Source organism: Veillonella criceti (assembly GCF_900460315.1).
Taxonomy (GTDB): Bacteria; Bacillota; Negativicutes; order Veillonellales; family Veillonellaceae; genus Veillonella_A; species Veillonella_A criceti.
Map to the genome: position 1 here is coordinate 1 of NZ_UHIO01000001.1, position 115,343 is coordinate 115,343.

108 protein-coding genes, 1 tRNA gene, 1 other RNA gene, 5 pseudogenes and 2 riboswitches (1 of these 117 running past the window's edge) are annotated in these 115,343 nt (G+C 38.2%); of the genes and pseudogenes, 100 read left to right on the top strand and 15 right to left on the bottom strand.

The genetic code is table 11. The features are described 5' to 3' along the window. From DYE54_RS00005 to DYE54_RS00075, 19 genes and pseudogenes are all read left to right on the top strand, one after another. Positions 1–557, top strand: a 557-nt coding sequence (locus tag DYE54_RS00005) for a sigma-70 family RNA polymerase sigma factor (RefSeq protein ID WP_147285254.1), incomplete at its 5' end; no start/stop codon positions are given. Between the two features lie 66 nt (positions 558–623). Next, positions 624–698 (top strand) — tRNA-Ile (locus DYE54_RS00010). A gap of 219 nt (positions 699–917) precedes the next feature. Next, a pseudogene (locus tag DYE54_RS00015) lies at positions 918–1,640 on the top strand (tRNA (adenine(22)-N(1))-methyltransferase). Beyond that, the gene (locus tag DYE54_RS00020; protein WP_115309311.1) at positions 1,640–1,834 is read left to right on the top strand and encodes a hypothetical protein; all 195 of its coding nucleotides are present in this window, start codon (positions 1,640–1,642) and stop codon (positions 1,832–1,834) included. The pseudogene DYE54_RS00015 and the gene DYE54_RS00020 overlap by 1 nt, the downstream one beginning before the upstream one ends. Before the next feature lie 10 nt (positions 1,835–1,844). Then, a pseudogene (locus tag DYE54_RS10425) lies at positions 1,845–2,153 on the top strand (Nif3-like dinuclear metal center hexameric protein). An 88-nt stretch (positions 2,154–2,241) separates the two neighbouring features. After that, the gene (locus DYE54_RS10295; RefSeq protein WP_245935665.1) at positions 2,242–2,511 is read left to right on the top strand and encodes a hypothetical protein; all 270 of its coding nucleotides are present in this window, start codon (positions 2,242–2,244) and stop codon (positions 2,509–2,511) included. Beyond that, a complete protein-coding gene (locus tag DYE54_RS10300; RefSeq protein ID WP_245935666.1) occupies positions 2,486–2,713 on the top strand; it encodes a Nif3-like dinuclear metal center hexameric protein in 228 nt (75 codons plus the stop codon). The genes DYE54_RS10295 and DYE54_RS10300 overlap by 26 nt, the downstream gene beginning before the upstream one ends. 17 nt (positions 2,714–2,730) lie before the next feature. Beyond that, on the top strand, positions 2,731–2,877 hold the full coding sequence (locus tag DYE54_RS10305; RefSeq protein ID WP_245935667.1) for a hypothetical protein: 147 nt from the start codon (positions 2,731–2,733) through the stop codon (positions 2,875–2,877). An 87-nt stretch (positions 2,878–2,964) separates the two neighbouring features. Continuing rightward, positions 2,965–3,314: RNase P RNA component class A (gene rnpB, locus DYE54_RS00030), an RNA gene on the top strand. Between the two features lie 137 nt (positions 3,315–3,451). After that, complete coding sequence (locus tag DYE54_RS00035) at positions 3,452–3,655, top strand: thioredoxin domain-containing protein (RefSeq protein ID WP_115309312.1); 204 nt, start codon at positions 3,452–3,454, stop codon at positions 3,653–3,655. Further along, positions 3,652–3,777 (top strand): thioredoxin family protein, encoded by a 126-nt coding sequence (locus DYE54_RS10225; RefSeq protein ID WP_218564741.1) that lies wholly within the window; start codon positions 3,652–3,654, stop codon positions 3,775–3,777. The genes DYE54_RS00035 and DYE54_RS10225 overlap by 4 nt, the downstream gene beginning before the upstream one ends. 167 nt (positions 3,778–3,944) lie before the next feature. After that, a complete protein-coding gene (locus DYE54_RS00040) occupies positions 3,945–5,096 on the top strand; it encodes a hydrogenase small subunit (RefSeq protein WP_115309313.1) in 1,152 nt (383 codons plus the stop codon). Then, entirely contained in the window at positions 5,096–6,997 is a 1,902-nt protein-coding gene (locus DYE54_RS00045; RefSeq protein WP_115309314.1) for a nickel-dependent hydrogenase large subunit, read from the top strand. Before DYE54_RS00040 ends, DYE54_RS00045 begins: the two co-directional genes overlap by 1 nt. Positions 6,998–7,011: 14 nt before the next feature. Next, positions 7,012–7,725 (top strand): Ni/Fe-hydrogenase, b-type cytochrome subunit, encoded by a 714-nt coding sequence (gene cybH, locus DYE54_RS00050; protein WP_115309315.1) that lies wholly within the window; start codon positions 7,012–7,014, stop codon positions 7,723–7,725. Next, the gene (locus tag DYE54_RS00055) at positions 7,709–8,215 is read left to right on the top strand and encodes a HyaD/HybD family hydrogenase maturation endopeptidase (RefSeq protein WP_115309316.1); all 507 of its coding nucleotides are present in this window, start codon (positions 7,709–7,711) and stop codon (positions 8,213–8,215) included. The genes cybH and DYE54_RS00055 overlap by 17 nt, the downstream gene beginning before the upstream one ends. Then, positions 8,212–8,589, top strand: coding sequence for a hydrogenase expression/formation C-terminal domain-containing protein (locus tag DYE54_RS00060; protein ID WP_115309317.1), 378 nt, complete (start codon positions 8,212–8,214; stop codon positions 8,587–8,589). Before DYE54_RS00055 ends, DYE54_RS00060 begins: the two co-directional genes overlap by 4 nt. 617 nt (positions 8,590–9,206) lie before the next feature. Beyond that, entirely contained in the window at positions 9,207–10,499 is a 1,293-nt protein-coding gene (locus tag DYE54_RS00065) for an S-layer homology domain-containing protein (RefSeq protein WP_115309318.1), read from the top strand. 376 nt (positions 10,500–10,875) lie between these two features. Continuing rightward, the gene (locus DYE54_RS00070) at positions 10,876–12,186 is read left to right on the top strand and encodes an S-layer homology domain-containing protein (protein WP_115309319.1); all 1,311 of its coding nucleotides are present in this window, start codon (positions 10,876–10,878) and stop codon (positions 12,184–12,186) included. Between the two features lie 387 nt (positions 12,187–12,573). Then, positions 12,574–13,686, top strand: coding sequence for an IS1249 family transposase (locus DYE54_RS00075; protein WP_115309320.1), 1,113 nt, complete (start codon positions 12,574–12,576; stop codon positions 13,684–13,686). Here DYE54_RS00075 and DYE54_RS00080 read toward each other — a convergent pair. Together DYE54_RS00080 and DYE54_RS00085 are read right to left on the bottom strand one after the other, a co-directional pair. Next, positions 13,683–14,921 (bottom strand): ISL3 family transposase, encoded by a 1,239-nt coding sequence (locus tag DYE54_RS00080; RefSeq protein ID WP_115309321.1) that lies wholly within the window; start codon positions 14,919–14,921, stop codon positions 13,683–13,685. The genes DYE54_RS00075 and DYE54_RS00080 overlap by 4 nt on opposite strands. 227 nt (positions 14,922–15,148) lie before the next feature. Further along, positions 15,149–16,270: an IS1249 family transposase gene (locus DYE54_RS00085; protein ID WP_115309322.1), complete on the bottom strand. Its 1,122-nt coding sequence runs from the start codon at positions 16,268–16,270 to the stop codon at positions 15,149–15,151. 491 nt (positions 16,271–16,761) lie between these two features. On the opposite strand from DYE54_RS00085, the pseudogene DYE54_RS10310 reads away from it, so the two are divergent. Then, positions 16,762–17,927 (top strand): annotated as a pseudogene (locus DYE54_RS10310) (ISL3 family transposase). A gap of 74 nt (positions 17,928–18,001) precedes the next feature. On the opposite strand, the gene DYE54_RS00095 reads toward DYE54_RS10310, so the two are convergent. Then, the gene (locus tag DYE54_RS00095; protein WP_115309323.1) at positions 18,002–19,372 is read right to left on the bottom strand and encodes an S-layer homology domain-containing protein; all 1,371 of its coding nucleotides are present in this window, start codon (positions 19,370–19,372) and stop codon (positions 18,002–18,004) included. Positions 19,373–19,406: 34 nt separating this feature from the next. Next, complete coding sequence (locus tag DYE54_RS00100) at positions 19,407–20,744, bottom strand: recombinase family protein (protein WP_115309324.1); 1,338 nt, start codon at positions 20,742–20,744, stop codon at positions 19,407–19,409. A 298-nt stretch (positions 20,745–21,042) separates the two neighbouring features. On the opposite strand from DYE54_RS00100, the gene DYE54_RS00105 reads away from it, so the two are divergent. From DYE54_RS00105 to DYE54_RS00290, 39 genes and pseudogenes are all read left to right on the top strand, one after another. Continuing rightward, positions 21,043–21,846: a Cof-type HAD-IIB family hydrolase gene (locus tag DYE54_RS00105; protein WP_115309325.1), complete on the top strand. Its 804-nt coding sequence runs from the start codon at positions 21,043–21,045 to the stop codon at positions 21,844–21,846. A gap of 16 nt (positions 21,847–21,862) precedes the next feature. After that, entirely contained in the window at positions 21,863–22,786 is a 924-nt protein-coding gene (gene rapZ / locus DYE54_RS00110; protein ID WP_115309326.1) for an RNase adapter RapZ, read from the top strand. Positions 22,787–22,865: 79 nt separating this feature from the next. Continuing rightward, entirely contained in the window at positions 22,866–24,215 is a 1,350-nt protein-coding gene (locus DYE54_RS00115; RefSeq protein ID WP_422822078.1) for a gluconeogenesis factor YvcK family protein, read from the top strand. Between the two features lie 52 nt (positions 24,216–24,267). Further along, complete coding sequence (gene whiA / locus DYE54_RS00120) at positions 24,268–25,212, top strand: DNA-binding protein WhiA (RefSeq protein ID WP_115309327.1); 945 nt, start codon at positions 24,268–24,270, stop codon at positions 25,210–25,212. 79 nt (positions 25,213–25,291) lie between these two features. Beyond that, the gene (locus tag DYE54_RS00125; protein ID WP_115309328.1) at positions 25,292–25,591 is read left to right on the top strand and encodes a nucleotidyltransferase family protein; all 300 of its coding nucleotides are present in this window, start codon (positions 25,292–25,294) and stop codon (positions 25,589–25,591) included. 91 nt (positions 25,592–25,682) lie between these two features. Further along, positions 25,683–25,973: pseudogene (locus tag DYE54_RS10430) on the top strand (HepT-like ribonuclease domain-containing protein); the annotation flags it as partial. 108 nt (positions 25,974–26,081) lie between these two features. Next, positions 26,082–27,518, top strand: coding sequence for a hypothetical protein (locus tag DYE54_RS00130; RefSeq protein WP_115309329.1), 1,437 nt, complete (start codon positions 26,082–26,084; stop codon positions 27,516–27,518). Between the two features lie 180 nt (positions 27,519–27,698). Then, positions 27,699–28,460, top strand: coding sequence for an energy transducer TonB (locus tag DYE54_RS00135; protein ID WP_115309330.1), 762 nt, complete (start codon positions 27,699–27,701; stop codon positions 28,458–28,460). Positions 28,461–28,826: 366 nt separating this feature from the next. After that, positions 28,827–29,798, top strand: a complete 972-nt coding sequence (locus DYE54_RS00140; RefSeq protein WP_115309331.1) for a helix-turn-helix transcriptional regulator — start codon at positions 28,827–28,829, stop codon at positions 29,796–29,798. Positions 29,799–29,926: 128 nt separating this feature from the next. Beyond that, on the top strand, positions 29,927–30,544 hold the full coding sequence (locus tag DYE54_RS00145) for a MotA/TolQ/ExbB proton channel family protein (RefSeq protein WP_115309332.1): 618 nt from the start codon (positions 29,927–29,929) through the stop codon (positions 30,542–30,544). 3 nt (positions 30,545–30,547) lie between these two features. Beyond that, positions 30,548–30,949 (top strand): ExbD/TolR family protein, encoded by a 402-nt coding sequence (locus DYE54_RS00150; protein WP_115311045.1) that lies wholly within the window; start codon positions 30,548–30,550, stop codon positions 30,947–30,949. 15 nt (positions 30,950–30,964) lie between these two features. Further along, positions 30,965–32,461, top strand: coding sequence for a heme anaerobic degradation radical SAM methyltransferase ChuW/HutW (gene hutW, locus DYE54_RS00155; RefSeq protein WP_115309333.1), 1,497 nt, complete (start codon positions 30,965–30,967; stop codon positions 32,459–32,461). Between the two features lie 14 nt (positions 32,462–32,475). Beyond that, the gene (locus DYE54_RS00160) at positions 32,476–33,444 is read left to right on the top strand and encodes an ABC transporter substrate-binding protein (protein ID WP_115309334.1); all 969 of its coding nucleotides are present in this window, start codon (positions 32,476–32,478) and stop codon (positions 33,442–33,444) included. Continuing rightward, positions 33,431–34,441, top strand: a complete 1,011-nt coding sequence (locus DYE54_RS00165) for a FecCD family ABC transporter permease (protein WP_115309335.1) — start codon at positions 33,431–33,433, stop codon at positions 34,439–34,441. The genes DYE54_RS00160 and DYE54_RS00165 overlap by 14 nt, the downstream gene beginning before the upstream one ends. Continuing rightward, positions 34,438–35,229 carry an ABC transporter ATP-binding protein gene (locus DYE54_RS00170; protein ID WP_115309336.1) on the top strand — a complete coding sequence of 264 codons (792 nt, stop codon included), beginning with the start codon at positions 34,438–34,440 and terminating at the stop codon, positions 35,227–35,229. The genes DYE54_RS00165 and DYE54_RS00170 overlap by 4 nt, the downstream gene beginning before the upstream one ends. A 65-nt stretch (positions 35,230–35,294) precedes the next feature. Beyond that, positions 35,295–35,810 (top strand): flavodoxin family protein, encoded by a 516-nt coding sequence (locus DYE54_RS00175; protein ID WP_115309337.1) that lies wholly within the window; start codon positions 35,295–35,297, stop codon positions 35,808–35,810. A gap of 263 nt (positions 35,811–36,073) precedes the next feature. After that, positions 36,074–38,164, top strand: a complete 2,091-nt coding sequence (locus DYE54_RS00180; RefSeq protein WP_115309338.1) for a TonB-dependent receptor plug domain-containing protein — start codon at positions 36,074–36,076, stop codon at positions 38,162–38,164. 274 nt (positions 38,165–38,438) lie between these two features. Beyond that, a complete protein-coding gene (locus tag DYE54_RS00185; RefSeq protein ID WP_115309339.1) occupies positions 38,439–39,389 on the top strand; it encodes an aspartate carbamoyltransferase catalytic subunit in 951 nt (316 codons plus the stop codon). Further along, on the top strand, positions 39,373–40,662 hold the full coding sequence (locus DYE54_RS00190) for a dihydroorotase (protein WP_115309340.1): 1,290 nt from the start codon (positions 39,373–39,375) through the stop codon (positions 40,660–40,662). The genes DYE54_RS00185 and DYE54_RS00190 overlap by 17 nt, the downstream gene beginning before the upstream one ends. Then, entirely contained in the window at positions 40,659–41,729 is a 1,071-nt protein-coding gene (carA, locus tag DYE54_RS00195) for a glutamine-hydrolyzing carbamoyl-phosphate synthase small subunit (protein ID WP_115309341.1), read from the top strand. The genes DYE54_RS00190 and carA overlap by 4 nt, the downstream gene beginning before the upstream one ends. Before the next feature lie 13 nt (positions 41,730–41,742). Then, the gene (carB, locus tag DYE54_RS00200; RefSeq protein ID WP_115309342.1) at positions 41,743–44,946 is read left to right on the top strand and encodes a carbamoyl-phosphate synthase large subunit; all 3,204 of its coding nucleotides are present in this window, start codon (positions 41,743–41,745) and stop codon (positions 44,944–44,946) included. A gap of 7 nt (positions 44,947–44,953) precedes the next feature. Further along, positions 44,954–45,853: a dihydroorotate dehydrogenase electron transfer subunit gene (locus DYE54_RS00205; protein ID WP_115309343.1), complete on the top strand. Its 900-nt coding sequence runs from the start codon at positions 44,954–44,956 to the stop codon at positions 45,851–45,853. Positions 45,854–45,906: 53 nt separating this feature from the next. Further along, positions 45,907–46,863 carry a dihydroorotate dehydrogenase gene (locus DYE54_RS00210; protein WP_115311046.1) on the top strand — a complete coding sequence of 319 codons (957 nt, stop codon included), beginning with the start codon at positions 45,907–45,909 and terminating at the stop codon, positions 46,861–46,863. A 364-nt stretch (positions 46,864–47,227) separates the two neighbouring features. Continuing rightward, positions 47,228–47,674: a HutP family protein gene (locus DYE54_RS00215; protein ID WP_115309344.1), complete on the top strand. Its 447-nt coding sequence runs from the start codon at positions 47,228–47,230 to the stop codon at positions 47,672–47,674. Further along, the gene (locus DYE54_RS00220) at positions 47,664–48,383 is read left to right on the top strand and encodes a glycosyltransferase family 32 protein (protein ID WP_115309345.1); all 720 of its coding nucleotides are present in this window, start codon (positions 47,664–47,666) and stop codon (positions 48,381–48,383) included. The genes DYE54_RS00215 and DYE54_RS00220 overlap by 11 nt, the downstream gene beginning before the upstream one ends. A 61-nt stretch (positions 48,384–48,444) precedes the next feature. Next, on the top strand, positions 48,445–49,368 hold the full coding sequence (locus DYE54_RS00225) for a glycosyltransferase (RefSeq protein ID WP_115309346.1): 924 nt from the start codon (positions 48,445–48,447) through the stop codon (positions 49,366–49,368). A 92-nt stretch (positions 49,369–49,460) separates the two neighbouring features. Next, complete coding sequence (locus DYE54_RS00230) at positions 49,461–50,627, top strand: nucleotide sugar dehydrogenase (RefSeq protein ID WP_115309347.1); 1,167 nt, start codon at positions 49,461–49,463, stop codon at positions 50,625–50,627. A 212-nt stretch (positions 50,628–50,839) separates the two neighbouring features. Then, entirely contained in the window at positions 50,840–51,361 is a 522-nt protein-coding gene (gene infC, locus DYE54_RS00235) for a translation initiation factor IF-3 (protein WP_202922154.1), read from the top strand. An 18-nt stretch (positions 51,362–51,379) separates the two neighbouring features. Beyond that, entirely contained in the window at positions 51,380–51,577 is a 198-nt protein-coding gene (rpmI, locus tag DYE54_RS00240; protein WP_006555054.1) for a 50S ribosomal protein L35, read from the top strand. Between the two features lie 35 nt (positions 51,578–51,612). Further along, on the top strand, positions 51,613–51,963 hold the full coding sequence (gene rplT / locus DYE54_RS00245) for a 50S ribosomal protein L20 (RefSeq protein WP_115309349.1): 351 nt from the start codon (positions 51,613–51,615) through the stop codon (positions 51,961–51,963). Between the two features lie 125 nt (positions 51,964–52,088). Next, on the top strand, positions 52,089–53,066 hold the full coding sequence (gene rfbB, locus DYE54_RS00250; RefSeq protein ID WP_115309350.1) for a dTDP-glucose 4,6-dehydratase: 978 nt from the start codon (positions 52,089–52,091) through the stop codon (positions 53,064–53,066). 53 nt (positions 53,067–53,119) lie between these two features. Continuing rightward, positions 53,120–54,187 carry a glycosyltransferase gene (locus tag DYE54_RS00255; protein ID WP_115309351.1) on the top strand — a complete coding sequence of 356 codons (1,068 nt, stop codon included), beginning with the start codon at positions 53,120–53,122 and terminating at the stop codon, positions 54,185–54,187. A 55-nt stretch (positions 54,188–54,242) separates the two neighbouring features. Further along, the gene (locus DYE54_RS00260) at positions 54,243–54,968 is read left to right on the top strand and encodes a glycosyltransferase family 2 protein (RefSeq protein WP_115309352.1); all 726 of its coding nucleotides are present in this window, start codon (positions 54,243–54,245) and stop codon (positions 54,966–54,968) included. 11 nt (positions 54,969–54,979) lie between these two features. Then, entirely contained in the window at positions 54,980–55,948 is a 969-nt protein-coding gene (locus tag DYE54_RS00265; RefSeq protein ID WP_115309353.1) for a glycosyltransferase family 2 protein, read from the top strand. A 189-nt stretch (positions 55,949–56,137) separates the two neighbouring features. Continuing rightward, positions 56,138–58,015, top strand: coding sequence for an LTA synthase family protein (locus DYE54_RS00270; protein WP_245935668.1), 1,878 nt, complete (start codon positions 56,138–56,140; stop codon positions 58,013–58,015). A 199-nt stretch (positions 58,016–58,214) separates the two neighbouring features. Next, positions 58,215–58,580, top strand: coding sequence for a RidA family protein (locus tag DYE54_RS00275; RefSeq protein ID WP_115309354.1), 366 nt, complete (start codon positions 58,215–58,217; stop codon positions 58,578–58,580). Between the two features lie 18 nt (positions 58,581–58,598). Beyond that, positions 58,599–59,804, top strand: a pseudogene (locus DYE54_RS00280) (dicarboxylate/amino acid:cation symporter). Between the two features lie 11 nt (positions 59,805–59,815). Next, the gene (locus DYE54_RS00285) at positions 59,816–60,925 is read left to right on the top strand and encodes an alanine racemase (RefSeq protein WP_115309355.1); all 1,110 of its coding nucleotides are present in this window, start codon (positions 59,816–59,818) and stop codon (positions 60,923–60,925) included. Between the two features lie 105 nt (positions 60,926–61,030). Continuing rightward, positions 61,031–61,663 carry a helix-turn-helix transcriptional regulator gene (locus DYE54_RS00290; protein WP_115309356.1) on the top strand — a complete coding sequence of 211 codons (633 nt, stop codon included), beginning with the start codon at positions 61,031–61,033 and terminating at the stop codon, positions 61,661–61,663. A gap of 117 nt (positions 61,664–61,780) precedes the next feature. Here the strand turns inward: DYE54_RS00290 and DYE54_RS00295 are convergent, their stop codons facing one another. Next, entirely contained in the window at positions 61,781–62,452 is a 672-nt protein-coding gene (locus tag DYE54_RS00295; RefSeq protein ID WP_115309357.1) for an HAD family hydrolase, read from the bottom strand. A gap of 162 nt (positions 62,453–62,614) precedes the next feature. Here DYE54_RS00295 and DYE54_RS00300 point away from each other — a divergent pair, with 162 nt between their 5' ends. The 3 genes from DYE54_RS00300 to DYE54_RS00310 all read left to right on the top strand — a co-directional run bounded on the left by DYE54_RS00300 (position 62,615) and on the right by DYE54_RS00310 (position 66,196). After that, positions 62,615–64,309 carry a sugar-binding domain-containing protein gene (locus DYE54_RS00300; protein WP_115309358.1) on the top strand — a complete coding sequence of 565 codons (1,695 nt, stop codon included), beginning with the start codon at positions 62,615–62,617 and terminating at the stop codon, positions 64,307–64,309. A 104-nt stretch (positions 64,310–64,413) separates the two neighbouring features. Beyond that, positions 64,414–64,746: a hypothetical protein gene (locus DYE54_RS00305; protein ID WP_115309359.1), complete on the top strand. Its 333-nt coding sequence runs from the start codon at positions 64,414–64,416 to the stop codon at positions 64,744–64,746. Between the two features lie 100 nt (positions 64,747–64,846). Continuing rightward, positions 64,847–66,196, top strand: coding sequence for a phosphoethanolamine transferase (locus DYE54_RS00310; protein ID WP_115309360.1), 1,350 nt, complete (start codon positions 64,847–64,849; stop codon positions 66,194–66,196). Between the two features lie 63 nt (positions 66,197–66,259). Here DYE54_RS00310 and DYE54_RS00315 read toward each other — a convergent pair whose 3' ends face one another. The 4 genes from DYE54_RS00315 to DYE54_RS00330 form a co-directional block, all read right to left on the bottom strand. Continuing rightward, positions 66,260–67,831: a putative polysaccharide biosynthesis protein gene (locus DYE54_RS00315; protein ID WP_115309361.1), complete on the bottom strand. Its 1,572-nt coding sequence runs from the start codon at positions 67,829–67,831 to the stop codon at positions 66,260–66,262. A 319-nt stretch (positions 67,832–68,150) separates the two neighbouring features. Continuing rightward, complete coding sequence (locus DYE54_RS00320) at positions 68,151–69,533, bottom strand: OFA family MFS transporter (RefSeq protein ID WP_115309362.1); 1,383 nt, start codon at positions 69,531–69,533, stop codon at positions 68,151–68,153. Positions 69,534–69,619: 86 nt separating this feature from the next. Next, a riboswitch (ZMP/ZTP riboswitch) is annotated at positions 69,620–69,701 on the bottom strand. 105 nt (positions 69,702–69,806) lie between these two features. Further along, a complete protein-coding gene (fba, locus tag DYE54_RS00325; RefSeq protein ID WP_115309363.1) occupies positions 69,807–70,736 on the bottom strand; it encodes a class II fructose-1,6-bisphosphate aldolase in 930 nt (309 codons plus the stop codon). A gap of 169 nt (positions 70,737–70,905) precedes the next feature. Beyond that, positions 70,906–71,874: an RluA family pseudouridine synthase gene (locus tag DYE54_RS00330; protein WP_245935669.1), complete on the bottom strand. Its 969-nt coding sequence runs from the start codon at positions 71,872–71,874 to the stop codon at positions 70,906–70,908. Between the two features lie 269 nt (positions 71,875–72,143). Here DYE54_RS00330 and DYE54_RS00335 point away from each other — a divergent pair, with 269 nt between their 5' ends. The 11 genes from DYE54_RS00335 to DYE54_RS00385 all read left to right on the top strand — a co-directional run bounded on the left by DYE54_RS00335 (position 72,144) and on the right by DYE54_RS00385 (position 81,085). Then, positions 72,144–72,638 carry a YajQ family cyclic di-GMP-binding protein gene (locus DYE54_RS00335; RefSeq protein WP_115309364.1) on the top strand — a complete coding sequence of 165 codons (495 nt, stop codon included), beginning with the start codon at positions 72,144–72,146 and terminating at the stop codon, positions 72,636–72,638. Between the two features lie 138 nt (positions 72,639–72,776). After that, positions 72,777–73,895, top strand: coding sequence for a cobalt-precorrin-5B (C(1))-methyltransferase CbiD (cbiD, locus tag DYE54_RS00340; protein ID WP_115309365.1), 1,119 nt, complete (start codon positions 72,777–72,779; stop codon positions 73,893–73,895). Then, positions 73,871–74,497, top strand: coding sequence for a precorrin-6y C5,15-methyltransferase (decarboxylating) subunit CbiE (gene cbiE / locus DYE54_RS00345; protein ID WP_115309366.1), 627 nt, complete (start codon positions 73,871–73,873; stop codon positions 74,495–74,497). The genes cbiD and cbiE overlap by 25 nt, the downstream gene beginning before the upstream one ends. A 90-nt stretch (positions 74,498–74,587) precedes the next feature. Further along, positions 74,588–75,172 (top strand): precorrin-6Y C5,15-methyltransferase (decarboxylating) subunit CbiT, encoded by a 585-nt coding sequence (gene cbiT / locus DYE54_RS00350; RefSeq protein WP_115309367.1) that lies wholly within the window; start codon positions 74,588–74,590, stop codon positions 75,170–75,172. A 58-nt stretch (positions 75,173–75,230) separates the two neighbouring features. Next, the gene (gene cobM, locus DYE54_RS00355) at positions 75,231–76,004 is read left to right on the top strand and encodes a precorrin-4 C(11)-methyltransferase (protein WP_115311049.1); all 774 of its coding nucleotides are present in this window, start codon (positions 75,231–75,233) and stop codon (positions 76,002–76,004) included. A 9-nt stretch (positions 76,005–76,013) separates the two neighbouring features. Next, a complete protein-coding gene (locus tag DYE54_RS00360) occupies positions 76,014–77,132 on the top strand; it encodes a cobalt-precorrin 5A hydrolase (RefSeq protein WP_115309368.1) in 1,119 nt (372 codons plus the stop codon). A 29-nt stretch (positions 77,133–77,161) separates the two neighbouring features. Continuing rightward, entirely contained in the window at positions 77,162–77,851 is a 690-nt protein-coding gene (cobJ, locus tag DYE54_RS00365) for a precorrin-3B C(17)-methyltransferase (RefSeq protein WP_340148307.1), read from the top strand. Further along, on the top strand, positions 77,848–78,639 hold the full coding sequence (cobK, locus tag DYE54_RS00370; RefSeq protein WP_115309369.1) for a precorrin-6A reductase: 792 nt from the start codon (positions 77,848–77,850) through the stop codon (positions 78,637–78,639). Before cobJ ends, cobK begins: the two co-directional genes overlap by 4 nt. Further along, complete coding sequence (locus DYE54_RS00375; protein WP_115309370.1) at positions 78,626–79,300, top strand: precorrin-8X methylmutase; 675 nt, start codon at positions 78,626–78,628, stop codon at positions 79,298–79,300. The genes cobK and DYE54_RS00375 overlap by 14 nt, the downstream gene beginning before the upstream one ends. Before the next feature lie 22 nt (positions 79,301–79,322). Next, positions 79,323–80,306, top strand: a complete 984-nt coding sequence (locus DYE54_RS00380; RefSeq protein ID WP_115311051.1) for a FecCD family ABC transporter permease — start codon at positions 79,323–79,325, stop codon at positions 80,304–80,306. Continuing rightward, positions 80,306–81,085, top strand: coding sequence for an ABC transporter ATP-binding protein (locus tag DYE54_RS00385; protein ID WP_115309371.1), 780 nt, complete (start codon positions 80,306–80,308; stop codon positions 81,083–81,085). Before DYE54_RS00380 ends, DYE54_RS00385 begins: the two co-directional genes overlap by 1 nt. Before the next feature lie 175 nt (positions 81,086–81,260). Here DYE54_RS00385 and DYE54_RS00390 read toward each other — a convergent pair whose 3' ends face one another. After that, positions 81,261–82,211, bottom strand: coding sequence for an ABC transporter substrate-binding protein (locus DYE54_RS00390; protein ID WP_115309372.1), 951 nt, complete (start codon positions 82,209–82,211; stop codon positions 81,261–81,263). Positions 82,212–82,223: 12 nt separating this feature from the next. Further along, a complete protein-coding gene (locus DYE54_RS00395; RefSeq protein WP_115309373.1) occupies positions 82,224–83,246 on the bottom strand; it encodes a sirohydrochlorin cobaltochelatase in 1,023 nt (340 codons plus the stop codon). Between the two features lie 130 nt (positions 83,247–83,376). Next, a riboswitch (cobalamin riboswitch) is annotated at positions 83,377–83,546 on the bottom strand. 312 nt (positions 83,547–83,858) lie between these two features. Between DYE54_RS00395 and DYE54_RS00400 the strand changes: the two genes are divergently transcribed. The 21 genes from DYE54_RS00400 to DYE54_RS00500 all read left to right on the top strand — a co-directional run bounded on the left by DYE54_RS00400 (position 83,859) and on the right by DYE54_RS00500 (position 107,660). Further along, positions 83,859–84,176 (top strand): hypothetical protein, encoded by a 318-nt coding sequence (locus DYE54_RS00400; RefSeq protein WP_115309374.1) that lies wholly within the window; start codon positions 83,859–83,861, stop codon positions 84,174–84,176. Positions 84,177–84,674: 498 nt separating this feature from the next. Next, the gene (locus DYE54_RS00405; protein WP_245935671.1) at positions 84,675–85,571 is read left to right on the top strand and encodes a sirohydrochlorin cobaltochelatase; all 897 of its coding nucleotides are present in this window, start codon (positions 84,675–84,677) and stop codon (positions 85,569–85,571) included. A gap of 89 nt (positions 85,572–85,660) precedes the next feature. Further along, positions 85,661–86,515, top strand: coding sequence for a sirohydrochlorin cobaltochelatase (locus DYE54_RS00410; protein ID WP_115309375.1), 855 nt, complete (start codon positions 85,661–85,663; stop codon positions 86,513–86,515). 168 nt (positions 86,516–86,683) lie between these two features. After that, positions 86,684–87,391, top strand: coding sequence for a precorrin-2 C(20)-methyltransferase (cobI, locus tag DYE54_RS00415; protein ID WP_115309376.1), 708 nt, complete (start codon positions 86,684–86,686; stop codon positions 87,389–87,391). A gap of 4 nt (positions 87,392–87,395) precedes the next feature. Next, positions 87,396–88,787 carry a cobyrinic acid a,c-diamide synthase CobB gene (locus DYE54_RS00420; RefSeq protein WP_115309377.1) on the top strand — a complete coding sequence of 464 codons (1,392 nt, stop codon included), beginning with the start codon at positions 87,396–87,398 and terminating at the stop codon, positions 88,785–88,787. A gap of 3 nt (positions 88,788–88,790) precedes the next feature. Next, positions 88,791–89,402, top strand: coding sequence for a cob(I)yrinic acid a,c-diamide adenosyltransferase (gene cobO, locus DYE54_RS00425; RefSeq protein ID WP_115309378.1), 612 nt, complete (start codon positions 88,791–88,793; stop codon positions 89,400–89,402). 144 nt (positions 89,403–89,546) lie between these two features. Then, positions 89,547–89,939 (top strand): class II SORL domain-containing protein, encoded by a 393-nt coding sequence (locus tag DYE54_RS00430; RefSeq protein ID WP_115309379.1) that lies wholly within the window; start codon positions 89,547–89,549, stop codon positions 89,937–89,939. A gap of 150 nt (positions 89,940–90,089) precedes the next feature. Next, the gene (locus DYE54_RS00435; protein WP_115309380.1) at positions 90,090–91,319 is read left to right on the top strand and encodes an aspartate kinase; all 1,230 of its coding nucleotides are present in this window, start codon (positions 90,090–90,092) and stop codon (positions 91,317–91,319) included. A 158-nt stretch (positions 91,320–91,477) separates the two neighbouring features. After that, positions 91,478–94,390, top strand: a complete 2,913-nt coding sequence (locus DYE54_RS00440; RefSeq protein ID WP_115309381.1) for an insulinase family protein — start codon at positions 91,478–91,480, stop codon at positions 94,388–94,390. Positions 94,391–94,479: 89 nt separating this feature from the next. After that, the gene (locus DYE54_RS00445) at positions 94,480–95,883 is read left to right on the top strand and encodes an MATE family efflux transporter (protein WP_115311052.1); all 1,404 of its coding nucleotides are present in this window, start codon (positions 94,480–94,482) and stop codon (positions 95,881–95,883) included. Positions 95,884–96,013: 130 nt separating this feature from the next. Then, positions 96,014–96,466 (top strand): hypothetical protein, encoded by a 453-nt coding sequence (locus tag DYE54_RS00450; protein WP_115309382.1) that lies wholly within the window; start codon positions 96,014–96,016, stop codon positions 96,464–96,466. Positions 96,467–96,512: 46 nt separating this feature from the next. After that, positions 96,513–97,670: a hypothetical protein gene (locus DYE54_RS00455; protein ID WP_115309383.1), complete on the top strand. Its 1,158-nt coding sequence runs from the start codon at positions 96,513–96,515 to the stop codon at positions 97,668–97,670. A 26-nt stretch (positions 97,671–97,696) separates the two neighbouring features. After that, positions 97,697–99,241: an LptA/OstA family protein gene (locus DYE54_RS00460; RefSeq protein WP_115309384.1), complete on the top strand. Its 1,545-nt coding sequence runs from the start codon at positions 97,697–97,699 to the stop codon at positions 99,239–99,241. Between the two features lie 121 nt (positions 99,242–99,362). Next, positions 99,363–100,232, top strand: coding sequence for a UTP--glucose-1-phosphate uridylyltransferase GalU (gene galU / locus DYE54_RS00465; protein ID WP_115309385.1), 870 nt, complete (start codon positions 99,363–99,365; stop codon positions 100,230–100,232). A 170-nt stretch (positions 100,233–100,402) separates the two neighbouring features. After that, positions 100,403–100,942, top strand: coding sequence for a hypothetical protein (locus DYE54_RS00470; RefSeq protein WP_115309386.1), 540 nt, complete (start codon positions 100,403–100,405; stop codon positions 100,940–100,942). 103 nt (positions 100,943–101,045) lie between these two features. Further along, positions 101,046–101,570: a biotin transporter BioY gene (locus DYE54_RS00475; RefSeq protein ID WP_115309387.1), complete on the top strand. Its 525-nt coding sequence runs from the start codon at positions 101,046–101,048 to the stop codon at positions 101,568–101,570. Positions 101,571–101,597: 27 nt separating this feature from the next. Next, a complete protein-coding gene (locus DYE54_RS00480; RefSeq protein WP_218564746.1) occupies positions 101,598–102,710 on the top strand; it encodes a thiolase family protein in 1,113 nt (370 codons plus the stop codon). Positions 102,711–102,765: 55 nt separating this feature from the next. Next, positions 102,766–104,151, top strand: coding sequence for an AMP-binding protein (locus DYE54_RS00485; RefSeq protein WP_115309388.1), 1,386 nt, complete (start codon positions 102,766–102,768; stop codon positions 104,149–104,151). 198 nt (positions 104,152–104,349) lie between these two features. Then, positions 104,350–106,500: an anaerobic ribonucleoside-triphosphate reductase gene (nrdD, locus tag DYE54_RS00490; protein WP_115309389.1), complete on the top strand. Its 2,151-nt coding sequence runs from the start codon at positions 104,350–104,352 to the stop codon at positions 106,498–106,500. Positions 106,501–106,749: 249 nt separating this feature from the next. Next, complete coding sequence (gene nrdG / locus DYE54_RS00495) at positions 106,750–107,247, top strand: anaerobic ribonucleoside-triphosphate reductase activating protein (RefSeq protein WP_115309390.1); 498 nt, start codon at positions 106,750–106,752, stop codon at positions 107,245–107,247. Positions 107,248–107,330: 83 nt separating this feature from the next. Next, entirely contained in the window at positions 107,331–107,660 is a 330-nt protein-coding gene (locus tag DYE54_RS00500; RefSeq protein WP_115309391.1) for a hypothetical protein, read from the top strand. Between the two features lie 115 nt (positions 107,661–107,775). On the opposite strand, the gene DYE54_RS00505 is transcribed toward DYE54_RS00500, so the two are convergent. Both DYE54_RS00505 and DYE54_RS00510 read right to left on the bottom strand, forming a co-directional pair. Beyond that, positions 107,776–108,324, bottom strand: a complete 549-nt coding sequence (locus tag DYE54_RS00505; protein WP_115309392.1) for a gamma carbonic anhydrase family protein — start codon at positions 108,322–108,324, stop codon at positions 107,776–107,778. A 16-nt stretch (positions 108,325–108,340) separates the two neighbouring features. Then, positions 108,341–109,282: a nitronate monooxygenase gene (locus DYE54_RS00510; protein WP_115309393.1), complete on the bottom strand. Its 942-nt coding sequence runs from the start codon at positions 109,280–109,282 to the stop codon at positions 108,341–108,343. A 341-nt stretch (positions 109,283–109,623) separates the two neighbouring features. Between DYE54_RS00510 and DYE54_RS00515 the strand changes: the two genes are divergently transcribed. From DYE54_RS00515 to DYE54_RS00530, 4 genes are all read left to right on the top strand, one after another. Then, positions 109,624–109,758, top strand: a complete 135-nt coding sequence (locus DYE54_RS00515; protein WP_115309394.1) for a rubredoxin — start codon at positions 109,624–109,626, stop codon at positions 109,756–109,758. Positions 109,759–109,975: 217 nt separating this feature from the next. Next, positions 109,976–110,494: a YceD family protein gene (locus tag DYE54_RS00520; RefSeq protein ID WP_115309395.1), complete on the top strand. Its 519-nt coding sequence runs from the start codon at positions 109,976–109,978 to the stop codon at positions 110,492–110,494. 38 nt (positions 110,495–110,532) lie between these two features. Beyond that, the gene (gene rpmF, locus DYE54_RS00525) at positions 110,533–110,715 is read left to right on the top strand and encodes a 50S ribosomal protein L32 (RefSeq protein ID WP_115309396.1); all 183 of its coding nucleotides are present in this window, start codon (positions 110,533–110,535) and stop codon (positions 110,713–110,715) included. A 193-nt stretch (positions 110,716–110,908) separates the two neighbouring features. After that, on the top strand, positions 110,909–112,045 hold the full coding sequence (locus tag DYE54_RS00530) for an acyl-CoA dehydrogenase family protein (protein WP_115309397.1): 1,137 nt from the start codon (positions 110,909–110,911) through the stop codon (positions 112,043–112,045). A gap of 122 nt (positions 112,046–112,167) precedes the next feature. Here the strand turns inward: DYE54_RS00530 and DYE54_RS00535 are convergent, their stop codons facing one another. Beyond that, on the bottom strand, positions 112,168–112,695 hold the full coding sequence (locus tag DYE54_RS00535) for a DNA glycosylase (RefSeq protein ID WP_115311054.1): 528 nt from the start codon (positions 112,693–112,695) through the stop codon (positions 112,168–112,170). A 182-nt stretch (positions 112,696–112,877) separates the two neighbouring features. Continuing rightward, positions 112,878–114,464, bottom strand: a complete 1,587-nt coding sequence (locus DYE54_RS00540) for a DUF438 domain-containing protein (protein ID WP_115309398.1) — start codon at positions 114,462–114,464, stop codon at positions 112,878–112,880. 272 nt (positions 114,465–114,736) lie between these two features. Between DYE54_RS00540 and fapR the strand changes: the two genes are divergently transcribed. Both fapR and plsX read left to right on the top strand, forming a co-directional pair. Further along, positions 114,737–115,297, top strand: coding sequence for a transcription factor FapR (gene fapR, locus DYE54_RS00545; protein WP_115309399.1), 561 nt, complete (start codon positions 114,737–114,739; stop codon positions 115,295–115,297). 4 nt (positions 115,298–115,301) lie between these two features. Beyond that, positions 115,302–115,343 carry the 5' end (the start) of a phosphate acyltransferase PlsX gene (gene plsX / locus DYE54_RS00550; RefSeq protein ID WP_115309400.1) on the top strand. 987 nt of this gene lie beyond the right edge of the window, so the window shows 42 of its 1,029 coding nt (coding positions 1–42); its start codon is at positions 115,302–115,304; the stop codon falls past the right edge of the window.

Here is a 115,343-nt window from a genome sequence, read left to right on the forward strand (position 1 = left end):
TTTCTACTTATGCAACTTGGTGGATTCGTCAGGCTATTACACGGGCTATTGCCGACCAAGCGCGCACAATTCGTATTCCAGTTCATATGGTAGAAACAATTAATAAATTGATTCGTATTTCACGTCAATTATTACAAGATAAAGGCCGTGAACCATTGCCAGAAGAAATTGCAGAAGGTATGGGCATCAGTGTAGAGCGTGTTCGTGAAATTCAAAAAATTGCACAAGAACCAGTGTCTTTAGAAACACCTATTGGTGAAGAAGAAGACTCTCATTTGGACGATTTTATTGAAGACCAAGATGCTATTGCGCCAGATGATGCTGCTAGTTATATCTTGTTAAAAGAGCAAATTGAAGATGTATTCTCTTGCTTGACGGAACGAGAACAGCAAGTTTTAGTGTTGCGCTTTGGTTTAAAAGATGGCAAACCACGGACATTAGAAGAGGTGGGTCAGCATTTTAATGTTACCCGTGAACGTATTCGTCAGATCGAAGGTAAGGCATTGACTAAACTTCGTAATCGAGGTAAACGAGATAAAATTAAAGACTTCTTATAATTTCATTGACGGCAATAAGTTATTTTGTGTATAATAATTTGGTGGAGTACTACGGTATTTCCCTATGGGCCTATAGCTCAGGGGTAGAGCAACCGGCTCATAACCGGTCGGTCCCTGGTTCGAACCCAGGTGGGCCCACCAACTTTTGTAAAAATAAACCGCTTATACAACGTGATAGTTGTATAAGCGGTTTTTAGTTATGGTAAAATAAATATGTGATAAAAAGGTCCAATATGTTCAGTAAATATTTTAACGTATTTATTGTTCTTAAGGATATACTAATATTTAAGAGTAGTTTTATGTTACATAGTGTCATGCTATGTAGTGTTATGTTACATAGTGTTATATAAAGGAGTCATTGTGACAATAAAAAAGCTAACGAACCGTTTAGAAGCGGTATTTACACTAATACCTAAAGCAATAGCTATTGCCGATATTGGTACAGATCATGTTATTTAGCGGTTGAATTAATACAACGTGGTCGTGCTGATCGAGTGGTAGCGGGTGATGTGCACAAGGGGCCATTGGAGTCCGCTAAAGCATATGTAAAATCTAATGGACTGGAAGATCGAATTGATTGTCGTTTGGGCGACGGTTTGCAGGTTACTGAGTCTGGTGAATTGCAAGGAGCCGTACTTTGTGGCATGGGGTTTTCTCATGCGGGATATTATTGAAGCAGGCCCTGAACTATTAGATTTTTATGTATTACAGCCTCAAAATGGGCAAGCTGAATTGCGACAATTTTTAGTGAAAAAAGAGTATAAAATTGTAAAAGAAATTTTGGTAGAAGATATGGGCAAACTATATCAAGCACTATTAGCTGTTAAAATCGAACGATTACCTGAATATGTAAGTGACATAACCTTAAGTATGCAAGATGTATATGAAAAGTTACCATTAGATTCCTTACTTTGGTCAGTGGGCGCTTTATTAGCACAGGAACGCCCGCCATTATGGAGTAAGTATATAGAGCGACTTATTTATTTACGTCAGATTGCTTTAGATAATATGTCGAAAGAATTAGCAAATACAGAAAAGTATAAACTGTTGGAAAAAGAGATTGCAGAATTGGAGGTATTATGATGAATGAGATATTTGATGAAACGAATGAGCAAATTGTCATAGCAAAAGAACAAACAGATAATAAAAAACAAACAGTTGTAGCAAAAGAATCGTTAACTACAGTAAAAGAAGGGGGCGCCACAGTTAGCGTAAAGCAAATCGGTCACATTGTAGAGGCTTTGGCCACCTACGCATTTAGCAGAATCTTGGGATAATGTAGGTCTTATGGTGGGACAACAACAGACCGAAGTGACAGGAATTTTAACAGCCCTTGATGTAACGGATGAAAGTTGTGGAGGAAGCTATCGCTAAAGGCTGTAATTTAATTGTCCAGTCATCATCCGCTAATTTTAAAGGTCTAAAACAAGTAACGGATGATACCGCATTAGGGCGTTTAGTTATAAATTAATTAGTCATAAGATAGCTGTTTATAGTGCGCATACGAACTTAGATATTGCTTCTGGTGGACTAAATGATTTAGCAGCGGCTCAAATTGGGCTAGGGCAAGTAACAGGCCTTGAAAAAAGTCCATGAAGAAGGGCTGTATAAAATTGTTGTTTTGTACCCACTACGCACACGGACGCTGTATTAAACGCTATGGGCGATGCAGGGGCTGGACATATTGGTAATTATAGTCACTGTACATTTCACAGTGAAGGAACTGGCACATTTTTTACCTTTAGAAGGAACACATCCATATATTGGGGCTGTTGGTGAAATTACAAAAGTAGCCGAAAATCGGTTGGAAACGATTGTTCCTAAAGCTCAATTAGCTACTGTCCTTGACGCAATGAAAGAAGCTCATCCATATGAGGAAGTGGCCTATGAAGTATATCGATTAGCTGAGCCAGCACAGGTGGCAACAATTGGGGCGCCTTGGTGTATTAGCTGATACTTTAAGCTGGGAAGCCTTTGTAGAATTAATAAAAGCTGCTTTTCCGCAAGGTCGTGCACGTTTTGGTGGCGCTAAAGTGGCGGCGATTACTAACGTTGCTCTTTGTACTGGCTCTGGTGCTGAATTTATAAAAGCTGCGGCTAAGGCTGGTGCACAGGCTTATGTGACAGGTGATGTGAAATATCATGATATGCAATAGCTAAGGAATTGGGCATTTTGGTGGCTGATGTAGGGCATTTTGGTACGGAAGTAGGGGCGTCCTCTTTACTGGCTGCCCATATTGAAATGAAATTACGAGAACAGAGTATAACAACGATTCCTGTTCATATCAGTGAAACACAAAAAGACTTTTTCTTTGCATAATCGACATCCTTAGATGTGCTATCTGTTCATATTAATTTTGAGAAAAAGATAATGACCTAATATCTTGTATCTGCTAGACTTTAAGTAGCAAGTATGAAAGGTGATTGCGAGCGTAAGTTCGAGGAAAGTCCGAGCTCCGCAGGGCAGGATGCCGGATAACGTCCGGCGTGGGTAACCATAGGGAATAGTGCCACAGAAAAGTAAACCCGCCGCTTTAGCGGTAAGGGTGGAACGGTGTCGGTAAGAGCGCACCAGCAATGCAGTAATGTATTGGCTCGGTAAACCCCATCCGGAGCAAGGCCGAATAGGAAAGGGATAAGGGTGGCCCGCCTACCTTTCGGGTTGTGCCGCTTGAGCCTATAGGCAACTATAGGCCTAGAAAGATAATCACCACTGCGCAAGCAGAACAGAACTCGGCTTATTGATTGCTTGCTTAAAACCGCTCCTTGGGGCGGTTTTATTTTGTCTAGTCATTATCATTTAAAGAAAATGATTGATTTTTGACTAAACATTGTCGCCGTCATCATACAATTAAAAGTATACAAAGAGGATATGGTATAAGGAGGAATTAGTAATGGCAGTAACAAAAATTGAAAGTTTAGAAGCTTTGGAGACCCTGTTAAAAGACTCTTCAAAAGTTGTGGTAGCTGATTTTTGGGCTACCTGGTGCAAACCTTGCGAATTGATGAATCCTGAAATCGAAAAGTTAGCGGAAGATATGAAAGATGATCTTGATGTGGTAACCATTGATGTAGAAGCACTCAAAGACGTAGCTTGAAATACAATATCCAGGGTATTCCGACATTGATTTGCTTTAAAAATGGTAAAGAAAAAGATCGCATTGCTGGGTATAAACCAGCTCCTATTGTAGAAGGGTTGATTCGCTCCATTATAAAATAAAGCGATAAAGTATATAGTTAACTTTCAAGAGTATAGCAAGTTTTTATGATATATTCTATAGAAATTAAAACCGTAACGTGTTATACTATCAATACTATTTAATAAAAGATTTATTTAATGTTTAACAAACGGACAGTAAAGTTATTGCAAGCAAGGGGGGTCCACCTGTGAAAGAAAAGACAAATAGTCTGTGGAAATTGTTCCAGGAACGTAAACTCAGTCGCCGCACATTTATGAAGACCTGTGTGGCTTTGACCGCCATTTTAGGCCTACCACCAACAGTATTGAATAAAGTTGTTGAGGCAGCCGATACGAAAGAGTTGCCAACAGTTATTTGGTTACATGGTCATGAGTGTACAGGTTGTGACGAATCGTTTATTCGTTCTACATCGCCATTTGCATCAGATGTGGTATTGAATATGATTGCTTTAGAATATGATGACACATTGGCTGCAGCAGCGGGGGCTCCTTTTGAAGCACATTTACATAAACTATTGACTGAAAAGAAAGGTCAATATGTATTAGCTGTTGAAGGTGGCGTACCTCTTGATGACAATGGTACCTATTGTATGGTAGGTGGTCGTCCTTTTGTTGATGTGTTAAAAGAATGCGCTGAAGGGGCTGCATTTATCATTGAATATGGTTCCTGTGCGGCTTGGGGCGGTGTACAGGCTGCGAAACCAAACCCTACGAATACTGTGTCAGTTTCGAGTGTCATTTCAGGTAAGAAAATTATTAAAGTACCTGGGTGTCCACCAATCCCAGAAGTTATGACGGGTGTGATTATGCATTATGCATTATTTGGTGAAATTCCACCACTTGATGTGGAAGGACGTCCAAAACAATTCTATGGTAATCGCATTCACGATACTTGTTATCGCCGACCATTTTTTGATTCGGGGCTCTTTGTTGAAAAGTTTGACGATGAAGGGGCTAAAGCTGGTTGGTGTTTATACAAGATGGGTTGCCGCGGTCCAGTTACTTACAATTCATGTGGTAACTTGCGCTGGTGGAACGGTTTATCCTATCCAATTCAATCTGGTTCTGGTTGTATTGGTTGTAGTGAAAAAGGCTTTTGGGATAATGACAACTTCCATCAACGATTACCTCAAGTTCAAGTGGCTAATACCATTACGACGGCTGATACGATTGGTACCATTGCAGGTTTAACTGCGTTTGGTGCTGTAGTAGCCCATGGTGGTGTTACCTTGGCTAAACATAAATATGATACGATTCAATTAGAAAAGAAATATCAAGAAGAGCTTGATGCGCAGAAGGCCGCTAAAGAACAGGCTAAGAATGAAGGAGGTAACCACTAATGAAACGTGTAGTTGTAGATCCGATCACTCGTATTGAAGGTCATTTACGAGTTGAAGTCAATGTTGATGAAGCAACGGGGAAAGTAGAAGACGCGTTATCCAGTGGTACGGCTTGGCGTGGTATTGAGTTAGTAGCAAAAGATCGTGATCCACGAGATGTGTGGGCGTTCGTACAACGTATTTGTGGTGTATGTACATCGACTCATGCATTAGCTTCTTTACGCTCTGTGGAAGATGCATTAAAAATTGAAATTCCTAAGAATGCGAATTATATTCGAAATATTATGCATAGTTGTTTAGATGCTCATGACCATATTGTACATTTCTATCACTTGCATGCGCTTGACTGGGTGAGTCCTGTAGAAGCATTAAAAGCAGATCCTGCTAAGACCGCTGCTTTACAAGAAACCGTACTTAAAACATATAATTTAAGTGGCCTTGAACCAGCTGAAACACAGTCCACTACATCGGCGTATCCAAAAGAATTTCCTAAAGGCAATGCAACGTACTATGCAGCTGTTCAAGGGAAAATTAAAAAGATTGTTGAAAGTGGTCAATTAGGTATTTTTGCTGCACAATGGTGGGACCATCCAGATTATCAATTATTACCGCCAGAAGTTCATTTGATGGGCGTGGCTCATTACTTGAATATTTTGGATAAACAGCGTGATATTGTTACACCACATGTTGTGTTTGGTGGGAAAAATCCACATCCACATTATATTGTTGGTGGTATGCCTTGTTCCATCTCTATGGATGATATGAATGCGCCTGTCAATTCGGCTCGTTTAGCTGTTGTTGATGAATCGATTGCATTAGCGAAAGATTTGGTTAATTACTTCTATCTTCCAGACGTATTGGCGATTGGTCAGATTTATGCAAAAGCAGGTATGGTTGATGGTGGCGGCCTATCTAAGAAACGTGTGCTTGCTTACGGTGATTATCCAGATGAACCATACAGTGGTATTCAAAATGGTGATTATTTCAAAAAATGCTTAGTTCGTGCTAATGGCGTTGTTGAAGATTTTGGTCTTGGCGTAGATAAAGCAAAATTCATTCCACTTGAAGGGGAAGACCTTATGAATCCAGACTTCTTGTCAGAAGAAGTGGAACATTCTTGGTATGAGTATCCTGATGGTAAGAAGACAATTCATCCATCAGAAGGGGTTACGAAACCAAATTATACAGGCCCTAAAACAGGGACTAAAGAACATTGGGAATTCCTTGATGAAACGAAGAAATATTCTTGGATTAAATCACCAACCTTTAAAGGGAATGCTTGTGAAGTAGGTCCTTTGGCTAAGTATATTATTGTATATACAAAAGTAAAACAAGGTATTATTAGTAATCCATCCTGGGCTGAACAGATGATTGTTAAGCAGATTGATACAGTATCTTCTGTTTTAGGTGTACCTGCTCATGTATGGATGTGTAGTACCGTAGGTCGTACGGCTTGTCGTTGTTTAGATGCACAAGTAGCTGTTAATATGAGTCAATATTTCTTTAATAAATTAGTGACGAATATTAAAGGCGGCGATACAGCTGTAGCGAATACAAAAAACTTTGACCCTAATACATGGCCAAAAGAAGCAAAAGGGGTTGGCTTAGTCGATGCGCCTCGTGGTGGTTTAGGTCACTGGTGTGATATTAAAGATGGTAAAACAAGCAATTACCAGTGTATTGTACCAACAACTTGGAATGCATGTCCTAAGACAATTGCTAATGAACATGGGGCCTACGAATCCAATATGATGGATACGAAAGTTAAAATCGCCGACAAACCACTTGAAATTTTGAAAGGGATTCATTCCTTTGACCCTTGCTTAGCTTGTGCAACGCACTTGTATAACAAGAAGGGTGAAAAAATCATCTCCGTTAATACAGATGCTATGTGCAAATAATAGGGGGGATTTAGATGTTTGAACAACCGGACAAAAAGCCGTATCGCGTATTTAGTCTGTGGTTGCGTATATTCCATTGGACGATGGTACTGTGCGTAACTTTCCTATTCTGGACAGGTCTATATATTGGTGATCCAGGGTTTAGTATGTTTGTAGGTCGTGAACCGGCAGAAGCTATTAACAGCTGGTTTTCTATGGAAATGATTCGCCGTGTTCATTTTGGTTTTGCGTTTATTTTGATTTTTGCGTTTGTGTTCCGTATTTACGGCGCCATTCGCTATCGTGGTGATCGTTTGTTACCAAAATTCCGTAGCCGTTTATATTGGGATGGTCTTAAACAAACGACGTTACATTATTTGATGTTGCCACGTCAGGAAGAACATCGAGTGCTACGTAACTCGTTAGCGCGTACAAGCTACTTGCTAGTGTATATTATGATGTTCCTTGAAATTTGTACTGGTCTTGCGATGTATTCGCAGATTAATCCAAATAGTTGGTTGGCCATTGTGTTTAATCCAATTAATTTGATGTTTAACGAATATGATATTCATATGGTACATCACTATATTGCGTGGTTCTTCTTGCTCTTTACTGTAGCTCATGTATACTTGGCATTCCGTGAAGATGTTATGGAAGAATCTGGCGAAGTGTCTAGTATGGTATCTGGTATGAAATTCTATCCAGAAGACCCAGAAGATATTGAGGATTTATATGGTAAACGACAGTAATATTACGCTCTTAGGCGTAGGTAATATATTACTCACTGATGAAGGTTTAGGTGTTCACGTAGTGCGTCAAATGGAAGAAGAATATTCTTTTTCCCCTGAAATTAATATCGTTGATGGTGGCACTATGGGCATGGAATTATTAAGCTATATGCGAGGTATGACTAAACTGTTGTTGGTAGATGCTGTAAATGGTGGTGAAACACCAGGCACGGTTTATGAATTTCCACACCAACAGACAGAAGATTATTTTACCGGTAATATTTCAGTTCATGAAGTAGGGATGCAGGATATTTTACGCATTCGTGCCTTACAAGAAAAACCTCTTGAAGATGCGACAGTAATCGGTGTAGAACCTGAAAGTCTAGACATTGGGTTAATGCCAACTGAAACAGTACAAGCCGCTTTGCCGGAGGTAAAACAACGTATTATTCGGCAATTAGAAACTTGGGGAATTGAGGTAACTGAGATAACAGAGGTAACAGAGCGATGATAGAGCATTATGGCAATGTACAGGCCATTTTAAAAGAACTTCAATTAGCGTTAAAGCGTCTGCGTGAAACGGGTGAAACTCACACCATTTATATTGAAAAGACGGGTTTAACGATGGAGGAACAAGTGGAGGTCATGGAAACTTTAGGTCGTGGCTCCATTACGATTAATTTTACAGAGACCGATCAACCTGTTGAATGGTATGAAACGCAATTTTCTGGTATATGGTTAGGCACATTCCGCAATGCGCGGGATGAAGCTATTGTATATACCGTAGAAGTTGGTCGTTATCCAAGTCTTTGTGGTGCGTTTGATGAAGATATTGAAACGGCTGAAGACGAATTACAAACTTGGATTGATGCGGCAGGGCTATAGCTTGAGGCTGTAACAGATTGTAGAATGATATTCTATGAGTTTGTTGCAGCCTTTTTTGTATGTATAAGAGCTTATTTACTTAAAGTAATCATAATTTTATAAAAATAAGAGCATTAATATAAGTGTTGTATGAAGAAAAATAGGGAGTTAACCGATATACCATTGCTTTTATTCATGAAGTTATCACCTAAAATGGCTTTTTTACATGAAAAACTCATGTTTGAAATTGAGTTTTCTAATGGTTGAAAAACTGAAAACTATGATTTAGTTTTCGGTTTTGAGTGAAAATAAAAATCAAAAAGAGGTTGTATGCCCTATAAATACAAAGTTTCTAAGATGTTTAGGATTACTAATAAATAATTACAGTTAATTTAGGGAATATATGGGTTAAATGAAGTTTTGGTACTTTCATTTTGAGTTTAGTTTTCATTGGTAAGATGTGTCCATAGGTTAGTTCAGACAACGAAACAACTAAGACAAAAGAAGCAATAACAATACATTGCGAGGAAACTTGGACACTCCAATTTAAATTATTATTCTTTAATTAGTCTGTTTCAGAATCTAAACAAATCTAATATTTTAGAAAATTGTTTTTATTCCGAAAGGGGCAATTAATTATGAAAAAACGTTTTGCAGCCGTATTCGCAGCAACTGCTGTACTTGGTGTAACTACTGCTTTCGCAGCTAATCCATTCTCTGATGTAACTCCTAATGATTGGGCATACCAAAGTGTAGCGCAATTAGCACAAGCTGGTGTAATCAATGGTTACCCAGATGGCACTTTCAAAGGCCAGAACAACATCACTCGTTACGAAATGGCTCAAATGGTAGCTAAAGCTATGGCGAATGAATCTCGTGCTAATGCAGAACAACAAGCTATGATTAACCGTTTGGCTAATGAATTCTCTGAAGAATTAAATAACTTAGGTGTTCGCGTTGCTGACTTAGAAAACAAAGTAGGTAATGTAAAAGTAACTGGTGACGCTCGTCTTCGTTATGAAGGTTCCGATACAAAAGGAATGATTAGCTCTGAAAATAAAGATAAAAAATCTTTATTCGATATGCGTGGCCGTGTACAATTCAATGCTAACGTAAATGACAATACATCCGCTGTTATCCGTGTAACAAGTGGTGATATGGAATTTGGCGATGCTAAAAACTCTGCTGATGTAGAATTTGATCGCGTATATGTAGCTCATAAATTTGGTAAAGATACAACCGCTGTAGCTGGTCGTTTCGGTGCTGTAGTTGGTAATGGTTTAGTATACGATGATACATTCGATGGTGCTGGCCTTACTTATGACAACGGTAACTTCTCCGCAACTGCTGCTTATGGTTCCTTCATGGAAGGCGGCTTATTTGATAATGCAGACAATAGCCGTAAATATGCTACTGGGTATAATTTTACTGATGAAACTGCTGATAGCAACCCAACTGTTACTATCTTACAGGCAAAAGGTAAACTTGGTGAACATGCAACCTTAGGTGGTTTCTATACCTTTGGGAATAAGAACTTTGATAATGACATCTACGGTGGTTCCTTAGACCTTAACTTTGATAAAGTTTGGATCGGTGGTGAATATGCAACATTCGCTGATGAAGATGGTGTTGTAAAATCTGATGATAAAGATGCATGGGTAGCTGGTATTGGTTATGGTGACTATGATATTGCTAAACAAGGTACTTGGGGTGTTAAAGTTCAATACTTTGATGAAGGTAAATACTCTCCAGTAGTAAGCTCCACTTGGAATCAGCCATACAACAGCGATTACAAAGCTTGGATGGCTAGCGTTGATTACGCATTAGCTGATAATGTAGGTCTTTCTGGTTACTATACATTTAATGCAGAAGACCAAAGCGGTAATGAATTAGGTGATTACTACCGTGCAGAATTAAACTACAAATTCTAATAGAAAAAAATAGATAAATTATCGAATAGTTAGATTATGTTGAAAAATATTTTTATAAAAATATTTGAGAAAGTAATGTAACTTAAAATTCAAAAAAGACAGTTAACTTAAGGGTTAACTGTCTTTTTATTTATTGAGAATAAAACTGATATAGGGCAGTTGAGTTTTTCAAAAGCTTTACAAAGTGAATTTTGTGTGATACTATAGCTGTAGATTCAGTGAAGTACCAAAAGTTGTTGACTGAGAAACGTAAGTCACTTGTGAGGAAACATGGACACTCCATTTAAGATTACGGAGTATTGGAAAATAACGAGTAGGGACTAAACAGAATCATTGTATATTATTTTTCTGTTTTTTACCGAAAGGGGTAATTACAATGAAAAAACGTTTTGCAGCCGTATTTGCAGCAACAGCTGTACTTGGCGTAACAACTGCATTCGCAGCTAACCCATTCTCCGATGTAACTCCTAACGATTGGGCATACCAGAGCGTAGCTCAATTAGCAGCAGCTGGTGTAATCAACGGTTACCCAGATGGCACTTTCAAAGGCCAGAACAACATCACTCGTTACGAAATGGCTCAAATGGTAGCTAAAGCTATGGCTAACGAAGCTCGTGCAAACGCTGAACAACAAGCTTTGATTAACCGTTTAGCTGACGAATTCTCCAGCGAATTAAACAACTTGGGCGTTCGTGTTGCTACTTTGGAAAACAAAGTTGGTAATGTAAAAGTTACTGGTGATGCTCGTCTTCGTTATAAAGGCTTTGAAGAGAAAGGTAACTTTGAAGATAATAAAGACAATTCTCGCTACAATAAAAAATCTCAGTTTGATTACCGTGGCCGTGTACAATTCAATGCAACTGTAAATGAAAATACTTCTGCAGTTGTTCGTATTTCTACAGGCGATACTGAATTTGGTGATTCTCAAGATACTGATGTGACATTTGATCGTGTATATGTGGCACATCAATTTGGCGAAGATACTACTGGTGTAGTTGGCCGTTTTGGTGCAGTTGTTGGTAATGGTTTAATCTATGATGACGCTTTTGATGGTGCTGCTTTAGCATACGATAATGGTAACTTCCAAGCATTAGCAGGCTATGGTTCTTTCGTTAAAGGCGCTTTTAAATCTCTAAAAGATATTAATAAAGATGGCTATACTAATGCAGATGACAACTTAAAAGTAACTTTACTTCAAGCTAAAGGGAAACTTGGTGAACATGTTACTTTAGGCGGTTTCTATGCATTCACTAATGATAATGGTGAGCTTTATAGCAATGAATTAAAATTAAAAGATGATGCTGATATCTATGGTGGTTCCTTAGATCTTAACTTTGATAAAGTTTGGATTGGTGGCGAATATGCTACATTCTCTGAAGATGCAGCTAATAAAGATTATGGTAATGATGCTTGGGTAGCTGGTATTGGCTTTGGTAATTATAACATCAAAGAACAAGGTACTTGGGGCGTTAAAGTTCAATACTTTGATCTTGCAGAAGTTTCCCCTGTATTTAGCTCTACTTGGAATCAACCATATGATAACGATTATAAAACATGGATGGCTACAGTAGATTATGCACTAGCTAATAACGTTGGCTTATCTGCATACTGGGCATTCAATGGTGAAGAACAAGATGGTACTGATGTAGGTGACTTCTATCGTGCAGAATTAAACTACAAATTCTAATTTTATAAATTAGTGAACAGTTTAATCTAATTTAATACTAAAAGGCAATTCTGTTTTAACAGGATTGCCTTTTTAAAATTTCTTTATTAAATGTTAGGGTTATAGGACAAAATGGGGCTCTTTGTCAAATTTTGGCTCTTTGTCAAATTTTGGGGCGCTAAAGAGATTATGCACTCTTGGAAAGGACATGCAAGGCTTATAGGACAAAAAGTGTGTGTGAAAACCACTATAACATCAGTAACCATCTGTGTTTATAGCGGTTTAATCTTTTTCTTCCGAACTTTGAGGGTGGACAAAAGTGTGTGTAAAATGTGCTATAAACCCTTGCCAGAACTGGGCTAACTATCATTTAATCTTCTTAAAATACGAGTTTTTGAGGAGAAGATTATGAGAATAGCAAAATGTCCTAATTGTGGAAGAAAATCTATAAAACACGGTATATTGAAATCAGGTTCGCAAAGATGGTTTTGTAAAGGGTGCAAAGTAGCATTTACTTTACAAATAGATACTCAGGCAAAGTCATTTAAAAGTTTTTTAAATTGGTTATTTAGTAAAGAAGTCCAAAAGGATATGCTTGGTCAAGGACATACTTTTAGGCGCTCTACAAAGCGGTTTTGGAGTCTTTGGCCACTTCCTCCAAAGATTGATGAACCTAGAGATGTTGTGTATGTTGATGGGATTTACCTTTCAAGAAAACTCTGTGTTTTAATCTGTTGTGATGATATGCATGTATTAGGGTGGTATGTGTGTAGAACTGAAAATTCTAGAGCTTGGACTTGCTTAATAGAACGGATTGCTGAACCAAAGGTAGTCATATCTGATGGTGGTCCAGGGTTTGCAAAAGCACTTAAGAGCGTGTGGCCTTTGGCAAGTCATCAGAGATGTTTATTTCATGCTTTTTGCCAAGTTAGACGATATACAACAAGTCGCCCTAAGACAATGGCGGGTAGAGATTTATATTTGATTGCACGTGAGTTATTTTGGGTGAAAACATCAGAATCTGCTTGTGCATGGATTGAAAAACTAAGAAATTGGAGAACCGTGTATAATACGTTTCTCCAAGAAATGACTACCGATGAAAATGGTAATAAACGCTCTACTCATGAGCGTTTATTAAAAGCTGAAAGTTCCTTATTAAAGCTTGTTAAACAGCATACTTTATTTACTTTTATTGAGATGGCAGATATTTCAGTGCCTACAACTAATAACTACATAGAGGGTGGCGTAAACGCACAATTAAGAGATATGTTAAGATCACATAGAGGATTATCTCTTGAGAGACGATTAAAAGCGGTCTATTGGTGGTGCTATATGCACTCACCTAGACCGCTTTCTATATCTGAAATATTAAAAGTTATGCCCACAGATGAATCTATTTCGCTTATCTATCAACGATTTAATGAACGAAATAAAGTAGATTATTCTATCCCTCAATGGGGTGATGGACTTGCATGGAATGAGCTTCATAAATCTACAGAATTTCCTACTTATTGGGATTAGCCACACACACTTTTTGTCCTATAACCCACATGCAACGTAGTTGTTGCGTGTCCTTTTTCTGTATTAATGAATAAAATCCGGTTACGAAATCGTTCAAAGTTTTGTAGACCAAACGAACAACGTTTAAGAGCCTTTATTTTGTTGTTATAGCCTTCTGTAAAGCCATTTGAATAGGGTAAAGTTAAGGCATTAATAATTTCATTTCGCCAAAAGTTAAAGGTCTTTAAGAGTGATTGAAATTCAGGTAAATCAGAACTAGCGACTAAGGAGAGCCATTGATCGAGGGCCCATTGTAAATTTGCGTTATCTTTAAATTTTAAAACGCGAGAAAATGCTTGTTTTAGTGAATAGGCACGATGTAATCGTGGCGAATAATGGAACATATCCATAAGCTTGTTAAACTCTTTATCTGTTAATGCTTCAAAGTGTTTAATTAGTATTCGTTTATTGGTTTTAAAGGTACGACTTACATTACATAATGAATTTTGTTCTGACTTACGTACACGTTCTAATGCAAAGGTAACTAGGCGTATTAGGTGGAACCTATCAGCTACAATTTCCGCATGAGGGAACCAAGTTTTCATAACAGCACGAAATTGAAGTGACATATCCATAGTAATGTATTTTACGTTGTTTCGAATGTATCTAGGAAATTGAGCAAAGTATTTAGCTAATTCTGTAGTATCTCGTTTGGGCAAGATATCGAGTATTTTATGAGATTCTGGATCAGTAAGAATGACCTGGTATTTCTGACCCGCTGCATTTCCTTTGAACTCATCAATAGATAATACGGTTGGCAAGTTGCTAGGCCGACTATACTTAATTTCTCTAAAGATTCTGAGTACTTGGTTTATGCTTACATGGCAATGGTTAGCAACAGCTTTGAAGGATGTTATCTCAGAGAGTTGTTGACATATTACTTCACGAAGTCTCGGGGTTGTTCTAAGATAGTGAGTAGAAAACTCTGTTTTTTCATTGAAAGTACGTCCACACGTGCATATATAGCGACGCTGACGATATAAGAGCAGGATTGATTTTTCATTCGCCGTAGTATGCTGAATTTTGCGGTTAGTATAGCCTTTAATTCGTGTAGTTTGTGAATGGCAATTAGGGCATCTATGAGGACGTACGGGACTTTCTACGTAAAGTAAGTATTCTGAGCGGGTTTCACGCATATTTTTAATATATTCTGCTTTAATTCCGAGTAAATTTCCTATATAATTAAGTGTAGACATATTAAGTAAACATCCTTTCATAATGGTTTCGTCGCTTTTATTGTAACGGATTTTATTCAATATGTCTTTTTTTATATAAAAAAGTAGGCCCAAGAGGACACGCAGTTTGCGTTTCTCTTTAGCGCCCCAAAATTTGACAAAGAGCCGATTAAAAGCGGTCTATTGGTGGTGCTATATGCACTCACCTAGACCGCTTTCTAGGGTTATAGGACAAAATGTGTTGCTGATTAGTCCCAATAATTATCAGGAAGAGAATCATAATTATGCAAATCACCCCAAAGAATAGCATCTCCCCAAGTAGGAATTGAAGCTTCTAATTGGGCTTTGGTACTCATATCGGAATAAAGCTTCGCAATACTCTTGTCTGTAGGCATTACTTTTAAAATTTCAGAAGCTGAAAGCGGTTTCGGTGAGTGTAAATAACACCACCAAAAAACCGCTTTTATTCTTCTTTCAATAGATAGCCCTCTATGGAATCTAAGCATGGCTCTGAGTTGAGCATTAACAGCTCCTTCAATCCGATTATTAGTTGCTGGAAGGTTCCGCGCCTCGGCAAAAGGACTCTCAAGATAAGTAAATAACGTATTCGTTTTTACAAGTCTAATTAACGAGTATTCAGCCTTAAGTAAACGCTCATGAGTAGGTCTAAGAGTTCCTGATTCGTCTCTGGTCATTTCACTCAAAAACTCTTTATGCTTTATTTTCCAATTAGTTAATCTAGTAATCCAAATAACAGCTTGATCTTTACTCTCTATATGTAACAAATCTTTAGCAAGGGTATATAATTCAAATCCTGCCAAAGTTTTAGGCCTGCTAGTTGTATACTTCTTTACCTGACAAAATGCATGAAACGTACACCGCTGATGTTTGGCTTTCGGCCAAACTTTTTTTAATGCTTTTTTAAAACCTGTTCCACCATCTGAAACAACTAGAATGGGCTCTCTGATTCGTCTCAATAAAGCTTCCCAAGCTTTAGAATGTTCATAACGACAAAGATACCATCCTAGAACATGTTTTTCGTCACAGCAAATAAGAATGCAGGCTTTCTTAGATAAATAAATTCCATCAACAAATACAATATTTCGTTGTTCTTCTATTTTAGATGGCATAGGCCATATATCCCAAAACACGGATGACTTTCTACGAAACGTATGGCCTTTACCAGGCATTACCTTTTGACTTTGTTTACTAAATAACCAATTTTGAAATATCTTTAACTGCTTAGCTGAATTATCTATTGTATAGATAAAGGAAGACTTACAATGATTACAATACCAACGTTGAGTTCCGGCACTTGTCTTTCCATTCTTTTTACACGAAAATCCACAATTAATACATTTTATACGCATGACTATGCAATCCTCCTAAATTTATTATTTCTAGGAAGATAAAACCTCATTTAAGTCAGTAATTGCAAGTGCTTTCAGCATTTTTAGCAACACATTTTGTCCGACCTCTAACTTCTTCAAAAAAACTTAAAAAGGCGATGAGCCTAGATAACTACTAGGTTCATCGCCTTTTACAGCAACACATTTTGTCCTATAACCCGCTTTCTATATGTACAGCCGAATAGGCATGACTAATCGGCTGTACATACAAAAACAACCACTCCCAAAGGAAGTGGTTGTTTTATGGTTCTATAATTTATTTTGGGGCGCTAAAGAGAAACGCAAACTGCGTGTCCTCTTGGCGCCTACTTTTTTATATAAAAAAAGACATATTGAATAAAATCCGTTACAATAAAAGCGACGAAACCATTATGAAAGGATGTTTACTCAATATGTCTACACTTAATTATATAGGAAATTTACTCGGAATCAAAGCAGAATATATAAAAAATATGCGTGAAACTAGCTCAGAATACTTACTTTACGTAGAAAGTCCTGTACGTCCTCATAGATGCCCTAATTGCCATTCACAAACTACACGAATAAAAGGCTATACTAACCGAAAAATTCAGCATACTACAGCGAATGAAAAAACCATTCTTCTCTTATATCGTCAACGTCGTTATATATGCACGTGCGGACGCACTTTCAATGAAAAAACAGAGTTTTCTTCTCGCTATCTTAGAACAACCCCAAGACTTCGTGAAGTAATATGTCAACAACTCTCTGAAGTAACATCTTACCAAGCTGTGGCTAAGCATTGCCATGTAAGCGTAAACCAAGTACTAAGAGTCTTTAACGAAATTAACTATAGTCGCCCCTCAACACTACCACCTGTACTATCTATTGATGAATTCAAAGGCAATGCAGCTGGTCAAAAATACCAAGTCATTCTTACTGATCCAGAAACGCATAAAATACTAGATATTCTGCCTAAACGAGATACTACGGAACTAGCGAAATACTTTGCTCAATTCCCTAGATATATACGAAATAATGTAAAATACATCACAATGGATATGTCTCTTCAATTTCGTTCGGTTATGAAATCTTGGTTCCCCAAGCTGAAATTGTAGCCGATAGATTTCACTTAATACGGTTAGTTACCTTTGCCTTAGAGCGGGTACGCAAAGTAGAGCAAAATCTATTATGTAATGTAAGTCGTACATTTAAAGCCAATAAACGAGTATTAACTAAACGCTTTGAATCATTAACAGACAAAGAGTTTACTAAACTTATGGATATGTTTCATTATTCGCCCCGATTACATCGTGCCTATACACTAAAACAATCCTTTTCTCATGTTTTAAAATTCAAAGATAAAGAAAATATTCAATGGGCCATTGATCAATGGCTATCCTTAGTTGAGGCTTCTGAATTACCTGAGTTTCAATCACTCTTAAAAACATTTACATTTTGGAGAACCGAAATTATTAATGCCTTAACATTACCCTATTCCAATGGCTTTACAGAAGGTTGTAACAACAAAATAAAAGTACTAAAGCGGTGTTCGTTTGGTTTACAAAACTTTGAACGATTTCGTAACCGGATTTTATTCATTAATGCTAAAAAAGGACACGCAACAACTATGTCGCATGTCCTTTCCAAGAGTGCATAATCTCTTTAGCGCCCCAAAATTTGACAAAGAGCCTGTTTTATTTTGACTACATATTAAAGCCTTATCAAATAAGATTAGAATTTGTAGTTTAATTCTGCACGGTAGAAGTCACCAAGGTCATTGCCATCTTGATCTTCGCCGTTAAATGCCCAGTAGCCAGAAAGACCTACGTTTTCAGCCAATGCATAATCTACTGTAGCCATCCAAGCTTTGTAATCGCTATTATATGGGTTATTCCAAGTGGAGCTAATTACAGGAGAATGTTTAGCTAAATCAAAGTATTGAACTTTAACACCCCAAGTACCTTGTTCTTTGATGTTATAGTTGCCAAAACCAATACCTGCAATCCAAGCATCATTGCCATCATTTTCACCATCAGTGGCAATTTTTTTACCAAATGCTTCAATTGTATCGTCAGAGAATGTAGCATATTCGCCACCAATCCAAACTTTATCGAATTGAAGATCTAAGGAACCACCATAGATATCAGTGTCAATATCTTTATTACCAAAAGCGTAGAAACCACCTAAAGTTGCATGTTCACCTAAATTACCTTTAACTTGTAACAACGTTACAGTTGGGTTAGTTTTAGTAGTGTTATTTTCGAAATCAACACCAGCATCTTGGATGAAGAAGTCGTCTTCTAAATCACTGTTATCATAGTTCTGGAATAGATTACCAGTTTGGAAAGAACCATAAGCAGCTAAAGCTTGAATCTTACCATTATCGTATGCTAAAGCAGCACCATCAAAAGTATCATCGTAAATTAAGCCATTACCAACAACTGCACCAAAACGACCAATTACAGCACTAGTGTCTTCACCAAATTGATGAGCAACATATACACGATCAAAAGTTACATCACCAGAATCGTTAGCGTTATGGAATTCACCTGAGCCAACTAAACGTACTACTGCAGAAGTATTATCATTTACGTTAGCATTGAATTGTACACGACCACGGAAGTCAAATTTGGATTTTTTATCTTTATCGCCTTTTACAACATCTTCGTCTTTATCATTAACATCCCAATGAGCGAAGTTACCTTTATCTTCAAAACCTTGGAAACGAAGACGAGCATCACCAGTAACTTTTACGTTACCAACTTTGTTTTCCAAAGTAGCAACACGAACGCCCAAGTTGTTTAATTCGCTGGAGAATTCGTCAGCTAAACGGTTAATCAAAGCTTGTTGTTCAGCGTTTGCACGAGCTTCGTTAGCCATAGCTTTAGCTACCATTTGAGCCATTTCGTAACGAGTGATGTTGTTCTGGCCTTTGAAAGTGCCATCTGGGTAACCGTTGATTACACCAGCTGCTGCTAATTGAGCTACGCTCTGGTATGCCCAATCGTTAGGAGTTACATCGGAGAATGGGTTAGCTGCGAATGCAGTTGTTACGCCAAGTACAGCTGTTGCTGCAAATACGGCTGCAAAACGTTTTTTCATTGTAATTACCCCTTAGGGTACGATAATAGGAAAATTATATAGTATGGTGTTTTAACTTGATGTTTTCATGAGTAATCAATAATGTAGTAGGGAGTGTAACTTCTTCTACCCACCAATGCCAATATTGATATTGATTGGCACGAACCCAATTAGGATATTGTTGATGACAGTACCAATAGAAATGCATTGGAAAGTTGGATGGTTTCAATTCTTGCGAATTAGTAGCGATTAGTGTAAGTGGTGTAACTGCTTTTGGTAACAAGGTAGGTAAGAGTGTTAGTAAGTTTTTTTCGATAAGCGATTCCTTATATAGGGTCTTATTAGGGCATGTGAGCGCTTTATGATGGCTTTGTGGACATTGATAGTAAATATAATGAGTGCCTTTATAGTGACGTGTTAGACCAACTAATTTATGATTACAATGAGGGCAGCGTAATAATCCTTTAAATAAATATTTACATGGTATTGTATATTTGGCATATGTATTATTGTTTTCATGTCTATTTTCAGTAGTATTGGTTATATTTGATGGAGGATGCAGTGGTGCTGTGGCACTTGCCATAAGAGGTGAGATTATATTATTAGCACAAGATAAGGGAGATGAGATTGTTTTAGACGACGCGTTTTTTAATAGTTGTTGTACGGTTTCAAATGTTTGTTTATCTATAATGCCGGTTGTATAGTTTTTAATACCGTAAAAGGTGCCGATATATCTTTCATTCCTTAATAATTTAGATATCGCTGGATAGGAACGATGAATATTGTGAATATTGGCTAGATAGTGCATAGTTTTATGAATGGAATGGGTGTTTAGATAGTATTGAAAAATATCTCGAATGATAGGGGCTTGGGCATTTTGAATGATATGCTTATTAGCTATGCTGTAGCCGATAGGCAGTTTACCTGAAATTACTTCGCGTCGTTTAATCTTGTCGGCAAAGACGAAATGAATACGCTCAGAAGTTGTATCTGATTCATTCTGAGCGATAGAGAGTTTGATATTTAGATATAAACGGCCTTGAGCTGTATGGGTATTATATTCCTCTTCCGTAGTTTCCCAAATTACATTATGCTGGTCTAATAGAGCTTGGTAGGTGTAGTAATCGGATACGTTGCGAAACCATCGATCAAGTTTGATGAAAAGGATACAATCAATGTGACCGGCTTTTATATCACGAAGCATACGAGCAAATTCCTTACGACGCCCAGGGCAGCTACGGGCTGTAACACCTTCATCTCGATAGTAATCGACAATTTGGTAATGGTGTTCGTTAGCATATTGACGCAAACGGTTTTCTTGTGCTTGTAAAGAATAGCCTTTCATAGCTTGTTCTTCATGAGATACACGAATATAGAGAGCAACACGTTTCATAAGTATAGTGTAGGTCAATACAAATCAAACATTGATACCGCATCAAGGTGATTGTATTGAACGCCTCCTTTCTTGAATACCGTATGCCACTCGTATTATTTGGGGAAGTTAAATTTAACTTACGTTAATAGCGGTAATTAGTAGTATAGTACTATGTTGATTGTATTCAAGATAGTCGAATAACGTAGTGGAATATGGTATACTTAGTTATAAGCTTTATGTTAAGACATAGTAATAAGAGGTTTATGAATAGCCTTAAAGAATATTGAATTATGAGTAAATGTATATGAGGATTATGATGAGAGATTCTATAAAATTATTGGCCATTGATTTAGACGACACGCTAGTGCGTGATGATAATACTATTTCAGAATATACACGTAAAATATTACAGCAAGCGCAAGATAAAGGCATTCAGATTGTGATTGCTACAGGTCGTATGTATCAGACGGCGCGACCTGTGGGGCTAGCCTTAGGCTTGGGTGATTTGCCAATGATATTGTTTTCTGGTGGGTTAGTACAGCGTATTGAATCGGGTGAAAAACTATGGGAGCAAACCATTCCTGTGCCGATTGCTAAAGAAATATTAGCATTAGCACGTGATAATGATTGGTATGTACAGTCATATGAAACGGATGCGCTATTAGTACATCATGAAACAGAGCAATCTCGTTTTTATGAGAAAACGGTAGGTGCTAAAGCAGTTTATATAGGCGATGATTTATATACTAATGTAACGGGCCCTAATAAATTGTTATTTTTAGAAGAGCCGGCAAAGTTAGAAGTAATTTCTAAGTTATTGCAAGAGAAATATGGAGATGTGCTAGAAATTGTACGCAGTAAGGTGAATTTTTTAGAAATTAACTGTGGTCACTGTACTAAGGGCAGTACGCTAGCTAATATGGTGACAGACTTGGGATTACGGGCTAGCGAGGTGGTAGCCTTTGGGAATTCTCAAAATGATATATCCATGCTTGAATATGCGGGGACTGCTGTGGCGGTAGCGAATGCAGAAGATAATGTGAAAGCAATCGCTCAGATAGTTTGCCCCTCTAATGAAGACGATGGCGTAGCCCATTGGATTGAAGAAAATATATTGTAATGAAAGGAGTTATATTGTGGAAGGGAAGTTTCGTTTGCTCATTGTAACAGGAATGTCAGGCGCTGGTAAAACACAAGTTATGCAGGCCTTAGAAGATATGGGTTTCTTTTGTGTCGATAATTTGCCACCCGTATTAATTCCTAAATTTAGTAATTTATGTCGCCAAGCAGGTGATCGTATCAATCGAGTCGCCTTGGTAGTGGATATTCGTGGTGGACAGTTTTTTGAAAGCTTGTCAGATGCTTTGACGGAACTTAAAGAAATGCAAGTACCATATGAAATTGTGTTTATGGATGCGACTGATGAAACTTTAATTCGACGCTATAAAGAAAGTCGTCGAAGCCATCCGTTAGCACCAGAGGGGCGTATTACGGTGGGGCTTAAAGAGGAGCGGAAGATTTTAAACTCGATACGCCCACGTGTAGATTATATTATTGATACGACTAATATGAAGACGAGTCAGTTAAAAGCGTATTTAAAACAAAAGTTTTCACAGCTAGATGATAAGGAACAAGGGATTGCTGTGTCTGTTGTGAGCTTTGGTTTTAAGTATGGGATTCCATTGGATGCTGATATGGTGTGGGATGTACGATTCTTACCAAATCCATATTATAATCCAGAATTTCGTCATAAAACGGGGCGTGTGCCAGTGGTAAATCAATATATTCACTCTTTTGATATAACAGAACAGTTCCTAAGCACAATGTTTTCTACGATGGACTTTTTATTGCCTAATTATGAAAAAGAAGGAAAGAGTCAATTTGTAGTAGCCGTAGGTTGTACCGGGGGCATGCATCGTAGTGTAGCTATGGCAGAAGCCTTATATAATCATGTGCAGGCCTTAGGCTATCGGGCAACTATAGAGCATCGCGATATGTTTAAGAATAATGTAGAAGAAGATTGTAATCCACGGGAAGTAACAGCGGCAGAACTTATATAAATGACCGTAGTAGAATAGAGGAATACGAAGTAATTCCTAATTTATAACAAGCGATTATCCGCCTGGATAGGAGATAGAAATGATACATATGTCTGGCTTCCGATGGTTGACCCCAGGTTTGAAGCTAAAGCGTTGGCTGGTGCTTTTTGGCCTTGGTATGCTCCTCGTTATTGTAGGGGTTGCACTTATGCTCAACTATGAATGGTTGTCCTATTTTGAAGATTTATTTTTACAGTTTATTTATGAAACGACGGGTTCTTATAATTACACAACATTAGCTTCGGTAGGTTTCATTACGATTGTCTTAGGTATTGTCCTTATGACAATTGGTACCAGACGGGTCGGGAGTGCGGTTGTGCGTGCAATTATTCCAGCCGATACGGATAAAGTAGGGGATTATATTTTTCAAAATATCCGCATGGCAAAAGGACCTAAAGTTGTCGTAATTGGTGGTGGTACTGGGTTATCCACATTATTGCGTGGCTTAAAAACACATACCTCTAATTTAACTGCTATTGTAACCGTGGCTGATGATGGTGGCTCCTCTGGCCGATTGCGTGAAGACTTTAAGATGATAGCCCCTGGTGATTTGCGTAACTGTTTAGTGGCTTTAGCAGAAAAAGAAAGCCTTATGGAACAGTTATTTCGGTATCGTTTTGGTGGTGGTGGCGATTTAGCGGGTCACAGTTTTGGCAATTTATTCCTAACTGCGCTTACTCAAATTTTAGATGAAGATGTGGATAAGGCGTTAGAAGCATCGAGTAAAATTTTAAAAGTGCGCGGTCGTGTTATTCCCGCATCGATACAAAATATTGCACTTATGGCTGAAATGGAAGATGGTACGATTGTAGCAGGGGAAAGCCAGATTCCTAAGGCGAAGAAGAAAATTAAACGCTTATTTACAGAACCAGCTTCACCACAGCCTCAAGGAGCGGCTTTGCAAGCCATTGATGAAGCAGATGCTATTGTATTAGGGCCAGGTAGCTTATTCACGAGTATTATGCCAAATTTGCTAATAGAGAAGATTGCGGAACATATTAAGGCAGCTAAAGCGCCTAAATTTTATATTTGTAATGTTATGACACAGCCTGGTGAAACCGATGGATTTACAGCCGGCGATCATGTGGCAGCGGTGCAACGCTTAATCGGCCATGGCCTTATTGACACGGTAATTGTTAATGATGTGCCATTTGATGAAGCGGTCATTGAAAAATATAAAGCAGTTGGAGCAGAACCGGTACAAGTAGATACGGATAAATTATCTGAGTTAGGAGTGCGGACGGTGCGTGCTAGTTTGATACAGCACCCTGAAACAGCCGTTCATGACTCTGAACGGCTTGGCAAAGTTGTTATGGATGTGATTTATGCGATGCAGTCTGGTTTAGAGCCGCACATTTTAGAGTATTATTTAAAACGTGAAGATCGATAATGATTTAGATTATTAATGATTTTGGGGATTTGAAGAGAGAAAGGAGGAGCCTATGTCATTCGCAGAGGATGTAAAAAATGAATTGTGTCAGTACAAGAATGAAGATACGCTATCGGCTAAAGTAGAAGCATCTTGTTTATTGCGTATGGGAGGCTCTTTGCTTCTTGGAAGTCAAGGTCGTGTAGGTATTCGTCTTGCCACGGCTAATAACGCGGTGGCAAGACGAGTTTTATCTATTTTACGAGCTCATTATGCGCTACATACGTCAGTATTGATTCGTCGTGGTTTAAATTTGCGTAAGAAAAATGTGTATACATTGACGGTGGAACCAACAGTAGAAGGGCGAGCCGCATTAGAAGATTTAGCTCTATGGCCGATGGATATAGATTTACCGGAAGCTTGGCTTACGACGATGGAGACGCGTCGTGCTTTTTTGCGGGGTGCTTTTTTAGGTGGCGGTTCAGTAAATAAACCAGAAAGTGATTATCATCTAGAGTTTATGACAGGAAATGAACATTTTGCCCATGAAATTGTAAAGGTCCTTCGTCTTTTCCATATTATAGCTCGCGTAACAGAGCGCAAAGAAGCGTATGTCGTATATATTAAAGAAGGCGATGCGGTGACTGATTGTCTACAAATTATGGGGGCACAGTCAGCCTTGATGTCTTTTGAAACCGTTCGTGTAGTTAAGAATGTACGCAATCAGATTAATCGTCAAGTTAATTGTGAAACGGCGAATCTTCAGAAGACAGTAAATGCAGCTGTCCGTCAACTAGAAAGTATTCGCATTATTGAACGGCATCAACCGTTACGAGATTTACCACCCAAATTATTAGAAGTAGCACAACTACGTTTAGATAATCCTGATTCAAGTTTACAAGAATTAATGGAGCTTATGGAGGGGCGTATTTCTAAATCGGGCATAGGGCATCGTTTTAGAAAATTAGAAAAAATGGCACTATCATATGAGCCTATGGGATTAGAGGAGTTTATGTAAATATATTTTAGAATAGTTAATAGTTATATAGTGACTACTAGTGTATAATTAAATTGAGAAGAGGTAAGGAGGCGTTACTATGGTTCAAAATTTAGATGTAATTAAAATTAAGGCATTACCAATTTTGAAAGAAGCTAATGTTTCCTCGGCTTATATATTTGGTTCTCATGCTAGAGGTGAAGCTACAGAGTTCAGTGATATAGACTTATTAATTGATTATGGTGCTAGTACAAAATCAATGTTTGAGCTTTCAGAATTAAAATATAAATTAGCAAAAGCATTAAACAAATCTGTTGATTTAGTTTCTACAAATTCATTACGCAATGATTATTTTTCTAAACAAATTAATAAAGACAAAATTTGCATTTTAGGTGAATAATATGAATAAAGATAAAAATAATATTATTCAATCGATATATTATATTGAGAGACTAATATTGTTAACGAATTGATTTAAAACTGAAGACGAGTTTTTATATCAAGATGAATTAATAAAAGATGGCGTAGTGTTAGGGATACAAACTATTTGCGAGTATGCCAATAAAATAAGTTTAGATGTAAAACATAAGTATCCCCATATCCCGTGGCGTGCTATTGCGGATTAACGTAATATTATTTCTCATGATTATGGACGAGTTGATTATAAGTCAATCTGGAAGACATTTGAAGTGGATATACCAGTTTTGCAAAAGTCATTAGAAAATTTATTGAAGGAAGAATTTGGTGAAGAGTATTCTAAAATAAAAGAAGAGCTTAATTAAATAGTTGTAGGCCTTATGAAAATTCTCATTAAGATGTGGATTTATTATGAGGTCTTTTTCTATGTTATACTAAAGAGGTAGTTATTGTGTTTTAATAGGAGGTTAGATTTGAAATTATTGCGTAATAAATATCGTTGGTTAGCCGTATTAGTAGCTTTGTGGACTCGTGGTGTTAGTTTTGTTATGGGGGCACCACCAGCTACTATAGATGTAACAACAACTAATTTTACTTCGCTACCAGTGGTATTGACGGAAGAAAAAGATACGCTTATTTTTTCAGATAGTCCAGAATATGTAAATAAAAATGGTGTATTAGCGGCAGGCACTGTAAATGGCACTGGCCGTGTTTATTTTTATCATGTAAATGAAATGCCTGAACCGCAAAAAATAGCGATTATTATGGAAAATACATCCAAGCAAATCGTTGATGTAGTAATTCACCGTGAAGTGGTGACGAAACCAAATCGTGAATATTTTGTGGTTGGTAGTGAATTATCTCGAGAAGAGTTAGATACTCCCTATGTCTCCGCTAATCATACGTGGCAGGCAGCTGCACAAACAGAGCGGTCAGCGGTAGCGGCTGGGCTTATTAATGCTGAAACGAACAGTTCTAAATCTCAGCAAGATACTAATACGAAACAGACTAGCAAGGATGAAGGGCAGGGCTCTGTTGAGGGGGCTATTAAGCGAGATGAGCGTGGTGTAATCATCCCTGCTTGGCTTGATGATACGTATAAGAATAGGCAAAAAGAGACCACTAAGGATAAAGAGGTATCTAAAGAAGAAAAAGTACAGCAAAAAGCTCGTTTAAAAGAGGCTGATAATTGGCGTAAGGAATGGTTACAACGTGAAAAAACACAGTCGAAAGGGAAACCGACCGCAATTGATTCATTTGCGTTAGCACCTAATGGTAAAAAAGCTGTTTTTACTCAATTAGATACATTACCAATTCAGACGGATGATTTATTTTCAGGTATTTTAGATTTTACAGCGAGTGGGCCTGTCTTTGTGAAAGTATTAATGCTACCTATTACGACACCGTCTTTGGGTGGTGCTGTGTTGGCGGATACTTTAGCTATGGATGAAGTGGCCTTGCGAGGTACTTATGTAGGCGCGCAACGACGGTTAACGCTTATGCAACCGTACGATAGTTCTTTAGGGCCAGCAGCGATTATGGTAGCAAATGACCGAGAAGATCCATTTGTAGCAGGGATTGATGAATTGACTGCGTCTACTATGGTTACGAACCGTGGCAACTATGGGGTTACCTATGAATTAACGATTCCTACTACAGGGCAACATGAGTTTGCCCTCTATATAAATCCGCTAGGTGGTGCTTATGCAGGTTCTTTTAAAGTGACTTATGATGGTCATACCGAAATATATAATGTACCTAGTGGGGCTAGATTGTTTTTAGGCAATGGAACAACGGCTGATACACAGTATTTTGGTTCTTATAAAGCAGGTAAATTATTGCATATTCAATTCATACCTGCTGGCGCGTCTAATTTGCCAATTCAATTTTTACTAGTGCCACAAAATTAAGGAATGTGTCTTTAGCGGATAATAGCCTTGTTTTTTATTCAATTTAAAATGTCCTTTTGGAGCAGAATTGCAAACGTGTTCCTTGTTATCATTATTTTATTGAGGTATATTCTCAATAATACTTGTAGAAAAATGGAGTATATTTGATTTTTACAAGAATAGAAATAAAAGGTGGTAATAATGGAACACGTTTTAACATGGAAAAAAGCAGTAATTGGCTCCGTTAGCTGTCATATTGTGGCAGGATTGGCCTTGGGCATCATTGGTTGGCATGTGAGTCAAATGGCTGTAGAAGAGGCTTATGAGATTGATTTATCAATTCCATTGCAAGAAGAGCAGGAGATAAAAAAAACAGTGGAATTTCCTAAGCCCTTGGCAATGGATGAGATGGTAAATCGTGTGACGGTGGCGACACAAAATGCTAACCCTAATGCAGGTGGTGGCGGTGGTGGCACTCCTTTGGCTACTCCAACACCAGTAGCGCCTGCTTCCGTAGTGGCTCCAGGGGCAGGTACAATGCCTATTCCCGGTGCTCGAGAGGGGAATCAAACATCCTTTAATGGATTAGGGACTGGCTATAATACAGAGGGCGGCACGGTAGGTGACGGCTTAGGTTCAGGCGAAGGATCTGGTGTTGGCTCTGGGAATGAAGCGGGTGTAGCACCAGGGGAACCTTTTGATACGGATGGGTTTTGGAGTGCGGTAAATGCAAATAAAGCGTACCCGCCAATGGCTATTCGAAGAAATATTGAAGGGGATGTCACAGTAGAAGTTACATTAGATAGTAGTGGTAACTTAGTAGCGGCTGATGTGGTATCTTCGTCTAATCGTTTATTAGCAGAGGCGGCTCTGAGTGCGGTACGGAGTGCTACGCCTTATAATAATCCGACAGGGGAGAGCATTACAATTAGTGTACCGGTGAGTTTTAGATTGGCTGACTAAGCCTTTGATGAAATATTGGCTAAGTAGCTAGTGTAGTTTATAATATTTTTCTGATTGACATGGTGTAATACTATGAATATAATGAAAATTGCTTTCAAAACAGCAATTATGTAAGTAACCTTTCTGTAAGTACAGATTTATTTATATGACCAAAATGAGGTGGTATAAATATATGTACTAAGCAGGAAGGTTTTTTTATTGCTATTTGTGTTGTTATAAAGATTGAATGATTTTGTGTATGAAAGCATGTACGAAGATATGTATGAGAATATATATGAAATATACGTATTCTTTATCATATGATGTTCGTTATGTGGTGTGAAGTAGTAGGAATTAAAAAGTAAGTAGTAGGACGTAGGAGGGGCTATGCAAGTATCGGAGTCAATTCGTGATCATATGCAGGATTCAGGTACGCAATTATTAGAAGTGTGGCAGAATCAAAAAATATATGAGCGTAAAGAGGCCTCAGGCCATGCGCGAATGATTAGTCGGTCTGTATTTGATGGGATAGATATTGTTTACAATGATGTAGTTATGGAAGAGATACATCATAATGCTAAACCGATAGCAGGGTTATTTGAAATTCATTTTTGTCAGGATGGGCGTATTGAGTGTTCATTTGAAAATGGGAAATGTTTGTATATGAATGGTGGCGATATTTCATTAGGTTGGAAAAGTTGTGATTCGTTTCGCCATTCATCATATTTTCCAACTGGTTTTTACAAAGGGCTATCGCTAGCTGTATATGTACCGAAGGCACAGCTCGCTGTGGATGCTTTTGTAGGAAAAAATAGTATTGATTTAGAAGATATTTGCAATCGCTTTTGTGCAGAGGGTGATTTTGGATTAGTTAAAGATACAGGTCGTTTAAAAGAGTTATTTATGGACTTATATAAAATTCCAGACTGCTTGCCGGATGTATATTTACGTGTAAAATGTGTGGAAATTTTTGTATTATTGGGCACATTAACAAGCGTTACAGATACTGAACGTATTTATTTTGAACGAGGCCAAGTGGATACCATTAAGCAAGTCCATGATGAATTAATTGCTGATTTAGGCAATCATCATACGATTGAAGCCTTAGCTGAACGCCATCGTATTTCTATGACCGCTTTAAAGCGTTGTTTTAAGGGAGTGTATGGCATAACAATTTATCAATATGTGAAACGATGTCGTATGCGTTTGGCAGCTAAGGATTTAGTGGAATCCAATGACACGATTTTGTCGATTGCTAATCGTTGGGGCTATGAAAACGGTAGTAAGTTTTCAGGGGCCTTTAAACAGATTATGGGATGTAATCCACGAGAATATCGGATGAAAAATAAAATGTCCTAATGGATTGGAAAATTCATTTTGGAGTAGTTAATTGAAATTAAGATTTGTTATCATTTATATTAGAGCAAGTGATCTTGCGCTGACAGTATAGCAATATACTCTAGTCAGTATTTGAGGAGGCTATTATAATGGAAGGTGTAACCTATATTATTGATTTGTTTGTTACTGGTGGTTTAGTGATGTACCCATTGTTGATTCTCTCGTTGATTACGGTGGCGATAGGTATTGAGCGGTGGTACTTTTTCCGTTTAAACACTAAAGGCGGTCGAGGTTTTTCGCATGGTGTATACCATAGTGCTAAACAAGCGGATTGGCACAGTGTTGATGAACTTTGCCAACAGTATCCACTAGCTATCAGTCGTGTGATTCATGCTGGATGCAGTAATCGAGAATCAGAACAAACAATGAAAGGTGCCTTTATGGAGCAGATGACCTTTGAAATGTCGTCTTTTAAACAGTATTTAGATTTTTTAAGTGCTATCGTAACAGTGGCTCCTTTATTAGGTTTATTAGGTACTGTAACGGGCATGATTGGTACCTTTGGTGTCTTAGATAATGGTGGTGGGGCCGCTGCCATTACGGGGGGCATTGGCGAAGCGTTGATTGCAACGGCGTCTGGACTATGTGTAGCGATTATCGCCTTTATTATTTATACTTACTTTACACATCGGTTAGATCAATTTGTTGTCCGCTCTGAAGAGCTTTGCTTAACTATGGTAAATGCTATGAAAAAGGAGTGGAATTAAGTGATGTTTAAAGAATTTGGTATGAAGCGTAAGCCTACATTTATGATTGTTCCTATGATAGATATCATCTTTTTCCTACTGGTATTTTTTATGATGAATAGCCTTCAAACCGTAGCGCAAAAATCGCTAGATGTACAATTGCCTAAAGCGCAAGCGGCAGTACAACAAAAACAAGTGCCTGTTATTATTACGCTTGATACAGCGGGGCATATTGTGATTGATGGGAAACCGCTTAGTTTTGACGATGCGAAAGGGATATTGACGAATAAAGCGCAAGATAATCCGTCATTAGCTGTCGTGCTACAAGCTGATACGCGAGCTGCTCATGGACAAGTTGTAGCTATTATGGATATGGTCCGCAGTGCAGGAATTAAGAAGTTTTCCATTGGGGCCACCAACAAATGAAAGGATAACTAATACATGATGAAACCAGAAACATTATTTGCAAAAATGTCTCCTCACAATCGAATTATGAAACTTGGACGTGAGACCAATAATCCTTTGATGGAGGCATTTGATGCTAAACGTGTTGTTCATGCTGGTTTAAACGGACGACCTTTACAGCCACAGGAGGCACAAGCGACTTGGCAAGCGGTGATGGCTGAACTACCATTACAAGGACAATGGCAAACCGCGTATATTCATATACCTTTTTGTCAAACAAAGTGTTTGTATTGTGGGTTCTTTCAGAATGCAGCGAACCAATCAGCAGAAGATCGTTATATTGATTTATTGATTCAAGAATTAGAAAGTGATGTGACACAGCGGCGGCTAAAAGAAGGACTTATTCAAGCTGTTTTTATTGGTGGCGGTACACCGACAGCTTTGTCAGCTCACAATGCTACGCGATTATTACGAACCATTCGGAATTGTTTGCCATTAGCTAATGATTATGAATTGACATTGGAAGGGCGCATTAACGATGTGATACCTGAGAAGATGGAAGCTTGGTTTGCTAATGGTGTAAATCGTATGTCTTTAGGGGTACAATCGTTTCACACGAAGATTCGCCGTCAATTGGGGCGAATTGACGATCGAGCTACTATTTTAGAGCGATTACGTCAAATAAAAGAGCATAATCAATGTTCCGTTGTAGTCGATTTAATTTATGGTTTACCTAATCAGACCCCTGAAAAGTGGCAAGAAGATTTAGAACTGTTAGAAATGGCGCATATTGATGGTATGGATTTGTACCAACTTAATGTGTTTGAAAATAGTGATTTGAATACAGCGATTAAGAATGGCCTCATATCGCCGGCCGCTACGACACAAGAGCAGGCTGCTATGTATGCGCAAGCTAGAGCGTTTGTAGATACTTATAATTATAGTCGACTCAGTGCTTGTCATTGGAGTCGGACGCCACGAGAGCGTAGTTTATATAATAGTATGGCTAAGCGAGGGTATCCGATGTTTCCTTTTGGTTGTGGTGCTGGTGGCAATGTAGGTGGCTATATGACTATGTTACATCGTTCATTGGGCGCGTATGAGCAAATGGTAGAAGCGGGGCAAAAGCCATTTATGGTGCTAATGCAACAGTCGCCATTGCAAGAAATGGTTAATATTATTATAGATCAGTTAGAACATTGCTATTTTGATATACGACCTTTAATCGCTTATGATGAAAGGTTACATCAGTTAGAATGGCTTTATGAGCTTTGGTGTGACCGTGGTCTTTGTGAGCATAATGGCATTATGTATAAATTAACGATTGCTGGTGAATTTTGGCATGTTAATTTAACACAGACGACTATTGAGTTGGCGCAATATTTATTAACGGGCGAAGAGACAATGCTTCAAGAGCAGATTGCCGCTCAAAATAGTGCAGGTAAACCATCGGGGCATCCTCATGGTGTGTCAAAAGCATTTCATGGTCAGTCTCATAAGACTGGCGATACATCGGGGATGATTAAAGGGTAAAGTGAGGTGATAGGTTGAAACGGTATATATTCGTTCCTGTAGTATTAGCTATCGTATGCGTGGTTGGTTTAGCGGTTTGGCTTACAGTAGGAACATCTTCCGCTTCAAGGGAAGCAACACGACAAGTAGTAGATGCAATGGGAACGAATGTAACGATTCCTGTTCACCCCAAACGAGTTGTCATTTTAAATACGGCTAATTTAGATATGTATTATGCCGCTGGTGGTCAAGCTGTGGGAAAGCCTAAATCTTCGTATTATTCAAAGGAATTATTGGCGCTGACGAAAGAGGTTCCCTCGGTAGGGACGATTCATAGCCCTAATGTGGAAGCTATTATTGGTCTTAATCCTGATTTGGTCATTGGTTTAAATGTTCCTTTTAATACCAATTTACGCGGTATGTTAGCACAAGCAGATATTCCATTATATATTAATAATTTAAATACCTATGAAGATGTAGTGGGGGAATTACGCTTTTTTGGAGAGCTAACTGGTCAGTCCGCTGTTGCCGATGCAACGGCTAAGGCGACTAAGGCGAACTATAATACATTAGTAGAGGGCGCTAAGACTAAAGTGGGACCGCGCACATTGATTATCTTTGGCGCACCTGGAAGTTTCAGTATGGCTACGAGCAACTCATTTAGTGGCAATATATTAAAGCTGTTAGGTGGGCATAATATTGCTGATTTAGATACAAGGGTAGAGGGCGACTTCGTACCTTTGAGTATGGAGTATGTGATCAAAACGGATCCAGAAGTTATATTCTTTATTAGTATGACACCGAAATCAGATAGTGTAGATGCTTTTAAACGAGAGATGCTTCTAAGTACAGCCTGGGCTGAGGTGAGTGCTGTTAAATCGCAACGAATATATTATTTGTCTGGTGGTTTATTTGCGGCTAATCCTGGTACACGGATTAGTGAAGCATTGACGATTATGTATGATGATTTATACGGAAAGGAGGCAACGTATGTCGAGCCTTAACTTGACTGTGGATGGACGACAACGACGAAGAAGACTTACTTATTTAGGGGCTGGTCTTGCTCTTTTGTTTGTTGTAATTACTGGCTTTTTATATGGCGCAGTATCCATTACTTGGCAAGAAATGATAAGTGTAGTTCAAGGACAGGGGGCGGCTGATACGGAGCGAATTCTTTATTATTTGCGATTGCCTCGCGTTATTTGTGCGGCCTTAGTGGGAATGAATTTAGCGTTAGCCGGTTGTATCTTACAAGGCGTCTTACATAATCCGTTGGCGGACCCAGGTATTATTGGGGTAACCGCTGGCGCTGGGGTAGCGGCTATGGCTGTTATGATTTTATCACCAGCGTTAACAATTTGGGTGCCCTTAGCAGCATTTGTAGGTGCTTTAGTTGCATTGGCGATTGTATTTCTATTAGCTTGGGACCGTGGCATTAATCCATTGCGTTTAATTTTAGCCGGCGTCGCAGTGGCGGCCTTTTTCGGCGGTGGTACGACAGCTTTATCTGTTATGTTTCCCGACCGGATTCAAGGGGTAGTCAATTGGTTGGCTGGTGGTTTTGCAGGGGCTCGTTGGTCCTATGTATGGATTATCTTACCTTATAGTATCTTAGGACTTTTGGGCGCTTTGTGGAATTATCGTAAATTAAATGCTTTACAAATGGGCGAAGAAGTAGCGTTATCCTTAGGTATTAATTTAAAACAGACACGCATTATTTTAGTTGTATTGGCTGCTGTTCTAGCTGCTTCATCGGTTAGTGTAGCAGGGCTATTGGGCTTTGTAGGTTTAATTGTGCCTCATTTAATGCGATTAGTAGTAGGCTCTGATTTTGAATATTTATTGCCTGCTTCCGCTGTTTTTGGGGCGGCTTTGTTAGTTGGTGCCGATACATTTGCACGTACTATTTTCAGTCCTAATGAAATTCCGGTGGGGATTTTCTTATCCTTTTTAGGCGCTCCGTTCTTTTTATATTTATTGAAACGGAGGAGCCGCGGATGACGAGAACTTTAGTAATGGATAAAGGGCGTATTGGCTATCAGACAAGAGCTGTAGGCGAAGACGTATCATTGCGGTTCGATACACCGGAAATTGTATCAATTATTGGACCAAATGGTTCTGGTAAATCAACGGTATTAAAAACGTTAGGTCGTTTATTAGAACCGTTAGGTGGCACAGTATATTTAGATGGTAAAGATATTCAAAGGATGAATTCTAAGGCGGTAGCTCGGATTATTTCTATGCTGCCTCAATCAGCACAGGCGCCGGCGGATATGACAGTGCGTGATCTCGTTTTATGCGGTCGTTTACCGTATCAAAATCCATTCAGTTCTTTGACAGCTGAAGATGTTAAGGCCGTACAGACTGCTTTAGAAGAAACGGGACTGGTGGAATTTCAACATCGCCCACTTAAAGATTTATCTGGTGGGGAACGACAACGAGCTTGGTTGGCGATGGCGGTGGCGCAAGAGCCAGATATTTTATTACTTGATGAGCCGACAACCTTTTTAGATGTGCGTTATCAGTTAGAGTTAATGAAGCTAGTGGTCAAACTCCATGAAACGCGTGGAATTACAGTTATTATGGTGCTTCATGATTTGAACCATGCCGCTCGTTTTAGTCAACGATTGATTGCGGTAAAACGAGGGCAGGTTGTAGCCGATGGCCCTGTGACTGAAATTTTTACAGAACCTGTGTTAAGTAATTTGTATGAAGTCGATATGGTATTTACTAAATTACTAATTGATGGCGAAGAACATACAATTTGCGTTCCTTATGAAAGTCGTTAATCTATGAGAGTATTTCATTAGTATTACGTTTTTATATGTTACATAAAGGAATAAAGGAGATTTCTATGAAGAGTATTGTTATTTATTCATCCCGTACGGGGAATACTAAACAAGTTGCCGAAGCGATTCTCACGGCTTTGCCAGAAGGGACGGCGTGTGTGCCGGTCAATGAAGCGCCTGCTGACCTTACCGCATATGATATTGTATTTATGGGCTTTTGGGCGGATCAAGGGAATGCGGATAAAGCAGCCCAAGCTGTGTTAAAACGTATTGATACAGATAAAGTGGCGTTATTTGCCACGTTGGGCGTACCGCCTATGTTACCACATGCTAAAGAAACCATGGTAGCTGCTACAGGGTTATTGCCTAAAGGGCAGACTCCTGTTGGTACATTTATGTGTCAAGGGAAAGTAGATCCTAAAGTAATTGAAATGATGTATAAAATGTTCCCTGAAGGACATCCTCATGGTCGTAGTGCGGAGCGAGATGAACGACATCGCTTAGGGGCAACGCATCCTGATGAAAATGATTTAGCTAATGCAGTGGCTTTTGCGAAAGAGGTAATGGCTAATTTAGGGTAATTTTGTGTGTTAGTAGTTTTCTTATGGGATAGTATTTACAAGTTTATATAATAATCGCTTCAAAGTTGAAGTTGTAATAGTAACTCCTCTATGAATGGTAAGTGCCAAATAGGCGACTCAGGGTGGTATAGCTGAGCTTATGATTCGTAGAGGAGTTTTTGTACAACTAACCATTAGGTATTGGGGTATAGGTTTCATAAGTGCGTAGTACTTATGAAACTAAGGGTTTAACAATGTGTGAATTTGTGTGAGGAGCAATTATTATGAATTACAAGAATCGGAAACAGCAGGTATTAAGTGTTTTAGTGTGTACTGCTTTAATGACATCAGGCGTCGTGGGCACTGTGCAAGGGGCAGATGAAACAACCTTGATGACGGAACAAGTGGTGGTAACGGCATCTAAAAAGGCGGAAACAATTAAAGCCGCTCCACAGGCGGTAGAAGTGATTACGGCAGACGATATGAAACAAATGGGGGCCACTGATTTAGTATCGGCGTTGCAGTTAGCAGATAATGTGAGTCTTTCCGAATCCGCTATGACGGGGAATCAAGTGATGATTCGAGGGATGGATACGAAGCATAGCTTAATTTTGGTAGATGGCAAGCGCATTGCCGGGGAAGATACGGATAGTACCGCTAATGTATATACATTAGGGCGAATGAGTTTAGATACAGTGGAACGAATAGAAATTGTTCGTGGGGCTACCAGTTCTTTATATGGTTCTGATGCCATTGGTGGGGTCATTAATATTATTACGAAAGTGCCTGATACAGCAAGTACTACCGTAGGTTTTAACACAGGGACTCGACAAGTAAATAATTATTATCGCTATAATACTGGTAAAGTAGGCCGTTGGAATGTGACAGCAGGCGCACAGTTTACGAAGGTACGGCCGATTAATATTTTTACAGAAACGGTGGCGTCAGCTAATAAAGTAGGGAGTGAAGGGTATAATCGCTACCTATTTGGTAATCGGCAAAATTTTGATGTAAGTGCTACCTATGATTTTGAAAATGCTAACCAAAATAAACTCCGTTTGGATGCTAATTATTTCAAAGAGCATTTACGCACTGAATTAGCTGATGTACAAGGCTTAAATCGAGGTATGAAATATGATCAGCAAAAAGATAAAGTGGAGCATTATGATAATGCCGGATATGGTATGGGTGTAACCTATACGGGTAAAACGGAAAAGAATGATTATATGGTGCGTACCTATTATAATCAATTGAAAAAAGAATATGATATGAAAAATGATGTAGATTTTTCTTTCTTAGGTCGTTTCAGTCCTATGGCGCAACAAATGATGGAAAAAATGTATCCTAAATCTGACTATGATAAGGCGAAATATTATACATGGGTAACGGAAGCACAAAATACGATGGCTGTAAATGAGCAACATACGTTAACCTTTGGTGGTGAATATCGTAAAGTGTATTATGCTGGTACACGCCTTGGTGGTCAGGCCGATGCTAAGGGAATCAAAAATCAAGAAGCACATACAGTTAATTCATACGCGGGCTTCTTGGAGGATACGTGGCAAGTAAATGACAAATTGATTTTGCAGCCATCTGTTCGTTATGAACATCATAATTCTTTTGGGTCTAATGTATCACCCCATATTGGCTTAAATTATAGTATTACGGATACGCTGCGCTTTAAAGCTAATTATGGGCGTGCATTTAAAGCGCCCACAGTTTCAGAGTTATACATGAATATGTGGCATAGTCCAGGCCCTATCATGGTTAATGTGGTAGGGAATCCTAAGTTAGAGCCGGAGAAGTCAAGAAACTTTGATGTTTCCTTAGAAGGGGAGTATGGCAATACCTTTGGTAAAATAACGTATTATAATAACAAGGTAAGTAATTTGATTAACTATAATCAATGGACAGATTCACAAACACGCATTATTCATGCAGAATATGTAAATGTGAATAAAGCGCAAATTAATGGTGTAGAATTGAGTGTAGGCCACAAATTAAGTGATCGATTAACTTTGAAAGGCACCTATAATTACATTAATGCCCAAGATAAAAGTAAAAATACCCGATTGTTAAATCGTCCTAAATCGGTGATGACGATTCAATTAGTATATGATGACAATAAACCAACGGGGTATAGTGCCATGCTTTGGAATACCTTTACGCATGACTATGCTTATTCAGTTAATAAAGGGCGTGGCAGTAGCTCGTATGACCTATATTCGTTTAATACGTTGAATGCTTCTGTAACACGTCGTTTTAACTCTGATTTTTCCGCTTTTGTAGCTGTAAATAATATCTTAGATAAACAAGTAGCGGATCTTAATATGTATGGTCGTTTATGGCGTGTGGGAGCTGAAATGAAGTTTTAATTAGTAGATATTGAGTATGCAAAAGTAAACATGATACGCATCTTGACAGGCTTCCTTTAGACAGGTAAAATATAAAAAGAAGAAACAGAAGGATGGTACGAGAGACCGTTCGTTTCCACAATTTATTACCTTTTAAGTTAGTCCTGTGAGGCTAGTAAAGGATTATGGTAGGCACTCTGCTTGGAGTGTATCATTATGTCTGCTATAGACCTTTTGCCACAGGCAAAAGGTCTTTTTTGTTTATACACAGGAATCTCAGTTAAGGAGGCTGACAATGGGAGAAGTAAGTTTAAAAGGCAAGCATTTGCTAGGATTGCAGCATGCCACAAAGGAAGAAATTGAACTTATATTGCGTGTAGCCAAGAAGATGAAAAAAATCGTATTATCAGACGATAAAAAGCATCCTCTATTGAAAGGCAAATCCATCATTAATTTATTTATGGAGAATAGTACGCGTACTCGTAGTTCCTTTGAATTAGCTGGGAAATATTTAGGGGCTGACGTTATTAATATTACCAAAAGTGGTAGCTCCATGGCCAAAGGGGAAAGCTTCCGCGATACCTTATTAACGGTATCTTACATGGGAACTGACGCGATTGTAATGCGTCATAGTGCGGAAGGGTCGCCTTTATATGCTACTAAAGTTGTGGATCCTATCATTATTAATGCTGGTGATGGTGCTCATGAACACCCAACCCAAGCATTACTTGATATGTATTCTATTATTGAACGCAAAGGTTCGTTAGAAGGATTGAAAATCGTAATTGCTGGCGATATTATGCACAGTCGTGTAGCTCGCAGTGATATTTATGGTTTCACCAAAATGGGAGCTGATGTACATTTAGTAGGGCCTCGTACCTTACTGTATCCTGAATTAGCGAAGATGGGCGTTACGATTCACCACGATGTGCGTGAAGCGGTAAAAGATGCCGATGTAGTTAACGTACTTCGCATCCAATTAGAACGTATTAATTCTGCTTTATATCCAACAAATCGTGAATATGCACGTATCTTTGGAATCAATAAAAATGTATTGTCTTTAGCAAAAGATGACGTAATGGTTATGCATCCAGGTCCTATGAATCGCGGCCTTGAAATTGCTCATGATGTAGCATACAGTGATGAATCAGCTATTCAAGAACAGGTACGCAATGGCGTAGCTATCCGTATGGCTGTATTATACTTGACGATTGTAGGAGGTGACGGCAGTGAACTTGCTGATTAAAGGTGGAACCGTAGTAAATCCAAAAAAACAACAACATGAAGTAGCCGATATTTTGGTGAAAGAAGGTAAGATTGCTGCTATTGGTCAAAATTTGAGTGCTGATGGAGCCGAAGTCTATGATGCGACGGGCCTTATTGTAACGCCAGGTCTTATTGATATGCATACGCATTTACGCGAACCCGGTCAAGAAGCCAAAGAAGACTTTTATAGTGGTACACAAGCAGCCGCTGCTGGTGGTTTTACACGCATTGCTACGATGGCCAATACAAAGCCAGTAGTTGATAATGCGGCTTTAGTTCGTGGTCTTCAAAAACAGGCTGAACTCACTGGGATTGTAAAAGTTGAATTTATTGGCGCTGTCAGCAAAGGCTTAGAAGGCAAAGAACTAGCTGAAATGGGTGACATGGCGGAAGCAGGTGTAGTGGGCTTTTCTGATGATGGTCACTATGTAGAAAGTGCTGCTTTCATGCGCCGTGCGTTAGAATACTCTAGCATGTTTAACAAACCGGTTATTGACCATGCTGAAGAGGTAAGTTTGACACATGAAGGTCATATGCATGAAGGCTTTGTAGCTTATGAAATGGGCGTTAAAGGTCGTCCGGCAGTAGCCGAAGATATGGCCGTAGCTCGTGATTTATTGCTTGCTGATATGACTGGTGGTCACATCCACATTGCTCATGTAAGCAGTAAAGATACGGTTGACCAGATTCGGGCTGCTAAAGCGAAAGGGATTAACGTAACTTGTGAAGTAACGGCACAGCATTTATCCTTTACTGATGAATACTTGCGTGAATATAATCCTGCTTTTAAGATGGCACCTCCTATTCGTTCGGAAGAGCATCGTCAAGCTCTTTTAGCAGGTGTTAAAGATGGTACGATTGATGCGATTATTACTGACCATGCACCACATGCAGAAGAAGAAAAAGATGTAGAATTTTGCTGTGCACCAAATGGTTTTAGTGGTCTTGAAACATCGTTGGCCGCTGTATTGACACATACATATAAAACAGGCATTTTAAGCCTTGATGAAATTGTAACTCTCATGAGCGTTCGTCCAGCTGAAATTATGGGCGTAGAAGCGGGCGTTTTAGAAGTAGGTAAACCAGCTGATATTACTGTATTTAGTACCGATGAAGAGTGGACGGTAGACCGCAATCTATTCTATACTAAAGGTAAGACGAGTCCGTTTGATGGTATGACATTAACGGGCAAAGCTAAATTGACTGTAGTAGATGGCGAAGTTGTAATGAAAGAGGGAGTTGTGACTCAGTGAAAGGCAAATTAGTATTACAAGACGGTTCCGTGTATGAAGGCAAACTCCTTGGGGGCGCGCCTATTCTCGGCGAAGTTGTATTTAATACCGGTATGACCGGCTATCAAGAAATTTTAACTGATCCATCCTATGCTGATCAGATTATTACGCTAACGTATCCATTAATTGGTAACTATGGGGTGTATCGCGATATTGCGCAAGCACCAAAACCATATTGCCGTGGCATGATTGTAGGAGAACTTTGTACGTTCCCAAGCAATTGGCAAAATGAAGGCTTATTTGAGGAATATTTGCGTGCTTATGGTATCCCTTGTTTGTATGATGTGGATACTCGAGCTATTACGCGTAACATTCGTAATCATGGGGTTATGAAAGGGGTTATTTGTTCTGTAGATACACCGCAAGAACGTATTGATGCCTTATTACAACAAGACTTACCAACTGACCAAGTTATGCAAGTAACCACGAAATGGCAAGGCTATCGTGGTAGTGAAAATGCAGAGTTTCACGTAGCTGTATATGACTTTGGGGTAAAAGAAAGCATTTTAAAATCCCTAGAAGCTTGTGGTTGTCGTTTAACGATTTTCCCAGCAGATACGAAAGCAGAAACTGTGTTGGCTGAAAATCCAGATGGCATTTTCTTATCCAATGGACCGGGCGATCCACAAGATTTACAATTTGCTGTAGCAGAAGTTAAAAAATTGCTCGATAAAAAACCAATCTTTGGTATCTGTATGGGCCATCAAGTATTATCACTAGCTTATGGTGGCTCCACCTATAAATTACGTTTTGGTCATCGTGGTTCTAATCATCCAGTAAAAGATTTAGCGACCGGACGTGTGTACATTACATCACAAAACCATGGGTATGCTGTGGATGAAACTAGTTTAGCTAATGCAGATGTGACCATTACGCATCGCAGTGTGAATGATAATACGGTAGAAGGGATGAAGCATAATAGCTTACCTATTATGTCGGTACAGTATCATCCAGAAGCTTCGCCAGGACCAACTGACAATCTCTACTTATTTGACCAATTCAAAGCATTAATGAAAGCACATAAATAGAAAGGGCTGACCAATGACAATGGACAAGAAAAAAATACTCGTTATCGGATCGGGCCCGATTATTATCGGCCAGGCAGCGGAATTTGACTATGCAGGTACTCAGGCTTGCCGTTCCCTTCGTGAAGAGGGGTATGAAGTAGTATTGGTAAACTCCAATCCTGCTACGATTATGACAGACCGTGACATTGCGGACCGTGTTTATATTGAGCCTATTAGTTTAGAATTTGTAACGGAAGTTATCCGTAAAGAACGCCCGTATGGGTTATTGGCTACCTTAGGTGGTCAGGTAGGCCTTAATATGGCGGTAGAACTTTCTGAAGCAGGGGTTCTTGAAAAATATGATGTAAAACTATTAGGTACCACTTTAGCGGCGATTAAACAGGCAGAAGACCGTGAGCTTTTCAAAGAAGCGATGGAACGCATTAATCAGCCAGTGCCTGAAAGTGATATTTTCAGTGATGTAGATGAAGCGGTGGCATTTGCTAATCGCATTGGGTATCCAATCATTATCCGCCCAGCGTATACCTTAGGTGGTACTGGCGGCGGTATTGCTACCAACGAAGAAGAAATGTACATGATTGCTCTTCGCGGTATTAAATTGAGCCCCATTCACCAGATTTTGGTAGAACGCTCTGTAGCTGGTTGGAAAGAAGTAGAATATGAAGTAATGCGTGATAGTGCGGATAACTGCATTATCGTATGTAATATGGAAAACATCGACCCTGTTGGGGTTCATACCGGTGATTCTATCGTTGTGGCACCAAGCCAAACGTTGAACGATATTCAATATCAAATGCTTCGTACGGCTTCGGTAGATATTATTCGTTATCTTGAAATCGAAGGGGGCTGTAACGTACAGTACGCCTTAGATCCATATAGCAATCAATACTATGTAATTGAAGTTAATCCGCGTGTGTCTCGTTCCTCCGCATTGGCTTCTAAAGCAACAGGGTATCCAATTGCTAAAGTGGCAGCCAAAGTTGCTTTAGGAATGACCTTAGATAGCATTACTAATGCCGTTACAGGTGAAACAAAAGCTTGCTTTGAACCATCTCTTGACTATGTGGTAACAAAATTCCCACGTTGGCCATTTGAAAAATTCAATTTAGCTGACCGTACACTTGGCACACAAATGAAAGCAACCGGCGAAGTTATGGCCATTGACCGTACACTCGAAGGGTCTTTGTTAAAAGCGATTCGCTCTTTAGAAATTGGCTTAGATCATATCGAGCTTAAGAAAATTGCCCATGAAACACCAGAACAATTGATTGAACGCCTTCGTTTAGTTGATGATGAACGTATTTATGTAGTAGCGCAAGCCCTTCGTGCGGGCATCAGTGTGGAAAAAATCCACTATATTACAAAGATTGATATGTTCTTTATCAATAAGATTAAAAATATCGTAACGCTTGAAAATAAATTAGCTAGTGAAGGCATTACCGAAGATAATCTTCGCACCGCTAAACGCTATAGCATGCCAGATAAGGTGATTGCTCGCTATGCTAAGGTAAGTGCTGACGATGTATTAGCTAAACGTCAGGAATTAAATATGTTCCCAACATACAAATATGTAGATACTTGTGCGGCAGAATTTGAAGCACATACACCTTACTACTATAGCGCCTATGCTACCGAAGATGAAGTTGTGCCACGTGGCGATAATAGTGTTATCGTTCTTGGTTCTGGCCCAATTCGTATCGGTCAAGGGGTCGAATTCGACTACTGTTCCGTACATTCTTCTTGGGCTCTTCGTAAAGCAGGTAAGCAATCCATTATTATTAATAATAATCCGGAAACAGTAAGTACGGACTTTGATACATCGGATAGCTTATACTTTGAGCCATTAACGGTAGAAGACGTAATGGAAGTTATCCGCAAGGAAAATCCAATCGGTGTTATTGCTCAGTTTGGTGGTCAAACGGCTATCAATTTAGCCGGCCCATTGGCTGAACGAGGTGTTAAAATTCTTGGCACTTCAGTAGATAGCATTGATATGGCGGAAGACCGTGAACGCTTTGATGAACTGTTAGCAGAGCTTGGTATCCCTCGTCCAGTAGGGGCATTAGTAACAAGTCATGAAGAAGCTTTACAAGCAGCGGCTCGTTTATCCTATCCACTTATCGTACGCCCATCCTATGTATTAGGTGGTCGTGCTATGGAAATTGTGTACAATGACCAAGAGCTTGATGTGTATATGAAAGAAGCGGTAGTGGCTTCTAAAGATCATCCTGTATTGATTGACCGTTACATGGTAGGTATGGAAGTTGAAGTTGATGCGATTGCGGATGGGGAAGATGTATGTATCCCTGGTATTATGGAACAAATCGAACGTGCTGGTGTTCACTCTGGTGACTCCATTGCCGTATATCCAGCGCAACACTTATCCCAAGAAATTACGGATCAAATTGTAGATTATACGCAACGTATTGCTCGTGGTCTTAATGTAAAAGGGATTGTCAATATCCAGTACATCGTAGCTAATGGTGAACTTAATGTAATCGAAGTTAACCCTCGTTCTAGCCGTACCGTGCCGTTTATTAGTAAAGTAACGGGTATTAACATGATTGAATACGCAACGCGTATTGCTCTTGGTGAAACGATTAAATCTACGGGTTTACCAACTGGTTTAGTGCCAGCTAAAGATTATGTAGCAGTGAAAGCACCAGTATTCTCCTTCTCCAAAATGGGACTTGTTGAAATTGCCTTGGGCCCTGAAATGAAGTCCACTGGTGAAGTTATGGGGATTGGTCGCACGTATTCCGAAGCCTTATTTAAGGCAATTCATGGGGCTAACATGCGTATTCCTGAAAAAGGTCATATCCTTATGACGGTGGCTGACCGTGATAAAGAAGAAGCGGCTCGTTTGGCCAAAGGTTTTATCGACCTTGGTTATCATATCCAAGCTACTGGCGGTACCGGTAAATACTTTGAAGAACATGGCATTCCTTGCGTGATTGTTAATAAAATTCACGAAGGGGCTGACAACTGTGCGGATTTGATTCGTCAAGGCAAAGTAGACTTGATGTTAAATACATTAACCTATGGTAAACGTCCTGAACGTGAAGGCTTCCAGCTTCGTCGTTTAGCTGTTGAAATGGGTACGCCTTGTTTGACATCCTTAGATACAGCTCGTGAAGTATTGCGTGTAGTAGCTGGTCGCGCTAATGAAGAAATTAAGATTGACGTAGAAGCGTTACAAGATTTTGAGATGGAGTGATAGACGCATGAGCGGTTATGTAGAAATGGCGCGAGTGCTCCGCAATGAGCAAATTGGCGCAGACGTATGGATTATGAATCTATATGCGCCTAAACAGGCCGCTGAGGCTGAAGTAGGGCAATTTTGTAATGTTCGTGTGACTGGTGGCACGGCGCCTTTGTTGCGTCGTCCTATCAGCTACGCAGGTTTTGATAAAGAAGAAGGTACCATTACCTTACTCTATCGTGTAGTAGGGACTGGTACTGAAATGATGACTTGCCTAAAAGAGGGCGATGTGTTAGATTGCTTAGGACCTCTTGGTAGTCGTTTTGAAATGACAGACAATATGCTCCTCATTGGTGGTGGTGTAGGGATTGCACCTATGCTTTGTATTGCGTCTAAATTAAATGATGTAGAAGATACTATGCGCTATACCAATGAAGAAGATGAAACCGTCATTCAGCCAGTGGCTTCCCGTAAAGCTACCGTTGTATTGGGGTTCCGGAATGAAAGTGAAACGTTCTGGGCTGATTTATTTAAGGACTGCCCAGTAGATGTGTATATTACTACCGATGATGGTAGTGTAGGGACTAAAGGCTTTCCAACGGCTATTATGGGGGAACTAATTCAATCGGAGCGTGGTGAAGTGAAACGTCAGTTGCCTCCATATTCAGCACGCAAAGAGGAAGGTACGAGTGCTATTAATGGCTTTACTAGCGTAATGACCTGTGGTCCTACACCGATGATGAAAGGCGTAGCTAAGGTAGCTGAAGAATATAGTGTACCTTGTCAAGTATCGCTAGAAGAACGCATGGGCTGTGGTACTGGCGGTTGTTTAGGCTGTGGTTGCCATGGCCGTGGTGGTAAACGTTACAAAGTATGTAAAGAAGGTCCTGTATTCCCTGCTGAGGAGGTGTTTTTCGAATGAGTCATGAACATTTATCTCAGCTAGGCGCTCATGGTGAACTAGGCTATAAACACATGGATCATACTAAAGATTTAAATGGTAAACAGCCGTCGTATCCTGAGTTAGCGGTTGATTTCTGTGGGATTAAAATGAAAAATCCTATCGTAGCAGCCTCCGGTACCTTTGGGTTTGGCCTTGAATATGCCGATTATCTTGATCTTAGCCATGAAGTAGGGGCTATTTCTGTAAAAGGGTTAACGCCTCAAGCCCGTAATGGGAATGAAGGCACTCGTATTGCTGAAACGCCATCAGGTCTTTTGAACTGTATTGGTCTTGAAAACCCTGGCGCAGAAGCTTTTGTAGAGCATATTTTACCAGAGCTAAGAAAATATGATGTGCCAATTTTAGCTAATATTTCAGCTGCTGATGTGGAAGGGTATGCTTTCATGGCAAAAACTTTGACTGTAGAAGGCATTGCTGGTTTTGAAGTTAATATTAGCTGCCCTAATGTAAAAAATGGTGGCATGGCTTTTGGCGTTTGCGCTGATAGTGCAGCAGCTGTATGTAAGATTGTTCGTGAAAATACCGATTTGCCTGTCATTATGAAGCTATCACCTAATGTAACGGATATTGTGGAAATTGCTAAAGCGGTAAAAGCTGCCGGTGCTGATGGTCTTAGCTTAATTAATACCTTGCTTGGTATGGCAATTGATATTAAAACACGCCGTCCAATACTAGGCAATTTATATGGTGGTTTGTCTGGTCCTGCTGTAAAACCAGTGGCACTTCGTTTAGTGCATCAAGTATCACAAGCCCTTGATTTACCAATTATGGGGATGGGCGGTATTATGACGGGGGCGGATGCTATTGAATTTATGTTGGCTGGTGCCGATATTGTATCCGTTGGTACAGCGTCCATGGTGAATCCACAAGCAATTGGACAAATTGCCCGTGAAATGCATGAATACTGCGAAACAAATGACGTAGGTCATATAAGTGAAGTAGTAGGCGTTTTGTTGCCATATAAGTAAAAAGTTGATTCGTTTTGTGAATGTAAAAAACTGGCTTGAAAGTGTTAAGAGAGTTTGAACTGAAGATAGAGATAACTATATATAAGTTTACAGATTAGTATATAGTTAAAGGTGTAATTAAAGAAAACCCAGTACTACGTTGGGGAACGTGGTGCTGGGTTTTGTGTGTTTTGTCCTATACCCCTGTGTTTTTATAAGTTTAAACTATTAGAATATGATATAATAAAAGAAATGTTTTATGCGAGTAAAGTTAAATAAATCAAGTGAATTTTTTTATGTGAGTAAGATAGGCTGTTTTGTAATATGCGTTAAGATTTTTTCGTTAGATATTAGTGTATTAAGTGTAGGATGGTAGGAGGCATACATGGAATATAATAGTATTGCAATTGGTAGAGCTGCTTTGCAGTTGGCAATTACAGAAACACGGCAAAAAGAACAAGAATTGCGTAAAGTGTTGCAGGATAAAGGGATTCGTTCGGTAGCAGTTGACTTTGGTGGTCAATTTTTGCAGTCTATTCCTAAAATTATTGAACATGCCGTAGTAGCGGCGCAACGGCAAAAAGTAGTAGCAGATAATCATATTGGTGAAGGAGCTGTCATTGGCGCCACACAAGAAGCGTTAGAGCAGTTAAAACGTAAAGCCACAGGACTTAACGTAGGTGGTAAGATTGGCATTGCGCGCTATCGGGAGCATATTAGTGTGGCGATTTATATTGGTGTAGGTATTTTGCATTTGAATGAAATTGCGGTGGCCATTGCACATAGAAGCTTGCCGGCAAGGGAAGAAGTAGGAGAAAAAAGTGATACCTAAAATTATCCACTATTGTTGGTTTGGTGGTAAGCCATTACCAAAAAAATATAAAAAGTATATAGAAACATGGAAAAAATATTGCCCAGATTATGAAATTATAGAATGGAATGAAAATAATTTTGACATAAATCAAAATAGATTTTGTAAAGAGGCTTATGAAGCTAAAAAATGGGCTTTTGTAGCTGACTATGTAAGATTAAAAGTTTTATGTGAATATGGAGGCATCTATCTTGATACAGACATAGAAGTTTGCAAGTCCTTTGATAAGATTTTGGGCTATGATGCCTTTGTAGGTTTTGAGTCAAGTGATTGTATTTCTACAGCAACAATAGGGTCTGAAAAATCCGGAGAATGGATTACTTATTTACTCAGTTATTATGATGATAAATCTTTTTTTGAGGTTGATGGTGGAGTAAAATTAATAACAAACGTGATAATTATAACTAAAATGACAAAAGCGCGTTATAATATTATTTTTAATAATAAATTTCAAATTTTTGGTGAAAATAATGCCTTATTTCCGTTTGAAGTATTTTGTGCTAAAGAATTTGGAACTGGAAGGAATAGAAAAACTGATAATACATATACAGTACACCATTTTTCGGGCAGTTGGCTTACTCCTTACGGAAAATATAAACAAATTAGTCATCAAATAAGACATAGAGTAAAAAATACAATTAAATCATATTTTAAAAATTTAAAATCATAATTAGAGGTAAGCAATAATTTTTGAGGATAATTATTATATATTTTAGTTGAGGAAATTCTAGGTGGAAGATAAATTATTATCAGTTATTATTCCGGTATATAAAGTGGAAAAATATTTACAGCGGTGTGTAGACTCAGTACTATCTCAGACTTATAAAAATTTAGAAGTTATTTTGGTTGATGATGGATCTCCTGATAGATGCGGTCAAATTTGTGATGAATATCTTGAAAAAGATAATAGGATTGTTGTGTTACATCAGGAGAATCAAGGACCAAGTGGAGCACGTAATAATGGATTGTCTATTGCAAAAGGAGAATATATTGCTTTTGTAGATAGTGATGATTGGTTAGATACCAATATGTATAAATCTTTAATTGAATTAATTGAAACATATGATTTAGATATGGCAAGGTGCTCAGTTAATATATCTGATGGAATAAGCAAATCCTCAGTATTACCTAAGGGAAATATTATTAATAAAGTTATTAAAGATGACGATGTTTTTGAATTATATTTTACAGAGTTTTTATGTAAAATTGTATGGAATGTTGTTTATAAACGTAATATTATAGAAGGGATTTTATCTCCAGAAAGATGTCATGCTCAGGATAATTATGTATCTGGCAGATATTTATATAGGACTAAGCGTTTAATGATTTCAGATCAATGTTTGTACTATTATTTTACTAATCCAGCTGGTATAACAAATGGTGGTCAAAAAAGGTTATTAGATATTTGTATCTGTTCAAAATTATTACGCGATGATTTAGTTAAACATGAAGGATTAACTAAAGAATTGTATATACAATGTTTGAATAGAAAACTTGCTAGAGAATTATTTCATTTTATTAGAGCTAAATCTGAAAAATATAGAATTAAATCTGTAGATAAAGAACAATACAAATTTATTAATACATATTTGGATTTTGGACGAAAAATTAGATTTAATTTTTCGTTGAAGAAAAAAGGTATAAAAGTTATGTAATTGAATATAATGAATTTACTAACATTCATTAAGAGTTTTTATTGAGTGATTTGAGGGAAGATAATCATATCAATTCTTGAAAGGAATAAAATATGAAAATAGCTGTAGCAGGTATAGGATATGTAGGACTAGCTAATGGCTTATTGATTGCACAACATCATGAAGTTATAGCATTAGACATTCTTCCTGATAAGGTTGAATTGGTGAATAAAGGAATTTCGCCTATTGTGGATGAAGAAATTTCTAAGTTTTTAAAACGAGATGATATAAACTTTAAAGCAACGCTAGATTCTAAAGTTGCTTTTACTGATGCAAAGTTTGTAATTATTTCAACCCCCACAAATTATGACCCAAAGAAGAATTTCTTTGACACTACTTCTGTAGAAGCAGTTCTTGAAGCGGTTTTAGAGATAAATCCTGAAGCAGTTATGATTATTAAATCTACAGTGCCCGTGGGTTATACTTTGCAAATGAGAGAAAAATATCAAACAGATAATATTATTTTCTCTCCTGAATTTTTGCGAGAGGGAAAAGCCTTATATGATAATTTATATCCTTCACGAATTGTAGTTGGCGAACAATCAGAACGAGCAGTCGAGTTTGCTAATTTATTAGTAGAGGGGGCTATAAAAAAAGATATTCCTATGGTTTTCACTGGTTCTACTGAAGCAGAAGCAATAAAACTTTTTACTAATACTTATTTAGCATTGCGAGTGGCTTATTTTAATGAATTAGATTCATATGCAGAAATTCTAGGTTTGAATACGGCAGAAATTATTAATGGTGTATGTTTAGATCCACGGATTGGTGATTTTTATAATAATCCATCCTTTGGTTATGGTGGATACTGTTTACCAAAAGATACAAAACAATTATTGGCTAATTATCATGATGTACCACAAAATTTGGTATCAGCTATTGTAGAGGCAAACCGTACTCGTAAGGAACATATTTCTGATATGATTTTGGAGCATAATCCAAAAGTAGTAGGTGTATATAGATTAACTATGAAGAGTGGTTCTGATAATTTTCGGGATTCGGCGATTCAAGGTGTTATGAAACGGATTAAGGCAAAAGGGGTTAAAGTTGTTATATATGAACCTACATTGTTAGAAGATGATTTTTTTCACTTGCGTGTGATTCGTGATTTAGATGAATTTAAAAGAGTGAGTGATATGATTGTAACCAATCGTTGGTCAGATGATTTACAAGATGTGAAAGATAAAGTATATACGCGTGATTTATTTGATAGAGATTAGTGTATCTAAATAGTAAAAATACACTTGACATCATAGCCTTTAAACGATATACTATTTAAGTACTCTTTTAAGAGTGGTTTAAGAAGTAGAGGCCATCCGCTTCTCACCTATTGTCTCGAAATAATAGGTTGAATACATTAACTGTTATGTTAGCTAGTTACGGATGGCATTATGCCGTCCGTTTTTTATTTATAGAGAAAAAATTGTTGGAGGTGACTATTATTAGCAAAGATACGCCGCGCATTAATGAAGAAATTCGCGCCCGTGAAGTTCGTGTGGTAAGTGCCGATAATGAGCAATTAGGGATTATGTCGGCTCGTGAAGCTCTTGCGTTAGCTGAAGAACATCAATTGGACTTAGTAGAAGTGGCACCAAATGGTAAGCCACCAGTATGTCGAATTATGAATTACGGTAAATATCGTTATGAGCAACAGAAGCGCGAAAAAGAAGCTAAGAAAAAACAGAAGACTTTTACTTTGAAAGAAGTAAAACTTCGTCCCCATATTGAGGATCATGATTTCTATGTTAAAATGAAAAATGCTACAAAATTTTTAGCAGAAGGTAACAAAGTAAAAGTTACAATCATGTTCCGTGGCCGTGAATTGAGCCATCCTGAATTGGGTCAGAATGTATTAACCCGTTTTGCCAAAGAATTGGAAGAACAGGCAGTTGTTGAAAAAGCAGCTAAGCTTGAAGGGCGAAACATGACGATGATATTAGCAAAAAAAGGATAATTGAGGAGGATATTAGTTATGCCAAAAATTAAAACTCGCCGTGCAGCGGCTAAACGTTTTGTACCGACTGGTAGCGGTGAATTCAAACGTGCGAAAGCATTTAAGAGCCATATCTTGGAAAAGAAATCCCCAGCTCGTAAACGCAATCTTCGCAAAGCAACTTTGGTTAGCAAAGCCGACTACAAACGCGTTGCTAAATGCTTACCATACGCTTAATAGTTAGAATTACTGGATAATGGAGGAAATATACAATGGCTAGAGTGAAAAAGGGCGTTACAGCTCATGCACGTCATAAGAAAATTTTAAAATTAGCTAAAGGCTATCGTGGTACACGTAGTCGTTTGTTCAAAAAAGCAAACGAAACGGTAATGAAAGCATTATATTATGCTCGTCGTGACCGTCGTGCGAAAAAACGTGAATTCCGCAAATTGTTCATTACTCGTATCAACGCAGCAGCTCGTTTGAACGGTATGAGCTATAGCCGTTTTATCGCTGGTTTGACTAAAGCTGGTGTTACAGTAGACCGCAAAATGTTAGCTGATCTTGCTGTTAACGATGCAGCAGCTTTTGCTAAATTTGTTGAAGTAGCTAAAAACGCATAAAAACTATAATTAATAAAGTGGTGTAAATCTTGTATATTAAGATTTGCACCACTTTTTATTTTAAGTTATAGTAGTATTAATATAGTGTAAGTATTAGTTTGTAATAATGATTAAGGTAGTATTCTATGACTATTATAGTAACAGGTGGAGCTGGTTTTATCGGTTCAAATTTTATATTTTATATGTTAAATAAATATCCCACATATCGTATTATCTGTATAGATAAATTGACATATGCTGGAAATCTATCTACATTAGCAAGTGTTATGGACAAACCTAATTTTTGCTTTTTTAAAATAGATATTTGTGATAAAAATGAAATTGAACAGATTTTTATAAAAGAAAAACCAGATGTGTTGGTTAATTTTGCTGCTGAATCTCATGTGGATCGCTCTATTGAGAACCCTAATATTTTTTTAGAAACTAATATTATGGGGACAGCGGTACTTATGGATACATGTCGTAAATACGGCATCAAGCGATATCATCAAGTTTCGACTGACGAAGTATATGGTGATTTACCATTAGATAGAGCGGATTTATTTTTTACAGAATCTACACCACTTCATGCAAGCTCGCCTTATAGTAGCTCTAAAGCTGGAGCTGATTTATTAGTTTTAGCTTATTATAGAACGTATGGATTACCTGTTACTATTTCTCGCTGCTCTAATAATTATGGACCTTATCATTTTCCTGAAAAATTGATTCCTTTAATGATTACGAATGCATTAAAGGATAAGTCTTTACCTGTATATGGTGAAGGTAAAAATGTTCGTGATTGGTTATATGTGGAAGATCATTGTAAAGCTATTGATTTAATTATTCATAAAGGCCGTGAAGGGGAAGTATATAATGTTGGCGGTCATAATGAAATGGCTAATATTGATATAGTTAAATTAATTTGCAAAGAATTGGGCAAATCGGAGAACTTAATCACTTATGTAACAGATCGTAAGGGGCATGATATGCGTTATGCTATTGATCCTACTAAAATCCATACAGAACTTGGTTGGTTACCAGAAACTAAATTTGCTGATGGTATTAAAAAGACTATTCAGTGGTATTTAGATAACCGTGAATGGTGGGAAGACTTGATAAGATAGAAAATAGTAATAGGAAATGCATGATATATTCTTAAGTGTAACAAGGTGGTATGATGAGTAAAAGGAAAGTTTTTGTTTTAAAAGAAGTTTTGGAAGACGGATATAATGCTGGAAGTAAGGCTCGTATTGATATTGATGAAATATTAGCACGATATGGATTTCCTTATATTAGTAATTATTCGGGATATGCTAAGCGGTTACCAGGCGTAAAAAATTATTTAAAATATCGATTGCAATGCAAATGGAATAGATTAAAGACGATATATCATATGTATAAATTAGATAGGAGATGGAATGATAAAGACTTGTTATTTATACAATTTCCAGATTATTCACCAGCAATTGTGCATAAATATCTTTATAAATGGGTTAAAAATAAAAAAACAATAGTTTTGATTCATGATATTGATGAGTGGCGATATACAAATCAAAATAAAATTGTAGATAGTATATTGAATGATGCAGAATACTTAGTCGTACATAATGAAAGAATGAAACAGCGATTACAGGTAGAAGGTATTATTAAACCTAAAATAGTTTCACTTGATGTTTTTGACTATTTAATGAAAAAAGAAGTAAAAGATTCAGTATATTTTAAATCAGTGATATTTGCTGGAAATTTGACTAAATCTCAATTTTTGAAATCTTGGATTGCATTAGAGCGAAACTATAGAATTGATTTATATGGTAATGGTTTAGTTGATGATATTAATAATGAGAATAAAGTTAAATATCATGGTAGTTATACTGCTGACGATTTATTAGAGCATTTAAGCTATGGATTTGGTCTTGTGTGGGATGGAGATTCAGTAGAAACTTGTTCTGGTAAGATAGGAGAGTATACTAGGTGGAATAATCCACATAAATTTTCTCTATATATGGCTGCAGGTATTCCAGTTTTTGTATGGAAAGAGTCTGCTATTTCGGATATAGTAATAAAGAATAAATTAGGCTATGCAGTTGGCTCTTTAAAAGAAATTGATGAAATACTATTAACAATTACAGAGAAAGAGTATTATGAATTATGTGAAAATGTAAAGAGCATTCAAAAAAAGGTAGGTATTGGGGGATATTTTACTGTGGCATTAGATAGAATTTTGGAACAAGAGCAAATTATGTAGATTATTTTGAACCATATTTAGTAATATATAAGTAATATTAAATTTAGAGGATTATATGTTAACAGTAGTAATATTAGCAAAAAACGAAGAATTAAATATAGTTGAAGCCATAGAGAGTGCTAAAAAAGTATCCTCAAAAGTCTTAGTGATTGATTCAGGAAGTGAGGATAGTACAGTTTTATTAGCTGAATCTGTTGGCGCTAAGGTAATTAGTCGTGAGTGGGATAACAATTTTGCAGCACAGCGTAATTTTGCATTAGAACATGTAGATACGAAATGGATATTCTATTTAGATGCAGATGAGAGGATAAATGACGAACTTGCTAAATCAATAAAGAAATTGGTTCGTGAAGATAAAGATGCACTTTATGAAATTGAGCGTAGAAATAGTGCTTTTGGTAGAGAATTTAAGTATGGAGTGTTGTCTTCTGACACAGTAAAACGACTATTTCCCACTCAAAAAGCTATATGGCAAGGAAAAGTTCATGAGTCGGTTGTAACTGATTTACCAACTATAATGATTGATGGATATATTCAGCATTATACGTATAGAGATTTTGATCAGTATATTTCTAAGATGAATACATATTCATCTATTTGGGCAAGAGATAGTCATAAAAAAGTAAGTTTGTTAAAAGATACAATATTTAGACCTGCTTTTGCTTTTTTTAAGATGTATATACTGAAATTAGGTTTTTTAGAAGGTTGGTTAGGATTTATTCTTGCTGTAAATTATAGCGTATATACTCTTAATAAGTATGCAAAGTTGAAGATGAAATAAAGGATATAGCAATGAAAAAAATATCTGTAATAGTTCCTGTTTATAAAGTAGAAAAATACATACATGAATGTGTTGATTCGATTCTTAATCAAACGTATAAGAATTTAGAAGTAATTTTAGTAGATGATGGTTCACCAGATAATTGTGGCAAAATATGTGATGAATATGCTATTAAGGATAAGCGTGTTAAGGTTATTCATAAGAAAAACGGTGGACTAAGTGATGCTCGTAATGCTGGTATTGAAGAGGCAAAGGGCGAAGTTATAAGTTTCATAGATAGTGATGATTATATAGATGCTAGTATGTTTAGCAATATGATAGAATATCTTGAAGATAATGATTTAGATATGGTTTGTGCCGATACTTTTATTGTAAGAGGAAATAGAAAGCGGTATAAATTACATTATAATAAAAATATCATTTATGATGGAATAATAGCATTAAATAAAATATTAAGCGGAAGAATTGATAATTCTGCTTGTAATAAGATTTATAAGAGGGAAATAATAGCGGATATTAGATTTCCTATTGGTAGGAAATATGAAGATGTAGCAACTATTTATAAGTATGTTTTCAATGCAAAGAGAGTAGGATATCTTTCACAAGCGGTTTATTATTATAGAAAAATAAGTACATCTATTACTGGCTCCTCTTTTAATAGTCAAAGTCGTTATGATTGCTTTATTGGTTATAGGGAACGTTTAGAGTTTGCGAAGTTACATCAATTAGACTGTATTCATGATTGTGAATTATTAGCCTTAGAAACGGCGTTATCGACATTAACAGTTTTTTATGCGCTAGGTGAGCATGAAAGCTCCGAACGTTATAGAGAAGTAATATCTTTTATTGAATCACATTTAAATATTAAACTTGTAGACAGGTTACGTAAAAAGCATAAGTTATTGCTATGGAGCTTTAAAAATTTTAAACCGTTACATAAGATATATGCAAAGTTATCTAGTTTATCAAAAAGGATTTAATAGTTGTAAATAATCTGTAAAAACCTTGTAAAAATGGTATAATAGTCAAAGTTAATACATTATGAATGTAGGTTACTTAGTTAGGATAATGTAGGAGTTCTTATGAAGTATTATAACCGTTTTTTATAAGGTTTTTTATTTGATATAAAGTTATTTATTTGGTTCTTAATATTGTTAAGCGTATTTCGTTTGATTTTTGTTTTAATGTTCAAAAATCAATTAGTAGATGGTTTACATTTGGTCGATTTAGCCGCTGTGTTATGGTATGGATTGAGACTGAGCCTAAAAACGAGTGGTATTGTTTTATTAGTTAGTTTTTTATTAGCTACTGTTATAGGTACGATATCTTCGTATTGGTTTAATAATATAAGTTATCGTATTAGACAATGGGTTGCTTATATTTCTACATTTATTTTTACACTTTTATTTTGTATTAGGATTCCGTATTATTCAATTTTTAATTCTTCTTTTAATTTAATGTTAGTCAATGGTGCTAATGATGATTTATCAGCGATTTTAGATACTGCGATAGAATCATATGGATTATTGTGGCGATTCCCTATAGCAATTTTATTAGGAGTTGGGTTAGCTTATATTGCATGGCTTTTTATTAGGAAACAATATAAGTGGCTCAATTCTTTAATTATTTTTAATGAAAGGGAATTAAAACGATTTTTTTATGTTAAAATACTTGCTTGTTTTATTTTAGTAGTTGGTGGTGCTGTATTTTTGCGATATGGTGGCGCATTTTCTTATAGTGGGTCAATTAATTGGGAAAGTGCAAGTAGATTACATTCTAATTTATTAAATGAGGCTATTTTAGACGATGGACAAGCTTTGTATCGTGTATATTCCAGTCAGAATCGGTTGAAAAAAGCTAGAACATTAACCGCAACTCCAGCTGAATTAAAAGAGATGATTCAATTGGTTGATGGAAATATCTCAGAAACAACAATTGATGAGTCATTTAAACGAACGATAAAAAACTCATATTTAAAAGAACAACCCAAGTCAGTTATTTTTATTTTAGGAGAATCTTATGGGTTATGGCCATTTTTAGATACTTTTAAAGGACCAGGGAATTACTTAGTTCAAGAAGCAGAGTCGTTAGCAAGGTCACCTAGAGGCATTCTTTTGGAAGGCCTAGCATTTGGTGCTGGTACAATGGGAGCTGTTAATGGCTATGTAACAGGACTACCCGATACAGGTTTATATCCTAATTATGAAAAAACAAGTTATAACCAAATATATGCTATGGGCATTGGTAATATGATGAAACAGTTAGGTTATAAAACTGTATTTTGGTATGGTGGTTTTGGTGCTTGGCAAGATATTCGCAAGTTTACTTTAGCGCAAGGGTTTGATGAATTTCATGAATCGAGCTCTTTTAAAAATCAACAAGGTAATGCATGGGGCGTACCTGATAAGGTGTTATTTCAAGAAGTTGAATCTTATATGCAACAATATAAAGGGGAAAAGGTGTTTCATTTTATTTTAACTACTAGTAATCACCCACCTTATGATATTGATGTTAAGCATGAAGGCTTTAATTTAAGTAAAGTGACTAATCATCAAATATCAGAATTGCCTCAAGATGATAAAAGAATTAATGAACTCGGTCATATTTGGTATGCTGATCATGTAATGGGAGAATTTGTTAAGCGTACAGAAGAGCATAATCCTGATACTTTGTTCATTATTACTGGTGATCATAGTGAACGTTTTACATTTAATAAAGAAGTGGATTTTAGAACAGCATCAGCAATTCCGATAATACTTTATGGTAAGGGAATAGATCATAATTGGTTGTTACCACAACCATATACAAGTGCTTTGCAATTAATTCCTACTATTGCAACATTAGTAGGAAAATCAGGGGATGTTTATTATAGTTTATTGCCTAGTATGTTTGAACCAACATCTTTTGTATTTAATTATAATTTATGGTTAGACAAAGAAGGGTATCATAAATTATCTGATGGTTTATCTAATCGTCAAAAAAAATATGTAGAGGCAATTAAAACGATAGCTATGTGGAGAATTATAAAAGGAAATAGTATAGAGTAAGTGAGAAAAATGTGGCTCCAAGGAAAATTAACTTGGAGCCACATTTTTTGTATTAGATATTCCGAATATAAATTTATAAAAAAGTATACAAAAATATAAAATGGTATTGAAAATATATTGTTTTAGGTGTAGAATATCAGTAAAGAAGATAAAAAAATATTTAAATGTATAATAAATTATATGACAGGCGGTGATAGTTATGAATTTAAAAAAATCAGTCATTCCTCATTATTCTTCATTTCTAAGAGTAAAGGGCGGTGAAACTATTTACATTTCAGGTCAATTACCTATTGATACAGAGACGAAAAAGCCGGTATCAAAAGAAACGAAAGACCAGGTACGTCTTGCATTAAAAAAAATGGAAGACATAATTAAAACTCAAGGAGGAGATCGATATCATATTGTAAAGACAGTAGCATATACTGACGATATATCAAATTGGGAAGATATAAATGAAGTATATAATGAATTTTTTGGTGAACATAAGCCAACGAGAACAATTGTTGCGGTAAAGGAAATTCATTTCGGTGTTAAGGTAGAAATAGAGGGTATTGCAGTTATTTAACTGAGGAGGATACTTACTATGGGATTATTACAACGGTATCAAAAGACTTCATTATTGGTTAAATTATTAGGTGCTATGGTCATTGGTAGTATTATTGGTGTAATTGCAGGAAAGAGTATTTTATTTTTAGAGCCATTAGGAAAAATATTTTTACAATTATTAAAAATGGCGGCATTACCACTAATATTTTTTAATTTAATTGCAGGAATTTCAACAATGAGTGACCCTAAAATATTAGGGCGAGTAGGTAGTAAGATTATGGTATACTATCTCATGACAACAGCGTGTGCATTATTTATTGCTTTTTATATTGGAAACCTTATTGGGCCTGGCTATGGGTTACAATTGACTGAAGCTTTTGATGGAAAAGTAGCTTAAGTACCTTCTTTAATGGATACTTTAGTTAATATGATTCCAGCAAATATTTTTGAGGCATTGGCTAAAGGTTCATTTGATCAAGTTATAGTATTTAGTACTTTTGTAGGGATAGCTATTATTCTTATGGAAAAAGATGATAGAGAATATTTGTCTAATTTTTTTAATGTTACTTCAAGGATGTTATGTCGATTAGTTGGAGTTGTTATGGGTTATGCACCTATTGGTGTAGGAGTTTTGATTGCATGTACTGTTGGTAGATACGGGGAAAATTTAGTAGGATTTCTTGGAAAGTTTTTAGTGAGTGTGTATATATGTATTATTGCTATGATTATTGTGTATATGATTTTATTGACAATTTTTACTAAACGCAATGCTTTTTCCACGATAAAACTATGCTTGCCAGGAATGATGACGTCTTTCAGTACTGCTAGTAGTATGGCCACAGTACCCGTTAATTTAGAGTGTGCCGATGCGTTAAAGGTGAGTAGATCTATATCAGGTTTTACAGTACCATTAGGGGCTCAAGTTAATAAAGATGGACAAGGAATATTAATTGCTTTAACATTTGTTGTGGCTAGTCAGTGTGTTGGTTTAGATGTATCTATGGATATGTTAATTAAGATGGTTGTATTAGGGTTAATTTTAACAACTGGTACTGGAGGGATGCCGGGAGGAAGTATTGTGAGTTTGACAATTATTGTTGATACTTTTGGTTTACCTTTGGAAGTTGTAGCTATTATTGCAGGGGTATTTACATTAGTTGATACAGGAGCAACAATGATGAATTGTTTAGGTGATTTAATTGGCACTACTATTGTTGGTGATAGTGAAAACGATGTCGCATAGGAGGGTTACGGATGAAAAAGTTTTATGATATGATTGAGACTCCAGCTATGTTAATTGATGAAAAAATCACGCTTAATAATATAAAAATGATGCAAGAGTTATCTAATAGAAAAGGAGTGGCTTTAAGGCCACATATTAAAACACATAGAATGACATATTTTGCTAAATTACAAATGGAGGCGGGTGCTTCTGGGATTGCTTGTGCAAAAATTGGCGAAGCAGAAGTGATGGCAAAAGCTGGTATAGAAGATATATTTATTGCGAATGAAATTGTAGGTATATCTAAGTATGAACGATTAAAAATGTTAAACAGAAAAATAAAAACATTAAGAATTGGTGTTGATAATACATTTCAGATTGATCAAATTGAAAAAGTGTTTAATGGTGAAAAACCTTTGGAAGTTTTAATTGAATATGAAGTTGGAGAGGTAAGAAGTGGTATAATAAGTGATGAAGATTTATTGTTTTTAGCGAAGTATGTTAACTCAAAAAAAAATGTAGTATTAAAAGGGATATTTTCTCATGAAGGTCATACATATAAAGCCTCTAGTATGGAAATTTGTAAAGAAAAAGCAGAAGAAGCATATAGGCGTACAGTTAGAGCAGCTGAATTGATTAGAGATGAGGGAATTCCTCTTGAAATTGTTAGTGTTGGGGCAACTCCGTCTATTATGAATGGTGCATATTTTGAAGGAATTACGGAGTTTCGTTTAGGTACATATATATTTTTTGATTTAGGACAAGCATTGGCAATTAATGATTTTAGTAAATGTTCTGCATCTGTTTTAGCATCTGTTATTTCTAAACCAACTGATAGTCGTGTTGTTATAGATGCTGGTGCTAAGGCACTTGTATCACAAAATCGTACAGAAGGCATTTGTGCAACTAATGGATTTGGTTATGTAAAAGATTCAAATAATGTTAGGTTGAAAGGTCTTTTTGATGAACATGGAATTATTGAAAATAAAAAGTTTAGTCAAGAGATTAGTATAGGAGATAAAATTGAAGTAATACCAAGTCACATTTGTCCGACTGTAAATTTGTATGATAAGGTGTATTTAATCAATGATGGCTATATTGTAAAAGAAATTCCTGTTGATTGTCGTGGGAAATCTCAATAGGATAAAAACTTAATTCTAAGAATATTTAATGCATTCAAACTGGAAATTAGCTATAATGAATATAAAGTACAGATTAAAATATAAAATTGATAGTGAGGATATACTATGAATGAGTATTTAAAAAGTTATTTTCCAGTAGCAGATATTATTTCTAATACCTTTGGCAATTGTTGCGAGGTGGTCGTTCATGATTTAACATCTCCAGAATCATCTGTGGTATATGTGGCAAATGGAAATATAACAAATAGACGTATAGGGCAATCTTTTGACCATTTAGTTCGTCAAGTTTTACTTAATAAAAAATTTAAAAATGATAGTGTATCTAACTATTATTTTGAAGGACCAAATGGAAGTCATATAAAGTCATCATCTGCACTAATTAGAGAGCCGGATGGGAATGTAGTAGGAATGATTTGTATCAATATAGCTACTAATTTATTTGAAGATTTAAAGTCATTTATTGATACTTTTTTATCTACTGAAAAAGATTCTATATTTCTTCAAGAGGAAGAAGTTCAACCTGATATTATGTCTGTAATTGATTCAATTATTGCTAAGACTATTGGGGCCTATGATCCTCAAGGATTGAGTCGAAAAAAGTCAGTTGAGATTGTAAAATTTTTAGATGAGAAAGGAATATTTTTAGTAAAAGGAGCTATTGATAAAGTTGCTTCTTTACTGGGAGTATCTAAAGTCACGATTTATAGCTATTTGGATGAAGCAAAAGGCAAGAGATAAAATTTAAAATAATAATGGTGATTTTATAAGTAAATAAAGAAATAAATTATACCCCCCTTTAAGCAGAGAGATGATATAATAGTTAGCTCTCTGCTTTTGTTTATATTACTAAAAATATTATTTATTAATCTCTTTCAAAACCTCTAGTATATCCTTTGGCTCTTTCACAATATATTCAGCCCCCAGCTCTCTCAGCACATCTTCATCTCTAAATCCCCAAGTGACAGCGATAGGAAGTAGTCCAGAGTTCTTAGCAGTAGCTAGATCTACTTCGGAATCGCCAATATAGATAGCTTCTTCGGGTGTGCTTTGTAATTCTTCAAGGGCTGCTAGGACCATATCTGGTTCTGGCTTACGTTTGCGATTGGTCGTTTCACCAATAGCAACGGTAAAATACTCCTTAAAGTACTGATTATTCAGTGCCGTAACGCCTTCTTGTACTTTATTTGATACGACGGCTAATTTATAGCCGTCGTTTTTTAATGCCTTTAATAATTCATAAATGCCAGGATAGGGAGCTGTTTTATCGTTGCAATGATCGGCATAATAGGCTTTAAATTCTTGTAGCATAGTGTCCTTTTCAGATTTACTAATAGGGGGCGTTAAAGTAGGTATACTACGGTCTACTAACTTAGCGAGTCCATTGCCTACAAAGCTACGGATTTCTTCATAGGAACGAGTTGGATACTTATGTTTGGTTAAGACATAATTCATAGTATCCATTAAATCTTCAAGGGTGTTTAAAATAGTACCATCACAATCAAAAATTATAGTTGTATATTGTTTCATGAAATATATCTCCTTGTTTTTTCAAGATTTATCTAAATTAAGTGTATTTCTTTTAGTATAGGTGAAAAAATGTACACTGTAAACAGAATTTCCCTCATAATTCAATTGAATAAGTATAGGGATTTAGTATATACTTATAAGAGAACATAGGAGGAGTCTTTGATGAGTACGATGGAATTATTGCAGCCTGTAGACAACGCATTTCGTGACTTGTTTGATTTGCGTGGTAATTGGTTTTTTGCCTTCGATAAAGGGAAGGATAAAACCTATGAAACTGGTGTAGCACGGCAAATGTCGGTGCCAGTTCCGGCGGCGTTGCAGGATTTATTTGTAAGTCCTGAAGAACGTACCTACTGTGGCACGATGTGGTATGAACGTAGTGTATTTGTGCCCAAACGATGGCTAGGATCAGATGTATTTTTACGTTTTGATGGTATTGGTAGTCGGGCTGTCGTATATGTGAATGGTATGGAAGTTGGACGGCCTGAAGGGGCGTTTGTTACCTCTACACTCAATGTAACGCGCCAACTTCGATATGGTGAAGACAATCGCATAGTAGTTAAAGTAAATAATGAATTATCGGCCTATTCATTGCCAGCAGGACAAGTAATTACGTCACCTAAGGGGCGACGTATTAATCAGCCTAATTTTTCATATGATGTACCTAGTGGCATTTATGGCAATGTGACGTTGTATACGGTGCCGACTACACGTTTGACTGATGTGGCTATTCAAACTGTGGAATTGTCTACTGAACAGGCTGTAGTGCAATATATGGCCCATGTGCAAGGCAATTGCTTAGTAACGGCCACTTTGCGTGATCGAGAAGGGCGAATTGTAGCTACTGGTGTTGGGGGCAATGCAAAGCTTGTTGTTGAAAATCCTCAAATTTGGACTATTGGTGAAGGGTATTTATATACACTTGAATTAGAAGTGAGTCGACTTGGTAAACAGCATGATATGTATGCTTTGCGTATTGGCATTCGTACCGTGGCTATTGAGTCAGGTAATTTTACCTTAAATGGAACGGTTATTCGTTTGAAAGGACAGCAGTTTACTGGAAATGTTAATCAATTAACTGTGAATCCAATCCAAGCTAAACAGCGACTTCTTCAAGTGTTAGCGACTGGTGGCAATTGTATTTTTAGCAATGGTCAACCATTGTCTCCTGAAATTTTACAATTGGCTGATGAATGTGGTGTGCTTGTAGTGGCTGAAATGCCAGCAGCTGGTTTGCAGGCTAAAGACTTACAGCAAGGGGAAGCTAATTTCAGTAAAAGTGATATAAAATCTCGACTCTTAGATACTCATAAAAACACGATTGACTTCTTAATTACTCGTGATAAAAACCATCCATCTATCGTTAGTTGGTCTTTGTTATATAATCCATTGACGATGATGAAAGATGATGAAGCCTATTATAAAGAAATTGCTGAAACGGCCATTCAAAGTGACTGGGAACATCGTCCATTAGCTTTAACTGTTAAACAACCATTGAGCCAGATTTGGACTGGTAATTTGAATTCGTACTCTTTATTACTATTAAGTGCTTGGTCAAATCAGTGGCAAATGGATGGGGAAGTATTACAAAGTTTAATGTATAAAGAATTAGTAGAATGGCAAGCTAAACAATCTGAAAGGGCATTGGCTGTTTTGCTAGGTCCAGAATTTTCAAGCTTAAATTCTGTTGGTACTGGCAATACTTCTATGTCAACCTCTTATGTAGCGAATAGAGAACAAAGTGAAAAAGTAAAAATTTTGTTAGCTATGCTAAGTTCTATGCCTAATGTGCAAGGGCAATTTCTGCAAAATGGGGTAGTTGGATTAGACGAAACTATTATGCAAAGTTGGAAGTAGTTATAAGTTTTAGTAGTTTTTGTAAAGGAGAGTGTGTAATGTTTAATCAACACACTCTTTTTTTAATATAATTATATTTACAATAATAAATTACGGAGGTCAGTGTGTTATTTAAAAATTTAGAACTGAAAAAAGGAATTATGTTTTTTTTCAGTATTTTTGTCATTACGTTGGCTTGGCGTTTGTTGATGGGATTGCCATTCGCTATTACTAAAGTAGAAATTGGTGGTATTGTTTTACTGACATATAGTTTGTTTTTATTTAAACTTCAGAGAAAAGCTATAATTATTAGTTTTATCATTGCTTTTGGAATTGCTTCGCTAATTTTGTTGCGTTTATTTACAGGCACTTCTTTAGAATCTTCTTTTATAAAAGTGCAATGGTCGGAAGGACTAATACTTAGTGGAACGCTATTACAAATAGTTTTTTTTTGCTAAAAAAGCTACTCAACATTATCGTAAGGTACTAGTAGTAATTATAAGTTGTATTATATTTTTATTATTTCTACCAGTAATAATTTATTGGGGTTATTGGCTGGTGAGTAATCAATGGCTTCAAACTGATATAATCCTGGCTATTTATCAGACTAACTTTTCAGAAGCAAAAGCATATTTAGCAAGCCAAAGTTTAACTGCTTGGATTGGTTGTTTAATCTTATTATTTTTAGGATTACTTGTATCTATTTATTTAGTAAAGCAGTTATTTAGATTAGAGGCATTTAGTTTAAGCGGAAAGTCAAGATTTTGGTGCGTAGGAACTATTGTAATCTTATTTCTTTCTTTGGGTTTAAGCAATAAGTCAATTAAAGTTTCTGCACCTTATATTTTATTGCAATCAGTAAAACAGTCGGTAGGAGATTATGAGAAGTTTGGTATTCTTAGACAGGCTAGGGAGAATAAATTAAAATCATTGACAGGGTTAACTGTTCAAGAGCAGAGTAAGGGAGTTTATATTTTAATTATTGGTGAATCGGAGTCGAGAGACCATATGAGTCTTTATGGTTATAATAGAGAAACAACACCATGGTTGAATGAGTTTTCTAAGAATAAGGATACAATAGTATTTGATAATGCATATTCAAACCATACTCATACTGTTCCAAGTCTTACATATGCACTTAGTGAGAAAAATCAATATAATGATATTTCTTTAGAAGATGCAAACTCAATTATGGAAATTAGTAAGGTTGCAGGAATCAAGACATACTGGTTGAGTAATCAAGCTAAATATGGAGCATGGGATACACCAATTGCAGAGATTGCATCTACAGCAACTACACAGGTGTGGTTGAATGGTAATGGGGGTGAGGAAACAACGACTGTATACTATGATGATAAGTTAATTGAAGAAGTTGGAAAACTAAAAAATATTGAGAGTGGGTTAATTGTTATTCATGTAATGGGGAGTCATGGTTCATATAATGATCGATTTCCTGCTAGTTTTAATAAGTTTTCTGGTAATAGTGAAGATATTGATTCTTATGATAATAGTATATTGTTCAATGACTATGTATTATCTCAAATTTATAAAGAAATCTCTCAAAATCCAAATTATAAGGCTATGATAATGATGTCTGATCATGGAGAAGATGTGGAAGGTAAGAATTCTCATGATAGTAGTAAGTTTACATATCCTATGGCTAGAATACCACTAATAGTTAACTTTTCCGAGTCATATGTAAAGGAACATCAACACTTGATAGATGTATTGAAAAGTCATAAAGAATCATATTGGACAAATGATTTAATGTATGATTTATTATTGTCAATATTGGGAATTCAAGGGGCGCCAGTGGTTAATCCTAAATTTGATTTATCTTCACCGCAATATGATAGAACGCTAGATACGATTCGAACTCTTCATGGTAAAATGAAATTAACTAAATAATGGGATTATAGTTAAAAAACCACTGCATTTGCAGTGGTTTTTATCATTTTATTTTTCTATATTTTATTTTTCCTTCCCTCTAAAAAACTTTCCAATCACAGGCATTCGTTCGCCATCGTGGCGGTTAAGTCCTTTTAATAGCACCATGACTACAACATAGATGATACCACCGATTAAAGCGGTGAAAGCCATAGCAAAGAATTGGTGCATAATTGTTTCAAGTGGGGCATAGAGGAAGAACATAGCCACGCCCATGATAATAGCGCTGACAATGTTTTTCCATAATAGGGAAAAGTCGAGGAAATAACCAGTGTATTTTTTGATCCAAATCAGATTTAAAAGGGCCGCCACGCCGATATCAGCAACTGTAGCATAAGCGGCCCCACTAATGCCAAGCCAGGAGATAGCCGTTAAATTCCAGTTTAAAATTACTTTACATATAGCAGCGACGCCCATATTTACAACTGGAATGGTTGGTTTGCCAAGTCCTTGTAAAACACCAGTTGTTACTTGATGCATACCTAAAAAGAAAATCGCAATAGCCGTAATTTGAGTAGCTTCGGCTGCACGAGGGGCATTGTAGATAATGCTTACTACAGGTTCAGCCAATACATATAACATTAATGTAAATGGTACGGTGGACATGAATGTGATTCGCATAGCTCCGGCCGTACGATAGTAAACGCCTTTTTTATCATCAATGGCATTGGCATTTGAAATTGCTGGTACAATGCTGGTAGCTAAGGCCGCCGTAATGATGGTAGCCAAGTTGATAAGCGGTACGGCCATACCTGTTAAATAACCGAAAAGCTCGGTGGCTTGACTCGTTGAAAAGCCGGCTACTTCTAAGCGTCGAGGCACGATAAATAAGTCTAAATTGGCTACTAATGGCAACATAAGGCTGGCTAGTGAAATTGGAATTGCGAGTTTAATCAGTCGCTTCACAATGGAGCCAGAGGATTCACCAGGCCCATCAGGTTGTTTATGAGCATCGTCTGGTGATTTTGGTAATTTGTAGTAATAATATATGAGCACAACGAGTGCACCAAAGGCCCCAATACCAGCACCTAGGCTAGCACCACCGGCAGCCGCGCCAAGGCCATATGGTAATAGTAAGTACGCAGCCCCTAACATAACAACAACACGGAGCAACTGTTCAATAATTTGGCTGACTGCTGTTGGTGTCATTAATTGCCAGCCTTGTAAATACCCGCGATAACAAGAAATAAGGGTAACAAAGAAAATGGCTGGTGATAAAGCGAGTAAGGCTAAATAGGCGCGATCATCAATGATATAACCAGATGAAATGAGCCAATCGGAACCAAACCACATTAAAATACTAAAGAATAAGCCTGTTGCGAATAAAAGGTAGAAAGAAAGTTTAAATACTTTTTGAGCTCCTTTATAATCGAAGCGGGCTATTTTTTCAGCTGTTAAAATTGAAATTGCAATTGGAATACCAGCACTAGATAATTGTAGCGATAAGAGATAAATTGGAAACGCCATTTGATAAATACCGATCCCTTCACCGCCTAAAACGCGCGATAAGAGGATCCAGTTGATACTGCCAATTGCTTTGACTACAAAGCCTGCAATCGTAAGAATAAGCGTGCCTTGTAAAAATCGGTTAACCATTTACTATACTCCCAACTTGATGTTCAGATAGTTTTAAAGAGGACAAAGTGTTTTGCCCGTATCATGACTAGTAAATTTAATAGATAATAAGTTCTTGTATTAAATCTAATCGTGATGAGATTCATAAAGCCCATCAATAGTTAATTTTAACATAGATTTATATACTCTGCATTAGTATTTTGAGAAAGAGGGAGAGCTTTTTAAGAAATAGGGTATAAATGTATTAAAACAAAAGAGGTTAACACCACTGGTAATACATGTGATGTTAACCTCTTTTATATTTTACTATTGTTTTATTTTGTCCTATAACACTTCATTTTTATTGTGCAGTTACGCCTGCTTGTTCATTAGCAGTATTAGTTGTTGTTTCATTATTTTTAGGTGTTAAGTCGATTACAGGATCTGCTTCAAAATACCGTTCTTTTGTATATATTTTCAACGTAACAGCAATCGCTAAGTTAAGTACAAAAAGGGCACTAAATACAAAGAGTGGGCCGCTATAGCTATTAGTGCTTTCGCGTAAGAAAGAAACTAAGGTAGGTCCAGCGATACCAGCCATGCCCCAAGCGGTGAGGATACGACCATGAATGGCGCTTAATTGTTTTGTCCCAAATAAATCGCTAAGGTAAGCAGGCATACAAGCAAAACCACCACCGTAGCAAGTAATAATCGCAAACACTAAGAATTGAAATATAAAAGACGTAGCTATATTACCAAGTGCTAGGAAGGCTATAATTTCAATGGCAAAGAATAAAATATAGGTGAAGGGCCGACCAAGATAGTCGGATACGGTAGACCAACCAATACGGCCAAGGCCATTAAGAAGGCCGATGATGCCAACCATGGAAGCCGCTTCGTTAGCTGTCATGCCGACAATTTCTTGCGCCATAGGGGAGGCTACAGCGAGTAAACCAATGCCACAGGTGATATTGATGAAAAAAATCCACCATAAGGCAGAAAACTGCCAAGTACGCATAGCATCATGGGCATTCATACCACGATTTAATAGCTGCTCTGCATGAGTTGATGATTTAGAAATAACTTTCGTTGATAAATTAGTCTTAGTTATAGTTACAGTTTTATCTTCAGCTTCAGTTTTAGTTTCAGTTGTAGCTTCTGTTGACATTTCAGAACGCGCATTTACAGGTGGTTTTAGATATAAAGAGGAAGCAATCATAACAAGGATGTATGTAACGCCGAGAATTTGAAACGTTTCTACCAAACCATATTGACTGGTTAAAAATTGCATTACAGGGCCTGCAATGAGGGAGGCGAAGCCAAAGCCCATAATAGCGAGGCCTGTAGCAAAGCCACGATTGCGAGGGAAATATTTTACTAAGGTTGAGACAGGCGTAATGTAACCGACCCCAAGGCCAATACCGCCGATAACACCATAGAAGAGATAGAGTAGGGTAAGGCTAGCTTCACTGAGAGCAAACGATGTGCCAATCATACCTACACCAAAGAAGAGGGTACTAAGAAGACCACTTTTCTTTGGCCCCATTTTTTCAGCGACACTGCCTAACAGACCAGCGGATAGACCGAGAAATAAAATAGCGAGGGAGAATGTCCAGGTAGTTTCTTTTAAGGACCAACCCATGGCCGTCATAATAGGGCGCGTTAATACGCTCCACGCATAGACACTGCCAATACAAATGTGAATTCCGATTGCCGCGAGAGCAATAAGCCAACGATTACGCATAGAAAATCATCCTTTCCATAATGCAAAGGAGAGCTTGCGATCAATTGACAATGAAACCATTGACAATGCAAAAGACCGCCTGAGCAATCTCCTGCCCAGACGGTCGGCGTTTCAGCGCATACAATACATGTGGTCAATTCCACTAATCCGTCAGCATTGTATGTGTTTCTTTTGTTGAGGTCATTATAGCAGTTACGCTATATAAGGTCAATCTATAAAATTAGATATTGTGTATGCGTAAAAAATATATTTGTTGCCTAGTTTTTCTAATTTTTATAGTTTACCAGAAGAACCAAGTACATTTTTGATTTTATGTTGTACCATGCCTTTGATGGCATCACGAGCTGGCCCTAAGTATTTACGTGGGTCAAATTCGGATGGGTTTTGGGTTAAACATTCGCGAATTGAAGCGGTCATAGCTAAGCGAAGGTCTGTGTCGATGTTGATTTTACATACGGACATGCCAGCTGCTTTGCGAAGCATATCTTCAGGAACCCCTTGCGCACCTGGAATATTACCGCCATATTGGTTGCATTTTTCTACGAATTCAGGTAATACAGTAGAAGCACCATGTAAAACGATAGGGAAGTTTGGTAATAATTTACCTACCTTTTCTAAGCGTTCGAAGTCAAGATAAGGAGTGCCTTTAAATTTGTAGGCGCCATGACTAGTACCAATGGCAATGGCTAAGGAGTCAACGCCTGTGCGTTCTACGAATTCAGCGGCTTGATCAGGGTCTGTGAATAAAGCATCTTTTTCACTTACGTTTACATCGTCTTCAACGCCAGCGAGGCGACCTAATTCACCTTCTACGACAACGCCATGAGCGTGTGCATATTCAACAACTTGTTTGGTTAAGGCTACGTTTGTTTCAAAATCATGTTTCGAGCCATCAATCATAACGGACGTAAAACCACCATCAATACAGGATTTACAGATTTCAAAATCTTCGCCATGGTCTAAGTGAAGAGCAATAGGAAGGCCTGTGTCTTCTAAGGCGGCTTCTACTAATTTAACAAGGTAAATGTGTTTAGCATATTTACGAGCCCCAGCAGATACTTGAAGAATTAATGGAGATTGTTCTTCTTTGGCTGCATCCACAATACCTTGAACGATTTCCATATTATTTACGTTAAAAGCACCAATAGCATAACCGCCTTCATAGGCTTTTTTAAACATTTCAGTTGTTGAAACTAATGGCATGATAGTTCCTCCTTGTAAAACGGATTCATAATAACTGATAACAAATGTCATACATCAAGTTAAGTATAGCAAGAAGATGGCGAAAGGGCTACTACTATTTATGCATAAGTCAGCTCTTGTTAGTTACTATTTGTAATGGCTTTGGGGCAAAATGTGACCCTGACTTAATTTAATCTTTTCTTAAATACTGTAAAATCAAGGTTTCCCACGATGGCGGGATGTCCGTGCAGAGATGTAATCCTTCTTTTGTCATAGGATGGACAAATTGTAGCCCAATAGCATGAAGTGCTTGTTGTTGGAGTAAATCGAGGGAGCCACCATATAAATCATCACCTACAAGTGGATAGCCTAGATGGGACATATGGACGCGAATTTGATGTGTTCGGCCCGTATGCAATTGAAAACGTACTCGTGAGAGGCGCTGGCTATGAGCGATGCATTGTACGTCAGTATGAGCTGATTTGCCTTGTATATGACAAGCGCGTTCAATGATACTCCCTTCCTTGCGGGCAATAGGCCAGTGAATTGTGGCTAAGGGTGCTGGAAAGAAGCCGTCACAGAGGGCTTCATAGGTTTTTCTAATGGGGAGTTGTTGTTTCATGAAACTATGTTGGACTAAGGCATTTTTAGCTATGATAACGAGACCTGATGTATCTTTGTCTAAGCGATGAACAGGGTGAAACGCAGCATTCCTTTGATTAGTCTGTTCATAGTAATGGACTAATGCGTTGGCTACCGTATGATAACGTTCTGTCGAGGTAGGGTGCATAAGTAATCCAGTAGGTTTATTGATGACCAATAAATGTTCATCTTCGTAGCGTATGGGGAGCTCATAGTCCCAAGGTTCAAAGGTCGTTTCACGGGTCGGTAAATAGAGTGTTACAGTATCCGTAGGTTGCAATAATGTGTGCCAGGTTTGCAAAACACCATTTAGATAGACTAGGCCTTCCGTACGCAGGCGACGGCGCATAGCTTGTGAAACGCCTGCTTGGCGGACTAGGTGATTGATGGAAATTCGCGCGGTTGGTGGTGAATCAGTGGGCACGGTTAGCGTTAATAAAGGAGCGCCAAGTGGCATAGGTTGTTCCTTGGTTTTATCTGTTTTTATGGTAAAGTCTAACTTTGAGATTATAAACACCCTCCTTATTTGACTGTAGTAAGGTTATTGTCTGTGCGCCTAACTCCGATAACTATCTCGTAAGTTATTTAAGTTATTATAGCATATCATTTGAAGTCTGTTTAATAATGGCTAAGTGAGTGCGTACAGTAGATTATGGTTGACTATGAGCGAAATTGGTAGTTCTATATGGCCTAACTATAACCAGTAGTTATCATATAAAAGTAGACCAATTGCCTCTTGGTATCGTATAATAATAGTATTATCTAGTGAATAGAGGAGGCATACATATGGCAAAAGATTGTTCATTCGACGTGGTGTCGGAAGTGAATATGCAAGAAGTAGATAATGCGGTTAACCAAGCAAAGAAAGAGATTGGTACGCGTTATGATTTCAGAGGGAGCAAATCTGAAATTAGCTTAGAAGGAGATACCATTAAGGTGCTTTCTGATGATGAATATAAATTAAATGCTGTAATCGATGTAATCAAGGGGAAAATGGTGAAGCGTAATGTAGCGCTTAAAAACCTTGATTATGGCAAAGTTGAACCAGCCTCTGGTGCTACGGTGCGTCAAGTTATTACTATTAAAAAAGGGATTTCTAAGGAAACTGCAAAAGACGTAGTTAAATTGATTAAAAATATGAAGCTTAAAGTGACCGCTCAAATTATGGAAGATCAAGTGCGTGTAACAGGCAAAGATAAGGATTCTTTGCAAGAAGTGATTCAAATGCTAAAACAACAGGATTTACCTGTAGAATTGCAATTTGTAAATTTCCGCTCCTAAGTAAGAGCCTCAAAGAGCAGCGATTTAGACCGCTGCTCTTTGCTATGACATAGAGCAGACCTTTATTTCAGTCTATGTTGGTAAGGTAGTAGAAATCCATGAGAAGGAACGTAATGAGTTCCATCAAAGGAGGTAAGGATGGATGTAGAGTCAATGCGGGGCGGTTATACGACTGGCTCGTGTGCTACAGCAGGTATGAAAGCGGCCTTACTCGCTTTATTGCAAGAAGAATTTCCCAGTCAAGTTACCGTTATTAATCCACAGGAACAGCCTATTGAAGTGCCGATTAAGGCCGTAGAGGTGTTATCTTCAACGGAAGCTAAGGCTACAGTGGTGAAAGATGGTGGCGATGATCCTGATGTTACTCATGGCACTGATATAGTAACAACCGTACAGTTAAATACAGATGGGCAGTTACAGTTTAAGGCTGGGTTTGGGGTAGGCACAGTTACAAAATCTGGTTTGGCTATGCCCCCAGGTGAGCCGGCAATTAATCCAGGACCTCGTACAATGATGACTACCGTATTTCATGAGTTTTGTACTGAAGGGCAAGGCGTAGTTGTGACGGTTTCCGTACCAGAGGGTGAAGTTTTAGCTCGGAAAACCCTCAATAGTACGTTAGGTATTGAAGGCGGGATTTCCATTATTGGTACGACGGGTATTGTGAAACCGATGAGTGAAGAAGGGTTTAAAAACTCTTTAATACCTCAATTAAAAGTTATGAAGGCGGCTGGCTATGAAACGGCAGTGCTTGTACCTGGACGAATTGGTCAAGACTTAGCACAACAGGTGTTAGGTGTGTCTATTAACCAACTGGCAGAAACTTCTAATTTTATTGGCTTTATGTTAGAACAGGCCGTAAAGATTGGGTTTAAGAAAATAGTCATTATTGGTCATATTGGTAAAATTATAAAACTGGCCTCTGGTAGTTTTCATACACATAATCGTATGAGTGATGGCCGTATGGAAACTCTAGTCGCTTATGCGGCGTTAGAGGGCGCTAGTACGGCCGTAGCCCATGAACTTATGGACTGTCGTACGACGGAAGCGGCTATGCCAATTTTAGCACGGGAACAATTGGACGGTGTGTATCAACGCGTGGCGGATAGAGCGTCTATGCGATCAGAACGGTATATTGCGCAGGAGGCAGAGGTGGGCATTATCATTGCAACCTTAGATGGGCAGATTTTAGCCGTTGATGATACAGCACGACGTATAGGAGGTGAAGAACATTGGCACATACCCTTTACGTTGTAGGCATTGGTCCAGGTAATCCTGACTATGTTGTGCCTCGTGGCTTAGCTTTAATTCAGTCGGCTAAGGTTTTGGTGGGCAGTGAACGGGCTTTGCTTGATTTTGCACAAGACGGTCAAATAACGTATCCGATTACTGGCAAATTAGCGGCATTAGCTGAATGGATAGAGACTCAGCTTGCAACGAGTGACGTCGTAGTTTTGGTGAGTGGTGATACAGGCTATTATAGTTTATTGCCTTATTTAAAGAAAAAATTTCCTAAGAGTCCTATCGATGTGGTGCCAGGGATTAGCTCAATGACGTTTGCCTTTGCTCGTATTGGTGAAGTATGGCAAGACGCTGATTTATTAAGTTTTCATGGTAGGGTACCGCCGGAGTCGTCTTTAGCTTATGAAGCGGGGCGCAAGTTAGGTTTTTTGACGGATAAGGAACATAATCCAGCCGCGATTGCTCAGATTTTATTAGACCATGGTTGGCCCGCTGAAACCACGGCTTATGCTTGTGAACGTCTCAGTTATGCTGATGAATGTATTGAGCAGCGCACATTACAGGCCATGACAGAGTTAGCTGGTTTTTATCACTCTGTTGTGATTGTCATAGGTTAGTTAAGATTTTACGGTAATGATAGCTTATTAATTGTAAGAGATTGTCAATTAATAGTAATGGCAAAGGATGTTAATATAAAGGAGTATGACATGCGTCATTTTTTTGGTATTGACGATGAAGAATATATTCGTGGCGATGTGCCTATGACGAAACGCGAGATTCGTATGGCTGTGCTTAATGAAGCTCGTGTTCAGGAAGATAGCTATGTCTTAGATGTAGGGGCTGGCACTGGTTCTATTTCTATTGAAGCCGCTTTAGGGGCCCCTAAGGGACATGTGTATGCCATCGAACGTTTCACTAAGGGCGTGGAGCTTATAAAAGCGAATATGGCGAAGTTCAATGTGTCGAATATGACGGTCATTGAAGCTAAAGCGCCGGAAGGGATGGCTGATTTACCCGCTCTTGATGCAATTATTATTGGAGGTAGTGCCGGTGGGATGGATGCTATTTTAGATGAAGCAGAACGACTTTTAAAAGTGGGTGGTCGTTTGGTAGTAACAGCCGTTACTATGGAAACGGGCTATACGATTTTAAAAGCTTTAAAGAATCGTCCTTTCACGTATGATGGCTATCAAATGCAAATTAATCGGTTCCGCAAAGCAGGACCGTATCATATGCTCAATCCATTGAGTCCTATTTTTATTGTAACAGCCGTTAAACAGGCTGAAGCATAGGAGGTATGTTAGTAAGATGAGTACAACAGACGTTGCAACAACAGCAACACAAGGTCAAATGTCACAAGTGGCTCCTGTAGTACATTTTGTAGGGGCTGGTCCAGGGGATCCTGAATTAATTACCCGTAAAGGCTACCGATTAGTGAGTGAAGCGGATATTGTTATTTATGCTGGTTCTTTGGTAAATCCAGATATTTTAGCAGCTTGTAAAAAAGGCTGTGAAATTCATAACAGTGCGACTATGAATTTGGATGAAGTGATTGAAGTGATGAAACGCGGTGCTAGTGAAGGCAAAGCCATTGTGCGTTTGCACACCGGTGACCCTGCTATTTATGGAGCTATTCAAGAACAAATGGATCGCCTTAAAGAGCTCGATATTACCTATGCTGTAGTGCCTGGTGTTAGTTCTTTCTTGGCAACCGCGGCGGCATTAAAACAGGAGTATACGTTACCGAATGTGTCGCAGACTGTTATTATTACGCGCATGGAAGGGCGTACCCCCATGCCACCGAAAGAAAAGCTAGGTATGCTAGCGGCCCATGAAGCAACGATGTGCATTTTCCTTAGTGTACAGATGATTGACCGTGTAGTGGAAGAGTTAATAAAAGGTGGCTATAGTCCTAAGACACCAGTAGCGATTGTAGTAAAAGCTTCTTGGCCAGATCAACGCATTATTCGTGGTACGCTAGAAACGATTGCGCAGATTGTGAGTCAAGAAGGGGTATTGCGTCAGGCGATGATTGTGGTCAGCAAGGTATTAGATAGTGATTATGAATTATCTAAGCTTTATGATAAAGGGTTTAGCCACATGTACCGCAGTGCTAAAGACTGAGGTGATAGTATGAATAGCTTACGGACAGCTATTATTTCAGTAACGACTCATGGGGCCAAGTTAGGTCAGCAATTGCGTGCGTATTTTACAAGAGCCGAGGCGTTAGGACAAGTCGATATTGCTTGTTTTGAAAAAGAAGGACGCACCAGTGGTGAAGCAGCGACTATATTTACAGCTATGAAACCGCATATGGAAATGTGGTTTACAACGTATGATCGCTTGCTGTTTATTATGGCTACAGGCATTGTAGTACGTATGATTGCACCTTACATTAAGCATAAGTCAGAAGATCCGGCCATTGTGGTGATGGATGAACAAGGTAAATTTGCTATTAGTCTGTTGTCAGGTCATTTAGGGGGCGCCAATGAATGGACAGCAGAGATTGCTGATGTAGTGGGCGCTACACCAGTGATTACGACGGCTACTGATGTTAATGGGATTCCGGCCCCTGATGTGTTAGCTCGAAAATTACACTGTCAGGTAGAAGATTTTACTACCTTAAAAGAAGTGAATGCCGCTCTTGTGGCTGGCGAAACGGTACCGTATTATATTGATGATACACTTTATTTTTTGCATCATTATGAAGCGGTAGCAAAGGCTCAGGGCATTGAACTAATTCGCTTTAATCCTCATACTGTGACTGGTAAATCCTTGCTACAACAGGGCGGTGATGAAACACCGCGCGTAGTGATTACGGATTTAATATTGCCAACAGGGCTACGTACATTAGTGTTACGGCCTCCTACTATGGTAGTTGGTATTGGCTGTCGTCGTGACACACCTAAAGAGTTAGTTTTACAGGCCGTTTCAGAGTCTTTGGCTAATGTGGAACGGTCGCCTAAAAGTGTAGCCAGCGCCGCTTCAGTTATTGTGAAAGCCGATGAAGTGGGGCTACTTGCTGCGGTAAAAGAATTACAATGGCCCATTCACTTTTTTACCCAAGAAGAAATGGCGCCTTTTATAGAACATAGTCAGTTAGAAGAATCTAATTTTGTTAAAGAAACGATAGGAGTAGGCAACGTATGCGAAACAACAGCACTAATGCAGGCCAAGAGCCAAACATTATTACAAAAGAAAACGGTGTATCCACGAACAACGGTAGCCATTGCACAGGTACAATCAAAGTAATTGGTATTGGCCCTGGCAACGAAGAATTCATGACCCCACAGGCAAGAGAGGCGATTTTAGCTGCTGACCGTGTAGTAGGGTATTTAACGTATCTTGACTTGATTGCTGATTTGATTAAAGATAAAGAAAAAGTTGGCACAGCCATGATGCAGGAAGTAGATCGCTGCCAACAAGCTGTAGATTTGGCTATTGATGGTCATCAAGTGGTCGTGATTTCTAGTGGTGATTCTGGTATTTATGGTATGGCGGGTCTTGTTATGGAACTCGCTAATAAAGTACCTGCTGAAAATCGTCCTCAAGTGGATATTATTCCTGGTTTAAGTGCTGTCAATGTAGCAGCTGCCGTACTAGGCGCTCCATTGATGCATGATTTTGCAGTTATTTCTTTAAGTGATTTGATGACACCTTGGGATTTAATTAAAAAACGGGCTGATTTAAGTGCTGAAGGGGATATGGTAATTGCTTTATACAATCCACGCAGTAAAAAACGTGTCACTCATTTAGATGAAGTACGTGAATTAGTATTAAAACACCGCGACCCTAAAACGCCAGTTGGGATTGTGCAAAAGGCGGGCCGCCCTGGTCAGCATATGGTGATTTCTGATTTGGAAAATTTCACAAAAGAAGAAATTGATATGCAGACCTTAGTTATTATTGGCAATAGCCAGACCTATGTAGAAAATGGTCGTATGATTACACCTCGAGGCTACAAATTATGATTTGGGTCATTGCGGGCACATTGGATGGTCGCAATTTAGCCGTAACCGTTCGTGAAACAACGGGTGAACCTGTATTTGTATCTGTAGTTAGTCAATATGGCGCTCAATTAGCGGCGCACGAAGGCATTGAAGTGCATACAGGTCGGCTCGATAAAGAGGCTATGAAAGACATTATAGCCTCTAAACAAATTCGGTTGCTCATTGATGCCAGTCATCCTTATGCAGCTATTGTAACGGCTACAGCGCGTGAAGCGGCGGCTGACATGAGGATTCCGTTTTTGCGGTTTGAACGAAAGGAAGTACCCCTACCAGCCTATGACAAACTTCATCATGTGAGCAATGAAGTCGAAGCGGCTCAATTGGCCGGTGAACTAGCAAAAACTTTGCATAAGCGAGTGTATTTGACGACTGGCAGTAAGACGATGCATATTTTTGCTAAGGCAGAGGCTTTACTAGATGTTGAGGTATGGACGCGTGTGTTACCAACGGCTGAAGTATTGACGATGATGGAAGACCTTGGGGTTTCACCAAAGCGGATTATTGCTATGCAAGGACCTTTTAGCTACGACATGAATCGTGTAATGTTTGCTGATACTAAGGCTGATGTGGTGGTTATGAAAAATTCAGGCCTTGTTGGAGGTTCTGATACGAAGTTACAAGCGGCTATTGATTTAGGTTTACATATTATTCTTATTGATCGTCCCGAGCCTGCTAAAGGGGCTATGACTATTTCCTCGGCTCAGGAATTCTGTGATTTATGGGAGGACAAGAACAGTGGAATTCATTAAAAATCCAAAAGCCATTGAAGATAAAAGTATGGAAATTATTTATCCGTATGTGAAAGATTTAAATCTTACTGACGATGAAGTGCGTGTATATTCTCGAACCATTCATGCGTCTGGTGACGTAGAATATGCGCAGTTAGTGCGTACAAGTCCTGATGCTGTAAAGAAAGGTATTGAAGCTTTGCAGAATGGGGTTCATGTATATTGTGATGTTGAAATGGTACGCACGGGTATTAATAAACCAGCCCTCGCTCTTCGTGGTAGTGAAGTGCATTGTCTGATTAAAGACGAAAAAGTAGCGGCTCTTGCTAAAGAATTGGGTGTTACTCGTTCTATTGCGGCTATGCGTACCTTTGGTAAACAATTAGATGGGCAAATTGTAGCAATTGGTAACGCACCAACTGCTTTATATGAAGTGCTTCGTTTAGCGCTAGAAGAAGGGGTTAAACCAGCGCTTATTATTGGCATTCCTGTAGGTTTTGTAGGCGCTGCAGAATCTAAAGAGTATTTAATGGACGTGTCGCCAGTGCCATATATTACAGTAAAAGGCAATAAAGGTGGTAGCCCTATTGCGGCCTCTGTAGTTAATGCCTTACTATATACGGGTGTGAACCGTGATGGTATGCTATTTGTACAAGGAAACGAGTCGAAACAACATGACTAAGGAGAGTCAGCCTGCACAAGTCATGCAGCGAAATGTAAAACGTAGTTTGTGGGTGCTAGGCTTTTTAGCTTTAGCACTCGTGGCTATGGTTGTATCTTTAGTATTTGGGTCGGCTGATATTACATTGGCTAAGATTTGGCACACTCTATGGAGTTCAGAACTTACAGATACACAGGATATGGTAATTTGGAATATCCGGTTTCCTCGCAATATTGTAGCGGCCTTGGTGGGGGCCAATTTAGCCGTAGCTGGTGCTATTTTGCAAGCAGTTATGAAAAATCCGTTGGCTGATCCACAGATTGTAGGCGTATCCTCCGGGGCGGGGTTAGCTGGGGTTATTATTTTGATTCTCTTTCCAAGTTGGGAATATTTAGTACCGCTTGTAGCCTTTGCTGGGGCCTTAGCGGCCGCCCTCATGGTCTATGCATTAGCTTGGAAGAATGGCATTCGGCCTACGCGGATTATTTTGGCGGGTGTAGCGGTGGCGGCCTTTCTTGGCTCTGGCATATCGGCCTTACTTGTATTCTATGGTGATCGCGTACAAGGGGCGCTTTTATGGATGGTAGGGGGCTTATCAGCACGTAGTTGGCCACAAGTATATTTATTGGCTCCCTATACATTAATCGGTCTTTTGGTAGCTTTTTTAGGGTCACAGCGGTTAACGATTTTAAGTTTAGGTGATGAAACGGCTAAGGGCTTAGGCTTGCCCGTGGAACAAACACGGTTTACCATGACGGCGGTAGCTGCCTTTTTGGCAGCTAGTGCTGTAAGTGTAGCTGGCCTTATCGGCTTTGTGGGGCTGGTGATTCCTCATATTGCGCGTATGATTATTGGTACGGATTATAAGTTTTTATTGCCTGGCTCGGCTTGTTTAGGAGCGGCTGTACTCGTTATGAGTGATACCTTAGGACGGGTATTATTTAGTCCTGTAGAAGTGCCTGTTGGCATAATTATGGCCTTCTTTGGAGCCCCATTTTTCTTATATTTGTTGCGGAGGGATGCGTAATGGAGGCAATTACTGTGCAGAATTTAGCCGTCTCCTTCGAGCAAAAAGATGTGCTGTTAGATATTTCATGGTCTGTTCCTAGCGGGGCTATTACCACCTTAATTGGGCCTAATGGTTGTGGGAAAAGTACTTTGCTTAAATGTATTACTGGCAGTGTGAAACCAAAACAAGGCACGATTGCTATGGGTGGTCGTTTAACGAGCTCTTATTCGGCTCGTGAACTCGCGAAGCGAATGGCGTTTTTACCACAATCGCCAGAAGTACCTAAAGATATGGTCGTAGAAGAACTCATTTATTGTGGGCGTTTTCCACACCAAAATTGGTGGCGTAATACAGCTGGTGAGGATCGTAAAGCGGTGGAAGAGGCTATGGCGGTTACGAAGACAACGCATTTACGGCAGCAACGTGTATCGTCTTTGTCGGGTGGCGAAAGGCAACGTGTTTGGATTGCTATGGCTTTAGCACAAGATCCTGAAATTTTATTATTAGATGAACCAACGACATATTTAGATATTAATCATCAATTTGAAGTTATGGAATTATTGCGTCGCTTAAATCGGGAGCAGGGATTGACAGTTGTCATGGTATTACATGAGTTAAACCAAGCGGCTCGCTATTCGGATCAAATTGCGGTACTTCATAAAGGCCAATTAGCCGCGGTAGGCACACCAAAGGATGTTATGACAGCTAAGTTATTGCAAACTGTGTTTTCAGTGGATGCTAAAATTGAAGAAGGACCTGAAGCCAGCCCATATATTAAAATTGAAGGTTTATTATAATTGAGTGATAAATTTTTGTGGCTCTACAGTTTATTTGGCTCTTTGTCAAATTTTGGAGCGCTAAAGAGACGTACACATTGTGAGTTCTCTAGGGAACTGGTATTAGAAAAGGGACTGTAATGGAATGTAGCGGATAGCTGACATTTGATTACAGTCCCTTTGTTGTTAATTCTTTTTAAAAATCTACTTTAATGCCATAGGCCATATTCACGAGTTCGGCCATCGCGTCTGGTGTATGAAGACCAGGATTTAGTAAGAACAGATTAGATGGTAAGTAGTAAACTTTACCATTTTTTACAGCTGTTAAATTCTGCCAAGCTGGATTGCTCGTCATTTCTTTTTCCATTGTTTTAGTAATATCTTCTTTTTTACCCATCGTAGAAATGAAGATAATGTCAGGATCATCAGCGGCTAAGGTTTCTAAGGAATAAGGAATGGTTTTGGCTGATTTATCAAAATCACCATGTTGTAGTACTACATTAGTCATGCCTAATTCTTTGACCATAGCAGCCGTGACGGCTAATTCAGTTTCTGCAGTAACGGCTTTACCAGTAGCTCGTAAAACGGCAACACGGGCTGGCGTTACATTTTTGATGGCAGCTTTTACTTTATCAATGTTGGTATTGTACTGGGCGACTACCTCTTTCGCTTTAGTTTCGTGATGTGTTAATTCGCCTAAGAATAGTAATAATGGCACATTATCTTTAATACCATCATAGCTTACAAGGATATGAGGTAACTGATTGCTTTGCAGTTGTCCTTCATATTTGCCATGCTGATTGCTAAGTCCAATCACTAAATCTGGTTTTAAACTAAGAAGCTCTTCCATATTTATATTGGCTGTTTGCCCTAAGGAAGGAAGGGCTTTTAATTTATCAGAGAGGGCATCACTAGAATCAACACGACTGATAGATTGGCCATCGATAGCATCAAGAAAGTTAAGCAAGGAATTAGCTAAGGTTGCAATGCGCTGGGGGTTAGCTGGCACCGTATAGGTTTGATCCTTATAGGTTATGGTGCGTGTTTCACTAGTATGACTAGAGTCTGTTTTGCCACAACCAGCTAAAACGACTAGCGCTAATAATACTATCGTTACTATAGTTAAAATTCGTTTAAATGGTCTCATACAAGTTCAATCCTACTTTACATCGTCTTTTTGAAGGGCTTCCCAAGCTTCTTGGGCATGGGCTGCAAAGAGATCGCGGATTTGTTGGTTTTCGCCAAGACCGTGGATATAAGTATCTACTTTGAAACCATCAGCTTGAAGAATGGATTTATGAGAATCTGGTTCATCACCAGCCATATCATTGTTAGCATGGTCGCCTGCTACCATCATAAATGGCATTAAGGTTACATGATTGATACCTTTTGCTTTTAATTGAGGTACAATATCTTCAAGACTAGGCCATCCTTCTACCGTGTAGATATAGGCGTTTTTAAGCCCTGCAGAATCAAGGCGATCTTGGATAACTGCATAGTACGCATTGGATGGATCTGGAGTACCATGAGCCATGATAAGTACGGCATCTTTAGGGCCTACTTTAGGGAATTGTGTAGCGACAGCCTGTACAGTTTTGGCAATGTCATCAGTTTGATCTTCTTGCCCCATCCAGTACATAAGTGGTGTACCTAATGTCATTTTTTTGAAGTTATGTTTGTACTGATTGTAAACGCCCGTCTTATAATTGTATTCAATACCAGGGATTACATCTAATGTTGTGAGCGCTACACGGGTATACCCTTCGGCTTTTAATTGATCAAGAGCTTCTTCAGGGGTTGGGTAAGTGATACCTTCTTTAGCTTTGATGCGATCAATAATGATGTGAGAAGTGAACGCAGTGACTACTTTTACACCAGGATGTTGTGCTTTAATTTCATTAACAGCGGCGTCAATAGTTTTTGCACGAGTGTCTTTAAAAGTAGTACCGAAGCTCATAACTACGATAGCATCTTTATTAGGGGCTTTGGCAAGTTCGGCATTGTCTGTATTGTAGGTGCGAACACCAATTTCAGTAGCTTCTAATAATGCTGGTGTGGCGGTTTTAACTTCGTCACTTAATTGGTAAGCGGCATTTACTTGTGTGCCAAGGAAACCGAAACCGGTTAGTGCGGCCACTGCTAATGTAGTAGCTAAGGTTTTTTTGAAAAATTGTTTACTCATTTCATTCACTCCTCGTGATAAAAAATAGAAAAAGAATAATAGATAATAAATACAAAAATAACCTCCACTTGTAGGGGAGGTTGTAAAGATACACTAGAACATTCAATTAACCTCGCCATCGCTCGTGGGGTATAGGTTATCCAACAAGGCAGGTCTTCTGGCTCAAGTTCTTCACAGCAATCACCTTCCCAGAATTACTCCAGTGGTATACTGATTGTGCTCCCTCTTACAGCGGCGGGACCGCGGCAGCTTTTACTGCTCTTTCCTATTAAGTCATACACCTTGCAGGTTGTATTTATTTTGATATCATCATAGCAAAATAGATGTCCACTGTCAATGCAATACGGGGTAGGGTATGAGTATAAGTAGGCTGATTTACAGGGCGAATGAGCAGCGTAGGTGAGGCTGGGCTAGAAGGCATATGACAGGAGGGATTGGCCGCTATATAGTCGTTGGGATTGCCAACTATGTGGTAATGAGGAATACTAGGTGAGAGATATGATAATTTGTTATTTGTCTATTTGTGAATGCTTTTGACATAGGCAAAGTGAAGAAAGTTTGGTACTATGAAGAAGTAGGTATTTAAAGTATATAAATAAAGGAGGTCCAAGTATGGATCAATTTATGAATGGTGCAGGGCCTAATGAAGTATCTAGCTCTGTGTACGAAGTAACATTTACCCCAGTATTAGAACGTCCTGAATATCAAGGGGAACCGATTCACTCTAAACTATTAGCTTTAAAAGAGGCTATGGGGGAAGAGGACTTTAATGAATATATTAATAGTTTATTACGCATAACGTATAATGGACGACAGTTATGGTTGATTACGAAAAGTGAACGAAAACGAACTTTGATTGAAGGTAAATATTTGAAACTTATTGCTGAGATTTTTGAAGTAGTTGCACCTAGAGTCTTCTCTCAACCATAATAGGTATCAATTAACTATGTAAAATTTTTATTGTGAATTGTATTTTTGGTATACTTACTGAATAAAAATGTATAAAAATTCTCAATTATTTGACTTGATATTTTTATGTTACTATTTTAACTAGGACCGTAGTTAGTATAGTATGTATGGAAGATATTGATAAAATACTTGTTGAATTATAGAATATATTAAAGTTATGAGATGGTTAAAAACTTCTGTAAATCGATAAAAATAGAACTAGAACGATAGAATTAGATTTATTAAATGAAAATGATATTAAATAGATAAATTCTCATTGATAGTCATTGATAAAAATAGAAATGAGAAAAATTCTCATTGACTAAATTTTAAATCTAACGTATCATTATACCAACAAACAAAGTGTGACATGTATTTCGAATATTTTAGATTTTATAAAATATGACAGAATTCAGTCTGATTTAGAGTAGTCATCATTTCGATGGTGTATAGGTATTCTTGATATCGGAGGATGTATAAATGAGTACAAAGGGTATTGTTTTAGCCACATTTGGATCGATTTATGGTGAGGCTGTAGAAAAGTCTGTAGGCATTATGGAAGCCAAAATTAGAAAATCATATCCTGATGCTGTGATTCGTCGAGTTTTTTTAGCCGATGCATTAATAGAAAAGTGGAATGAAAAGTATGAAGTGCCAGTGCAGTCTTTGGAAGGGGTTTTGGCGGAGTTTAAGGACACAGGAGTACGGGATGTCTTTGTATTACCTTTCGCCTTAGTCGCTGATCAGTGTTATCAGAAGATGCGCAAAGCTATTTCTGCTTTTACATATACCTGTGAGCGCCATGCAATGCGGATTCATGTAGGTAAACCATTACTTAGCTCATTAGGGGTTAAGAATTATGCTGATGATTATGTGGCCACCATTGATGCTATCATGAAACATGTAAATATTCGGGCACTTAATAAATCCATTTTGTTAATGGCGAATGGACAAAATCAATTGGAATTTAGTGCGTTACAATTAAAATGTTTGTACGGTAATGGTCAAAATGTGGCAGTATTTACCTCCAATGGTTTTCCTAATTTTAAACAAGCGTTGACGCTCTTAGAACGATTGGATCATAAAGACGTATTAGTCGTTCCACTGGCATTAATCGGGTCCGAACATTTAATGGATTTTCTCGGTGGTGATCGATCTGACTCAGTGGCTACATTATTAACAGATGAAGGTTATGGCGTTACCATTTGGAATGAAGGTTTAGGGGAGAATCCGTTTATTCAGGATTTATTCTTAAAGCATTTGGCTCAATCCATTCGTATGATTGAACGCAAACAACAGGCTTACCAGCAGAATCAAGGTGCTACGCGCGAGGTTGTGCGGGGGGAGTCTGTAAACCGTGAGTCTATGGCAGTGTAAGCGGTTTAAGTCGTATAAGTATTTTATCTATTATAAAATAATAAAAACGGTCCTCTAGTGAGGGCCGTTTTCGTCACATAGGAGGGTGTATGAAACAAGCTATTTTAGTAGTAGCCTTTGGCACGACGGTAGCGTCTGCACGGCAAAACCAAATTAATCCTGTAGTAGAGTTTATTAAAACGAAATACAAGGATTTAGACGTGCGTTTAGCGTTTACATCACGTATTATAGTGAAACGTTTACGGGAACGTGGTGAAATGATTGATACTGAGCAGAGCGCTATAGAGGCCCTTATTGAAGAAGGGTATGAATCTATTATTGTACAGCCACTGCATCTAATTGGTGGCGAAGAATTTGATAAACTTAAACAAAATATTTTAGCTTATCAAGGGCAAGGCTCTTTGCAACATATTGCCATTGGGCGACCTTTATTGTATTTCTTAGGACAGGAAGAACGGCCTGATGATTATGAAGCGTTAATTGAAACGTTTATTAAGACATTACCAATTCCCAAAGAAGAAGGCTTAGTGTTAGTAGGACATGGTGGTATGAGTGTGGGCAATGCATCTTATAGTGCATTGCAACTCAAACTATTGCGCAAAGGGTATCATCATGTACGGATTACTACTTTAGAATGTTTTCCTGAATTAGATGATGTGATAATTCCTTGGGAATGGTTAGATGGTAAGCGACCAGGGCGCATTCATATCCATCCTTTATTATTGGTGGCCGGTGATCATGCGTTGCATGACATTTTTGGTGATGATGAGGAGAGTGTGCAGTCAACCATAGAATCAGCAGGCTATGAAGTGGTGCGTCACATGAAAGGTCTTGGTGAATATCGCGCTATTCAGCAATTGTATTGTGATCACTTATCAGATGCTATAGCTGGCCGATATGAAGGTCGTGTTTCACATCGACCTTCCATTCCTAATATTAAGTAAGTCTGAGTTACAAAGGTTGCTTAATTGGTTGTGCGTCATGATTTGGCTATGATATAAAATCATGACGCACATTAGAATTAATGCTTGCCCAATGGCAGGCTTACCGCATACAATAGTAAGGTATGTATTTCGTATAAAAAAGTAGATAAACAGATAAGGAGAGTAACCATGAAAGGTAAATTGTATGGCATTGGTGTAGGTCCTGGAGATCCAGAATTAATGACTGTGAAAGCAGCTCGTATTGTAGGGGAAGCAGATATTATTATTACCCCTAAGACTGAAAAGAAGGATGGGTCGGTAGCACTTAATATTGCTAAACCATATATTCAGGATCACACTGAAATTGTGCCAGTAGTATTTCCTATGGTACTTGATGATAATGCGCAAGCCGCAGGTTGGGAAGAAGCTCGTAAAGTCATTTTAGGTTACTTAGAAGCAGGTAAGAATGTAGTGTTCTTGACATTAGGTGACCCTATGTTCTACAGCACATATATGTATGTATATCGCTTGATTGAAAATACGGGCTTTGAAATTGAAACAATTCCTGGTGTGACCGCATTCTGTGCTATTGGATCTCATTTAGGCTATCCGATTGTAGAAAAAGAAGAAGTGCTTGCTATTGTGCCAGCGACAGCGCCTAAAGAAAAGATTGATAAAGTATTAGCTGTAGCTGATGATGCCGTTATTATGAAAGTATATCGTAATTTCCATGAAGTACAGGAAACGCTTAAAAAACATGATATGGCTGATGATGCTGTAATGATTAGTCGTGTAGGCCTTGATGGAGAAGAAGTATATCGTGGCCTTGATAAGTTACCAGCTGATTTAAAATTAAACTATTTATCCACTGTATTGGCTAAGCGTAAGGATCGCTAACACTATGAAATCATATGCTATTCCAAGAATTGTCATTGCTGGCACCAATTCTGGCGTAGGCAAGACTACCATTGTAGCTGGTTTATTGGCTGCTTTTCACGAACAAGGTAAAAAAGTACAAGCATTTAAAGTGGGCCCTGATTATATTGATCCAGGGTTCCACAAATTGGCCAGTGGCCGAGATTGTTATAATTTAGATACTTGGTTAGTGCCACCTCATAAGATGAAGCCATTTTTTACTGAAATGGCAGGCGATGCAGAGTTAGCAATTATTGAAGGGGTTATGGGTCTTTATGATGGCGGTCGTGAGGGCGTTAGTTCCACCGCTGAAATTGCTAAGTCTTTAGATGCGCCGGTTATTTTAGTGATTGATTGTAAAGCGATGGGAGAAAGTGCGGCGGCTATTGCTAAAGGCTTTAAAGAATACGATACAGCGGTTAACTTTGCTGGTGTTTTATTAAATCGTATTGGTTCGGACAATCATGAGCATATGATTCGAGTGGCTATGGAGCGATTGGGCATTCCTGTGCTTGGTGTCATTCATCGTGATGAGCGGATGCATTCGCCGGAACGCCATTTAGGGCTGACTCCGGTGACAGAAGTAAATCCACAAACGGCGTTAGATACGATTCGTGAAGCGATTAAACAAAGTGTTGATTTAGAGGCTTTGGCTAAACTAGCTGAAGCAGCGCCCACTTTGATTGTGCCAGACCGAGTTGTTACGGCTGCTGAAGGGCCAACAGTACGCATTGGTGTAGCCTATGATGAAGCGTTTTCCTTTTACTATCCGGCGAGTTTACAAGCCCTGGCTGAGGCCGGTGCTGATTTAGTCTATTTTAGTCCTTTAAAAGATAAAGAATTACCAAAGGTAGATGCCCTTTTATTTGGTGGCGGCTTTCCTGAAATGTTCCTCAACCAATTAAGTGAAAATAAATCGATGCTAGTTTCGATTAAGGAGGCGGCTCTTACTGGTATGCCTATATATGCCGAGTGTGGAGGCCTTATGTATCTTTGTGAATCTGTTACTGATTTTGAAGGTCAGGCCCGCCCTATGGTAGGGTTGGTGCCAGCACGATGTGTAATGCAAGCTAAATTACAAAAAGTAGGGTATGTAACAGCCACGGCTCTTCAAGATACTTTGTTAGCTTCTGAAGGCGATAGCCTTAGAGGTCATGAATTCCATTTTTCAACCATGGAACCCGTGGCGCCTATGACAACAGAAACGTTCCCTTGGGCCTTTCAATTTGAAGGTGGTCGTAAAGGACAAGTGTATCAAGGTGGTTATAGTAAAGAGAATATTTTGGCCACGTATTTGCATTTGAATTTTGCGGGTAATGAAGCAGCTGCTGAACGCTTTGTAACAGCGGCTCACGCCTATAACGCAAAGGAGGCCTAAGCCATGGCAGAGATATTGACAAGTAAGTCCTCAAAGGGTGATACTATTGTAGAGGTAGCACCGCATAAGACGTCTGAGGGGCTAATTTTAGTGAATACTGGAAATGGCAAAGGAAAGACGACGGCTGCGTTAGGGGTAGCTTTGCGGGCTGTAGGTAATGGCCTGCGCGTACTAATTTTGCAATTTATTAAAGGTGGCTCTACGTATGGCGAATTAAAAGCGATTAAAGCTTTACAAGAGGCCGGGATGCCTATTGAAATTCGCCCCATGGGAAAGGGGTTTATTTTCCACAATAAGGAAACGTCAGAAACTGATTTAATCGCTCATAAAGCAGCGGCTGATAAAGCGTGGCAGATGTTAACGGATGAGGTTATGTCTGATCGGTGGGATTTAGTTATTTTTGATGAAATTAACTATGCCATAAAATTTGGTCTGCTTCCTGTAGAGCAGGTTGTTACTTTATTAGAGCAAAAACCGGCACGACTTCATGTGGTGTTAACTGGGCGTGATGCTAGGCCTGAAATTATTGCTAAGGCTCATACGGTAACGGAAATGCAAGTAGTTAAACATGCGTATGAGCAAGGGATTAAGGCGGCTCGTGGGATTGAATTTTGATATTGTAAATAAATCGAAAAAAATCGTAATAGACTCTTGAAAAAATATGGGCACATGCTATAATTAAAATATAAGCAGTATATTATTTTAAACTATAAGTAAGTTCTTATAGGATATATTCTTATGACCAAGGAGGTTATCACAATGGCATTAAGCAATTATGTAAAATCTGCAGATTTCAAAAATGAAAAACATGTTCCTGTAATTACGGCTCCTGATACTGTTAAAGCAGGTGAAAAAGTTCGCATTGAATTGGAAGTAGGCAAAGATATTGCTCATCCAAATACAACTGAACATCATATTTCTTGGATTAAATTATACTATGTAGAAGAAGGCACTACGCTTCCATTTGAAGTAGCTCGTCTTGAATTTAATGTACATGGTGAAGCTGCTGCTGGTGCTAATGAAGGCCCTGTATTTGCTGAAGCGGCTGGTGTTGTAGTAGCATCCTTCAAAAAATCTGGTAAATTGATTGCTGCTTCTTACTGCAATATCCATGGTTTATGGGAATCTGAAAAAGATATTGTTGTACAATAATGGCTAAGGGTAGATTATACTGATGTAATCTATTTAAAAAGCGTCAAGACTTTGGTCTTGGCGCTTTTTGTACTTTACAGACATAGCCTTTATATGATAGAGTATTTCTATATATTTTAATAGTTATTTTAGAGATAAAGAGGGATTACAGTGGCCTTAATTGTTAAAAAATTCGGTGGCAGTTCTGTGGCTACGCCGGAAAAAATTTACAATGTAGTAGATCGCGTGTTGCGTGATAAAAAAGAAGATGACCGCGTGGTTGTGGTTGTATCGGCCATGGGTGACACAACGGATGATTTAGTGGCCTTGGCGAAAGCTGTTACATCGCGACCATTTGGCCGTGAAATGGATCGGTTACTATCTACTGGTGAGCAAGTATCTATTGCTTTGATGGCGATGGCTTTTATGGAAAAAGGACAACCAGCTGTATCGATGACAGGGGCCCAGGCTGGTATTTTAAGTAGTGATACTCATGGTAAAGGTCGAATTTTGACAATCGATCCAAGTCGTGTGTTTGCAGCCCTTGAGGCAGGTAATGTAGTCGTGGTGGCAGGTTTCCAAGGTATTACTGATTGTGGTGATATTACGACTTTAGGGCGTGGTGGTTCTGATACAACAGCTGTTGCATTAGCGGGGGCTATGCAAGCTGATGTATGTGAAATCTTCACGGATGTAGAAGGCGTGTATTCTACGGATCCGCGTATTGCACCGAATGCGGTGAAACTTGATGAGATTACATATGGTGAGATGTTGGAAATGGCTCGCTTGGGGGCGGGTGTTATGCAACCTCGTGCTGTTGAAATGGGTAGTCGTTATGGCGTGCCAATTCATGTACGTTCCACATTTTGTGATAAAGAAGGTACCATTATTCGGGAGGATTATACCATGGAAGCAAATAAACATGTAATTCAAGGCGTAGCGGATGACACAAATGTAGCAAAAGTATCCCTCATAGGGGTTAAGAATAAACCAGGCATTGCCCATCTTATTTTCCAAAGTTTAGCGGATAAAAACGTTGATGTGGATATGATTGTACAAAGCGTTCGCACTGTGGAAGATACAATTACGGATATTGTCTTTACGATTACGTTAGATGATGTAGTGATGGCTCGTGAAGTATTAGCATCTTTAAAAACGGCCGGTGACATTGAAGATTTTGTTATTAATGAACAAATGGCTAAGGTATCTATCGTGGGCGCTGGTATGCTTGGTCAGCCTGGGGTAGCGGCGCAGATGTTTGGTATTTTGAGTGAAGAAAATATTAATATTGAAATTATTAGCACTTCTGAAATTAGTATTACTTGTTTAATTGCTGAAGAACGTGTAAAAGACGCAATTCGCGCTATTCATGATAATTTAGTTATTGATAAACGAGGCTAATTGTAGCGTATTAGATGGATGATTAACAGGCTTTCTTTCTTAGTTTTGAAGGAAAGTCTGTTTTATTTTGAAAATATTCCTCAACTTTAGTATAATATACATTGTATACAGTTTTATTTTAAAGAGCATAGTTAAGTATCCATTAAAGGAGTTTTTATATGAAATTAAATGCAATATATAGTGGCTTTACCGTTGAACGGGTTGAGTCAGTAAAAGAATTAAATGGCATTGCCTATATGTTACATCATACGAAATCAGGCGCACGTTTACTTTATATTGATGCTGATGACACCAATAAAGTATTTTCCATTTCCTTCCGTACGCCACCTAAAGATAGTACGGGTGTAGCCCATATTATGGAGCATTCTGTATTATGTGGTTCGCGTAAATTCCCGCTAAAAGAGCCTTTTGTAGAGCTAGTGAAAGGGTCGTTAAATACGTTTTTAAATGCTATGACATATCCTGATAAGACCATGTATCCCGTAGCTAGTAAAAACGACAAAGATTTCCATAATTTGATGGATGTATACTTAGATGCTGTTTTTTACCCTCGTGTAGCGACAGATAAAGAAATCGTAATGCAGGAAGGTTGGCATTATGAATTGGATTCAGCTGAGGATGATTTGACGTATAAAGGCGTTGTATATAATGAAATGAAAGGTGTTTATTCATCCCCTGATTCTATTTTAGAGACTCATATGATGGCGGAACTATTCCCTGATACAACGTATGGTGTAGATTCTGGTGGTAATCCCGATAATATTCCTGAACTTACTTACGAAGGGTTCCAGGCGTTTTATAAGCAATACTATCACCCATCCAATAGCTATATTTTCTTATATGGTACAATGGACATCGAAGAACAATTGCGTTTCATTAATGAGGAATATTTGCAGAATTTTGACGCTATTTCCGTTGATTCTACTATTGCTGTACAAGCTCCCTTTACGGCAGGTAAAGTAGCATCTTATCCATATAGTATTGGTTCTGATGAAAATGAAACTGGTAAAACCATGCATGCTTTGACGTATGTAATGCCAGAAATGACAGTGGCGGATAACTTAGGCTTTGAAATTTTAACGCATGCTTTATTAACATCGCCAGCAGCGCCACTTAAAGAATTGCTTGTAAAAGCTGGTGTAGGTAGTGATGTGAGTGGCTATTATTTAGATAGCCTTCGTCAGCCAATCTGGAATATTTCGGTTACTGGTTCTGAAATGAAGGAACAAAAACGATTACAAGAACTGGTAGAAACAGAATTAGCACGATTAGTAAAAGAGGGGATTGATAAATCGTTATTAGAAGCCTCTTTAAATATTACTGAATTTGCTTTACGCGAAGCTGACTTTGGTGGTCGTCCTATTGGACTCGCTTATGGTATTCGAGTGATGGATCAATGGAATTATGATAAAGATCCTATTGAGGCACTTCGTTATGAAGCGGCGTTAACTACGTTGCGTGAAGGATTAACAGGTCGTTATTTCGAAGAATTAATAGAACGTGCGCTGTTACAGAATCAGCATAAAGCATTAGTTTCTATTTATCCAGAGAAAGGGTTACAGGAACAAAAAGAAAAGGCTGAACAAGAACAATTAGCTACGATTAAAGCTAAGATGAGCCCTGAAGAAATTGAAGCTATTGTAGCCCAGACAAAGGCGCTAAAGGCACGTCAAGCCGCACCAGATACGGAAGAAGCCTTAGCAACGATTCCTTTATTAGAACTTACTGATTTATCGCCAAAGGTTGAACGTGTAGAACGACACGACAGCAAACTAGGTAAGGCTAGCCTTCATTTTGTACCTACTCAAGCAAAGGGGATTAATTATACAGCTTTTTATTTCCATTTAGATTGCTTAACGGAAGAGGAGCTATTCTACGCAGGCCTTTTAAGTGATATGTTAGCTCGTGTTAATACAAAAGAGCGCACCTATGATGCTATTGCGCAGGATATTAATATGAATTTAGGCGGCTTTAGTGCTGATATAGCGGCGTTGACGAAGTATAATGATCGCAATGGGTATACGCCATTGTTTATCGTTCGTGCTAAAGCATTGCATGCTAAGTTGCCTGAATTAGTACGTATTGTAACTGAACTTGTAAGTTATAGTGAATATACTGATGTGAGCCGATTAACAGAATTGGTGAAAGAAACAAAAGCAATTTGGGATACAGAAGCTTTCCGCCGTGGTCATACGATTGTTTCTAATCGAGTTATGGCGCAGGTATCTGAAGTTGGTAAATTCCGTGATTTAGATGGTCTTGGTTATTTTGAACAATTGGCTACATTGGCTAATGATGAAACGGCATTGCAAGCATTGCCAACAAAATTAAGTGAAGTGGCTACTAAATTATTCCGTCCTTCTAATGTTGATATTTCCTTTGTAGGGGAAACGGAAGAATTTGATCGTTTCAAAGAATTGTTAGAGCCAGCACTTCAAAAATGGCAAGATGGTACATATGATAAGGGGCAGTTAAAGATTACAAAGTCCTATGTGAATGAAGGTATCGTTACATCTGGTAAGGTACAGTATGTAGCACAAGGGGGGAACTTCCGTGATCATGGTTTCACTCCTAAGGGTGCTATGAAAGTATTAGAAACAATTCTTCGTTATGAATACTTATGGACACGTATACGTGTGCAAGGTGGTGCGTATGGCGCTTTTGCCAATTTCTATAATAATGGTAACTTTGTTCTTTGTAGTTATCGTGATCCAAACTTGACAGAAACATTATCTGTTTATGAAGAGTTAAGCCAATATTTACAGAATTTTGAAATTTCAGATCGTGAAATGCGTAAATATATTATTGGTACTATGAGTACTTTGGACACACCAATTACGCCAGCTTTACGAGGGCCACGTGCTATGAGTGAATATTTTGGTGAAGGGTCACCAGAAGCAGCTGAGCGACTTCGGGAAGAGGTAATTGATTGTCGTCAAGCTGATATTCGTGATTTAGCTGAGGTAGTAGGGGCTGTTATGAAGGATTCTCATATTAGTGTAATGGGGAACGAACAAAAAATTAAAAATGCTGGTGATACATTCAGCCAAGTAATTTCTTTGCCACAATAAGGCAAGACATAGACACTCCTAAGCAGGGGATATGACCTTTGTTTAGGAGTGTTTTTAGAATGATGATTGGTTTAGAGAAGGAGTGGGGCATGATATTGGGATTTAGACGGTATTTGGGGATAGATTATATTTTGCCTGTAAACGCACGCTTGGGGCCGGTACCAACGACTAAGGCTATTTATAAGGACTATATTGATGTGGCTTGGCCAGCTACAATGCAAGGCCTTTTATTACAGCTTATGACGGCTATTAATTTAGCTATGGTAGGCGCGTTGGGGGCTGATGCTTTAGCGGCTGTGGGGATTATGAGCCAACCCTTAATGGTTATGCTTGTCTTTGTGCGATCAGCAGCCATTGCGATTACAGCCATTGTAGCTAGGCGTAAAGGGGAAGATAATTATGAGGCGATGAACTCTGTTTTGAAGCAGGGGATTGTATTAACAGTATTATTTTATGTACCTTTATTAATGCTTAGTTTTTATTTTTTAGCAGATATATTAATATTTGCAGGTGCACAATCTTCTTATCTTGAAGAGGCGGTAAGCTATGGTAAATTTATTGTTATGGGCCTCTTTTTTTCTGCTTTATCAGTTATTGTGGGGGCTGCTTTAATCGGTGTTGGTAATACGCGTGTTATATTTACGTCTAACGCTATTGGTAATGTTATAAATGTAGTGTTAAATTTTGTATTGATTTATGGCTGGGGGCCTATGCCTGCTCTAGGGGTTGTGGGCTCAGGAATTGCCACTATGATTAGTTATGGACTTATTTGTCTGTTATTGTTGCACGCTATCCATCGACAGGATCAGCATTTATCGTGGTCTAAAGGTAGCTGGCGATTTAATAAGGATATTTTACGCTCTATTTATTATATTGGGGGAAGTTCGTTAGGTGAGCAGGCTTTTGAACGCTTTGGTATGTTTGCATATACCAAAATGGTGGCTTCGTTAGGTGTTGTAGCTCTTGCAACGCATCATATTTGCATGAATTTAATTGACATTTTTTATTATTTTGCTATGGGACTTAGTTACTCTGGTGCTTCGTACACAGGTCAATCGTTGGGGAAAAAACGGCCTGATTTAGCCGTTGCTTATGGTAAAATAGGTATTCGTATAGCTTTATGTATCTCTATGGTTGGTTTAGTAACTTATTTTGGGTTACGACATATTGTATTTGATTTCTTTACTCAGGATCCAGCGGTATGGCAATTAGGCTCAGAGATTATGATTCTTATGGCGGTTGCTAGTTTTCCACAAGCATTTCAATTAGTGTATTCTGGTGTTCTTAAAGGGGCTGGCGACAATTTCTATGTGATGAAATATTCGCTATTTGTCATTGCTATTTTTCGCCCTATTATTACGTATTTACTCTGTTTTACTGTTGGACTTGGCCTATATGGGGCGTGGGTGGCGTTATTAATTGATCAAAGTTTGCGTATGATTTTTGCTGGTTGGCGTTTTTACAGTGGTGTATGGCAGCATATAAAAATTTAGTGAAATTTATGATGAATGCGATGAAATAGAGGAACTTTTGAGGCGTAAAAAGGACAAATTCTTTGATATATGATATAATCAGACTAGCATACGTAGTATTGTAAAGACTCATTAACAAGGAGGATGACATATGAAAAAGAAATTATTAGCAACTGTAATGGCAGTATCTATTGCGACTTTATCAACTGGTATATTTGCAGGCCCTGCACAAGCTTTTAGCTTAGGTAATTTTAATTTAGGTAGTGTTCTTAAAGTAGGGGGCGTAGGGATTCTTGTTGACCGTTTTGGTGGCCAAATTAATGATTTTTTAAATAAAATTTTAAGTCAAAATAACTTAAGCACAACATATTCAACAAAAGTCGTACCAATCGTTAGTGTTGGTAATAACGGTTATATTGGGGCCGCTCAAGTAACGGGACCAGCTTCTGAAGTAGAACGAGTAGAAGCGGTGGCTCAAATTGAAGCTAGCTTCAATAGCGTAGCTCGTATTAAAGGGTTAGTACCAATTGATAGTAAGAACCCAGTTAATGCCTCTCGTATTCAAGGCGTAGGTGTATCCGCTATTATTGATATTAAGATTTAATAGCCTAAGTTTGGTGTAACCTAGGTCTCACATGGTTGGAGGATGTATGAAAAAACAAGTAGTCATGTTAGCGGCAGCAGCTCTTTTTTCAGGGAATGTATGGGCTGCGCCTGAAACAGTATTAGAAAAAACAGATGCATTGGAAAATACAATATATGGTTCAACTCAAGTTGGGGCCTTAGTTGATCGGGTGCAACAAATTGGGCAAACTGTATATGGGCGGTCTGGGTCAGGTACACTGAATGCACAGGTAGATTCCTTATATGACTCTATTGAAGGCAATGTGCGTGGCAAGGTATCGGTGAATCAGCAACTTTCCATGCTTGAATGGACATATCAGAATAAAGTAGGCAGTGGCTCTTTAGTATCTCGGGTAGAACAATTAGAGCGTAGTGTTTCTGGTCGTATTGGTACAGGTTCTTTAGAAAGTCGTATTCAGTCTTTGGGGAAAACTATTAATGGAGCCCCTTTGAAAGTAACGACTCAAATTGGTTCTGTAGCGAATACAGAAGTGTTTTCTGTAACTTTGAACACGCCTATTAATACAGCGACGAGTAAAGAAGGTGATACCTTCACGTTTACAGTAGCTGATGATATTATGGATGGTAATGTATTGTTAGTACCTGCTGGTACAGTAGGGGAAGGGCATATTTCAGAATTGAAAAAAGCTGCTTCTTTTGGACGTAATGGTAAATTAGATTTAATTTTTGATACAGTACCTACCTTAGATGGGACAGAATTTACGGCTATTCAAGGGGAAGAAGCAAAGGCTAAGACTAAACAAGAATTAAAAGCGGCTGGCGCTTCCGTAGCAGGGGCTGTGCTATTAGGCCCTGTTGGTTTAGTCGGTGGTTTCTTTGTTAAAGGTAAAAATATAGATTTACCAGAAGGTGCGACTATTTATGTACAACCACAAGAGATGGTAACCGTACAAGGTGTAGTTGTTGGCGGTGATGGTCAGGCTCATACCGCTAATGAAACGGTCACTCAAGATTCTTATGATGAGTATACCTTAGGTGATGATTCAGAACCGGTTACTTTGGTACCGGCTGATGATACAAACGCTGAGGTCAATGAGGAGCCAGAGGAAGACGTCGTTGAAGAGTCCGAAGGTACGGTTGAGGAAGACGATGAAGTGGCTGAAGAATCGAGTGAAGCTAGTAACGCTCCTTCGCAGCCAATTGTGGTTGTGAAACGCAACTAATCCAATGAAAATGAGGTAAGTAGAAGATGGTAATGAAGAAGGCTAGGTATGCGTTAAGTGCCGCTTTAGTCGTTATGCCTTTGTTATCAGTGGAAGCGGCTGATGATAAAGGGTTAGTTTATGAAAATACACAAGATATTGCCTATGATTCAGATCCTGTAAGTATGGCTACTATGAATGAATCTGATGGGGCGCTTATTCGCGTTGTTCGTCGCGGTACGCCTACACCTGTCGTTGATAATAGTCAGCAACCTGTAAAAGTCGATGCTGATAGTATGTATTATAGTAGTGCTACTGGTAATGTTGTGGCAGTAGGTAAAGTCGATGCGGTTCAAGGGACTCAAGAGATTCATAGTGAAAAGTTACTAGGAAATACAAAGTCTCAAGAATATACAACGGAAGGGGCATTCCATTTTCTAGAAAATAAGGGCGCTACTAAAGATTTACGTGGTACTAATTTAGTCTATAATAGTGGTACTAATGCTATGTCGGCCCCTGATGTTATTGGTTATGTAGAACCTTATTATGTGAAAGCAGATAAAGTTGAATATGATGGTCAACAAGGTTTAATTACCAAAGGCTGGTTAACGACTAAACATGCCATGGCGTATAAAGGTGTGCCAGACTATCGCATCGAAGGAAGTACTATTGAAGTATATCCTGGCGATAAGGCTATCATTCGGGATGCTAAGTTATTCATTAAAAACGGTAAGATTTTGAGCATGCCAAAATATGTTGTGTCCTTACGTAGTGACCGAGATGGTGAATTCAATGTATTTTCTTTGATTCCACGACCAACGTATAATAGCGATGATGGTTTTGGTTTAAAAGGGAATATTGAATATCCAGTAGGCGACAGTGGTGAATTGTTTTTACGCTATCAGTGGATGACTAAAGAAGGGTTTAAACCTAGTTTTGGATATCGTGAATATTTACCTTGGGGCGTTGCTACCTTTGGGGTAAGTCGTGAATCTTCTTCCTTAAATGCCCGCACAGTATGGGTAGAAAAACGACCTGAATTTTCCGTGTATACTAATCAATATTATATTGGTAAAACACCATTTACTATTCGTGGTGGTGGTAATATTGGCTATTGGAAAGAGGACTATATTAAAGGCAGCCATGCCATGTTTTTTGGCGAGGTAAGCCATGATGCTATTAAATTGTCCAAAAATGCTAATTTACGTTTTTATGGTGGTTATCAACGAGACTATTATGGATATAATGATAGCATTCGTAGTATGCCATATTGGGGCGTTACATCTGATTGGAGAATGAATTCTCGTGTGACTGCATTCTCTAGTTATCGTCAAAACAATATGGATATGCGACGGAATTCACCATATCCTTTTGATGCTACTGATATTGCTCGTAATTGGGTATTAGGTGCGACAATTCAATTAACACGGTTAGATTCATTTACTATTAGTACTCAGCGAGATGTACAATCAGGAGAACTTCGTTACGTCGACTATACTTGGCATCGTGATATGCACTCCTTTGAAGGATGGCTTACTTACCAATCGAAGCAAAAGAAATGGTCGTATACAGTAGTGGCTAAAGATTTCTAGAGGTGTTATACATATTTAGTATTAAAATAGTGAGTATAATAAAAGCTAGCTTAGAGAAGGGCCGTTTGTTTTTCTCTAAGCCTTTGCTTTTTGTAATACGTGTTTAGAAAAGAGGTTAATTATGGGCAAAGTTCGTAAGGCTGTTATTCCAGCGGCAGGATTTGGCACTCGCTTTTTGCCAGCTACAAAAGCACAACCTAAGGAAATGTTACCAATTGTAGATACGCCAGCCATTCAATACATTATTGAAGAAGCTTTAGCGTCAGGGATTGAAGAAATATTGATTATTACTGGACGTAATAAGCGGGCGATTGAAGATCATTTTGATACTAGTGTTGAATTGGAGCAATTGTTACAACAACAAGGGAAACAAAAACAGTTAGACATGGTGCGATCTTTAGCAGACATTCGTGTTCATTTCATTCGTCAAAAAGCGCCACGTGGTTTGGGTGACGCTATTTTATGTGCCAAAGCTTTTGTGGGTAATGAACCTTTTGCCGTTTTATTGGGGGATGATGTAGTTTATAATCCAGAATATCCTTGTTTAAAACAATTAATGGATTGTTATGAAGAAGTGGGTGGCTCTGTATTAGGGACGCAGCGTGTTCCTGAGGATAAAGTCAGTTCCTATGGGATTGTGGCTGGTCATGAAATTAAACCTAATATTTATAAAGTTGACGGTTTAGTAGAAAAGCCAAGTCGGGATTTAGCTCCATCTAATTTAGCCGTTTTAGGACGGTATATTTTATCGCCAGAAATTTTTGCAGTATTAGAACAAACTCCGTTAGGGGCTGGTCATGAATTACAATTGACTGATGGGTTGGCACGTCTTAACAGTGACGTATTTGCCTTAGCCTATGAAGGCCGTCGGTATGATATTGGTGATCGGTTAGGTTATCTACAAGCCACAGTAGAATACGGTTTGCGATCTGATATTTTTAAAGAGCAGTTTAAGACGTATTTGAAAAATTTGATTAAGACATTAGATTAATATAATGTAAGGTATATATAAGATACAAGGAAAACTGATTTATGGTAATTGTTGTAGTGGATTACCATAAATCAGTTTTTTATTGTTAACAATAAAAATAGATGTAGTTGACGGATAGTTATGAATTATATATAATTTGAAAGAGATTATCTGTAGAAGGAGGCGAAGCGATGCGGGAGTTGTTTCGAGGATTAATTGAAGCGGATAAAGAATTGCCACGAACGATGGTGATAGCCCAGTTACATTGGCGACGCCTAGCTGCGCCGGCTCATTATGAGCAGGTGAAACAAAAAAGGGAATGGTATGAAACAACATTGGCGCGTGGTGAGACAGAATTGAGAGCAGTTTTGAAAGCGTTAGCCCCTACTAAGTTGCCCATAGCTCCTAAATTATCAGTGCATCCAGTTGTTATACCAAAACAAGTTACTCCATGGCATATATTTTCGCGAGTAGAAATTCTTGATTTTGTTACGGAAGTGAAGGATGAAAACTCTATTCATCAACAGGAAAAGGCCGTTGTACCTGGTTGCTTAGTGTTAGAGCGATTATACCAATATATAACAGTGGAATTAGGTGAAACAGTAGACACTATGTCAGTTCGTTTTCGTAGACCTACTTTCGTGGATGAAATGGTATCTATCATAGAGGAACGGTCATGCATTCAAGGTTATACGGCTGAACGCACTGTTTTTACGTGCACTTGGTCATAATATCTGACCTAACGTGACTATTATATGGTTTATAGTACTTATTATATGGTTTATAGTATATTTGTAATTATTTTAATTATTTTAATTATTTGAGGTGTGTTTTATGTCTGATACTCGTAAGTTAACAAAAATGGCGTTATTGATTGCTTTATGTTGTGTGTCCGCTTATATATCTTTTCCATTACCTTTTACCCCGGCTATGGTAACAGCGTCTACTTTAGTATTTTGTTTAATTGCGTTTATGTTACCGCCTAAAGAAACATTTATAGCTTTATGTGTATATGTACTAATTGGTGCTGTTGGGTTGCCTGTATTTGCCGGTGGCATTGGTGGTCTTGGTAAAATTTTAGGCCCAACAGGTGGTTTCATTTGGAGCTATCCTATTGCATATACTTTACTTAGTGTATGTAAAGGGAAGAAGCATTCCTTTTTTACATATTTCTGGCGTTCTGTGGTGATTACGATTCCTATTACTTACATTTTTGGTATGATTGGTGGGATGATTGTAACTGGCATTAATTTTGAAGCGGCTTTAGTAGGCTATGCCTTACCATTTATTCCTGGTGACATTATGAAATGTGCTATGGCTGCTTGGTTAGGGACTAAAGCAGCAAAACTAAATATTTAGAAGACGTTTGACTTAGCGGAGGATGCTATGAAGAATGAAATAATGTCTTCAGTGTACATAATGGGCGGCCTTAGGACGCCCATTGGTTCATATAAAGGACAATTTAAATACATAAGACCAGAACAGTTAGGTGCGCGAGTATTAAATACATTGCATGAAACGTATGGTGAGGTAGAAGAGATTATTTGTGGTAATGCAGTGGGAACTGGGGGGAATATAGGTCGTTTGACAGCCTTGTATTCTACTTATGGTAGTACAGTGCCTGCTTATACTGTAGATATGCAGTGTGCTAGTGCTGGTTCAGCCATTATACAAGGTTATAGGGGTATTCGTAGTGGTATGGTCAAGACGGTTATTGCTGGTGGTGTAGAAAGTAGTTCGTTACAGCCTTTGCGAATGTATGCGAATGAGGACGAACGGAAAGGCTCTTATATGGTGGCGCAATTTTCACCAACAGAGAATGATGCATTAGCTATGTTAAAAGGGGCCGAGCGAACAGCGCAGAAATATAAGGTGACAAAAGAGGAGTTAGATTATTGGAGTTTGCGTAGTCATCGTTTGGCTGTGAAGGCCCAACAAGAAGGTATTTTAAAGCCTTACATATTAGATATGGGCTCTCAATATAAAGATGAAAGTATAAAACCTCGTTTGCAACAAAAAGTATTAGACCGGATGAAACCAATTTTAGGTGAAGGCACTTTAACAACGGCGGGCAATGCTTGTTATACGCATGATGGGGCTGCTTTTGTAGTGCTCAGTGATAGACCAGGTCCATTTCGTATAGTCAGTGCTTTGCAGTATGGCGGAGACCCTTTATATAGTCCTGAAGGGGCGTTACAAGCGACTGAGCACTTATTAAAACAGACTGGTTTAACTATGGCAGCGTTAGATGCGATTGAATGGAATGAAGCGTTTGCGGTAATTGATGTTTTATTTGCTCGTTCGTACGGTCAATGGGAAGAACAATATAATCAACTTGGCGGGGCTCTTGCGTATGGGCATCCTTTTGGGTGTTCAGGGGCTATTATTTTACTTCATACGATGGCTGCTTTGGCATATCGTCAAGGTCGTTATGGTGTATGTGCGATTGCTGGGGCTGGCGGTATGGGAACAGCTATATTGATTGAACGGATGATGTAAAATTTAGTGCATTAAGATAGTCTGTAGGCTAATTAACAGACTAGGGTGATTAAATATGGATGAATTATTACAACGATTAGCTATATATAGTAAACAGCAGGGGGATAAGGCGGCTGTTATTATTGATGATGTAGTCTATACATATAGGGATTTGTGGCAATCGATACATAAGGTAGAGATGGTCAATATACGTCAGTCAAACACAGATAATGTTCAGTCGGTTATTACAGACAATATTACAGATACTATTACAGGTCATATAGAAGTAGTGTGTGCAGAAACCTTAATGCCTTCGACTATGGTTATTCAGACAAAGCAAATTTGGTTACAGCTAACACAGTGGCTTCAGTGCCTGGTAGAAGGGCGGCGACCTATTCTTTGTCATCCTGATTTAGAGCCTTCGAGGGTGGCCTTATTAGAGCAGACCTATTTGAAAGGGCAAACGATACCGCAGGGGGCAGATTTTGGTGTATTGTCTTCAGGAACAACGGGTTTACCAAAAGTATTGTGGCGTTCTTTACGAAGTTGGACTGATTTTTTCTCGGCGCAAAATCAAATTTTTAAAGTTGATGAGGCTACGGTGTTATTTTGGCAAGGCAGTTTAAGCTTTACAGGTAATCTTAATAGCCTTTTGAGTGTACTTTATGAAGGAGGAACGGCGGTTACTTCACAACATATGTCACCACGTACTTGGATGCGTTTGAGTGAAGCTTGGCAGGTAACGCACTGGTATTTATTACCAACTAAACTTCGTTTATTAGTAGGGGTGTTACAGCATCCTTTACAAGCGTTGCGATTAATTTTTACTGGTTCACAGACACTGGATCATAAATTATTGAAACAATTACAATGTACGCAACCACAGATAGAATTTATTTTGTACTATGGTGCAAGTGAGCTTAATTATATCACCTATTGTACGGCTGCAGAGTGGTTAGCTGAGCCTAATACAGTGGGGTATCCGTTCCCTGGGGTTACCGTTACGCTTGATGACACGGGCCTTATTTATGTTGACACTCCTTTTGGCATTGAGGAGATTGAGTTACCCTATACAGTGGGCGATGAAGGGGCTTGGAGTGAAACAGGGCGACTATGTTTCAAAGGGCGTCGGAGTGCTATGATTAATCGAGGGGGATATAAAGTGTCCATTCCCTACTTAGAAAGTACTTTATTGAGTATTGAAGGGGTTGTTGATGGAGCTGTGATAGGCGTTCCTGATGAATTGCGTGGCGAACAACCGATAGCGTTTTTAGTGCCTGATGGTGAACGACCACTACCAGATATAGTAGCTGATATGGCTATGCGTTTCACGTCTAAGGACCGACCAAAGTCTATAGTGTGGCTTAAACACTTGCCACTTACGGCTTGTTCAAAGGTAGATACCAAACAATTACGCAGTATATATGAGACCTCTTTAAGCAAGCATGACAATAATATATAGTAGCGCTTATTGAAATCTACTACAAGATATTGTATAATAAGCAAGAAGTGAACAACTGGTAGCCGTTTACGGTACCAGTTGTTTATATATATAGGCTAAGGCTTACTAAATACATCAGATAGTTAGTAAGGTTGGCATTGAGTTATTTAGTTTGATACATTTATAGACTATATTTAGAAACATATGGGAGGCCTTGTCGTGTTAGAGGTAATTAAGCGGGATGGACAAAAAGTTTCATTCGATAAGTCAAAAATTGTAATCGCTATTGAAAAAGCCATGAATAGTAGTACTGGTTTGTATGAAGCTGGCTTAGCTGATCGCATTGCTAATGAAATTGAAGAATATGCCCATAAGATTGGGAAAACCTTAACGATTTATGCTATTGAAGATCAAGTGTATTACAAATTATTGGAATACAATAATCCAGCTACTGCGCGTGCCTATGAAAACTACAAGGCTGTTCAAAGTTTTAAACGTAAGGAAAATACGACTGATAAAGACGTATTTGGCTTGTTAGATCGTAGTAATGTGGCTTTATTAGACGAGAACTCTAATAAGGATGCAGCCATCGTTTCTACACAACGAGATTTAATTGCTGGGGAAGTAAGTAAAGATATTGCGCGCCGTAAATTGATTCCTGCTGATATTGTGCAGGCCCATGACAGTGGGGCCATTCATTTTCATGATATGGATTATATTATTCAGCCCATGTTTAACTGTTGCTTAATTAATTTAAATGACATGTTAACTAATGGTACTGTTATTAATGGTAAAAAAATTGATACGCCTAAGTCGTTTCAAGTGGCTTGTACAGTAACGACGCAGATTATTGCTCAAGTAGCTTCTGGACAATATGGTGGTCAAAGTATTAATGGTATTGATCGTATTTTGGCGCCTTTTGTGCGTAAATCCTATGATAAGATTTTAGCGAATGTACTAGAAGAGCAAGTGGAAATCTATGGCATGAAGCCGAATATGGAAAAAGCGGAAGAAATTGCTTGGAAACGAACTCGTAAGGAAGTTAAAGATGGGATTCAGACGATTCAGTATCAGATTAATACATTGATGACGACTAATGGTCAGGCTCCTTTTGTTACGTTATTTATGCATTTTGACCCTAATAGTGAGTATGCAAAGGAAGCAGCACTCATTGATGAAGAAATTTTAAAACAACGGATTATGGGTGTTAAAAATGAAGCGAATGTATATATTACGCCAGCCTTTCCTAAGTTAATTTATGTATTGGATGAACATAATATTCGTCCTGATGCGCCGTATTATTATTTGACAGAGTTAGCCGCTCAATGTACCGCTAAACGAATGTATCCTGATTATATTTCTGCTAAGAAGATGAAAGAAATTTATGAAGGTAATGTGTTTAGTCCTATGGGTTGTCGCGCTTTCTTATCTCCTTGGAAAAATGAAAAGGGGGAATATGTATTTGACGGTCGTTTTAATATGGGCGTAGTGAGCTTGAATTTACCTCAAATTGGGATTTTAGCGCGTCATAGTGAAGAACGTTTCTTTGAAATTCTAGACAAACGCCTTGATTTGGTAGAAAAGGCCTTATTGCTCCGTTATAATCTTTTGAAAAATGTAACTAGTGATGTATCGCCAATCCATTGGCAGCATGGAGCTATTGCACGCCTTAAAAAGGGTGAACCAATTAGTAAATTCTTAAAAGGTGGTTATGCAACCATTTCTATGGGCTATATTGGTATGTATGAAGCGACTAAGTTGATTACTGGTGAATCTAATACAGGGGAAAAAGGCCGTGTCTTTGCTATGAAGGTAATGGACCGTTTAAATGCTGCGATTGAAACCTGGAAAGAGCGTCATAATATGGGTTTTGCTCTATATGGTACCCCAGCTGAAAGCTTGACGCATCGTTTTAGTTCCTTAGATCGAGCACGTTTTGGTGAAATTGAAGATATTACGGATAAGGGCTATTATACGAATAGTTATCATGTAAATGTGCGTGAAGAAATTAACGTATTCGATAAATTTTCTTTTGAGTCAGAATTTCAAAAAAAATCCACAGGTGGTTGTATTTCATATGCGGAAATTCCTAATATGACTAATAATATTCCGGCTGTCTTAACTATGATTCAGTATATTTATGATAATATTTCGTATGCTGAATTTAATACAAAATCCGATTATTGTCATGTATGTGGTTTTGATGGGGAAATTAAAGTCAATGAACATAATGATTGGGAATGTCCTCGTTGCCACAATACGGATCGTGATAAATTGACGGTTATTCGCCGTACTTGTGGTTATTTAGGTGAGAACTTCTGGAATGAAGGTCGGACTAAAGAAATTAAAGATCGTGTTATGCATATTTAAAGATGTTCATGTTTTATGAGCTATATTTTATACATAGTAAGCGATTACATATAGTGAACGAATAATTGATGGATTGTACATAAGTGGCAGTGATTTAAGATTGGCAGTAAAACAGGTCATGTCGTTAGACATGACCTGTTTGTATCAGTGAAGATTTACTAAGTTGTAGCAAGTATCGTAGATATCGTAGAATGAGTTTTATAGATAAAGGAAGCTAATATAAGTAACGGTAGAGGAGGCGAACCAGTAATGAATTATGGACAAATTCGAAAATATGACATTGCTAATGGCAATGGGATTCGCACGTCTATTTTTGTTACGGGCTGCACACATAAGTGCTTTAATTGTTTTAATGAAGAATATCAAAATCCTAAGGCAGGCTCTATATGGACGGAGACAGAAACTCAACAAGTTATTGATTATGTGAGTGATCCTAATGTGACTGGACTTACTTTATTAGGCGGCGAGCCTTTTCAAAATGTGGAGGGACTACTACCAGTAGTTATAAAAGTACGTGAAAAAGTACCTAATAAGGATATTTGGGCCTATTCTGGTTACACATGGGATGAGATTGTCGCGTGTCCTAGTAAACGCAGTTTATTGGAACAATGTGATATTTTGGTAGATGGGAAATTTGTGGATGCTTTACGCGATCCTAGTTTACGTTTCAGAGGGTCTAAAAATCAACGCATTATTGATGTTAAACAAAGCTTAGCTACTGGTCATGTTGTGATTGCTATGGAATAGTGTAACAAACTTATTATACGTATATGCAGTGGTTAGTATTATACGTATATATAGTATGTGTATTGTTAGGAGTGTTTTTGATTATGGAGCAAACTAAAGAATTAGAGTCTTTGCTGGCAGCGTTTCATTTGACTTGGGATAATTTTCCTGGTATGGCTAGGTTGATTGATGAGCGACATACGTTGCTCGCTGTTAATGCAAAGGCCAAAGAATTTGGTTTTGAAGAAGGACTGTGTTGCGCTCAGGTAGGTAACCCTGAGATCCATCGAAATTGTAAAAAAGGTAAGGTAACATTACAGGGAAAAGCTATCGTAGATCGCGTAGTGGTGGATAAAGTTCGCGGTTGGGTTCCTGTAGATGGATATCCTGGCATTGTTGTTCATTTTACAGTAGGCATTCCAGAATTAGAATAATAGGAATAGAAATAGGAGATCTATTGATAGTTATAAAAAGAGCTATTAGTAATATGTGCTTATTAACACATGTATTACTAATAGCTCTTTTAAGTAAGGCTAAATAGAGAATAGATTATACTATTTTAGCACCATCTTTGTACATTTCACCGCCGGCATTTGGTAATAAACCGTATTTTTCAGTCCAAAGATTTTTGTATTTTAAGGCTTGGTTATGAATTCGTTCTACTTGCGTTTCATCAGTACGAATTACTTTAGCAGGACAACCAACTACTAAGGAGTAAGGGGGAATAGTTGTATTTTCTAAAACCACCGCACCAGCAGCAATGATAGAACCGGTACCAATGTGGCAACCGCTTAATACGATGGCACCCATACCTACAAGAACATTGTCTTCTAAAGTAGAGGCATGAACGATAGCACCATGACCAATCGTTACATAGTCACCTAAGACACAAGCTTTATCATCGTCTACGTGAAGCACTGAATTATCTTGTACATTGGTATAGCGACCGACCACAATTTTATTCACATCGCCACGGGCTGCTACATTTTGCCAAAGGGAGGCAAATTCTTTAAGTTCTACATCACCTGCAATTTCAGCACCTGGCATAAGGCAGCTTTTGGGATCTAATTTAGGATATTTTCCGTTAAATGGTAACATAATACTAACTCCAATCTTATAGGAAACGTTGTGCTGCTTTAATGGCGTCTTTAGCTTCAGCGATTACAGATTCCACAATAGCTTTAGCTGGTTCTACTTTAGTTAAACGGTTTAAACTTTGACCGCATTGAACAGCGCCATTTACGATATCACCATCTACAGCAGCTTTGCGGTTAGTTCCTACTGACATAGCCGTTAAGGTTGCTTTATCGGTGCAACTAAATTCAGCTTCTAAATATTTTTGAGTAAATTCGTTTTTCAAGGAACGAACACCGCCATGGCCGCTGGTTAAACCAGTAACGGCAGAGTCTGTATCAGTCGCTTTAATGATAGCTTCTTTACAATTTTCATGCATTTGACATTCTTCTGCGAGGATGAAACGCGAGCCCATTTGCACGCCTTCTGCGCCCATCGTTAAAGCGGCTGCTAAGGCACGACCATCAGCAATGCCACCAGCAATAATAACAGGAATATCAATCTCAGGGAGTACATTTTCCATTAAAGCCATAGTCGTTTGTGTACCAATATGACCGCCCGCTTCTTGACCTTCTACAATAAGCGCATCAGCACCAGCTGCTGCGACACGTTTAGCAAGTTTAACACTTGGTACAACAGGAACTACTTTAATACCAGCTGCATGCATTGGTTCGATGAAAGGCACAGGATTGCCAGCACCTAGCGTTACAAATGCTGGTTTTTCTTCTTTAATAACTTCTACAAGTTCATCAATATTATTGGCCATAAGCATAAGGTTTACGCCAAATGGTTTGGTAGTCAATGCTTTAGCCGCACGAATTTCTTGGCGAACCCATTCCGCATCACGGCCACCAGTGGCGATGACACCAGTAGCACCTGCATTAGCTACGGCAGCAGCTAATTTATGTTCGGATGTCCAAGCCATAGCGCCTTGGATAATTGGATACTCAATACCGAGGAGTTCTGTAAGTTTTGTTTTCATATAATACCTCCTATATGACAATAACAACTATATAGTATTATTTTAAATAAAATCAATATTTTAAAATACGTAAAATACGTATTAAAAAGAAGTAATTGAAAATGAATATTACTTCTCCTATTAATTATAAAGGTATTTGCAAAAAAAATATAGGGAAAGTTTGAAAAAAGGCAAAATTAGCAACATAATTTTGTGTTAATCGAGGTGTATTTATAGCTATAAACCTATATAAAATAAGGGCTCAATAAAATTTTGAAAAAGATATTGAACATAATCGATATTTGTGATACACTAAGAGCGTAGATACAGTGTCTATTTTAACATGAAAGGAGGCGCAAGTGATGGAAAAATACGTATGTGTAGTATGTGGTTGGATTTATGACGAAGCTGTAGAAGGTGTTAAATTCGCTGATCAACCAGACGATTATGTTTGCCCAATTTGTGGCGTAGGTAAAGATCAATTCGAAAAAATGTAATTGAATCTAATCTAAATCATGAAGTAAAAATATAGAAGCCTCCTGTAAAGGGGGCTTTTCTCATCATAGGCATATCTTTCTTAAATACGTTTTGAGAAAGACGGGTTGTGTTCTCTTACATAAATTTATAATGTCTTATAAAATAGACGAAGAATTATCGAGAACAGTTTGACAAAGATAGGTTAGATAGCTATAATATTATAGTCGAGGTAAAATTATGAAACTGCAAGTAGAGCAAGCAAAAGAACACATAGGAAAGTCGTTTCCTTTTCAATTTACTGAACCAGCTACTGAGTTAGGGGATGTAACTGCTTTTCCTTGGAGCCGTCATGATATAACCATTAGTGGTGATTTTCGTTACGATGGACAGAATTTCATCGTAGAAGGAACCGTAACAACCAATGGTGATTATGAGTGCACTCGCTGTTTAAGTGAGGTTGCTTATTCACAAACAACGCCATTTAATGAAACCTTTGGTGTCCTTAAGGAATGGGACGATGTTGAGGATGCCGAGGTTGTTCCTTTTGATGGTGAAACCATTGATTTAACGGATCTCATTCGGGATACATTAATCATCAATGAGCCATCTCAAGTGTTATGTCAGGATGATTGCAAAGGATTGTGCGTTCATTGCGGAGCAAATAAAAATGTTTCACCTTGTTCTTGTGAATCCTTTGTGGTAGATCCTCGATTGGCGGTGCTTCGTACACTGCTCGATGAAAAAGATGATGATTAATTAGAAGTCCCAGTGATTATGTTAAGGAGGTGCAGATAATGGCAGTACCAAAGCGTAGATTATCCAAATGTCGTCGCGACCGTCGTCGTGCGAACTGGAAATTAACTGTTCCAGGTTTTGTAGCTTGTCCGCAATGCCACGAACCTATGATGCCTCATCGGGTTTGCCCTACATGCGGTCATTATAAAGGAACTCAGGTTGTAGATAAGATCGCTGAATAAGACCTGCTGAGCTATGAATAGCTCTACTATAAAAGCGTGGATATCCAATTGGATATCCACGCTTTTGTCGTTTCTAATTATTTTAATTAAGTATCCATAGACTGTAATAGGGCTTTGTGTTATAGTAGCCATAATAAGAGAGTTTTGTAAAATGCAGACATTATCACGCTTAGCACATAAGGAGGCTGGATTTATGATTCCATTAACTGAAACACAGAGTCATTGGCAAGCTAAAGTTCGTCAATTTTGTCTTGAAAAAGTGGCGCCTACTGTTATTGAAAGAGATAAGCAACAGCTTTTTGATCACTCTTTAGTTAAGGATGTATTAGCCTTGGGATTATCCCGTATTTATTGGCCTACTACTTATGGTGGTTTTGGGGATGACTTTATGAGTTATGCAGTAGCTCTTAAAGAACTAGCAAAATTTGATGATGGACTCGCTATTACTGTATCTGTTTGTGTAGGTTTATGTTGTGAATCCATTGCTAGTTTTGGCACAGAGCAACAAAAAGAGAAGTTTTTGAATCCTTTAATAGCAGGTGAAACAATTGGTGCGTTTGCTTTGACTGAAAAAGAAGCAGGAACTGATGCAAGTGGTGTACAAACAACGGCTGTTCGTGATGGAGAGTATTACATATTAAATGGTGAAAAAGTATATATTACGAATGCAGGCGAAGCGGATGTATATATTGTGTTTGCTATGACAGATCCAGAGGCTGGCGCCAAGGGCATTTCTGCTTTTATCGTTACTAAGGATATGGTTGGTTTCACCACTGGCCCTAGAGATTCTATGATGGGACTTCATACCTCTACTTGCGGTAGCCTTCGTTTTGAAAATGTAAGAGTGCCAGTCGCTAATTTATTAGGCCGTGAAGGTGAAGGCTATAAAATTGCTATGAGGACATTGGATAGTAGCCGTATTGGGGTAGCGGCTCAGGCAACGGGCCTGGCAGAAGCGGCTTTGGCTCATTCCATAGCGTATACGAAGGAACGGGTTCAGTTTGGTAAGCCTTTGAGTAAATTTCAAAATACACAATTTCAATTAGCTCAGATGGCTATTCAAGTGGAAGCCGCTAATTTAATGTTATATAATGTGGCACAAGATAAATCGGAAGGTCGTCCGTATACAGTGTCAGCCTCTATGGCGAAAAAGTTTTGTTCTGATGTGGCTATGGAAGTAACTACTAAAGCGGTTCAATTATTTGGTGGCTATGGCTATTGTGAAGACTATCCAGTGGCTCGTTTAATGCGTAATGCTAAAGTGACGCAAATTTATGAAGGTACGAATGAAGCACAACAAATGGTGATTGGTGGTGCGTTGTTGCGATAAGTAATGTAATATAAATATTATTTAAGTATAAGAAATAAGAAAAACATAAGAAAAAACGTCTTAGTCAGAATATCCTTGTAATTCGTTCTTTGTTAAGGATAGATGATTAAGACGTTTTTGTATTATAATAGGCCAACGGATTGGAAGAATTGTTTATAGGCTTCTGCTTTTTTAGTTAAACTCAATGGATAAGCTCTAGATGTAGAGGGTAAGCGTGTTAATTTTATATGACGGCTACTAAATTTTAGCTCGATTGATTCACCGGTTTTAGGTAGTTTAACGGTGTTGTCAGCTAAGTTAAGTAACACTTCAGTGGCTTTGCCGCCAGTTGTACCGATATATTGACAGTTTGGTATAGTTGCTAATACTTCGTGAATGTGCACAGGGTCTACGACTGTTAAGAACGCATCTGATGCATTGCCCTTTTCACGGATAGCTTGCCAAACAGTAGGACAAGAGGCAATGCCTTTTTCCGTCAAAAAAGCTTTTATCTTATCGGCGTCAAAAGCTTTTTCTTCGCCTTTTCTAAAATAATCTGTATCATTAAAAAATATTAAACCGTAAATACGCCACATATCATTTTGGAAATTAGGGTAGTGGAATTGCATGGCTCGTTTGTCGGCTGCTGGCGGGAAGGTGCCCATACACATGACGGTTGCTTGAGGTGGTAGAAATGGGGGAAATGGGAGCGATTCTATAGGGTGGTCAGCTGTCGTTATAGTAGTTAATACAGCATTAGATTTCGATTTTGTGTTTTTTGATACGTTATTTTTATTTGCTTTCATAATAATTCCCTCTTCGCTGGGTGAGTACAGTTTTGAAATGATAGGATTTACTCACGCTTTTTTATATATTCAATTATAGCATCAATTAACTCTTTTAACTTCATTCCTGTTCGTTCACAAGCTGTCCTGATGGTGGCTTTACGAGCCATAATTTTACCAAAGGAGGTATTTAACATTTTAAAATTAGTATTAATGGTTGGCATGTGCTGACGTAAGCCGTCTACAGCTTCGAACAGCTCAAAAAGTTTTGTGTCGGCTGTGATAGTAATACCTTGAACAGTTACGCTGTAAGTCATATCTTCGGTGGTATTACTTTCATCAAAGTGGTTGGTGTTAGAGGTTGTAGTTTCATGGTTGCCATGTGTTTCAGAATCCCAGGTTAATAGGGTACGCGATCCTTCTAAACTGCGGATGCGTGTGCAGTCTTGCATCATTTCAAGAACGCCTTTAAAATGACCAGCTTCATCGCGAACGGCGGTATAAAGAATATAGATAAATGCTTCTGGTTTGTTAATCCAGAATTCAGCTTTATCTTGTTCGCCAGAACGGAATTTTTCAATGATTTCTTCGACTAAGTGAACGCTTTTAGCAGGATGACAATTGCGCACTTCACGGCCAATTACATTGGCGCTACGTGGGAAAATACGATGTGTAGTGTCGCTATAGAATTTGACTAATTCGTTTTCATCTACATAGGATAAGTCAACTGGCATATGTTTGAATAGTAAATTAATTCGTTCTAAGGATAGTTTGCCGGTGGCCACGTCGAGTTCTGTGTCGGCCGCTGGGGTCGGGCTCATATTATATTTGCCTAATAAGTCGGCCAATTCTTTCATAAAGTTAGCTGTAGTTGTCGTTTTTTCAGGAATGGCATTTGGAGATACATTCATATCACCGTAGTAAGGGGGTGGTGTGATTAAGGCGAAGCCGATTTCGTGATCGCCACGGCTCATGTAACTGAATTCGTCTTCTGTTACAAGCTTCCAAGCTGTAGGGAATAAGACTTCTTGCTCTTTATCAGCTAAGTCACGGAAGGCATCAATCATTTTAGGTTGTAATTCTAAAAAATCGTCTGTTTTGTCTGCTTGTAAGTGACGGCGACTTTCGCTGATTAGATCGCGTACTTTATCGTCGAAGGTCCACATGATTTTAGTAGGTCTATCGAAACCATATTTTTCAAGGGCTGGATATAATTGGTTTTGTTTGCGTGATAAATGGCGTGACCATTCACTGAGTTTATCATAAATACCAAGCCAAGGGTTTTTGATAAAATGAGGGGCTTTTAGTAGCTTATCTGCTTCATCTATCATGGCAAGACCGACTTTAATTTCTTCTACATAGACCCAAAGGGGGTGATTAGTTGGATAGGTATTGTTAGCTCGTATCAAAATACCATCAAATAAAGCAAGTAAATCATCCATGCGATGCGTGATTTCTTCATCGGTGTAGGCGCCTTTGAGTTGTTGTTCTCCATAGGCAAACTCATCAGGGGTACAAGTACCGATGTATTGTTTTAGAAGTGCTTGCCCTTCTTCGAGGGAAAGGTTACCACTTAAATAATTGTCTTTAATTTCAATCATTTTGGCTAAGCGCTGTTCGTTATCTAAGCCGAGGGCTGATTTCATTGTTGTCATAGGTATCGTCTCCTTTACACTGTACGTTTAAGTAAGTTAGTATTTACTAAACGGTTTAACTTAATAGTAGTAATGATATATAAGAACAGAAAGAGAATAGTTGAGTTCTGTGTATATTTTCATTATAATGGTGTTGAAAATAGTTTTCAGTAGCTTGGGCTACATATTTAGAATAACTATTTTAGGTTATTTATAATTTTTACTTGCATAATCAGCCTTTGTGACATATAATTGTAATGAAGTATTATTACTTGGTCATAAAAGGTGGTACCATGAGTCGGATAAAGAAACAAGAGCGACAGCAGTTATTGCAAGAAAAACTGAATAATACGCCCTTCGTTACCGATGAAGAGTTGGCCATCTTTTTTAATGTCAGCGTGCCAACAATTCGCCTTGATCGGTTAGAATTAGGGATTCCTGAGTTGCGGGAACGCATTAGAGCGCGTGTTGAAGGACTAGCACCAAGTGCTAATGATCATGGTCATATAGAAGTGGTAGGGGAATTAATTGATCTTACCGCTGGTGAACAAGGTCTTAGTATATTGCGGACGACGGATGACATGACGGACTGTAATGGGTATGTAGAGCCTCAGTATTTATATGCACAGGCTGATTCATTAGCTAAAGCTGTTTTGGGCGTTCCGGCTGCCTTAGCGGGCGTTGGCAATATTAAATATAAAAGTCCGGTTAAAGCGGATTGTAATTTAGTGGCCAAAGCCTCAGTGGTACGTCAACGAGGTGAAAAATATTTTATCTGGGTCACAATTAAGGATAAGGTAAAGGAAGTCTTTCGGGCGAAGTTCATAATGGAGCCCATTCAGAATAGGGTGTAAGTATATGAAAATTGCAGTAGATGCTATGGGCGGTGATTTTGCACCG

What these genes read in the sequence shown, in the direction of transcription:
- DYE54_RS00020 (WP_115309311.1), top strand. Translation starts at nt 1,640, where the DNA reads ATGAATGAGATATTTGATGAAACGAATGAGCAAATTGTCATAGCAAAA.
- DYE54_RS00035 (WP_115309312.1), top strand. Translation starts at nt 3,452, where the DNA reads ATGGCAGTAACAAAAATTGAAAGTTTAGAAGCTTTGGAGACCCTGTTA.
- DYE54_RS00045 (WP_115309314.1), top strand. Translation starts at nt 5,096, where the DNA reads ATGAAACGTGTAGTTGTAGATCCGATCACTCGTATTGAAGGTCATTTA.
- cybH (WP_115309315.1), top strand. Translation starts at nt 7,012, where the DNA reads ATGTTTGAACAACCGGACAAAAAGCCGTATCGCGTATTTAGTCTGTGG.
- DYE54_RS00055 (WP_115309316.1), top strand. Translation starts at nt 7,709, where the DNA reads ATGGTAAACGACAGTAATATTACGCTCTTAGGCGTAGGTAATATATTA.
- DYE54_RS00060 (WP_115309317.1), top strand. Translation starts at nt 8,212, where the DNA reads ATGATAGAGCATTATGGCAATGTACAGGCCATTTTAAAAGAACTTCAA.
- DYE54_RS00065 (WP_115309318.1), top strand. Translation starts at nt 9,207, where the DNA reads ATGAAAAAACGTTTTGCAGCCGTATTCGCAGCAACTGCTGTACTTGGT.
- DYE54_RS00070 (WP_115309319.1), top strand. Translation starts at nt 10,876, where the DNA reads ATGAAAAAACGTTTTGCAGCCGTATTTGCAGCAACAGCTGTACTTGGC.
- DYE54_RS00075 (WP_115309320.1), top strand. Translation starts at nt 12,574, where the DNA reads ATGAGAATAGCAAAATGTCCTAATTGTGGAAGAAAATCTATAAAACAC.
- DYE54_RS00080 (WP_115309321.1), bottom strand. Translation starts at nt 14,921, where the DNA reads ATGTCTACACTTAATTATATAGGAAATTTACTCGGAATTAAAGCAGAA.
- DYE54_RS00085 (WP_115309322.1), bottom strand. Translation starts at nt 16,270, where the DNA reads ATGCGTATAAAATGTATTAATTGTGGATTTTCGTGTAAAAAGAATGGA.
- DYE54_RS00095 (WP_115309323.1), bottom strand. Translation starts at nt 19,372, where the DNA reads ATGAAAAAACGTTTTGCAGCCGTATTTGCAGCAACAGCTGTACTTGGC.
- DYE54_RS00100 (WP_115309324.1), bottom strand. Translation starts at nt 20,744, where the DNA reads ATGAAACGTGTTGCTCTCTATATTCGTGTATCTCATGAAGAACAAGCT.
- DYE54_RS00105 (WP_115309325.1), top strand. Translation starts at nt 21,043, where the DNA reads ATGAGAGATTCTATAAAATTATTGGCCATTGATTTAGACGACACGCTA.
- DYE54_RS00115 (WP_422822078.1), top strand. Translation starts at nt 22,866, where the DNA reads ATGATACATATGTCTGGCTTCCGATGGTTGACCCCAGGTTTGAAGCTA.
- whiA (WP_115309327.1), top strand. Translation starts at nt 24,268, where the DNA reads ATGTCATTCGCAGAGGATGTAAAAAATGAATTGTGTCAGTACAAGAAT.
- DYE54_RS00125 (WP_115309328.1), top strand. Translation starts at nt 25,292, where the DNA reads ATGGTTCAAAATTTAGATGTAATTAAAATTAAGGCATTACCAATTTTG.
- DYE54_RS00135 (WP_115309330.1), top strand. Translation starts at nt 27,699, where the DNA reads ATGGAACACGTTTTAACATGGAAAAAAGCAGTAATTGGCTCCGTTAGC.
- DYE54_RS00140 (WP_115309331.1), top strand. Translation starts at nt 28,827, where the DNA reads ATGCAAGTATCGGAGTCAATTCGTGATCATATGCAGGATTCAGGTACG.
- DYE54_RS00145 (WP_115309332.1), top strand. Translation starts at nt 29,927, where the DNA reads ATGGAAGGTGTAACCTATATTATTGATTTGTTTGTTACTGGTGGTTTA.
- DYE54_RS00150 (WP_115311045.1), top strand. Translation starts at nt 30,548, where the DNA reads ATGTTTAAAGAATTTGGTATGAAGCGTAAGCCTACATTTATGATTGTT.
- hutW (WP_115309333.1), top strand. Translation starts at nt 30,965, where the DNA reads ATGATGAAACCAGAAACATTATTTGCAAAAATGTCTCCTCACAATCGA.
- DYE54_RS00165 (WP_115309335.1), top strand. Translation starts at nt 33,431, where the DNA reads ATGTCGAGCCTTAACTTGACTGTGGATGGACGACAACGACGAAGAAGA.
- DYE54_RS00170 (WP_115309336.1), top strand. Translation starts at nt 34,438, where the DNA reads ATGACGAGAACTTTAGTAATGGATAAAGGGCGTATTGGCTATCAGACA.
- DYE54_RS00175 (WP_115309337.1), top strand. Translation starts at nt 35,295, where the DNA reads ATGAAGAGTATTGTTATTTATTCATCCCGTACGGGGAATACTAAACAA.
- DYE54_RS00180 (WP_115309338.1), top strand. Translation starts at nt 36,074, where the DNA reads ATGAATTACAAGAATCGGAAACAGCAGGTATTAAGTGTTTTAGTGTGT.
- DYE54_RS00185 (WP_115309339.1), top strand. Translation starts at nt 38,439, where the DNA reads ATGGGAGAAGTAAGTTTAAAAGGCAAGCATTTGCTAGGATTGCAGCAT.
- carB (WP_115309342.1), top strand. Translation starts at nt 41,743, where the DNA reads ATGACAATGGACAAGAAAAAAATACTCGTTATCGGATCGGGCCCGATT.
- DYE54_RS00205 (WP_115309343.1), top strand. Translation starts at nt 44,954, where the DNA reads ATGAGCGGTTATGTAGAAATGGCGCGAGTGCTCCGCAATGAGCAAATT.
- DYE54_RS00210 (WP_115311046.1), top strand. Translation starts at nt 45,907, where the DNA reads ATGGATCATACTAAAGATTTAAATGGTAAACAGCCGTCGTATCCTGAG.
- DYE54_RS00215 (WP_115309344.1), top strand. Translation starts at nt 47,228, where the DNA reads ATGGAATATAATAGTATTGCAATTGGTAGAGCTGCTTTGCAGTTGGCA.
- DYE54_RS00230 (WP_115309347.1), top strand. Translation starts at nt 49,461, where the DNA reads ATGAAAATAGCTGTAGCAGGTATAGGATATGTAGGACTAGCTAATGGC.
- rpmI (WP_006555054.1), top strand. Translation starts at nt 51,380, where the DNA reads ATGCCAAAAATTAAAACTCGCCGTGCAGCGGCTAAACGTTTTGTACCG.
- rplT (WP_115309349.1), top strand. Translation starts at nt 51,613, where the DNA reads ATGGCTAGAGTGAAAAAGGGCGTTACAGCTCATGCACGTCATAAGAAA.
- rfbB (WP_115309350.1), top strand. Translation starts at nt 52,089, where the DNA reads ATGACTATTATAGTAACAGGTGGAGCTGGTTTTATCGGTTCAAATTTT.
- DYE54_RS00255 (WP_115309351.1), top strand. Translation starts at nt 53,120, where the DNA reads ATGAGTAAAAGGAAAGTTTTTGTTTTAAAAGAAGTTTTGGAAGACGGA.
- DYE54_RS00260 (WP_115309352.1), top strand. Translation starts at nt 54,243, where the DNA reads ATGTTAACAGTAGTAATATTAGCAAAAAACGAAGAATTAAATATAGTT.
- DYE54_RS00265 (WP_115309353.1), top strand. Translation starts at nt 54,980, where the DNA reads ATGAAAAAAATATCTGTAATAGTTCCTGTTTATAAAGTAGAAAAATAC.
- DYE54_RS00275 (WP_115309354.1), top strand. Translation starts at nt 58,215, where the DNA reads ATGAATTTAAAAAAATCAGTCATTCCTCATTATTCTTCATTTCTAAGA.
- DYE54_RS00285 (WP_115309355.1), top strand. Translation starts at nt 59,816, where the DNA reads ATGAAAAAGTTTTATGATATGATTGAGACTCCAGCTATGTTAATTGAT.
- DYE54_RS00290 (WP_115309356.1), top strand. Translation starts at nt 61,031, where the DNA reads ATGAATGAGTATTTAAAAAGTTATTTTCCAGTAGCAGATATTATTTCT.
- DYE54_RS00295 (WP_115309357.1), bottom strand. Translation starts at nt 62,452, where the DNA reads ATGAAACAATATACAACTATAATTTTTGATTGTGATGGTACTATTTTA.
- DYE54_RS00300 (WP_115309358.1), top strand. Translation starts at nt 62,615, where the DNA reads ATGAGTACGATGGAATTATTGCAGCCTGTAGACAACGCATTTCGTGAC.
- DYE54_RS00315 (WP_115309361.1), bottom strand. Translation starts at nt 67,831, where the DNA reads ATGGTTAACCGATTTTTACAAGGCACGCTTATTCTTACGATTGCAGGC.
- DYE54_RS00320 (WP_115309362.1), bottom strand. Translation starts at nt 69,533, where the DNA reads ATGCGTAATCGTTGGCTTATTGCTCTCGCGGCAATCGGAATTCACATT.
- fba (WP_115309363.1), bottom strand. Translation starts at nt 70,736, where the DNA reads ATGCCATTAGTTTCAACAACTGAAATGTTTAAAAAAGCCTATGAAGGC.
- DYE54_RS00335 (WP_115309364.1), top strand. Translation starts at nt 72,144, where the DNA reads ATGGCAAAAGATTGTTCATTCGACGTGGTGTCGGAAGTGAATATGCAA.
- cbiD (WP_115309365.1), top strand. Translation starts at nt 72,777, where the DNA reads ATGGATGTAGAGTCAATGCGGGGCGGTTATACGACTGGCTCGTGTGCT.
- cbiT (WP_115309367.1), top strand. Translation starts at nt 74,588, where the DNA reads ATGCGTCATTTTTTTGGTATTGACGATGAAGAATATATTCGTGGCGAT.
- cobM (WP_115311049.1), top strand. Translation starts at nt 75,231, where the DNA reads ATGTCACAAGTGGCTCCTGTAGTACATTTTGTAGGGGCTGGTCCAGGG.
- DYE54_RS00360 (WP_115309368.1), top strand. Translation starts at nt 76,014, where the DNA reads ATGAATAGCTTACGGACAGCTATTATTTCAGTAACGACTCATGGGGCC.
- cobJ (WP_340148307.1), top strand. Translation starts at nt 77,162, where the DNA reads ATGACCCCACAGGCAAGAGAGGCGATTTTAGCTGCTGACCGTGTAGTA.
- cobK (WP_115309369.1), top strand. Translation starts at nt 77,848, where the DNA reads ATGATTTGGGTCATTGCGGGCACATTGGATGGTCGCAATTTAGCCGTA.
- DYE54_RS00380 (WP_115311051.1), top strand. Translation starts at nt 79,323, where the DNA reads ATGCAGCGAAATGTAAAACGTAGTTTGTGGGTGCTAGGCTTTTTAGCT.
- DYE54_RS00385 (WP_115309371.1), top strand. Translation starts at nt 80,306, where the DNA reads ATGGAGGCAATTACTGTGCAGAATTTAGCCGTCTCCTTCGAGCAAAAA.
- DYE54_RS00390 (WP_115309372.1), bottom strand. Translation starts at nt 82,211, where the DNA reads ATGAGACCATTTAAACGAATTTTAACTATAGTAACGATAGTATTATTA.
- DYE54_RS00395 (WP_115309373.1), bottom strand. Translation starts at nt 83,246, where the DNA reads ATGAGTAAACAATTTTTCAAAAAAACCTTAGCTACTACATTAGCAGTG.
- DYE54_RS00400 (WP_115309374.1), top strand. Translation starts at nt 83,859, where the DNA reads ATGGATCAATTTATGAATGGTGCAGGGCCTAATGAAGTATCTAGCTCT.
- DYE54_RS00405 (WP_245935671.1), top strand. Translation starts at nt 84,675, where the DNA reads ATGAGTACAAAGGGTATTGTTTTAGCCACATTTGGATCGATTTATGGT.
- DYE54_RS00410 (WP_115309375.1), top strand. Translation starts at nt 85,661, where the DNA reads ATGAAACAAGCTATTTTAGTAGTAGCCTTTGGCACGACGGTAGCGTCT.
- cobI (WP_115309376.1), top strand. Translation starts at nt 86,684, where the DNA reads ATGAAAGGTAAATTGTATGGCATTGGTGTAGGTCCTGGAGATCCAGAA.
- DYE54_RS00420 (WP_115309377.1), top strand. Translation starts at nt 87,396, where the DNA reads ATGAAATCATATGCTATTCCAAGAATTGTCATTGCTGGCACCAATTCT.
- cobO (WP_115309378.1), top strand. Translation starts at nt 88,791, where the DNA reads ATGGCAGAGATATTGACAAGTAAGTCCTCAAAGGGTGATACTATTGTA.
- DYE54_RS00430 (WP_115309379.1), top strand. Translation starts at nt 89,547, where the DNA reads ATGGCATTAAGCAATTATGTAAAATCTGCAGATTTCAAAAATGAAAAA.
- DYE54_RS00440 (WP_115309381.1), top strand. Translation starts at nt 91,478, where the DNA reads ATGAAATTAAATGCAATATATAGTGGCTTTACCGTTGAACGGGTTGAG.
- DYE54_RS00445 (WP_115311052.1), top strand. Translation starts at nt 94,480, where the DNA reads ATGATATTGGGATTTAGACGGTATTTGGGGATAGATTATATTTTGCCT.
- DYE54_RS00450 (WP_115309382.1), top strand. Translation starts at nt 96,014, where the DNA reads ATGAAAAAGAAATTATTAGCAACTGTAATGGCAGTATCTATTGCGACT.
- DYE54_RS00455 (WP_115309383.1), top strand. Translation starts at nt 96,513, where the DNA reads ATGAAAAAACAAGTAGTCATGTTAGCGGCAGCAGCTCTTTTTTCAGGG.
- DYE54_RS00460 (WP_115309384.1), top strand. Translation starts at nt 97,697, where the DNA reads ATGGTAATGAAGAAGGCTAGGTATGCGTTAAGTGCCGCTTTAGTCGTT.
- galU (WP_115309385.1), top strand. Translation starts at nt 99,363, where the DNA reads ATGGGCAAAGTTCGTAAGGCTGTTATTCCAGCGGCAGGATTTGGCACT.
- DYE54_RS00470 (WP_115309386.1), top strand. Translation starts at nt 100,403, where the DNA reads ATGCGGGAGTTGTTTCGAGGATTAATTGAAGCGGATAAAGAATTGCCA.
- DYE54_RS00475 (WP_115309387.1), top strand. Translation starts at nt 101,046, where the DNA reads ATGTCTGATACTCGTAAGTTAACAAAAATGGCGTTATTGATTGCTTTA.
- DYE54_RS00480 (WP_218564746.1), top strand. Translation starts at nt 101,598, where the DNA reads ATGAAGAATGAAATAATGTCTTCAGTGTACATAATGGGCGGCCTTAGG.
- DYE54_RS00485 (WP_115309388.1), top strand. Translation starts at nt 102,766, where the DNA reads ATGGATGAATTATTACAACGATTAGCTATATATAGTAAACAGCAGGGG.
- nrdG (WP_115309390.1), top strand. Translation starts at nt 106,750, where the DNA reads ATGAATTATGGACAAATTCGAAAATATGACATTGCTAATGGCAATGGG.
- DYE54_RS00500 (WP_115309391.1), top strand. Translation starts at nt 107,331, where the DNA reads ATGGAGCAAACTAAAGAATTAGAGTCTTTGCTGGCAGCGTTTCATTTG.
- DYE54_RS00505 (WP_115309392.1), bottom strand. Translation starts at nt 108,324, where the DNA reads ATGTTACCATTTAACGGAAAATATCCTAAATTAGATCCCAAAAGCTGC.
- DYE54_RS00510 (WP_115309393.1), bottom strand. Translation starts at nt 109,282, where the DNA reads ATGAAAACAAAACTTACAGAACTCCTCGGTATTGAGTATCCAATTATC.
- DYE54_RS00515 (WP_115309394.1), top strand. Translation starts at nt 109,624, where the DNA reads ATGGAAAAATACGTATGTGTAGTATGTGGTTGGATTTATGACGAAGCT.
- DYE54_RS00520 (WP_115309395.1), top strand. Translation starts at nt 109,976, where the DNA reads ATGAAACTGCAAGTAGAGCAAGCAAAAGAACACATAGGAAAGTCGTTT.
- rpmF (WP_115309396.1), top strand. Translation starts at nt 110,533, where the DNA reads ATGGCAGTACCAAAGCGTAGATTATCCAAATGTCGTCGCGACCGTCGT.
- DYE54_RS00530 (WP_115309397.1), top strand. Translation starts at nt 110,909, where the DNA reads ATGATTCCATTAACTGAAACACAGAGTCATTGGCAAGCTAAAGTTCGT.
- DYE54_RS00535 (WP_115311054.1), bottom strand. Translation starts at nt 112,695, where the DNA reads ATGTGTATGGGCACCTTCCCGCCAGCAGCCGACAAACGAGCCATGCAA.
- DYE54_RS00540 (WP_115309398.1), bottom strand. Translation starts at nt 114,464, where the DNA reads ATGACAACAATGAAATCAGCCCTCGGCTTAGATAACGAACAGCGCTTA.
- fapR (WP_115309399.1), top strand. Translation starts at nt 114,737, where the DNA reads ATGAGTCGGATAAAGAAACAAGAGCGACAGCAGTTATTGCAAGAAAAA.